The organism is Cohnella sp. GbtcB17 (assembly GCF_019091135.1).
Classification (GTDB): domain Bacteria; phylum Bacillota; class Bacilli; order Paenibacillales; family Paenibacillaceae; genus Cohnella.
Genome location: NZ_JAGXJW010000017.1, coordinates 1 through 115,343, shown reverse-complemented (window position 1 = coordinate 115,343; position 115,343 = coordinate 1). Strand labels below are relative to the sequence as shown.

Genomic DNA, 115,343 nt, shown 5'->3' with positions numbered 1-115,343 from the left:
GCGCCAGATTACCGAGCACAGCGGCATCGAGCCTCGCGTGACGGTGCTCGGCCATATCCAGCGGGGCGGCTCGCCGACGCACAACGACCGGATACTGGCGAGCCAGCTCGGCGACTTTGCCGTCGAGCGGCTTGAGGCGGGAGACTCGGCCAAGGCATGCGGCATCGTCAAGGGGCAGCTTGTGACGACCGATATCGATACCGTCGTTTCCACCAAGAAGTCGTTCGACATGGACCTCTACAATCTGGCGATCCGTCTCGCGCAATAAAGCGGGCGGACAAAAAGAGACCCTCCCGGCCGGGAGGGTCTTTGACTTTAAATTAGGATGGCGGTAAACGCGCGATGCGATAAAGTCTAATATTGCACGCCGGACGTATAGCGATTGGTTGCGTTCCATAGCAGATATTCGTCGACGCCGCTCTCATGCAGCGCCTTGATCTGGGCCTGCACTTCCGTCGCGCCGTACTTGATGTAATGACCGCTGCCGAGCCAGCTGGCCGTGAAGTCCTGGATCCAGGGCCGAATGACCGGCTTGGCGTCCGCAAGGGGAGCAAGCTTCTTGTTCGTATCGACCATAGCGCCTTTGATCGTGGCGTAAGGCGCTTTGTCCGGATCCTTCTGCTTGAACCAGCCGGTGCTGTAGTGGCTCGGATAGATCATCGGGCTGATGACGTCGACGTTGGAGGAGATCTTGACGAAGTCTTGACCGATGCCCTCGGCGGCCGGCACGGAGGCGGCGTATCCGAAAATGTCGACCGATACGCGCACGCCCAGCGGCTCGAGCTGCTCCTTGGCGTACTTCACGAAGCCGGATACGACGTCCGTGCGGGATTCGTCCGATTTCGTGAATTTGAGACCGTCCGCTTTTTTCTCGAAGCCTTCGGGGAACCGCACGTAGTCGAACTGGATCTCCTTGAATCCGAGCTTGGCGGCTTCCTTGGCGACGGCGATGTTGTAGTCCCAAACCTCTTTGCGGTACGGATTCACGAAGCTGTCTTTTTTACCGTTTTGCCAGACCGTTCCGTTTGCCGTGACGAACGACAGCTCGGGATGCTTTTTGGCCAGCACCGAATCCTTGAAAACGACGATCCGGGCGATCGGATACACTTCGTGCTTCTTGAGCGTCTCCATTAAAGCGCCGATATCCTTGATAAACCGCATCGGCGTGCCCAGCTTCTGCAATTCGGGATTGTCGGTCTTGTACGTTATGTAGCCGAGATCGTCCTTGATATCGATGACCATGGCGTTGAGCGCCGTCTTGTCGAGCAGGCCGAGCAGCGTCGAGAGACGCTCGCCGCCGGCGCTGTAGGCAGTGACGTACACGCCCTTAACCTTGGGCGCATCGGGCTGAGGATCCTTATGCGGTGAAGCCGCATCCCCGCCGCCGGAAGCGCCGCCCGCAGGCGTCGGCTTGGGCGACGCCGACGGAGCCGCGCCTCCGCCCGTCTGCGACTTTTCCAGATTGCTCCACGCGATTTGCCACAGATTGCCCGGGCTGTTTCCGTTTTCCGCTTTTTGCTGCGGCTGCCCCCATGCCGACTGGAGAAGCAGCAGCAGTGTCAGTAATACGTTCATTTCACTCTCTCCCCGCTCGCTCTTCCCAAACTGTAACCCGATTATATACGAGTTCAAACAGCGGAGACAGAGGTATTTTGTAGAATTTTACCGGAAAGCGAAAAGGACCCGGGAACTAAATCGGAGGCGTGCCGAACGCTGCATGTGGACGAATGTGTCAACGGTTCGCCATCGCCTGCATATAGTGGTATGATCTAATGGTATGCTCCCGCCGCGCATCGTATAGCCGCGGAGCCGGCGGCTATTTTTGCCACGTCGCCTGCCTGCTTGAGATCGGGATTTCGCGTTAAAATAAAGACCTCGTTCCCGCTTGCGGCGAACCGCTGGGACGAAGGTCGGAGCGATTGCAGCGTTTGCAAACGGACGGTCTGCCGGGGAGCTTGGCCTTAAAGGCCGATAGCTGGAGTTTGAAGGCCGTTTTGTGTTATAATGATCTGTATATTTTTTTGGCAGAGCCGTTAGTTGATGGACCGGCACCGTTAGTTGATGGCCCCATAACAGAAGGAGTATGAAACTAATTTGAGTAAATTTACGGATTTTGGTTTGGAAAGTGATGTCCTGCAAGCAATTTCCCAGCTCGGATACGAAGATGCTACGCCGATTCAGAGCCAGGCGATCCCGGTCGCCCTTAGCGGCCGCGACATGATCGGCCAGGCGCAGACGGGGACGGGCAAGACAGCCGCCTTCGGCATTCCGCTGGTCAGCAAGATTCAAGCTTCCGAAGACCGCATCGTGACGCTCGTCATGACGCCGACTCGCGAGCTCGCTATTCAGGTGGCCGAAGAGATCGAAAAGCTCGGCCGTTTCAAGGGTCTTCGCTCCCTCGCGATCTACGGCGGCCAAGATATCGGACGCCAGATTCGCGGCCTTAGACGCAAACCACAAATTATTATCGGCACGCCGGGCCGTTTGCTTGACCATATCAACCGCAAGACGATCAAGCTGGAGGACGTTCAGACAGTCGTTCTTGACGAAGCCGACGAAATGCTCGACATGGGCTTCATGGAAGATATTCAATCGATTCTAAGCCTCGTGCCGGCCGAGCGCCAGACGCTGCTCTTCTCCGCTACGATGCCTGCCAACATTCAAAGGCTGGCTCAGCAGTTCCTTCGCACGCCCGAGCATATCTCGGTTATTCCGAAGACGTCTACGACGGCCAGTTCGATCCAGCAATTTTATGTCGAAGTGCAAGAGCGCATGAAGTTCGACGCGCTTTGCCGCCTGCTCGACATGGAGCCGCCGGAGCTCGCGATCGTATTCGGCCGCACAAAGCGCCGCGTTGCTGAGCTGTCCGAAGCGCTGATGAAGCGCGGATACGCAGCCGACGGGCTGCACGGCGATCTGTCGCAGAACCAGCGCGACGCGGTCATGCGCAAGTTCCGCGATGGCAGCATCGCCGTTCTGGTTGCGACGGACGTCGCGGCGCGCGGTCTCGACGTTTCCGGCGTCACGCACGTCATTAACTTCGACCTGCCGCAGGATCCGGAGAGTTATACGCACCGTATCGGCCGTACTGGCCGTGCCGGCAAGGAAGGCACGTCCTGGTCGTTCGTTACGTATCGCGAGATGGAACACCTGCACTTCATCGAGCGCGTCACGCGCTTCCGCATCGCGAAGAAGGCGCTGCCGACCGTCGCCGAGGCTGTCGAAGGCAAGCAGCGCGTCATCGCCGACAGGCTGATCGAAGCCGTGAGCGCGGAGGATGCGGATCTCGATGCCTTCAAGGGCATCGCCACCGAATTGCTTGAGCGTCACGACTCTGTCGAACTGCTGTCCGCGGCCATCAAGCTGCTGGCTGGCGACAAGAACGACGTAGCCGTAGAGCTCACGCCGGAAGATCCGATCCGCTCCAAGAAGCGCAAGTTCGGCGATCGCGGCGGCAGCGGCGGCGGTTACGGCGGCCAGCGTCGCAGCGGCTACGGCAGCGGCGGTCAAGGCGGACGCAGCAGCGGCGGATATGGTGGCGGCGGCTATAGAGGCGGCCAAGGCGGCGGATACAGCGGCGGCCAGGGCGGCAGCGGTCGCAGCAGCAGCTACGGCAACCGCAAGCCGTACAGCGGCGATTCCCGCCGCGAGGACAGCTACCGCGACGGCGGTCGTCAAGGCGGCGGTCGCCGCGAAGATTCCCGCGGCAGCCGCAGCGAGGATTTCGTTAATATCTAACACCCGATTTATTTGAAGGGCAAGGTGCGCGGGCGGTGCGATCCGCATGCGCACCTTGCCGTATATCAGGAGGCGTTTCTCATGGAAATGCGCGGCATGATGGGCGGGTTCTACAAAATTTCCGAATGGATCATGCGCCTGTCCGTTACGAATGTGCTGTGGGTGCTGACCTCGCTGCCGGTTTGGTTTTTCCTCGTTTTCGGCGTATTGAGAGCGTCTACAACGGACGAGCTGGTCGCCATGCTCATTCCGATGGCGGTGCTGATGCCCTTCACCTGGTTTCCGTCCACCTCCGCCATGTTTTCGGTCGCCCGCAAGTGGGTGATGGGCGACACGGACGTTCCGCTGCTCAAAACTTTTTTTCGCAGCTACAAGCAGAACTACGTGCAGGCGATGCTGGGCGGCTTGCTGTATTCGCTGCTTTTCGTCATCCTGATCGTCGACTATCAGGTCTACCTGAAAAAGTTCGAAAACCTCGGCGTGCTGTCGATTCTGTTCCTGGCGCTGATGGTGCTGCTTCTCGTTTCGTTGTTCCAGTTTTTCTCGCTGCTGTCGCATTTCCACATGAAGACGATTCAACTGCTCAAAAACGCCGTCGTGCTCACGATCGGCAAGCCGCTTAGGTCGCTGTCCACGGCGGTCGGCAGTGCGGTTATCGTTTTCATCAGCTTCAGGTACACATTTTTGATTCCGTTCTTCATGGGTAGCCTCATCGCCGTGTTCGCTTTTTACAACTTTTATCTGACCATTCAGAAGATGCAGGCGATGGCGAACAAAGAAGAGGATCCGCTTCCGATCGAGGAATCGCCTACCCGTGACGAGGACATGCCCAAGGTTTAGCTCAGGCAGAGCGGTCCCCGTTGGTTAATGATCCCAACAGGCGTGTTGACGTTTACTTTTCTCGGCTGCCTGTATATAATGGTTACTAATCCTGCCTTGCACGTTACGGCGACACATGTTTTGAACCAATGCTGTTTCCTAGGGAGCTCTATATCGCCCTGCGGATGACACGCCCCCGAAAAGGGTAGTCAGCATGCAGCGCTGCGGGCACCCACCTGCGAGAGCGGGTTCAGAAACAAGCGCGTCGGACGGCAAAGGCGGGTTTTCCGTTATTTGGCTTTAATCCCCGGGACGGGCATGGTATGATTAGCTTTAGCGCAGGTCACCCGGAGGGAGAGAGTGGAATTTGCTGAAGAGAGTACTCGTCGGATTGATACGCAGCCAAGAACACACTGGCGACAAGGCGAAGGATCCGAAGCTGAAATCCCATTACTACCGATTGTCGAAGGACAGGGCGTTCGAGGAAGTCGCTTCCGTCCTGAAGAAAATGCAGGGTTACAAAGTGCTCCACGAAGTGCCCAATATCGGGGAGCTCGTGCTTGAAAAGAAGACGATGGCCGGCCGCACGATGGACATCACCGTTCAGATCGTGGGTACGGGTCCGGGCAACTCCGCCGTGGACATTTATTCCGCTTCCCGAGGCTCGCTCGGCGATCTCGGCGCCAATTACCGCGTGATCCAGGAGATTTACGGCGTATTGGACAAGAAGCTATCCAATTACAAAAATTGAGGTTCGCACATATAGATGACAACGCAATTCGAAGAAGCGAGGTATAGGCTCGGGCCTTGCCTCGCTTCTGTGCGTCGTATGGATGTCTCGCGGTACTAGAGCAGCGCGCGAACGGCGGCTACGGCGGCGTCGTAGTCCGGATGCTCGGTCATTTCCTTCAGCACTTCGACGTATACGATCTTGTCGCTGGCGTCCAGCACGAAGATCGAACGCATGTCGAGAGCGAACTCTTTGATAAGTACGCCGTAGGATTTGCCGAAGCTGTTGTCCTTGTAGTCCGACAGCAGGACGACGCGGTCGATGCCTGCGGCGCCGCACCAGCGGGCTTGAGCGAAGGGAAGGTCGGCGCTCACGGTGAGCACTTGAACTTGATCGCCGAGCTTGGCTGCTTCTTCGTTAAACCTTCTCGTCTGGGCGTCGCATACGCCGGTATCGATCGAAGGAACGACGCTGATCAGCTTGATTTTCCCTGCGTAATCCTTCAGGGAGACCGTCTCGACGAGACTTTTGCTCAGTTGAAAGTCAGGCGCCTGATCCCCGGCTTGAAGCTCGGGACCGATGAGCGTAATGGGATTGCCTTTGAACGTTGCTGCTTGATTCCGTTCTTGCGTCATGGAATGTAGGGCCTCCTTCGGCGAATGGACTTGACGTAACCCATTATAAATGTCGGAATTGCCGTTGTCCAATAAAGTATGGCGGTTAGACGAAGGAGCGATGTCATTTGATTTTTGTCCGATACGAAAGCTTAAAGCAATATCTTCGTCTATATCCCGTCAATTCGGCGATCATCGCCGCGAATCTGGTCATGTTCATCATCATGCTTTTAAACGGAGATCCGACGCGAAACGATACGCTGCTCAAATACGGAGCGCTAACCAGCCTGCCGGGATACGACCAGAATTGGCGGTTCGTCACGGCGCTGTTTCTGCATGCGGGTCTTGCGCATCTCGCGATGAACCTGTTTGCGATATTCGTTTTTGCGGCGCCCCTGGAGCGTTTGTTCGGGCATGCTAAATATGCGTTTTTTTATTTGATCTCGGGCGTGCTCGGCAATGTGTTCGCCGCCGCCTTCTCGGGACCGGAGTGGATCGCCGTAGGGGCATCGACTTCGATTTACGCTTTGTACGGCGCTTACTTCTTTATCGCCATATTCCAACGTTACGCGCTTGATCAAGGCTCCAGATCTACGATTATCGGCATTCTCGTCATCGGGCTTGTCATGTCCTTTATCATCCCGGGCATCGGCTATTTGGCGCACATAGGCGGGCTGCTCGCGGGCTTCGTGCTGTACGGTTTGATGGGCAGCCGATTTTTGAATCGATAAGGCAAAGGGAAGGGGCTCTAATCGTGGAGCTTAGGCAATTGCAATATTTTGTCCAGGTCGCGCGCCTGCAGCACGTGACAAAGGCGTCGGAGGAGCTGCACGTAGCTCAGTCGGCGGTGAGTCGCCAGATCCACCGGCTGGAAGAGGAGCTGGGCGTGCGGCTGTTCATGCAGCGGGGACGCAACGTGCAGTTGACTCCGGTTGGGCAGCTTTTCCTCAAGCGCGTAACTAGCGTGCTGCAGGACCTGGACCGCGCGGTGAACGAGATCCACGAGTTCATGGATCCCGAGCTCGGCGAGATCAGGCTGGGGTTCCCGCACAGTCTGGGCACGCAGTTGATTCCGCAGGTGATCGCCTGCTTCCGCAAGCTGCATCCGGGCGTCAAGTTTCGCTTCCGGCAAGGCATGTATCCGTCCCTGATCCGCGACGTCGTGGAGGGGGAGATCGACCTGGCCTTTATCTCGCCGTTCCCCGAGCGGCACGAGCAGGTGACGGGAGAAGTCATCCTGACCGAGGACTTATGCGCGATCTTGCCCCAGAGCCATCCGCTTGCCGCGGAGGAGTCGATTCATCTGGCCCAGTTGAAGGACGATACGTTCGTGCTGTTCAGCAACGGATATTCTCTGCGCCCGCTCGTATGGGACGCTTGCCGTCTTGCGGGTTTCGTGCCGACGATCGGGTTCGAGGGAGAAGAGACCGATACGATACGCGGACTGGTCGCTGCGGGCATGGGCGTAAGCTTGCTGCCGGAGATGGCGCTTTACCAGACGGGAACGATGATGCCGGCAGTCGTGAAGGTGCGCGAGCCGCGCGTCACGCGGACGATCGGCCTGATCAAGCGCGCGGGCGAGAAGCCGCAAGCGGTCGTCAAGCTGTTCCATGCGTTTCTGGTCGATTACTTCAAGGCACATTACAAGCCGATGTGAAAATCGGAGCAAAAGAAAGAGGACCGGCGCGAGCCGGTCCTCTTTCTTTTGCAATGGGGTGTCGGTGTTATTAAGCGGTGTTGGGCGATCAGTCGCGGCTGCTTGTGTAGATCAGCACGAGCCGGATCAGCTCGAGGAGCGACATAAGCGCTGCGGCTACGTAAGTTAGCGCCGCGGCGTTCAGTACTTTGCCGACGCCGCGCTCTTCGTCCCTGGCGATGAAGCCTTCGGCAACCATCACCTGGCGCGCCCGGTTGCTTGCATTGAACTCGACGGGCAGCGTCACCAATTGAAAGGCGACCGCTGCGGAGAAGAAGATGACGCCGAGTCCGATCAGATTCGTCGCGGAGAAGATGATGCCGGCGATGAACAGAAACGGCGCAAGGCCGGAGGCGAAGCGAACGAGCGGGAACATCCGGTGGCGCAGCACGAGCGCCGGGTAATGCTGCTGATGCTGGATCGCATGGCCGACCTCGTGGCAGGCGACGGATACGGCGGCGATGGAGCTCTCGTAATAAACGGGCTCGGATAGCCTTACGACCCGATGTACGGGATCGTAGTGGTCCGACAGCGTGCCTTGCACCGGCTCGATCGGCACATCGTGAAGGCCGTTGCGGTCGAGCATCCGGCGAGCCGCTTCATAGCCGGTCAAGCCGGTGGACGTACGGACCTCCGCCCACTTGTTAAAAGTTCCTTTCACGCGGAACTGCGCCCAAAGAGACAGCAGAAAGGCGGGAATGATCAATACGTACATCCAATTCGCGTTCATATGCAACTACCTCCGTGGCGTATATTCTTATTGAATCGTACGAAACGCGAGGCTACATAAAATTTCCCTTGTTCAAAAGAAGAAGGAGCGCTTCGATGACCGCGGCCGTCTGCGGCGTGATCGTCTTGAAGAGACGCTTGGCCTGGCCGGGCTTCAACTGCTCGAGCACCGGTTCAAGCTCCTTCACTTCCCGTTCAAGCTGGGAAAGATGGGTCGACAGGTCGGCGATCTTGCGATTCACCTGCTCGCTTGGCGATACGCGGCTTAAAGCCGTGAACATCTCCTTGATCTCTTCGAGGGAATACTTTTGAGCCTTCAATTGTTCAATACGTTTGATTCGATCGAGCGTTTCATCATTATATAGGCGATAATTGCCGTCCGAGCGCTTGGTGGCGGATAACAGGCCCAGTCCGGTGTAATAGTCGATGGTTCGCGGGCTGACGCCGGACAATCGGGACAATTCTCCGATCCGGTACAACTGGCGAGGCGGTTCCGCGGCTCCGTGTCGCATGAGCTTATCCCCTTTCTTAAGATCGATATGCGTTTATCATACCCAATCCCAAACCGTACAGTCAAACGTTATGCTTGTGACGAATTTATGCAGGCCTGCTTCAATTCGCGCCTAATTGACAGAAATGGTGACATCGAGATCCAAGGGGGCACATTTTTTATGAAGTGTTAACAAAACACCTCATGTTAGGTAATGAGTGTACAGTTGCGGACTTTTTAAGTGAAATTCCCTATATTCCTGAACATTAAGCTTCTTATTTTGGGAATATGTCAGATATTTTAAGGAAAGTCCGAACTTTTATCCGATTTTCTTATTGTCAAATCGGGATCTTCTAACTATAATGACATTAAGGCTTTCTTAAAATGTTATGAAACATTACATGTCGGGGAGTGGTCGTATTGTTGAAGAAAAGTTTGCTCGGTCTTGGCGCATTGCTGCTGTTATTCCCAACGATGGCGTTCGCGGCGGACGGTGATCCGTCTGCGGCGACGCTGAATATGGGACTTAATGCCCTGTGGATTCTAGTCGCCGCGATTCTGGTTCTGCTCATGCAAGGCGGCTTCATCCTGCTGGAGACCGGCTCGACCCGCATGAAAAACGCCGGTCACGTGGCCGGCAAAACGATCTTTACGGTTGGCCTGGCTTCTCTGGTATACTGGGCGGTAGGTTACGGCATCACGTTCGGCGGCGACGCGAGCGAAGGCCTCAACAAGTTCATGGGCATCGGCAACTTCTTCTTCGATCCGTCGATTCTGGCGGGCGAAGGCGACTCGTATCCGGCCACGATCTTCTTCGTATTCCAGTTGGCGTTCGCGGCCGTATCGCTGTCGATCGCATGGGGCGGCTTCGCGGAGCGCGCCAAGCTGTCCGTGTACCTCATCTTCACGATCGTTTTCGCGGCAGTCATCTATCCGATCATCGCCCACTGGATTTGGGGCGGCGGCTGGTTGGCCGCAGACGGCGCACAGGATTATGCAGGCTCCACCGTCGTCCACTTGACCGGCGCGATGGCCGCGTTCGCAGCGACGATCCTGCTTAAGCCGCGGATCGGCAAATTCAACAAAGACGGCTCCGCGAACGAAATTCTCGGTCATAACCAAGTATTCACGTCCCTGTCCGTATTGCTGCTGTGGGTCGGCTGGTTCGGCTTCAACGCAGGCAGCGCGGTGTCCGTCGGTGAAGGCTTCTTCGGCTACGTCGCATTCACGACCCAGCTCGGCGCTGCGGGCGGCGCGGTATCGGCGCTGCTCATCTCCTGGCTGGTGAAGGGCAAGGCAGACATCCCGACGATGTTGAACGGCGCACTGGCAGGTCTGGTCGCCATCACCGCTTCTTGCGCGTTCGTTGAGCCTTGGGCGGCGGTCGTCATCGGTCTTATCGCGGGCGTCCTCGTCTTCGTCAGCGCTCAGTTCTTCGAAAAGATTCGCGTCGACGATCCGATCTCCGCGATGTCCGTTCATGGTGCGGCAGGCGTATGGGGCACGCTGGCCAACGGCCTGTTCGCAACGCAAAAGCTCGTCGACCAAGTAGGCGTCGGCAAAGCCGGCCTGTTCTACGGCGGCGGCGGCGAACAGCTTTGGGTGCAATTCCTTTCCGTCGTCGTATGCGGCGCCTTCGCTTTCGCTGCATCGTTCATTGTCCTGTGGGTCATCAAGCAAGTGAGCGGCCTGCGTGTCACCGAAGAGCAAGAGATCATCGGTCTCGACCTGAGCGAGCACGGCACGTACGGTTATCCTGAAGCGCTGAAGCGCGCAGGTACGAACACGACTTCGCTCTGATCGGCACTTTCGCTTCGATTCATTCATATTTAGCAACGGCGTCCCGACAGGAGGTAGGACCGCATTGTCCCAGATAGACGTGGCACAGCGGTTGCTTGAAATCAACGGCGCGGGCACGCTTCACGAATTGCGGACGATCCGGGAGCAGGTGCAGGAGCGCGTGAGCGCGCTCCTGCACGAAGCGCGCCCGGTCGTTCCGGTTGTCGAAGCGCTGAACGAGCTGCATGACGCTTTGATCCGCCGGGTACTGACGCTGGCGGAGCAGGATACGGCACGGATGGGGCTCGTCGCTCCGCCCGTGCCGTATGCCTATTTTTTGTTCGGCAGCGGCGGAAGGGGAGAGCAGACGCTCGCGAGCGACCAGGACAGCGGACTGGTCTACGGCGATTGCGCCGATCCCGGAGAAGCCGAGCTTGCCGAGTCCTACTTCGGCGCGCTTGGCTCCAGAATCGTCGCTTCGCTGTTCGAGATCGGATATCCGCCTTGCGAAGGCAATGTCATCGTATCGAATCCCGAGTGGTGCCTTCCAATCTCGGCTTGGGAGGAGAAGGTCGACCGATGGTTCGCGGAGCCGAGCTGGGAGAACGTTCGTTACCTGCTCATTCTGGCGGACGCGCGGCAGCTCGCGGGCGACCTCGAGCTTGGCCGGAGATGGAAAGGTCGATATGTCGGCGATCTGATGTCGCATGCCGACATTGCCAGACGGATGCTCGAAAATACGCTTCGTCATAAAGTGTTGATCGGCGTGTTCGGTCAGTTGTTCGTGGAAAATTACGGAGAAGATGCCGGAAGCCTTGACGTCAAATACGGCGCGTACATTCCGATGGTCAATATTTTCCGCCTGCTCGCCATACGCGCCGATATTCCCGCGACGAGTACGCTCGGCCGTATTCAAGCGCTAAAAGAGATCGGTACGCTGAGCGATAAAACGGCAGACGAAGCGGCATGGGCGTTCGAAATGTTCCTGCGCTTGCGGCTGCTGGCCTCGAATCGGGACGACAGCGGGCAATGGTCGGGCACCGGCAAGCTTAGACCGGCGGTTTTAAACAAGGAAGAGAAAGCTCCGCTCAAGAAGGCGCTGCGGATCAGCAGACGGCTGCAGCGTCAATTGGAGAAGGAGATGCAACGCCGCTTCGGCGGGAGGTGAACGACATGAAGGAGCCCAAAAGTCCGATGGGCCGCATGTGGCATTTATACAAGACGGGCGGCATCACGCCTGCGATCGCTTCGATGCTGGGTTCTTCGAATGCGCAGCAGATGGCGTTCATCCGTCAGTTGTCGCGCGACCAGCGCAAGGAATCGGCGCTGGATACGCCGTTGTCCGAGATGGAAGCCGTCGTGTTCGATCTGGAGACGACGGGCTTCAATCCGTATAACGGCGACGAAATCTTATCGATCGGCGGGGTTCTGATCAAAGGCGGAGAGCTTGAAACGGCGGAGCCGTTCTATCGCCTCGTCAACCCGCGTCGGAAAATTCCGCCCCATATTTCGGAATTGACCGGGATTACGGACGCGATGGCGCAGGAGGCTCCCGATCTCATGCAGAGCCTGCACGACTTTCTCGATTTTATTGGGAAACGCGTGCTTATTGCGCACGGCAGCGGTCACGACAAGCAATTCCTGAACGCCGCCTTGTGGAAGACGTCCAAGGTGAATCTGTCCCATCGCGTCGTCGACACGATGATGGTCGCCAAGTGGCTGGAGCCCAGGCGCAAAAGCTACGGCCTAGACGAGCTTCTCGAATCGTACGGCATCGAGATCACCTATCGCCATCATGCGCTCCACGATTCGCTCATGACGGCCAAGCTGTGGTTCGCCTTCCTCGAGCGGATTCAAGCCAAGCAGGTATCGACGCTCGGCGATCTTTACGCCTATCTGAGCAGGCATTAGCGCACAGAGAGCGGGAGCTCGGTCCAGGAGCCTTCCGCGCTCGCCTTGTAGGCGCGCACCGCTTCGCAAGGGCCGAAGCCTGCGATCAAGTGGCATCCCGAGCCGTCACATCCGCGAATATCGCTGGCGCTCGGAAGCGGCGGACCGGAAGGATGGGAGTGGAAAAAGCCGACGACCTCCCGTCGGCTTTTTTGCGCTGCGTAAGCGGCTTCGATCCAAGCGCGCGGCTCGAAGGCGAAGGCGGTACGCGGATCGGCGGCGACATTCGGTATAAACCGGATATCGGTCACTGCGATGATGGCATTTTCCCTTGCTCCGAGCAGGACGCCGCAGGCTTCGAGCGGAAGCGCCTCGCGACACCCTTCAAAGAGAGCGCGAAGCAGCGTATCGGTCATTTGAACTTCGGACGGATTGCGCATCGTACGTCAACCTTTCTCTGCGGGCAGAAGCTACGCTCAGTATGCGCGAGCCTGCATTCGGTTGCAAGGCCGGAGGCCGAGGGGATGGCATGAATTCGCAGAATCCGTTAAGATGGAGGAAGCGACCTTGGCGAAGCGAGGGAAAAGAATTGAAGCGTAACGTTATCATTGCCGTCCTCTTTGTCGTAGCGATTGCCGGCGTATTGGTTTATAATCTGGCGGGAAACAGCAAAAGCGCGCGCGAAGCGAATGTCGGGTCTACGGTGTCCGGAACAGCCGGCTCGCCTACGAAGGTGGCGCCTACGGTCGGCTCGTTAGCGCCGGCGCTGAAGCTGTCGTCCCTGGACGATAGCGCGACCTACGCGGTAGATCCGAAGTCGCCGCAGGACAAGGTGCTGGTCATCAACTTCTGGGCATCGTGGTGCGGCCCCTGCGACGTCGAAGCGCCAGACCTGGTGAAGCTGTACGAGGAATACAAGGGGAAAATCGAGCTGTACGGCGTAAACGCGACCAAGTACGATACGGTCCGAGGCGCCAAAGATTTTGTCAAGGAAAAAGCGATACCGTTCCCCGTGCTGATGGACAAAGAAGGCAAGGCGGGCGACGATTATAAAGTGTTCTCGTATCCGATCAGCTTCATCGTCGATCGCAACGGCGTCGTCCGGCAGCGGATCGAAGGCGCCAAAAGCCTGAAGGAATGGAGAACGATGATCGACGAGGCGATGAAGGACGCGGCCTAGACGCAACGCGACATAAGCCGCCTCGCAAACAGAGCGCCCCTCAAGGACTTAAACCTTGAGGGGCGCTCTGTGTTTGCGTTGAAAAGCGTCCGGATCAGTGATTCACCAGGCCGAGCGCCTCTCTGGGCGCCTCAGGGGCGAAGTCGCTCTGCGCCATGCCGAGCAGCGCGTAGCGAATGCTGTCGATGAGCGCTTCCCAGCTCGCCTCGATGACGTTGGAGGAGACGCCGACCGTGCTCCAGCTGTCCTTGAAGTCGGTCGATTCGATGAGCACGCGAACCTTCGCGGCTGTCGTTTCTTTTTCGTCGAGCACCCGAACCTTGTAGTCGGACAGATGGATCTCCCGGATGCCCGGGAAATACTGAGACAGCGCCTTGCGAAGCGCGTTGTCGAGCGCGTTGTCCGGGCCGTTGCCTTCGGCGGCCGTGTACACCTGCTGTCCGCTCACGTTCAGCTTGACGATCGCTTCGGTCTGCGTGCCGGTCTTCGACTTTTCGACGAGAATCTTGAACGACTCGACCGAGAACACGTCGACGAGATCGGTATAAGCCTCCCGAAGCAGCAGCTCCAGGGACGCGTCCGCGCCTTCAAATTGATAGCCCTCGTGCTCGAGCTGCTTGATCCGTTCGATGACGCCCTTCGCCTTGGCGCTGTCGGTCGTCACGTCGAGACCCATCTCCTGCGCCTTGGACAGGATGTTGCTCTGTCCGGCGAGCTCGGAGACAAGCACGCGCTGCTTGTTGCCGACCAGCTCGGGCGAGATGTGCTCATAGGTCTTGGAGTCCTTCAATATTGCCGATACGTGAATGCCGCCCTTGTGCGCGAACGCCGCCGTACCGACATAAGGCTGATTGACGGGGAGCATCACGTTCGCGATCTCGCCCACGTAGCGCGCCACGGACGTCAGCGAGCGAAGCTGCTCGTCGGAGACGACGGGATATCCGAGCTTAAGCTGAAGCGTCGGGATAATCGAACACAGGTTGGCGTTGCCGCAGCGTTCGCCGTAGCCGTTGATCGTCCCTTGGATCTGGCGCGCGCCGGCGGCGACTGCCGCCAGCGTGTTGGCGACGGCAAGCTCGCAGTCGTTGTGCGTGTGGATGCCGATCGGCGCGTTGACTTGAGCCGTCACGCTCGACACGATCTCGGAGATCTCGCTAGGCAGCGTGCCGCCGTTCGTGTCGCACAGCACGATCCAGTCGGCGCCGGCTTCGCGGGCGCGCGTCAGCGCCGCCAGCGCGTATTCGGGATTCGCCTTGTAGCCGTCGAAGAAATGCTCCGAATCGAAAATGGCTTCGAGTCCGTGACGCTTCAGAAAAGCGATCGACTCGCCGATCATCGCCAGATTCTCCTCAAGCGTCGTCTGCAGCGCCGTATGGACGTGAAAATCCCATGTTTTGCCGACCAGCGTCGCGGCCTTCGCGCCTGATTCGATCAGATTGCGCAGGTTGCCGTCCTGCTCGCAGGAGCTGTTCTTGCGGCGCGTGCTGCCGAACGCCGTCAGCTTGGCGTTCAGATTGAGCTCGCGGGCGCGCTTGAAAAACTCGATATCCTTGCTGTTGCTGCCGGGATTGCCGCCTTCAATATAGTGAATGCCCAGTGCGTCGAGCCTCAGGGCGATCTTGAGCTTATCCTCTGCTGTCAGGCTGATGCCTTCTCCCTGGGTGCCGTCGCGAAGCGTCGTATCGAAAATGCTGATGGATTGGGTCATGGATGAAGGTACCTCCCAAGAACGTGAATAGCCAGTCGGCGAATATTCTCATTATTATAACATGCGATGAACCAATTGTAGAGGGAGGAATGCCGAGGAAGCGGGCGCCGGGTGACCGCGGAGGCTTCGCGTATTATAATGAAGGGAGCCGAAAAACGCGCGAGGAGAATGAGCGAGATGGATGGCGGGGTTCGCGAAAAACGCGGCAGAATCATTTTGCATATGGACATGAACGCCTTTTACTGCTCGGTCCATGCGGCAGAACGACCCGATCTGTATAAAGGAAAGCCGACGGCCGTCGCCGGCAGCGTGGAGCTGCGCAAGGGGATCGTCGTCACGAGCTCGTACGAAGCGAGAGCCAAAGGGGTCAGGACGGGAATGACGGTCAGGCAGGCAGAGCGCTTATGTCCCGAGCTGATCCTGATCTCGCCCGACTTCGATCTGTACAGGCAATACTCGCGGGGCTTCAGACGCATCGCGGGGGCTTACACGCCGCAGATCGAATCCGTATCGATCGACGAGTGCTTCCTCGATATTACCGGCAGCTCTCAGTTCGGGACCGCGATCGAGATTGCCGAGGCGATCCGCCGCAGGGTGAAGGAGGAGCTTGGACTGCCGTGCTCCATCGGCATCGGACCGAACAAGCTGCTCGCCAAGATGGGCTCCGACATGCGCAAGCCCGACGCGGTAACCGTCGTTCGCCGGCGGGACGTGCCCAAGCTGCTGTGGGGAAAGCCCTGCCAAACGTTGTATGGGATCGGCGGCAAAACGGCGGATAAGCTATTAAGGATGAACATTCGGACGATCGGCGAGCTGGCCGCCGCGGACGAGAAGCTGCTGAAGGATAAGTTCGGCGTTTACGGCGTCTGGATGAAGCGCGCGGCGCACGGATTGGACGACGCGCCCGTCGAGCCGGTCCGGGAAGCGGCCAAGTCGGTCGGGCATACGACGACGCTCCCGGCCGACCTGACCAAGCGGGAGGAGTTCCGCCGGGTGTTGCTGAACCTGGCAGATCAGACCGCGCGGCGGCTCAGGCGGGAAGGCATGATGTGCAGGGCCGTCCAGATCACGATTCGCGATCCGGACATGAAGACGATCACGCGCTCCCATACGGTCGACGTGCCGACCGAGAGCGCGGAGGACGTATACAAAGTCGCTTGCAAGCTTATGGACGCGAATTGGCGCGAAGGCGAGCCCGTCCGGCTGCTCGGGATCACGCTGCAAAGCCTGTCCCCGAAGACGGAGACGCCCGTCCAGCTCGATCTTTTCGAATACGAGGAAGCGCCGCGCAAAGCGCAGCTCGTCTCCGTCCTCGACAGGCTGCGGGACAAATTCGGCGAGAGCGCGGTGCTCACGGCAGGCATGCTGACGAACGATCCGTCGGCTCTGATTCGCAACAAGAAAATCAGGGGAACTTCGCTGCAGACCGACTTTTTACGAGAGAAGGACGAGGACGAATGACGTTGCTATAAGCCGAAGCTATAGCCCGGTATTCCTTATTTTTATTTGAAAGTCGCGGTCTTTTGTATTATATTTGGATTTAACCGGCGAACGTTTCCGCGTATTGCAAGCGGGATTGACTTTTTTAGGAGGCTTATCATAATATGGCTAAGTTTACGTATGTCGATAAAGACACTTGTATCGCGTGCGGCGCATGCGGCGCCACCGCGCCCGATATTTACGATTATGACGACGAAGGTCTGGCGGAGGTCATCTTCAAGGGCGACGCCAACCGCGGCGTGACCGAGATTCCCGAGGAACTGTACGACGATCTCCAGGACGCTTCCGACGGCTGCCCGACGGATTCGATCCAAATCGCCGACGAGCCGTTTAATATGTAATTCGCGATACCTCTCGCGGATCGAGCGTGTTCGGCCTTCCCGAAGCCTTCCGGCGCGGGGAGGTTTTTTTGCGACTTTTTTTGACAAAATTTGAACAATCTCGCCTCGGATTCAAGTATACTAGCAATGATACGAACGATACGAAGGATAAGCACGATCGAATCGCAAAGGGCAGGGGAACCCGTGAGAGAGAAAATCAAAAGATTGGCTATCGTGATGAACGTCTTGCTGTTGATTGCGCTGTTTTTCGCGCACAACGAGCGATGGCTCGGCCGTCTCGACAACATGCTTTACGACTACAATATGAAGCAAGCCGCAGGCGCACCGCCGAAGGATATCGTCGTCGTCGCGATCGACAACGACTCGCTGGCGGAGCTGGGCCGTTTCCCTTGGGATCGCGCCGTCTACGCGCCGTTCCTCGACATGCTGAACCAGCCGGGCAGCGAACCGAAGGCGATCGGCTTCGACGTTACGTTTAACGAGGAGACGAATGCCGACAGCGATCAGGCGTTCGCGGACGCGCTCGCCGCCTACGACAACGTCATCCTGCCGGTGATCGGCAATACGGAAGGGGACGTCTTCGGCGAGACCGTCGCAAGGCCCGACTCGCTGCTCAAGGCTTACCGCATAGACGGGCCGCTGCCTCAATTCGCGGAGCACGTCAAGCTGGCGAACATCAACCGGGTCGCGAGCCCGGACGGCGTCATTCGCCAGACGTGGCTCAAGATCGAGGACGAGGACGGCAAGGTGTATCCGTCGCTCGCCTACATGGCGGCCGACATGGCCGGCGCGGATTTGTCCGCTTACGACAAGATGACGGACCCCGGCAAAATTTTCGAAAAAAACAATGCAGTCGCCAAAAACACGATCACGATCGACTACCAGCTGAACACGGAGGACGTGACGACCGTATCGTTCAGCAGCGTGCTGAACGGCGACATCGATCCGAGCGTCTTCAAGGATTCGGTCGTGCTGATCGGCTTCACGGCGGTCGGATTGTCCGACGATTCCGGGCAGGACAGCGGGACGACGCCGATCGAAAAGAAAATGCAGCTCGTATACGTGCACGCCAACATCGTGAACCAGCTGCTTAGCGGCTCGTCGGTCGGCTACGCGCCCGCATGGACGATCTGGCTCGGCGGACTTGCGCTGTTCCTCCTGTTTATTCTGCTGCCTTGGCGCCTCAAGAACGTCTACTCGATCCTGCTCTATCTTGCGGCGGTATTCGGTCTCGTTTACGGTCAAATGCTCGCCTACGACGCTTACAAGATTCAGATCGGCGTCGCGGACGCGATCCTTGCGGTCACGCTCGCCTACCTGACCAACGTGTCGCTCAAGTCGTATCTCGAAAGCGCGCAGAAGCACTTCGTCACGCGCCAGTTCGGCCGCTACATATCGCCCGACCTCGTCAAGCAGATCGTCTCTCAGGACATCGACATCAAGCTGGGCGGGGACTCGAAGACGATCACCGTCCTGTTCCTGGACATCCGGGGATTCACGCCGCTGTCCGAGAAGCTGTCGCCGCCCGAGCTGGTCGATACGCTGAACACGATGTTCAACATGATCACGGAGACGACGCTCGCCAACCGGGGCACGATCGACAAGTTCATCGGGGACGCGGCCATGATTCTGTTCAATGCACCGCTCGACGTCGAAGACCATGAACGGCTCGCCGTGAAGACGGCCTACGAGATTCAGCAGGGCATGAACGAGATCAGGCATACGATCCGGGAAAAGTACGGCTGCGAGGTCAACGTCGGCATCGGCATTCACACGGGCACCGTCGTCGTCGGCAATATCGGCTCTTACCTGCGGGTCGACTATACGGCGATCGGCGACAACGTGAACATCGCGGCGCGGATCGAGTCGCAGACGAAGCCCGGGCAGATCATGGTGTCCGACGCCGTATACGCCAAGACTTCCGCCCACTTCCGGTTCGACGAGGGCGAGGATCGCATGTTCAAAGGCAAGTCGCTGCCGATCCGCGTCTACGAGCTGCTCGGCGTCGCCGGCGAGCCCAATTCGGCGGCAGAGGCGCCGAAGGCCGGACAGACTGCGATTTAGAGACTTTTGTCGGATTTTCCCGGGATTACGCTTCTATAAAATAGTAGGTAACGGAATTCAACAGACCGAGTAGCCAACGAAGGAGAATGTAAATGAAAGCATGGAATCGCAAAACGGCCGGCGCCGCGGCGGCGCTCGCACTCAGCCTGACCGTTCCGGGAGCCGCGTTCGCGGCAGATACCGGATGGCTGCAATCGGGAGGGCTGTACGAGATTCGCACCTGGGCGGGACACGCCGAATGGGGCGGTCAGGACGGACCGCTCGCGGAGGCGACGCTGTTCAAGCCGCATTCGCTTGCCGTGCGGGCGGACGGCAGCCTGGCGGTCTCGGATAGCGGGAACCATCTGATCCGCTTGCTCGCTTCGAACGCTTTGTCCACATACGCAGGACACTTCTCCGGCTCCGACGAGGGCGGCTTGCCGACGGGTTCCTATCACGACGATCTGGCCGACCGCGCCTTGTTCGATCAGCCGCTTGGCATCGCCTTCGATGCGGCAGGCAACGCCTATGTGGCCGACGCCGGCAACCATGCGATTCGCAAGATCGGGACGGACGGCAAGGTGACGACGCTGGCCGGCAGCGGCCTGTCCGGCGCGGCCGACGGGAAGGGCGGCGCGGCAACGTTCTACGCGCCGTCCGATGTCGCCGTCGACGCCGCGGGCAATGTGTTCGTGGCGGATACGCTGAACCATACGATCCGCAAGATCGCGCCGGACGGCACCGTCAAGACGCTGAACGCGCCTTCGACGCGGGTCGGACAATACTTGCCCGGCGCGGCCGAGAGCTTCGGCGACTATGCGGACGGACCGCTCGCGGACGCCAAGTTCAACGAGCCGAGCGGACTGGCGCTAGACGCCAAGGGCAACTTGTACGTCAGCGACCGCGGCAACCAGCGCATCCGCTATATCGACTTCGCCGCAGGGACGGTCAGCACGGTCGCCGGCACGGCACCGGCGCCGGGCGCAGACAGTCCGTATGCCGAGGGCGACTATCTGGACGGTCCCGCCGCTGCGGCGCGCTTCGATGCGCCGGAAGGTCTCGCGATCGCGCCGGACGGCACGCTCATTATCGCGGACAGCCTGAATCATGTCGTGCGGCTGCTCAAGGACGGGCAGGTGTCGACGCTGGCCGGCGAAGCGACTGAGCCGGGCGCCGTCGACGGCGTCCTGTATGCGGCGAAGTTCGACCATCCGACCGATGTCGCCGTTCTGGCGGACGGCAGCCTCGCGATCGCCGACGAAGCGGGCAACAAGATCCGGCGGCTCGAGAAGTATGCGGGCGCGGCCGGACTCAAGAAGGACGGCGCGATCAAGACGCTGCTGAACGGCTCGCCGCTTCAATCGGACAAGCCTGCGTTCGTGTCCGGCGGCGCGACGTATTTGCCGCTGCGGGCGGTCGGACAGGCGACGGGGTTCAAGGTGACGTACGACGCCAAGACCAAGTCGGGCAAGCTGACCAAAGGCGATACCGTGTATACGGTCGCGAACGGCCAGAAAAAGGTCGCGAAGGATGCGGGCGGGACGAAGTCCGAGCTGACGCTGAACGCGGCGCCTGTGCTAAAGGAAGGCAGCTTCTACGTGCCGGTCCGCTTTTTCGCCACGGAGGGCGATCTCGACATTCAATGGGATGCGTCCGTGCAAGCCGTCATCATCCGCAGCAAAACGTTTTAACCGCAGCCTAACAAGGGACCGTCCGCAGCGCCTGCCGCTGACGTACGGTCCCTTTTGCCTGTAAGGCGGTCGACGCTGCTTCAAAATTAATGCGATCGCAACTTCGCACCGACATTAACGATAGCGTCCGCAGCAGGGAGGGAAAAGTAATGTCTAACGACGACCGTCTCGAAGAACAAATCCAACAGTTCTACGAGCTCGGCCCGGATGTGCACGATGCGCTCCCGATCAAGGATTATTTGCTGAAGCACGGGAACAACCAAATGGCCTGGTATCTGCTCGGCAAGGAGTACCTGTCCCGCGGCCAAGAGGCGAAGGCGAACTACTGCTTTGCGCAAGCCGGCCCCGTGTACGAGGCGTTCGAGTCCAAGAAGAGCCCGCAGTTGAACATGGGAGACGGCGCGGCCGGTCCGGACAAAAACGCCAAGCCGGCCTCCGCTCGCAAGCGGCGCGCCGGATGGTTCGCGGCCGCCGCAGGAGCGGCGCTGATCGCGCTGGGCGTGTTCGCCTACGCCGAGCGGGCGGCGGCGCCGCAGAAGGCGGCGCTCGCAGGAGACGGAAAGGCCGCGCCTTCCGTTCAGACCGGAGGCCAATCGGCGCCGGCCAAGGCCTCGCCTTCGCCCTCGCCCTCGCCGGATCAATCGAGCGGCGGAAAAGGCGGGACTGCCGCACAGGGCGGTGGAGGAGACGCAGGCGGCGGTGGCGGCACCGGCGGATCGGCAAAGCCGGCGGGATTGATGGCGGCGGCAGCCGACCGCGACGATGCGGGTCAGGCCATCCTCGGCAAGCTGCTCACCGCACAGGACCAAGCCGCGCCTTCGCTGCTGTTCAAGTCGCCCCGGCTCGGCGACTGGATCGATTGGGTGAAGGCAGGCGCGCCGATCGCGCAGGTCGTCGCGCCTTCGAACAAGGCCGCGGCGAGCGTCGATTGGTACGATTCGGGCTGGTGTCCGTGCGGGACGGCGCAGGACGCCAAGCCCGCGGCTGCGAAGATCTCTGCATGGAAGCCGCTTCAGGAGGGCAAGCTCGTGCTGCGCTCGGCGATGATCGCCTACAAGCACCGGACGGGCAAATGGCCGGCTTCGCCGAAGGCGCTGGCGGCGGCTTACCCGAACAACATCATGTCGGGCTGGAATCCCGAGCAGACGGCGTGGTTCGACGAGCTGACGGCCGCGCTTGCGGACAAGACGGCGCCAGCGGGCGCGGCGGCCGGATGGCCGAACGAGTCGGGACCGGCCGCAGGCAATGGCAAGCCGGCGGGACTGGTGGCGCAGCTCGCCGAGCACCCGATCGAGATCGTCATCGACAAAACGAGGCATCGCCTGGCCGTCATCAGCGGCGGCGTGCTGCTGCGCAATTACGAGGTCGGACTCGGCGCGAAGGACACGCCGACGCCGGAAGGAAGTTTCGTCATTACGGAAAAGGTGAGAAATCCGAACGGCAGCGCGACGGGCACGTTCGGCAGCAGGGGGATGACGCTGTCCGATACGCTGTACGCGATTCACGGGACGGACGAGCCGTCGAGCGTCGGCAAGGACGAGTCGCACGGCTGCGCGAGGATGCGCAAGGAAGACGTCGAGGAGCTGTTCGATCTGGTCCAGATCGGCACGAAGGTGACGATCAGCAAAGGGGGGCTGCCCGTCGAACTGCGCGCGCCGGAGAAGCGCTTCAAGCTGAAGCCTGCGCAGAACGAGACCAACCCCGCCAAAAAGTACGAATGGCTGAATTAAACCGGAAGCCGCCGCCTACGGATTGACGATCAGGAGGACGGCCACCGCGATGACGATGACGCCGAATATGGTACCCGCGATGATGATGCCGCGCTTGTTGACCTGCTCCTTGGTCTCGGTTTTGCGGTGAATCGGTGCTTGTTTTTTTGGCGCGCTCATGGGAACCAACCTTTCCATTTTACATAATCGGCATATGCTACTATTGTAAACGCTTGATCTTTAAAACGCCAGATGAAACGGTTGCTGCGCCGGGGCGATATTCCCTTTTCTTTTGGCGCAGAAAAGGCTAAACTGATACGCGAGGGTTTGATGCGGCAACCGATGACGCCGCGATTTGAAAGGATGCTGAAACGCTTGTATAAGTGGGTTAAACCCCTGTTTTTCAAAATGGATCCGGAGGACGCCCACCACCTCGTCGTAGACGGCATGGGCGCCGCCTCCCGGATTCCGGGCGTGCCGGCCCTGTTGTCCGGCATATGGGGGGTCTCGGATTCGCCGGAGCTGGCGGTCGATCTGCTCGGCTTCCGGTTCAACCATCCCGTCGGACTCGCGGCGGGACTCGACAAAAACGCGAAGGCCGTCCGAGGCTTCAGCCATATCGGCCTGTCGTTCCTCGAGGTCGGCACCGTGACGCCGAAGGGACAGCCGGGCAACGACAGCCCCCGCTTGTTCCGGTTGCCGCCGGACGAGGCGCTGATCAACCGGATGGGCTTCAACAACGAAGGCGCAGACGCCATGGCGGCGCGGCTCGCGCGGCTCGGCAAGCGCAAGGTTCCCGTGGCCGTGAACATCGGCAAGAACAAGGCGACGCCGAACGAAGAGGCCGCTTCCGATTACCGGGCTTGTCTGGCCAAGCTGTACCCGTACGGCGACCTGTTCGTCGTCAATATCAGCTCGCCCAACACGCCGGACCTTCGGGCACTGCAGCACGGCGACGAGCTGCGGGGTCTGCTGTCTGCGGTCAAGGAAGAGATGGAGCTCCAGGCCGCCGCGCACGGCGAACTGCCGAAGCCGATTCTCGTGAAGCTGGCGCCGGACAACGACGAAGAGCAGCTGTCCTACATGGCGCAGGCAATCCTCGAGAGCGGCATCTCCGGCATCATCGCCACCAACACGACGATCGGACGGGACGGACTTACGCACGCGAACAAGTCCGAGACGGGCGGTCTGAGCGGCCGCCCGCTCACGCAGCGTTCCACCGAAGTGATCCGCTCCCTGTACCGCATGACCGAAGGCCGGCTGCCGATCGTCGGGTCGGGCGGCATTTTCACCGCACAAGACGCCTACGACAAGATCCGCGCCGGCGCATCGTTGGTAGAGGTATACACGTCTTTGATTTACAAAGGACCCGGGGTCGTCAAGGAGATCGCTGTAGGCTTGAAGCGTCTGCTTAAGCAGGATGGATTCACCCGGATCACCCAGGCGGTCGGCGCCGATCACCGGCGCTGAGGCGGCATGGCAGGCATCCGTTCGCAAACAAGACGATAGCGAGGCAATGCGGCAGGAAAGGATGCGTAGACGTATGGACGGAAGAGACTGGAGCAAGTTCCTATTGCCTTACCAGCAGGCCGTAGAAGAGCTTAAGATCAAGCTGAAGTCGCTGCGTACCGAGCTGAAGGCCCGCGACGAATATGCGCCGATCGAGTTCGTGACCGGCAGGGTCAAGCGGATCTCGAGCATCCTGGAAAAGGCGAAGCGGCTTAGCGTCCCGATAGACCAGATCGAGACGGGCATCGAGGATATCGCGGGCATTCGCATCATGTGCCAGTTCGTGGAGGACATCCACCGCGTGGCGGACATGATCCGCATCCGCAAGGATCTGCGGCTCGTATACGAGAAGGACTATATTACGAATTATAAAGACAGCGGCTATCGGAGCTACCACATCATCGTCGAATATCCGGTGCAGACGTCGCTCGGCTCGATGCCGGTGCTGGCGGAGATTCAGATCCGCACGCTCGCCATGAATTTCTGGGCGACGATCGAGCATTCGCTGAACTACAAATACCGCGAACAGCTGCCGGAGCATGTCCGGGAGCGACTGCGCAAGGCGGCCGAAGCGGCGTTCGCCCTCGACCGCGAGATGTCGAGCATCCGCCAGGAGATCGTCGACGCCCAGCAGGACTTCGAGGAGAAGTCGGGCATCGTGCGCAAGGTGCTTAACGATATACAAGGTTTGTACTTTTTCCGCCGCGTCCGCGAGGCCGCGCAGTTCCAGCTGCGGTTCAACGAGCTTTGGGAGCAGGAGGATATGTGGGCGCTGGCGGAGCTGTCCCAGGAGATTCAGGCCGCGCTCGCCCGGGCGGGCAAGAACAGCAGCCAATAGCCAGCGACGGAGAGACGGCGGCTTGCTGCCGCGGTGCAGCATAGACGGGTCTCGCGCGACGAGGCGAAGGGCTGGCAGGCGGTCAGCCGCCGCCTGTGGCCGAGCAAGGCGATAAGGAGCGTTCGGGCCGGCTGGCATGCGGCCCGGAGGCTCTCTTTTTATTGGGTCATGACGAAATGGATGGAAATGCGGCTCCCACGGACGGAGAGAAGGAGGCGGCGATGGCGCTGCCCAAGGAATACGTAACGATGATGCGCGAGCTGCTGGGCGAAGAAGCAGAGGCGTTTCTTGCGAGCTACGGCGAGCCCAAGCGAACGGCGCTCCGGCTTAACGCGCTGAAGGACGAGCCTAGGAAAGCGGACGGGGCCGAGGAAAAGGGCGGGCTTTCCGCGGGGCGGTCGTTCGTCCGCGGCAGAGAGCCCGTGCCCTGGGCGGACGGCGCTTATTATACGGACGAGACGGAGCGGCCCGGCAAACATCCCTACTATTACGCCGGTCTCTATTATATTCAAGAGCCAAGCGCGATGCTGCCCGCCGAGCTGCTCGATCCGCAGCCGGGGCAGCGCGTCCTTGACCTGTGCGCGGCGCCGGGCGGCAAGTCGACGCAGCTGGCCGCCAAGCTGCGCGGCACGGGCTTGCTTGTGACGAACGATCTGGCCACGGAGCGCACGAAGGCGCTCGCCAAAAATATCGAACGGGCGGGCGTCCGCAGCGCCGTCGTCGCGAACGAGTCGCCCGCGAAGCTGGCGGCCGCATTCGGCGCGACGTTCGACCGGGTGCTCGTCGATGCGCCGTGCTCGGGCGAAGGCATGTTCCGCAAGGACGAGGACATGGTCCGGCAGTGGGATGCGGCTGCGCCGGCCAGATATGCGGCCATGCAGGACGATATTATGAAGGAGGCGGCCAAGCTGGTCGCGCCGGGCGGTCGCCTCGTCTACTCCACCTGCACGTTTTCGCCGGTAGAGAATGAGGGGACGATCGCGCGCTTTTTGGCCGCGCATCCGGATTTCGGCGTCGTGGCGACGCGCTGGCCGGAGGAATGGGGCTTTGCGCCAGGACGGCCCGAGTGGCTGACGCCCGGGGAGGCCGAGGCGCTCGGGCCGGATCGCACGGCCACCTTGGCAGGGACGATCAGGCTGTGGCCGCATCGCGTGCGCGGCGAAGGTCACTTTGCCGCGCTGCTTGAGCGGACCGGCGCGGAGGGCGGCGCTGCTACCATGAAGGCAACGGCGAGTGCCGTTGACGATGCGGTAAACGCGGGTCGTCCGCAGGCGGCCGGGAAAACGAGCGGCGGCGAGGCGTTGAAGGAGGCGAAGCGCGGCAAGCGGTCGCCAGCCGATCGCGGCGGCGCCGAAGCGGCTGGGCGCGGCCGTCCGGCCGGCGCGCGGGACCGGACGGGCGGCGATGCCGACACCCTCGCGCGGTATGACACATTCGTGCGTGAGAGCCTGCCCGGCTGGGCGCCCCCGAGCCCGATCCGGATCAAGGGCGACTATGTGTACGCGGTATCCGAACGGGCCGGGGATATGCAGGGGCTGCGGCTCGTGCGCGAAGGCTGGCTGCTCGGCCGGGCGACGAAGCATCGCTTCGAGCCTTCCCAGGCGCTTGCGATGGGGCTGAGGGCAAGCGAGGCTGCGCTTCGCCTGCACCTTCGGGGAGACGACGCGCTCGCGATTCGGTATTTGAAGGGCGAAACGCTTCAGCCCGAGCCGGAAAAGGTAACCGGACCGGACGGCGAGCCTTCGAGCGGACGCGGGTGGACGCTGGTCTGTCTCGACAGCTGCCCGCTCGGGTGGGGCCGCTGGGACGGAACGACGCTGAAAAACGAACTGCTGCCGGGCTGGCGGCAGGTGTAGCGCAATTCCTTTCCTCAAAGGAAAGAAGGAGATGCCATGAAAACGAAAATGAGACTCGACAAAATGCTCGGAAATCTCGGCTACGGCACGCGAAGCGTCTTGAAGTCGCTCGTAAGGCAAGGCGCGGTGACCGTCAACGGCGTCCGCGTCAAGGATCCGGGCATGCAGATCGACCCCCATGCGGACGAGGTCGTGCTGGAGGGGGAGCGTATCGTCTACCGCGATACGGTATACGCGATGCTTTACAAGCCAGCGGGATTCGTGTCGGCCACCGAGGACAATCGTGAGCGAACGGTGCTGGAGCTGCTGCCGGACGATATTCGGGTGTTGTCGCCTTTTCCGGTGGGGCGGCTGGACAAGGACACGGAGGGACTGCTGCTGCTGACGAACGACGGCAAGCTGTCGCACGATCTGCTGTCTCCGCGCAAGCATGTGCCCAAAACCTATCAGGCGCTCGTAGCGGGCCTCGTCGGCTCGGCGGACATCGCGACCTTTGCCACGGGCGTAACGCTCGACGACGGCTATGTGACGCTGCCTGCCACGCTTCGCGTCGTCGAACGCGCGGCCGGGGGCGCGAATGCCGGAGCCGATGCGGCCGAGGCGACTGGCGAGGACGCCAAGCGGGACGCGTCCGCCTTTTCGATGGCCAAGGCCATCGATCGGCTGGACACGTTCCCCGCGCTCAAGGCGAACAGGACGAGCTGGCAGGAGGCGGTCGAGGCTGGCGAAGCGCTCACCTGGATCGAACTGACGATCGCGGAAGGAAAATACCATCAGGTGAAGCGCATGTTCGAGGCGGTCGGCAAAAAGGTGCTGTATTTGCGCAGAAGCGAGATGGGGCCGCTGCCGCTCGACGAATCGCTGGCGCCGGGCGAGTGGCGCGAATTGACCGAGGAAGAGCTCGAGCGCTTGCGCAGCTACAAAAAAACGGAGGACAAGGCGCCATGAAATACAAGCTGATCGCACTCGACGTCGACGGCACGCTGCTAAACGACCACCATGAATTGACGCCACGAGTGAAGCGGGCAGTAACGGCCGCTGCGGAAGCGGGCGCGGAGATCGTCCTGTGCACGGGCCGAGGCTCGGCGAGCGCGCTGTCGGTGCTGGCGCAGCTCGGCTTGTCCGGGACGGTCATCACGCACAACGGCGCTTCGATCGTGGACGGCGAATCACGTGAAATTTTGCAGGAATCGCCGATCGGCGCGGACGAGGTGGAGCGTTACCTGGCGCTTTGCAGGGAGCGCGGCATTCATTTCGACTTGAACACGGCATTCGATATTTACGTAGAGCGCTTAAACGAGGACATATCGGCCATGTACGCGCAAATGCTGTCCGAGCCGATCCTGCGATCGCGGGAGGAGCTGTTCCCCGAGCGGACCGTCAAAATATCGATCTTCGCGCCAAAAGCCGACCTGGACGAGCTCGAGGCGCATTGGCAGGATTGGCGGCACGAGCTGCAGACGATTCGGAGCGGGGATTACTTTATCGATCTTCAGCACAGGGAAGCCTCCAAGGGGACCGCGCTCAGGCAATGGGCGGAAAAGCGGGGGATCCGGCGGGAGAACGTGCTCGCCATCGGCAATTACTTCAACGACATCGGCATGCTGCAATATGCGGGACACGGGGTGGCGATGGACAACTCCCCGCCCGAGGTCAAAGCCGTCGCGGACGCGGTGACGGCGACGAACAACGAGGACGGCGTCGCGCTTGTGCTTGAAGCCTGCCTCGCAGAGGCGTCGTCGCCGTCACGCTGACCGATGCGCGACCGAAGCGTCTTCGGGCATTGCGCAGCGATTCGTGCATTACGTGAAAAAGCCGGCCCGAGGGCCGGCTTTTTAGCGTTGCCTAGCGTTTTTGCAATTAGAAGCCTGCGCGAAGGATAATCACGAGCAGTATGAAAAGCACCAGAACGAACGCAGCGGACGAACCATATGCACCTGCAACACCGGACATGCGAATTCCTCCTTTGTCATTCAATCGGGTCTCCGAGCCGGCGGCGGCAACCCGTTGCCGTTTGCCGCGTCGCCGCTCGGACTAATGTATAGTATGACAAAGTCCCGGAGCGGATTGGACAGATGCCCGGTTGCTTTCATTTTGGGCGCGGCCCCTTCGGCCTTGGCCGGCAGCCGTCTCCCGCTTCAGTTGGTTCGAAGACCTTTGGGGTAGTGGTTCTTGAGCTGGCCGCCGCTGGCCTTGAACCAGCCGAGCGGATGGCCGTCCGCGCACAGAAGGCCCCAGCCCTGCGAAGGCGCGCCTTCGTGCCCGCTCCGGTCGTCGAACAGCGCTTCGCCGCGCAAATAAGCCAGGACCGCGGCGCTATCTGCCGGATAATCGCGCGTCAGCGCGGCATCCCTGGCGCGCACGGCATGCGCCAGCGCGTGGGCGGGCTCGAAGCGGCCTTTTTTGACGTCGCCCAGGTGCAAGCCGGGACGATGCGTCCGCAGGCCGTCAAGCGATTCGGCCGGGAGCGGAGAGCCTGCGGGCTGCGGATACCAATAAAACGACTCGCCGAACAGCAGCGGCACGCCGGACGCAGGAAGCGCGTATCCGGGCAGCGCCTGCGCGGCGAACGATTCGTACAGCTTGAGCGCGGAGAGCGCGCCGGCCGCGTCCGACCGCGGCGCCTTGCCGCTTTTGGCGCGCCGCTTGGCCGGACGGACGCGATCGTCCGACGGTTCGGCTTCCTTCTCAAGCACGGCCGCGAAGTGGCCTTCCCCTTCTCCGCGATGCGGCCACATCCGCTTCGTCGAGACGAGCCTGAATGCCGGATGCGCTGCCAGAAACCAGGCGATCGTCTCCTCGTTCTCCTCGCGGTTGAACGTGCAGGTGGAATAGACAAGCCTGCCGCCCGGCTTCAGCATGGCGGCGGCATCGGGCAAAATGTCCCGCTGGCGTGCGGCGCACATCGCGACCGCGTCCGTCGACCATTCGGCGCAAGCCTCTGGCTCCTTGCGGAACATGCCTTCGCCGGAGCAGGGAGCGTCGAGCATAATCTTGTCGAACGCTTCGGGCAGACGCGCGGCGAGCTCGCCCGGCGTCGCCTGCACGACGACGGCGTTCGCGATGCCGAGCCGCTCGACGTTCTCTGCGAGAATACGCGCGCGTCCCGGATGAATCTCGTTGGCGACAAGCAGCCCCTCGCCTTGCAGCTTGGCGGCGATCTGCGTCGTCTTGCCGCCCGGCGCCGCCGCGAGGTCCAGCACGAGGTCGCCCGGCTGCGGCTCGAGCAGCTCCGCGGCAATCATGGCGCTTGGCTCCTGAATATAATAAAGTCCTGCGTGATGATACGGATGCTTGCCGGGGCGGGTCTCGCCATCGTAGGCGAACCCGGTTCCGCACCAGGGCAAGGGAGTCAGACCGAAGCGGGCCGTCAGCGATCGCAGCGCCGGATCGCCGTCCGCCGGGGAGAGCTTGGGCGTATGGAGGCGAAGCCCGTACGAACGGGGCGCCTCCATGCTGCGCAGAAATGCGGCGGTCTCGTCGCCCAGCTGGGCAGATATTCGTTCGACATAGATTTGAGGCAGAGCTGGCATAGGCGGTCTCCTTACGGTTGATCGAATAACGTGACGCGATTTTTGCCCGAACGCTTGGAGCGATACATCGCTTCGTCGGCATTTTTCATGAGCTGCTCGGCCTTGATGCCCGGCGCGGACAATGCACAGCCGACGCTGACGGTGACGATCGTCTCCTTGGCGATGCGGGAGCGGATGCGCTCGGCGACGGCGGGCGCGTCGGGGGTTGCCGACTGGACAAAGGCTACGAGCTCTTCGCCGCCGTAGCGGCCGGCAAGTCCGATGCCCTCCGTCTCCTCGCGAAGGATGGCCGCGGCCTGCTTCAGGACGACATCCGCGGCCTGGTGCCCTTTGGTGTCGTTAAGCTTCTTGAAGTCGTCGATGTCGCAAAAAATGGCGCCGACGGTCCCCCGGCCGGCGTGCGCAAGCGATTTTTCCAGACTGGCCGTGAAGAAGCGGCGATTGTACAAGTCGGTCAAGCCGTCGGTAATCGAGGAGCGGTACGCGGTCTGCATCAGCTCCACGACCCGCTCGAAGAGAATCATAAACAGGACGATGTAATAAAATACGGGCAAAATGGCGGCCATTAAGTCCAAAACGGGATCGGTCACGCCGAAATCGTGCGTCAAAAACGCGGCAAGCTGCCCGAAAAAGGCGAAGCAGAGACTGACGGCATAGCGCGTTCGCTGCCTGAGATGAGGGCCGAACATGACCGCGAACAGGCCGGACAGCAAGAGCACGTAGCCGTCCTCGAACGCCAGCAGCAGGTTCGTCCGTTCCCCTGCGCCCGGCTCTGCGGCGGGGACGGCCGTCCCGGACAGGAGGTTGCATACCGCGATCGTGACGCCGACGGCGAGCAAGCCGTAAAACCAGGCGCGCGTACGCGCCCGCTTCCTGTAGTATAATTCGAAGAAAGAGAAGTTAAGCGCGACGAAAGCCGCCATATAAAGCACGCCGTTCAGCCGGGGCACCGTGCGCCCCTCCAGCAGGTTCAAGGCGTCGGCAAGCGCCAGGCCGTGATAGACGGCGAGCATGGACAATGCGAGCAGGAGCAGGCGAAAGGCGCTGCTGCGATTGCCGGCGATCAGCCGGTAGGCCATGAACATCATCAGGCCGATGATGACGGCGGACGCGGCTGAGGAGGAAGCGAGCAGCAGCTCGCGGTTGTTCCAGAAGTCTTGAACGTCCATGCGTATCCCCTTGCATCCGGTCCTTGAGTCCCCGCCATGCGAGCCGCGCGAACGGCAGATCGCCGCCTGCGCCGAGCCTCGCTTGCAGAAACATATGTTCCACTATATCATAATTTAGACAATACGAGATAGCAGGGTCATAAGGAGGAATCGCCGATGAATATTTTACAGGCGTGGTTTTTCCCCCCGGAGCAGCCGGGCGGCGTATCTTCCATGGTGCCTTATATCGGCGAGCGTTTCCGCAAGATCGGCTGGGACATGGAGCTGTTCTCGATTCCGAAGCGAATCCGGAACAAGGGTCAGGAGCCGTTTGAATTCGATACGTTCGACTGGCGCCCGTATGCGGGCAATCCTGTCGTCGACAAATATATGCAGACGCTGAAGGACTACGTATGGTGGACGAAGCTCCGGCTGAAGAGCGGCTACGACCTGATCCATGCCCATCATCCCGTGGCGGCGCTGGCGCTGCGCAAGATTTACCCGGACACGCCGCTGGTCATGACCGTGCACTCCAGCTTCGAACGGGAGCTGATCCTGAACGGACGCATCGCGGCCGGCAGTCCCGAGCATCTTTTCCTGACGTCGCTGTACGGCGAGCTCGAGGCCAAGACGGACAAGATGCTGACGGTGTCGCATTCGTTCGCGTCCTATATGGGGGCCTATATGAAAAAGCCGGAGCGGATCGGCGTCATTCCGAACGGGTACGACGAGCGCCGCTTCAAGCCGATCTCCCACGACAACGAGGTTGCCCAGATCGTCACGGTCTGCCGCCTTGTCCCGGCGAAGGGCATCGACCTGCTTATCAAAGCCTGCGCCGAGCTGCGCGGGAGGGATCGGCGCTTCGTGCTCCATATTATTGGGGACGGCCCGATCCGTCCCGAGCTCGAACACCTGGCGCAGGAGCAGGGCATTTACGACGAAACGATTTTTTACGGCTATATGCTCCATCCCGAAGAAATGCTGCCGTTTTTCGATATTTTTGTGCTCCCGTCCAGAGCCGAAGCGTTCGGTTCCGTGTTCGCCGAGGCTGCGTTGTGCCTGCTCTCCCTGGTCGGCACCGACGTCGGCGGCATCGCCGAGCAGATCGAGGACGGCGTCAACGGCCTGCTCGTCCCGGGCGAGGATCCGAAGGCGCTGGCCGATGCCATCGACAAGCTGATCCTGGATCCGCACTATCGCTACGAGCTCGCGCGCGCCGCCTGGAACAAAGCCAAGAAGACGTATTCGCTGAGCCGCGTCATCCAGGAGCTGAAAAAAATATATATCGATCTCGGTCCGCCGGTCGAAGAAACGACTTGAGGCGCCCGGCGCCGGGCGCCATCCTGAATTCGGAGTTGAGAGGATGCAGCCGTCATTTCGGTTCATGCATGCCGCCGACCTTCACTTGGACAGTCCGTTCCGCGGACTGTCCAAAGTTCCTTTTGCGGTCCGCGAGCGGCTTAAAAATTCGACGTTAAACGCGCTTGACAGGCTCGTGGACACCGTGCTGCTGGAGGAGCTCGACTTCCTGGTGCTGTCGGGCGATCTGTACGACGCGGCCGACCGTTCGCTTCGCGCGCAGCTTCGCATGCAGCAGGCGATGGACAGGCTCTCCGAAGCAGGCGCGCAGGTATTCGTCGTCCACGGCAATCACGACCCGTCCGGCGGCAGGACCGCGCGGCTCGATTGGCCGGCGAACGTGCACATATTCGGCACGGAGGAGGTCGGCTGCGCGCCGGCCTATACGCGCGGCGGGGAGCTGGCGGCACACGTGTACGGCATCTCCTACCGGGAGTCCGCCGTCAAGGACAATCTCGCGCTACGCTACCGGATTCGCGAAAGCGCTCCTTTTCACCTCGCCGTCCTGCACGGCAATATCGACGGACTGCAGGGACACGATAATTATGCGCCCTGCAAGCTCGGGGAGCTCGCGGCGTCGGGCTTCGACTACTGGGCGTTCGGACATATTCACGACCGGCGGGTGCTGCATGAGTATCCGCATGTCGTCTATCCGGGCAATATCCAGGGGCGCAGCATCCGGGAAACGGGTCCGAAGGGCGCGTACCGCGTCGACGTTTCGGAGCAGGGCCGGGTCAGCCTCTCGTTTCGAGAGCTGTCGGAGGTTCGATGGCTCGTCCGCGACGTTCGGCTCGGCGAAGCGGACGGCGAGCAGTCGCTCAAGGACAGGCTGCTCGAGACCGCGGAGGATGCGCGTCGCGAAGCCGAGGGCAGACCTTCGGTGCTCCGCCTGCGGGTTGCGGGCGACGGCGCGCTGCTCGAGCGCCTGCTGCGGGACGACGAGGCGGAGGAATGGGCCGCCGAGCTGAGGAGCTGGCTCGGCTCGCCCGACGAGCGGGACGATTGGGTGTGGGTCGAGCGGATCGCCGTTGAAGCGGGCGGCCGTTCGCGTGCGGCGGACGAGGCGTCCGAAGACGGATTTCTGGGGGAGCTGCTGCGGCTCTCCGCCGCGTCCTCGTCCGATCCGGACGCCTCGCGTGCGCTGCTGCGCGAAGCGGCTGCGCCGCTGCGGCAGCATCCGAGGCTGCGGCAATGGCTGGACGGGCGCGACGATACGCAGCGGGCCGAGCTGATCGCGCGCGCCGGCGAGCTAGCGGCGGCGCTGCTGCGGGAAAGCGGCGATTGAAAAAGCCGATGCGTGTGCGGCAAGACGGATGAGGGATACGCGGCATGCGATCGGCGCGATGCGCAGCTTTCCTGCTTTCGGGAAGAAAATCGGGCTGGAGCCGGCGAGGAGGAGCAAAGCGTGTACATAGAGGAACTGCATATCGACGGCTTCGGTCCGCTGTCCGGCGTGCGGCTTCGGTTCGACGCGAAGACGACGATCGTATGGGGACCGAACGAAGCGGGCAAGAGCACGCTGCTTCGGTTCATTCGAAGCATGCTGTACGGCTTCGCGACGCGGGCGCAGCTGCCCGAACGGGGCGAGCCCGTGAGCGGCGGACGCCACGGCGGCCGGCTCGTCCTGCGTGACGAGCAGGGCCGCCTGCGCATTCTCGAGCGGTATGCGGACGCGCCGCAGCGCAAGGGGGCGCCCGTCGCGTCGCTGCGCGAGGCGGACGGCGGCGAACGGCGGCTGACGCAAGCCGAGCTAGAGCGGCTGCTGCTCGGCGGCGTGTCGGAGCAGCTGTTCAGGCAGCTGTTCGCCGTCAGTCTGGACGAGCTGCACGAGCTCCGGTCGCTGAAAGGCGACGAGATCGGCAATTATTTGTACCACGCGGGCATGGCCGGCGGGGCGGCATTGACGTCGGCCGGCAAACGGTTGAAGGCCGAGATGGATCGGCTGTACCGTCCGAAGGGCTCCGTACAGGAGATGGGAGAGCTGCTCGCGCGGATCCGGGAGCTTGAAAATCGGCTGAGGCAAGGCCGGCAGGGGCTTGGCGCCTACCAGGACGCGCTGGAGCGGCACGCGGCGCTGCACGATCGCGCGTTGAGGCTGGAGCTTGCGCTGCCTCAGCTGCGCGCCAAGGCTGCCGAAGCGCGGGCGGCGCTCGACGGCCGCGAATGGTGGCTGCGCGCAGCTGTGCTCCGCGCCGAAGAGGATGCGATCGCGGCGACGCTTGCGGCAGCGGTCCGGGCTGCCGAGCCGTTGCCGCCCGAAGCGGCCGCGGAATGGCGGCAGCTCGTCGAGCGCCGAGCCCTTGCCGCCGCCGCCGCGAGACAGGCGGCCGCAGAGCGCGAACGGCTCGAGGCGGAGCGTGCGGGCCTCGTCTGGGACGAGCGGCTCGTCGCCCATGCGGGCAAGCTGGCGGCGCTGGACCTGCGCGGCGATGCGCTCGAGGCGCGGAAGGGCGAGCTGGCCGGCCTCGAGTCGGACATGCAGCTCGCGGAAGAGGCCGCGGCGGCGGCGCTGCTCCGGCTCGGGCCGGGCTGGCGTGAGGCCGACGCGGAGGCCGTCGCCGCGCTCGGCGAGCGGGAGGAAGCGCGGGCCATCGGCGAGCGGCTGGCGGAAGAGGAGCGAAGACGCGAGCTGCTGGCCGCGGAGACGCAGCGTTTGCGCCGCCAGCTGGCGGCGTTCGACCAGGAGGCGGAGCGCCGGGCGGGCCAGGCGGCTGCGTTGCCGCGCGGCGCCGCTCGCTTCAAGCCGGCCACGCGGGACGCGCTCCTGCAGGCGTGGCATCGGCTGGACGACGCGCTGCAGGCGGTAGCTGCTGCGCGGCGCGAATACGCTTGGGCGGCCTCTGCCGCGGAGGCGGCGGGGCTCGCCGTGCATCCGTCGGAGGGCGGCGCCCCGGGCGAGGGGCGGCATTCGGAGAAGAGTCTGTACGAAGGCGGCAGCCGGACCGCGGGGCGCGGCAGGAGCAGACGGAGCGCGAGTCGCCGCGGTCAGGCGCCGGGAGTGGGAACCTACTATGCGATCGCACTTCTCCTTGGACTTGGAGCCGCGGCGTCGCTGATCGCAGCCTTCGCGTCGAATGAAGGGCGAATCGCATTTGCAGGGCTCGCAGCCGCGCTCGCGCTTGGCGTCGGCACATCGGTATGGCTTGCAAGAAGACCGCCAGGCGCGACCGGCGACGCCAGCCGGGATCGGACCGCTCCCGATGCCGATGCGCTGCTTCGGCGATTGTCCGCAGCCAGGGAGGCGGAGCGGCGGACGCTGCGGGAAGCCGGCGAGTCATTAAGACAGCTGCTTGAGCAGGATGAAGCCGAAGCCGCGGCGTCGCTCGATCGGGAGACGCTGGCAGGGGGCGACGCGAACGGAGCCGAACCTGCCGGTGAGCTGAGGCTGCGGCTCCGAGAAGAGGTGTACAGGGAATTGGAGCGGCTCGGGGAAGCGGAAGCCGAACAGAGTCGTCACGCCGAGCGGCAAGCCCGCAGAGCGGCGCTCGCGCGAGAGCTGGCCGGCGCGGAAGGCGAGCTGGAGGAGTCGGAGGCAGCCAGCCGCGCCGTACGGGCGGACTGGGCCGCTTGGCTTGCGGCGCGCAAGCTGCCGCCCCAGCTGCAGCCGGCCGCGCTCCCCGAGCTCGGCCAGCTCGCCGAGCGGGCGCTGCTGCAGCTGCGGCAGCGGGACAGGCTCGCGGCGCGGGCCGACGCCCTGCGCGCGGAGCGCGCCGCGTTCGAGGCCGATGCGGCGGCGCTGCTCGCCGCATGCCCGCCCGCCGCGCACAGCGGTGGAGACGCGGCGCTCGCGGTGAAGCTGCTGCACCGCGAAGCGCGGGAGCAGCTGGACAAGGCCGCCGCTGACCGCGGCTTGGAGCAGCGGCTCGGGCAGGCGGCCGCGGCAGAGACGGCCGCGACGTCCGCGCTGGAGGCCGCCGAAGCGGCCGTCTCCGCCGTCGTGCAGGCGGCCGGCGCGGCAGGCGAGGACGCGTATGTGCTGCGCCTGGAGGCGGACGACCGCCGCAGAACGCTGCGCCGGGAGCGGGCGGAGGCGCAGCTACGGCTGTCCGCCGGCCGCAGCGAAGAGGAACTGGGGGCGCTGCTGGAACTGCTGCAGGCGCATGACGAAGGTGCGCTGGAGCTGCTGGCGGACGAGACGCGCAAGGCAGTGACCGCTTGCGAAGCGGAGCTGGCCGAGACGCTTGACGCGCGAGGACGCTTGTCCGAGCAGCTGGAGCGTCTTCGGCGCGAAGCGGAGACGGAGGAGACGGCGCTGGAGCTGGAGGAGCTGCAAGCCGAGCTCGAGCGGCTGGCGGAGCGGTATGCGCTTCTTGCGACGACGGCGGAGCTCATCCGGCGAACGCGGATCACGTTCGAGGAGGAGCGTCAGCCGGCCGTGCTGCGCCAGGCTTCGGCCTACTTCGCGGAGCTGACTGAAGGGCGGTACGCGCGCATCGCGGTGCCCGGCGACATGCCGGACCTGCTCGCGGAGACCGCGGATCGCCGGATCGTCAGCAGCGCCTTTCTGAGCCGCGGGACGCAGGAGCAGCTTTATCTTTCCTTGCGGCTCGCGCTGGCAGGTGCCGCTTCGCGGGAGCAGGCGCTCCCCCTGCTGCTGGACGACTTGTTCGTCCATTACGACGAAGAGCGGCTAAAGCGGTGCGTGAACGTCCTGAACGAGCTGTCGAACGGCCGTCAGCTTCTTCTTTTCACCTGCCACCGGCATGTCGCCGACACCCTCGCGCAGGGCTTGACGGGGTCACGGAAGCTCGAGCTGCCGTTGCTGACGGCGCAGCCGGACAGCATGGCTTGATTCGATCGTCAGCCTGATTGATGCGGAAGGCGGCGACTCAAGAAAAGCCTTCCGGCGGAGCGGGCGGCGGGACGGGGCGCACCCGGTCCCTGCCCATCAGCATCACCCAGCCCAAGCTCAGCATGCCGAAAATCGGGTACAGCGTCGTCAGCAGCGGGCCGAAGCCGAATTGGCCGGCCATGAAGCAGAGCAGCAGCACGAGTACGACGAGCGCGTTCAGCGGTATTTTCACACGTTCCTGCAGCTGCAGGGAGAGGCCGTAAATGTCCGCGACGAGCGTCGTGAAAATTTCCATAAAAATCAGAAACACGAAAATCCAGTGAATCCACGGCCCGATCTCTCTGGCGATGCCGCCCATCGGGATATCGAACTGCTCGATGCCGGGCATGCGCGACGACAGCGCCAGATGGCCCGCCAGCAGCATGCCGCCGATGCCGATGCCGCCGATCCAGGCGCCTCTGCGCAGGACGACCGGATCTCCGATCCGCGCGCCGAGCGGCACGAGCACGGCCTGCGACATGGACAGGTTAAAGGCGCCGTACAAAAAAGGAGACAGGATGGCCGCCCATGGAGACAATTCCATCGGCAAGGTCATCCAGCGGTCGGCGCCGGGGCCGCGCAGCGTCTCGACGACGAGCACAGTCGTGAATACGATCATGACCGGCACGACCAGCGTATTGATCGCGAGGATCGCGCTCATGCCTTTTCGAAGCAAGATAAAGCAGGCCGTCATCGTCAAGAGGAGGCCCGTCTGGTAGTTCAAATTCAGATGTTCCGAAAAAAGCGATCCTGCGCCGGCCAGCATGACCGCGTTCACGCCGAGCAGCACGACCAGCATCAGGTGACTGATCCAGGCGCCCGCTTTGACGCCGAACAGATGCTTGTTCAGATCCTCGTACGATCTCGCGCGCATGGCAGCCGCCATCAGCATCATTTTGGCGCCGAGCCACACGAACAGCGCCGTCGATACGAGGATCATCGGACCGGCCCAGTTGCCGAACCGCGTAAAAAATTGCAACACTTCGCGTCCGGTCGCGAACCCCGCGCCGACGACCGTGCCGATGAACGTGAATGCAACCTGCAGGCTTAAACCCCATCGCCTCATCTTCGGCGGACCTCCCCCGACTCGTCCATGACTGTCCTACTCTGAAGTCTATGAGAGAGCGGGACGCGCCATGACAAGCCTATGGGAAAGGGTCAGACGAGCGTCGAGCCGATCAGCTTGATCGTGACGACCTCGTCCGAGACGGGATCGAGATCGAGGCGCAAAATGCCGCCCTCGACGTCGGCCGTCATCGATGAGGATGAAGGGGCCGTCTTCAGCGACAGGCTGCGAGCGGCGTCCGAGCTTGAGCTGCCGACTTCGACGTCCGGCAGGCCGGAGACGACGGAGGCCGAAGAGATCTCTACGTAGACGACGTGCCCGGACGTATCGACGCCGATCGTCAACCCGCCGTATTCGCGAACCTCGACCGCGCGTCCCGCCTCGGGCAGCGTATAGCTGTCGTCTGCCGGACCGCCGATCTTGGCTTCGGCGTCCGCCAGCGTCATGCCGAGTGAGATGCCGCCGAGACTGGGCGCTGGCGACAAGGCCGCATCCGGCGTTCCGGCTGCATTCCCGCCATGCGCATTTATCGTTACCTCGGACGAAGGAGACGGGGAAGCCGTCGAAGTCTCGGCGGCAGGCGTGGAAGTCTCGGCGGCAGGCGTGGAAGTCGCTGCCGTTCGAACGTTATGCGAGCTGCCGCAAGCCACAGGTATAAGAAGGATGCCGGTCGCCAGTACGCCGAGGAGCAAATGACGCTTTTTGCGTCGGCTAATAGACATGAAGACACCGCCTTACAATCTTTTCTATATTTAGTTGGACCCGCAGAGGGGCGATAAAGTTGCTCGTCCGATCGTATTTGAGCTGATATTCATAGGTCTCGCGTCGCGGTTTGCTAACGGTGGGGGTACAAGGTCCCGTCAGCCTCGCATGCCGGCGGGTGTTGCGCGAACGCGAGGGGTTATGGTATTTTATTCGGAAAAGAGTGGACGGAGAGATCGTTAATGGAGATACTGAAACAACGGATTTTAGAGGAAGCGACCGTCGTCAGCGCCGGCGTCCTGAAGCTCGACTCGCTGCTCAATCACGGCGTCGATCCGGGCCTGACGATGGAGCTCGGCAAGGAGTTTGCGCGCCGCTTCGAAGGAAGGGACATCACGAAGGTGGTGACGATCGAGTCGTCCGGCATTCCCGTCGCCTTCGCTACCGCGCTCGTCATGAACGTGCCGCTCGTATTCGCCCGGCGGAAGAAGACGCTGCTTAACGAGCCGGACGCTTATTGCGAGCGCGTGCCTTCCTTCACCAAGGGCATCGTCACCGATCTGCTCGTATCGCGGCACCTGCTGAAGGCCGAGGATCGCGTGCTGTTCATCGACGACATTATCGCCAACGGCGACGCGGCCCGAGGACTGCTGAAGATTCTCGAGCAGGCGGGCAGCTCGGTGGCAGGCATCGGGATTGTCCTCGAAAAGTCGTTTCAGGCGGGAGGCCGGACGCTGCGGGAGCTGGGCTATGAGGTCGAGTCGCTCGTCAAAATCTCCTCTTTGGAGGATAACGCCATAACGTTCGAGGACTAGTCCTTGATAGATTGTAATATAATCCCAAGCCCAACCTTGAAGAGAAGTCTTCCCGTCGGGCTGCCATTTGTTCTATAATAAGGCTAAGTGCAGAGGGAGGCGAGCAGCAAATGGGAGACATGAATGTGTCACAGCAGTTTTTCGTCGACAAGCTGGAGCAAGCCAAGATCCATTTCGAGCGCGCGCTCGACTGCAAGCATACGGAGTTCGACGACCTGTATCCTTATATGATCGAGCATCCGCAGTTTTTCTGGTATAAGAGGTATGTCGCTTGGTCGGAGCTGCTCACGATTGTGAAGCTGTGCGACGAGCTGGAGATCACCTGGACGGAGCTGTTCACCGAGCGCCAGGCCGAGTACGTACGCGGCCGCGTCATGTCGAGCAAGGTGCTCGATTACTGGTACGAGACAAACGAATCGCGCGAGCATGTCGGCTAAGCAGCGGCGGCGTTGAATAGCAGGAGGACCCGGACGAGACGGCCGTCTTGTCCGGGTCCTGTTTTTTTTGTATCATTCATGCTTTACGGACAAGGGGGCCGCCATGGCTATCAGTGACGAGCAGCTCGATCAATATCGCGTCGAAGGCATCAAGGTTCGCGTCGTGCGGGACATTCTTCAGATCAACGACGTGCGGGGCATCGTCGTGGCGTGGGACGACGAATACGTGCTCATTCGCAGGCCGAATCGCCGCGTCGTCAAGCTGCGCCGCAGCTATGCGATCGGACCCGCGTCGGAGCCCAGACAGGCGCCGGTGCTCGACGGTGCGCCGTTTGACCTCGAGGATATCGGCGAACCGGACGACGAAAATGACTGAAAATTACAACTTCGCAAACGGGCTTGACTTCGTTTCCCGGCCCGTGCTATTATGAGTCTCGTGATTGCAGACCATAAGGCGCGACGCCGTTAACGGACAAGCGTATATCGTTCCCTGCATGAGCATTTGCGGTCGTGGCGGAATTGGCAGACGCGCTGGATTCAGGTTCCAGTGGGCTAACCCCCCGTGGAGGTTCGAGTCCTCTCGACCGCACCACCACAATCAACCAACCCTTTCTTCGGAAGGGTTTTTATTTTTAGCGGCTCAATCTTGAAGTTAAACAGAATCGATCGGGTGCAGCTTCATTTCTGCCTATAAAGTTTGGTTCGATTTTAAAAAAAGCTTTACAATCGTTCTACTTTCTTGTATATTCTTATTTATCGTCTTGCAAAGAAAGTCGTTCAAGACGGAATATGCGGTCGTGGCGGAATTGGCAGACGCGCTGGATTCAGGTTCCAGTGGGCTAACCCCCCGTGGAGGTTCGAGTCCTCTCGACCGCACCACCTTAACCTTTACAAGCTCTTGAATCTGTCCTTGGGACGATTCGGGAGCTTTTTTGATGGATTCAGATTCCCTCTTATCGTTGCGGTTTGTTAACCGTTCTCCGTGCTGCCGTGTATCCAAAAGCACCATCGATCAGTTTATTGAGCAACATCCTGAATTGTATCCGCCAAACAGATCGCCTACGATGGAGGGGACGAAGCGCATTTACCGGGAAAGGTCGTGGAGCCGACATGAGAGTCAAGGCAACGGAAGCATGCAAAGGCTGTACGTCGAGTGTACAGGTGACGGAGGCGCAGATCGAGCGACTGCTGTCCAAGATCAAGCCGGAGGAGCGGATCGACGACGACAGCTATAAAGCCAGGCTGGAAGCGTGCGCGAGCTGCGACGGGCTGGCCTACGGCACGACGTGCATGCACTGCGGGTGCCTCGTGCGTTTACGGGCGAGCTTGAAGACCGGGCGCTGCCCGCATCCGTTATCCGCCGACGCCCGTCCGAAGTGGCCGGCATAGCGGCGAACATAAACAAGCTCCATGCGGCTCTTGGACGCATGGAGCTTGTTTGTTCTTTTACGAGCGCGGCTTGAAGCTGATCGTCGCGACCGATGCGGCCGGCAGGGGGACGAGGTAGGCTTGGCCGTCCTGCTTGATGCCGGCCAAAGGCTTCGTCTCGACGCGATCGGGCGATTCGAACGTATTGTGCGCGTTCATGCCTTCGCCGCTTAGCACGAGGCCTTCCAGTTCGAAGGCGCCATCGGCGCCGCGCAGCTCGAGCCGAAGCTCGGCGGCTTCCGAAGGATGCATATTGAAAAGGCTCACGTTCACGACGCCGTCCTTCCTGGAAGCCGTCGCGCCGACATGCGGCAGCGGCTGTCCGTCTCCCGATCCGAAGCTTCCGAATTCGCCGTGCAAGGCGAGCGCCTCGGCATCCTGGTGGACGGCATACATTTTCAGCACGTGGTAGGTCGGCGTACGCAGCATCCGGTCGCCCTCGGTCAACACGACGGCTTGAAGGACGTTGACGAGCTGCGCGATGTTCGCCATCTGAATGCGCTGACAGTGCTTGTGGAAAATGTGCAAATGCGCGGCGGCGACGAGTGCGTCCCGCATCGTGTTTTGCTGGTACAAAAAGCCTGGATTCGTTCCCGGCTCGACGTCGAACCAGGTGCCCCACTCGTCGACGATCAGGCCGACGCGGCGCTCTGGATCGTATTGATCCATGATCGTCCCGTGTCGGGTGAGCAGCTCGTCCGCATACAGCGCCTTGCGCATCGTATTTTCCCAGTCGGACGCCGCGAATTCCGTTGCCGAGCCTTTCTCCTGCCAGCTGCCGGGCACCGTGTAGTAGTGCACGCTCAGCCCGTCCATTTGACCGGCCGCCTTCTGCATTAAAACTTCCGTCCAGCGGTAATCGTCCGAGTTGGCGCCGCCGGCGATCTTGTACAGCTTGTTGTCCCCGTACTGTCGGCAGTACGTCTGGAACTGCCTGTACAGATCGGCATAGAACTCGGGAAGCATATTGCCGCCGCAGCCCCAGTTTTCATTGCCGACGCCGAAGTACTTCAGCTTCCATGGCTTCTCTTGGCCATTCTGCCTGCGCAGGTTGGCGAGCGGCGATTCGCCGTCGAACGTCATATATTCAAGCCACTCGGACATCTCCTGGGCGGAACCGCTTCCTACGTTGCCGCAAATATAAGGCTCCGCGCCGATCAGCTCGCAAAGGCGGAAGAACTCGTGCGTGCCGAAATGGTTGTTTTCCACGACGCCGCCCCAGTGCGTGTTGATCATGCGCTTGCGGTTCTCTCGCGGACCGATGCCGTCGCGCCAGTGATATTCGTCGGCGAAGCAGCCGCCCGGCCAGCGCAGCACCGGAACCTTGAGCTCGCGCAGCGCTTCGAGCACGTCGTTGCGGATGCCGTCCGTATTCGGGATCGGAGAGTCCTCTCCGACCCACAAGCCTTCGTAAATGCATCGTCCGAGATGCTCCGAAAAGTGACCGTAAATATTTTTGTTGATCGTACCTGTGGTCCAGTCGGTATGCACGATAGCCTTCAGCATGCGAATTCTCCCTCCAAAATAGCGATTGCACTCACGATAAACGCGTTTTCAGCTTCATTATAGAGGCTTGAGAAGGCGTGAACCATCCATTATAATATTCAAAAAACTGACCGATCGTGCTCTGGAGGGATCGCTTTGTTGGATTTGGTAAGCTGCGGCTATCATCATGTTCATCCGGACGGTATAACGATCGACAGGCCGAGAGGCGCGGGGAACTATGCGTTCGTTTTTTTCAAGAGCCGCTCCGAGGTCATCGTCCGCGGCCGGTCGTTGATCGTAGAGCCGGGCGCCCATATCATCTTCGGGCCGGATACGCCCCATCTGTACAGGGAGCTCGAGCGACCGTTCGCGAACGATTGGTTCCACTGCGTCGGCGACGAGATGGGCGCGCTGCTCGGCGAGCTCGGATACCCGCTGGACGAGCCGGTCAAGGCCGTCGATGCCCTGCAGATCTCGCGAGGCGTCATCGAGCTGCGGCGCATTCAGAGCAACGGGGGCCGTCTGGCGGGCAGAATCGTGGACCTGGAGCTTCGCGGCTTCGTGATGAAGCTGGCCAACGCGACGCAGGCGGCGCCGCTTCCGGACAAGGTCAGCGGTTATTACGGCGCTTTTGTGGATCTGCGAAGCTCGCTCTACAACGCGCCGCACTTGCGGACGACCGTCGAGGAGCTGGCCTCCCGCGTCAATTTGAGCAAATCGTATTTTCAGCATTCGTACAAGCAGTTTTTCGGCGTGCCCGTCATGACCGACATGATCGCGGCCCGGCTCGAGTATGCCAAATATTTGTTGAGAAACAGCAGGCTGTCCGTCTCCGAGGTGGCGAATCTGTGCGGGTACGACAACGACACGCATTTTATGCGCCAATTCAAAAAGTACGTCCGCGTCACGCCCAAACGCTACCGCGATGCCCGCGATCCCGACCGCGGTCCAGTACAGATCACGACCTGAGCAGGGCACCCGTTCACGACGCGAGACGATGGGAGGACCTCCTTGCCGCGGCTACAATAAAAAGAGACAGAGCCAAGGCAAAGGGAGGAATCGGGATGATAGGCAGTTCGCGGCTACAGGGAGCCGTACCCGCCGGCGAGACCGAGGCAGGCGCGCGGTTTACGGTTCGGCAGAAGGCATGGATGCTATGGGAAAAGGTCGTCTGGCTAGGCATGGAATGGCGCAGCGAGGGCAAGCTCGATTACGGCATATGCAAGCTGCTGATCAAGCGGCATGCCGGGGAAGCGATCGTTTGCGCGGACGGCACGCGAATCGAGGCCGGCGACCGGGTCGGCGAGCTGCACCTGGACAACCGCCGGATGCTGGAGCTGTCCGGTACGGTGGGCTCGGACCGGGCCGCGCTCAAGACCGCACGGCTGGCTCGCGCATCGTTAAGGCGGATCGCCGAGGCGATGGAGGGCGATCCGAGACTGGCCGAGGTGAAGGGACTGCTCGGCACGACGCTGCTTCACCGCGGACTCGTGCACGGACTGGGCTTCGAGTGCCGGCCGCTGCCCTCGCGGTCGATGGAAAAGTGGACCGCCGTCTATTTGCAGACGCTGCTCAGATTTCTGCATCCCGCGGGCCGGCTCCGTACGCAAGGAAGCAAAGCCAAGCTCGTGCCGATGCAGCTTATCCATTCGCGCCAATCGCTCCTGCGTGCAATGGGGGGCTTCAAGCCCGCCGCTTCGTAAACGCGAGCGAGCGATCGAAAAAGGGTTAATGGCCTTTTTGGACCAGCAGCTTCCGCAGCCTGTCGGCGCTTCGGCGTCGTCAGGTTTTTTAACATAAATAATTTGAATTCGACGGAAGGGAGTGCAGGAATCTTGTCGAATTATGTAGTGTTCATTCTCTGCAACTAGACCCGGTAAGTGTGGTGTAAAATGAAAAGCAGGCCCAATCGTTATTTTTCCGACCCCTCTTTCGCGGCCATCGAAAAGCAGCGCCAGTTCCGCTACGTGCGCGGGTTCATCTGGACCTACTGGTCGGTCATCGGCGCACATTTCCTGGCCCAGCTTTTTGCGTTTCTTTTCCTTCCTTACGAAGCGACCGCGCATGAATTTTACTTGCGCATTTTGCTCTATCCCACTTTGCTTATGTGTGGCATTACCGCCGCTGCCCATGCGATTCTTGTGAAAGCCGAACGCTTCTCGTTTTCTTCCATATTTTTCGCCGGCACGTTCATCTCGATGATCATCGTCCATTTGAACATGGACGTCCGGATTATCGCGGCTGTGATGCTGCTTCCGATTTTTGCTTCCGCGCTGTTTTTCAGGTTAAGCTTGACGTGGTTCACCACGGCGCTGCAAGTCATCGGCTTTTGCGTCCTGTATCGCTGGGATTTCTCGTTTCGCTCCTATATGAGCGATTTCGATCTGATTGCGATCGTGCTGTTTTTCGCGCTTAGCGCGGTGGCCGCCAGCTATATCGTCGTCAGCGGTCGCGACCTCGTGTTCGATCTCGAAGCAGCGATGTTCGCCCAACAGCAGCTGCTGGTCGAAAAGACGGTCATGTCCCAGCAGTCCAAAACGGATGCGTTGACGAAGCTATACAACCATATGTCGTTCCACGAATTTTACGACAAGGCGATCGAATTCGCGGATAGAGGCGCGCCTTTTCATCTCGCCTTAATCGACATCGACAACTTCAAATCGATTAACGATACGTTCGGCCACCGCGTGGGCGACACGATACTGGCGTCCGTCGCGCGCGTCATCAAGGATCGCATATCTCCTGCGGACATCGCGTCTCGGTACGGCGGCGAGGAGTTCGCTTTGCTGTTGTTCGAGCAATCGTTCGAAGAAGCTTACGGGCTTGTCGAGGGAATCCGGGCGGAGCTGGCCAAGTCGAATCATCCGGAATTGGACGGCAGAGCCGTGACCGTGAGCGTGGGGATCAAGAGCTATTCGAACGCGTTCTCCAAGGAAAGGCTGTTCGAGGACGTCGATGCGTTGCTGTATGAAGCGAAGCGGACCGGGAAAAACAAAGTCGCGTCAGAGGCGCTTACCGTCTGATCGGGCGCATCGTCACGTTCAGCTTTTGATTTTCAGCAGTCCGCCGTCCTGGACAATGACGTGGACCTTGAACTCGATTTTCATGAAAGGGTAATACTTCGATCTCCATTGCCGCAGATTTTCCCGGGAGAGCTTGTCGCGGTAAAGCTGCCCAAGTCCCAATATATCGGCTTCTTTGGATTGAGCGGTTCGGAGCATCGCTTGCAAGCGCGTCGACAATTGCTCGTCGATTTCCTTTTTGATCTCGGCTACGGTCGGGTCGCCGACCGTCTCAAGCACGGTCACCTTCAGATGCAGCCGACCGATCATCATTGCGCTGCCTTCGCGCATCACGCTGCTTCGGGTCAGTCGATCCGCTACGATTTTAACCGTCGCGCGATGCATCACCTCGATTTTGCCTTGCGTTCCCGCGCCTTTGAATAGATTGTAAAGCAGCGTTTCTTCCGAATCGATGACGCCGACCATTTTGCCGTTTTTGATCATGGCGGCGCCTGTGCTCTCAATCGTCGTCGTATGACCGGGCTTGATGGTCGGGATCACGACGTCTCGCGTAAAGGAGTTCATACTTCTGAATACTTCCCAGATTCGGGTTTGCACCACTTCCGGCGACCATCCCGCGTTTTTTTCGAAAAAATCGTAAATCTCCATGCCGCCGTTTGAAGAGGAGGACTTCAGCTTCTCGAAGAGCGGCTCGAGCGCCCCTTCGCTGATCGCGGTGAGCGTCTTATTGGAGATGTCCCTCGATCGCATGAAGCTTTCGATGCTCTGGCTTAACCCTTTCTCGGCGACGGACCGTTCGAACAGGATGACCTTCAAGTGGAGCAGGTCGACTTTGTTTTCCATGTTTTTATCGATCTGGTCCAAAATTTCGTTGATGGTGCTTCCCGTTTGAGAGATGATCTTCACGTTCGTTTGGCTCGGGCTGGCATCGGGAATGAGCAGCAGCACTTGATATGTCCCTGCGGTTTCCTTGACCCCCATGACGATCGGCAACGAGCGGTGATTGATATCTTTGATGTCCCAACATCCGCTCAAAGCGGCCGCGCCCGTCAGCATGAACGCGAGGAACAGCCATCGGCTCACGTTGTTTTTCATGGACGGACGGTCTCCCTTCTGCGATGCCGCAAGCCTAGCGCAAAGACGGCCAGGGGGATGACGAAGGCCGCGTATAATCGCGGAACCGTATTCCACCACATCAGTCGTTCGACTGCGTTCCAATTCGGCACGAGCAGGCAGACGATATATATCGCCGCCGCCAATAACAGTCCGGCCGTCGGTGCCTTCAGCGCAGGCATGCCGCGCTTGAGCAGGAGCAGGGTCATCCACATGACGAGCGATAGAAACAATATGACGAAGCATAACAGGCTGATCATAAAAAACATCGTGACTCTGTCGAACATCAGCCAGCTGACGTCAACCGTATCCACCGCCATAATAAAAGGGAACGGGAATTTGGACGCGGTGTTTTCACCGAAAGTCAGCAGCGGGATATAGACCGATGCGAGAAAAAACGGAAGCAGACCCAAGCTCGCGTATACGATTTTTCGGCTTTGGTAAGAGACGCGAGATGGGATAAAACCTAAAAATAAAAAGCCGCCTATGAACGCGAACAAGCTTTTTAAAAAAGGACGGCGAAGCGCATAGGCAAACGTCGCCGCATCGCGATCCATTAACGGGAGCAGGTAATGCCAGTCCGCGTTTTGGAACGACAGAATAAGGACCAGGATCAGAAACGGGAAAAACAGAAGCGCGATAAGGATGCCGGTTCTAAAAATCGATTCGACGCCCAACTGGCAAATAAAAACGCTCACCGCAAGAAAAAGCAGCATGATCGTCCAGAGCGGGGTATTGCCCAAAAAAATGACGGTCACGATCTCGGCGTAGGCGCGAACCGTGATAATGATGATCAGGACAAAGTATACGGCGAGCGGAAGCAGCATCGCAAAAGCGAATAGGCGGCCGACGCGTTGAAAAAGGTCGATGACATTAAGCGGGGCGCAGTAGCTTAAGCCCTTCGTGTACAGCGCTACGAGGGAGACGTGAATGATGAAGCCTAGCAGCACGGCGGACCAATGTCCGACGGAAAGGCTCCCGATGATATCGGCCGGATAGAGAAAAAAGATCAGGCCGACGTGGACGATCCAGAACATCACGATCGTTTGACGGCTTTTATCCATATCGACGCCCCGCTTTCCAGCGCGATAAATAAGGGATGCCAAATGTGTTGCCATAGCTGAAATACGCGCAAATGACGACGATGCCTATGAACAGCCCGAGAACGCCGAACATCGCCGACAGAACGAGCAGCAAATACTTGTAGAGGCGAAGGGCGGTCGCATTTTGAAATCCGATGACCGTAAAGTTCGCGATCGTCGAAGCGGCCAAAATGATGATGAGCACGTTGCTGACGAGCTTGGCCTGGACGACGGCTTGCCCGAGGATGATGCCGCCGACCATCGTAATCGTCGGTCCGATCGTCTTGGGCAGTCGGATCGCGGATTCGAGCGTCAATTCAAGGACCAAGAGCAGAAGCAGCGTCTCGACCAGGGACGGATAAGGTACGCCCTCGCGGCTGCCGGCGATCGAAAGCGCGATCTCGATCCGCAGCACCTCGGGATTGACCGATACCAACGCGACGTACAAGCCCGGCAGCAGCACGTTGACCAATACGCCCAGAATGCGGAGTATCCGAAAAGAAAACATAATGATCACGGGGAAATTGCGATCGTTTTGCGAGACGAACATATCGGACAGCAAGCTCGGCAATACGAGAGCGAACGGAAAACGGTCCAGCAGCAATACCGCCTTGCCGTGTTCCAGCGCGAAGGCGGCCTCTTGCGGCAGCTCGGATGTGTTGAATCGAGTAATCGGTGACCATTTGGAAAAGCCGAAAAATGCGGACAACGCCTGCAGGTCGGAAATGTCCCTGTCGGGCAGCGTCTCGAGCTTCTGCACGATGGATCGCAAGAGCGGCTCGCGGATCTTCCCTTCCGCGTAGAGAAGGACGGTCTTTCTGCGCTGGCTTAGTCCTAGCGTATACGATCGAATTCGCAGCATGTCCGAAGACATGTGCTTCTTAACGAGTCCGACATTCGTGTCGAGATCTTCATTAAAAGCGCTGATGGCGCCGCGAAGCACGTTTTCCGTCGTCGGGGACTCCAGGGCGCGGGACAGCGTCCGGCCGACTGGGACCAGACGAAGCCATCGATCGCCCGATTCGGAGCAGATCAGCGCATCGCCCGCGGCGAGCGCGTCCAGCACTTCCTGCTCGCCAGGCTCGCGCAGCGGCGTTCCGACGCCGCTGTCGCGATCGAACAGCGGTTTTCCCGCGTCGTCGGCGTTCAAAGCGAGCTGTCTAAGCATGACGATCGTCTGCGGCAGATCGATGAGGGAGGTGTAGCCGGCCAGAACGACCGGCTCCTCGGCCAGATATAGACTGTGCAGGAACAAATCCATATCTCTTGCTTGTCTCGACTTCAGGAAGGCAGGCAGCAGCATCGTTCGTCACGCCCCTCGCGATAATTTTCCATTATCCCCCGAGCGAGGGCTGGTAAACGTTCGCGGTCTAAAAAGGGGCAGGGAGGACCGTCGCCTGCCGGAGCGATTAGCGCGAAGCCGCGGGCGGTGGAGGGGTGGATGCCGTTCCGCGACGCCGAAGCAGCGCGATGCCGACATAAAGCCACGCAGCGAAGATGACGGCCGCCGCGGCCAACGATCCGATGGCGATGCGTTTGTACGCAGGCGACCGGTCGAAGTGCGCATGGCCAAGCCGCTGCTTCGCTTGCTTCATGAGCGCGAGCTGAAGCTCGGGATCGTTGCTCATGCCGCCTGCGTTAAGCCGAAAGCCGTTCGTCTGCCCGGGCTTGTTCAAGCCGCTTTTGACGGTCAGCGTCACGTCGATGCCGCGGCTTTTGCAGATTTGCAGCAGCGGCTTGGAGAAGGCGCCGTACGGGAAGGCGAGCACGTGATTGTCTTCGCCGAGCTCCCGCTTCAATACGTCGTTGGCCTGCCGCAGATCCGCATCGACCCGCGCTTCGTATTCGTTTTCCGTCTCCCTGCGTCCCTTGTCCTTCAGGTACAGCCGGCTCGAGAGCGCCGGCTCCGGGTGCTTGCCGTGCGCGTCCGTCGGACCGTAGTAATGGGAGTTGAACGTATGGCTGAAAAAGTCGATGCCTCCGCGATGCATCTCTTTGACCTGGTCCCAGTTCAGCTTCTCCACGCCGGGCATCTTTGAATTGCCGATCGTGTCAACGATCAGGAAGCTGGCGGCAGGCGCTTTATACTTCTGGAGCAGCGGATAGGCGTATTTATAGAAGGATTCGTAGCCGTCGTCGAACGTCAGCAAAACGGCGTTGTCGGGCACGGGTCGGCGGTGAAGGATAAAGTCCCGGTATTGACGCATCGAGATCCAATGGAAGTTGTTGTCCTTCATGAGCCGAAGCTGGCGTTCGAACTTCGCCGCGGACAGCGAGCGGACGTCTGTCGGCGCTGCGGAGACGTCATGGTACATAAGCACGAGCACACGATTGCGGTAATAGTGCCCGTTCGGTTCGTCGGCGCCGGCCTGGAGGCCGGGATAGGGCGAATAGTCGGCGTTTGCGGGCTCGCCCGCGCCGTGGCTTGCAGAAGTGCTGTAGAACAGACGCTCCAGGATCGGAAACCGGCTATGGTAGGCTTTTACGAATGCGGTGTTGAACGTGACGATCGCGATGATCAGAACGATCGACAATAGGGCAAATCGCGTTTTTAATCGCATGGTGCGTCTCCTCTTGCAGCCGGCTGCGCAAGCTTGCTATGCCGTTTTTTGGTTTACCCGTATAAGACGACAGAGCCGGAGAAATGGTTACCGAAAAAAAAGCTTTACATTTCGCACATCGGTCTATATAATCTAATTTATCGTCTTGCGAGAGCAATCGAACAAGATGGATACGCGGTCGTGGCGGAATTGGCAGACGCGCTGGATTCAGGTTCCAGTGGGCTAACCCCCCGTGGAGGTTCGAGTCCTCTCGACCGCACCACCTTTAACATGAACGAGCCCCTGAACGTCCTTGCGACGATTCGGGGGCTTTTTGCATGTTGGGGATGTGATCGGCAACGCAGCTTCCCATTCGGAAGGGGCGTTTAAGCCGGAGTGACGAACAAATTCATCCCGATCCGAATATTTTCGCGTTACGTTTCGGCCGACAGCCTCCCTATAATGGAGAAACGGATCACATTCCAGTAAGGTGGGAGCTACTCGACGCTTACTTTTTAAACTAAGACAGTAAGATTTCTCAAACTTTTTGTTCGAGTGTGTTATGATTAGCTCATAACTCCGTAGGGAGGAATCCGCATGAAGCTTCTCAAACTCAACAACGAAGAACTGTCCAACGCCATCATCAGCGGTGAGACTTATATCCAGGTTGGAAGCCGTAAGTTTATGTTGTTTGAAGTTGATGAAATAAGCCAGTCTGGGAGATATGAAGTAACAGACCCGGAAGAAGAAATGTTGTTGCTGGATGCCATGAATGCGGATAATCCGTCTCTTTCCAAGCAGGAAGTGCTGGAAAAGTTAGCGCGTCGCAATCAACAATGAAAAATGATTTGGAAGCAAACAGCGTTACAATCCCTTATCAGGCTGGATGTTTGGCGTGAGGAAAATGGTTGGTCTGGGATCGCCGAGCATCTGGTGGTAATCATCGAGTCGTATTTTTCTCAACAAGGCCGGGCAAGTCGGATCCTTACAAAGTGTTTTATCGTTATAACCAAGATGCGATCGAAGTTTTCTTGATCCGCCATCCTTATCAAAAATCATTGCTGTAAACCGATAGGCAAGTGTCGAGAGGGTAACTCTCAGCACTTGCCTATTTTTAATGGATCATTACCTGCGAGTTTGCATATGTTCCACAGGGCATATTTCCAATGCTGCTACGCTGTCAGCAGGGCAACAGGATCTCGATTTTCGTGCCTTGCCACACTTTGGAATACACCTGAATTTCGCCGCCGTGCGCTTCTACGATCGTTTTGGCAATGCTCATCCCGAGCCCGGAGCCTTCCGTCGATTCTTCCGTATTCGTCCCCCGGTAGTAGCGGTTGAACAAATGATGCAGCGTTTCCTCGTCCATTCCTTTGCCGTTATCGATTACTTTGATGCATGCCATATTGTTTTCCTTGCTGATCGATATGGTGATGACTACGCCCGGAGGGTTATGCTTTACAGCGTTGGACAGCAAGTTGTCCATCAGCCTTTGCAGCCAAGTCTCGTCTGCCTTTATCGGAATGGGATGCTCATTCCCCACGTAGAGAAATTGATAGTCGGACATCGTGGTGTCGTTGACATACTTCAGTACGGAGCGACGCACGAGTTCATCCAAATCCATCTCCCGGAGCTCCATAATCGATTTTCCTTGTTTGAGCTGATGAATTAAAGAAAAGTCGGAGATCAGCTCGAGCATATAATCCCCCTTCTCACGGATCGTCGCGCCCATGATCCGCAGCTCTTCGTGGCTCCATTGTGCGGGCAAGCTCTCGAGCATATACCCATATCCTTGAATCGTAGCTAGTGGCGTGCGCAGATCGTGGGAGATCCCCGACATCCACTCCGTTTGCGCCTTCTCCAGCCTTATCCGTTCCTTCTCCGCTTGAGCCAATTGATGCGTCATCCGATAGAAGGATTCAATGACTTCCTTATAGAGCCTGTAACGGATTCGCAGCTTGCCATTGCGGCGAAATACTTTGGGCAAATCCTTGGCGGTCAGTACCTGGTCGTACTGTCCTCGGTCCATACGTTCGAACCAGCCTGCGAACAGAATAAGCGGCTGACCGTAACGGTAGCCGTGCCAGGCGGAGATGGACACAGCCAACAGCAGGATCAGAACGGCAAACCAGATAAGTTCACGAGTTGTCGTCCCCAGAACCGGATGCTTTAGAGGAGCGCCAGAGGGATTGGGGGCATAGAGAATCCAGGTCATTCCGCTCGGATTATCCCTGTGGGCGACAATTTTCGTATCGTAGTTGCTGAGCGATTGCTCGATGGCCAGAATATCCAGCGGACGATAGGCTTTCTGTGCGAATGCTTCATCGCCTATGGCTTGCAGGGTATGACTCTCGGCGTCGATGATCTGCAAATAACTGCCGCTTGCGCTCAGAATCCGGTCCAAGACAGGAATCGCATCGCTCCGTACGGTTCCATGTTGTCCGTAGGCATCGATCCAGGCAACGAGTTGGTTAAGTTCGGAGCTACGGTAGCCCAGCATGTAGAGAAGCGGTTCTTTGAATGAAAAATTGAGCTCGGTGTGTACGGCATACGTCCCAAACGCCCGTGTCTCTTGAATCTCGAGCAATTGAGCGGTGGCGTAGGAAGTCGGCAGATCAGGGGACGAAGTTGTATTGACGGCGTAAATCACTTCGCCTCCGGCACTGACTACTTGCAGCCACATTCCTTTCTCTTCGATTAATTTGTTCCACTTGGGGGAGAGCTTAATGGTTCCATCCTTGAATTGGGCTTCTTGCGCGATCAACTGCAAGGCGCCAACCGGAAAATTCCGACGCAGCTCTTTGTTCGACATGCTCTGCAAGAACAGGGTGAGAGCAACTAAAGTAATAGTCACAATCAGCAGGGCGTAGAAGATCAATTGATAAGTGAAATGGAAAGCCATACGATGCTGCATCCTCATCGCTCCTGCGTCTCCTTCACCAGCTTGTAACCAAGCCCCCGTACGGTGAGCAACTGCTTCGGATTGCCGGGATCGATCTCGATCCGCTCCCGTATGCGCCGGATGTGCACCATGACCGTCGAGTCATCGCCCTGCCCATTGATTCCCCATACCTTGTCGTAGAGCTGCGTCTTGGAAAATACGACCCCGGGAAACTTACAGAAGTGCAACAGCAGCTGGAATTCCTGCGCAGGGCAAGGAACCGGCTGTCCGTCGACGATCAACTCGCCTTCTGCCTCGTTGACGGTGAAGCGGCTGAACCGATAAATCCCCGGTTCAAGCCGCATTCCCGGACCTGCCGCGGGAGCTTCATGCTCCAGACGGCGAATGCGCGCCTGAATTCTTGCGGCCACCTCCAGGGGATTGAAGGGCTTCGTAATATAATCGTCTCCTCCCATCGCGAAGCCACGGAGGACATCGAGATCGGAAGCTTTAGCAGACAAAAACAAAATATGCGGATTCCCGTATTCGCGAAGTTTGGAGCAGAGCTCCAGGCCGCTGCCGTCCGGGAGCATAATGTCCAGAAGAACGATATCGGGGGACACTGTCGCCGCCAGGTCGAGTGCTTCCGCGCAGGTGGAAGCCGCATACAGCTGATGAAACCCTTCTCTGCGCAGAACCATCTGCAGCATCGTGACAATCGACGGCTCGTCGTCGACGATGGCGATACGAATATCGGATACATTTGTCATCGTTTTCACCCTTGTCCATGGTAGCACATTCACTTTAACAGAACCTAAACGACGCTGGGAATCATTAATCTGTTGTTAAACGATTCGTTAAGGTTCCGTTTCATTGAGGTTGGTAGCATAGGAATTGAGCAACAGACACCTATAGACAGGGATCGGAAGGAGAAAGATAAGTTGAAAAGATTTTTAGAAGGCGTATTTCGCAACAAAGCGGCTATCTCGATTGTTGTCGTGATGGTGCTCGGCATCGGAATCTTTAGCTATTTCAAGCTTCCCATGGAACTTATGCCGGAGTCGGACAGCCCGCAGGTAACGGTTAGCGTGATCGGGCCGGGGTATGACGCCGCCACGATGGAGCGGCAGGTGACGAACTCGCTGGAGCAAGCATTGTCGGCAATTAAGGGCAAGGCCGATACGTTCTCGACTTCGGGAGACGGCTTCTCCCAGATTAATCTGGTCTTCGATACCGAGACAAACATGAAGCAAGCCAAAGCGGATGTCGAGCAAGCGGTGAATGCCGTGCAGTTGCCGGAGCGAATGTCGCCTCCGTACGTGGTACAGTTCGACACGTCCATGATTCCGATCTCGTTCGTCTCGCTCACGTTTGCAGATGGGACAAGCGAGGCGCGGAAGGAAAAGCTGGAACAGCAGGCGATCGACGCCTTCCGTTCGATCGACGGAGCCGGCGAGATTCAACTGTCCGGCAAGTCGCTGCCCGGCGTCGGCGTGTTTCCGGACATGGAGAAGCTGGCGGCCAAAGGAATACCGCTTCAGTCTCTCTACGCCGTGCTGCAAGGTCGCAACGCCTCGTCTTCCGTCGGCCAGTTGTCGCTGGACGGGGCAGTCGTCAACCTGAATGTCGCCTCCGACCTTCAGGGCATCGAGTCGCTGAAGAAGCTGCCGGTCGCAAACGGAGTCGCTCTGGGCGACGTGGCGAACGTCAAACTGCTGAACGACAAGGAAAGCATCAATCGTCTTAACGGCAAGGACTCGCTGATGATCACCGTATCCAAAGCGGCCAGTTCCAACGCGGTAAGCGTGGGCAAAGGCGTGGAGAAGATCATCAAGCAGATGAACGAGGATAACCGGGATGTCGAGCTGAAGCTGATGATAAGCACGTCCGAGCAGGTCGTCCATTCCGTCAACAGCATGATGCAAGAAGTGCTCATGGGCGCCTTGTTCGCCACGATCGTCATCCTTCTGTTCATGCGCAACATCCGGGCGACGCTCGTCACGATCGTCTCGATCCCGTTGTCGCTGGCCATGACGCTGTATCTGCTCGATTTGTCGAACATCACGCTCAACATATTGACGTTGGGCGGCGTCGCCGTCGCGGTCGGACGTCTCGTGGACGACAGCATCGTCGTTATTGAGAACATTTTCCGCCGCTTGCAGAAGGAGTCGTTCTCCCTATCGGTCGTCGTCGACGCCACCAAGGAAGTGTCGAGGGCGATCACCGCTTCGACGTTAACGACGGTCGCCGTGTTTCTGCCCATGGGGCTCTTGCGCGGTTCGCTTCAATCGTTCCTGCTGCCGTTCGCCTTGACCGTCACCTATTCGCTATTGTCGTCGCTGATCGTCGCGCTGACCGTCATTCCGCTCTTGAGCGCCGGCGTTCTACGCAAGGCGTCGATCAAGGAGCATCAGCCATCCAAGCGGTTTGCGGCGTTCCTGCACTGGAATTTGCGGCACAAGTGGCTACCGATCCTTCTCGCGTTCGTGCTGCTGATCGGCTCCGTTGGCGTCTACTTCACGATGCCGAAGGGCGCAATCGACACTTCCGACGCCACGAATCTTAACGTGACGCTCGAATACAAGCCGGATACCCCGACGGATCAAGTGTTCGAAAACGGTAAAAAGCTCGAGGCGTTCCTGATGAAGCAGGAGGGCCAGGAGTGGGTCAACATGAGCTTGGGCAACAGCGCCGATGCCGCCAAGTACGGAAGCGTCCAATCGCCGACCCTCGTATCTTATTTGCTGCAGGTGAAGAAAGGGGGCAGCGCCGACAAGATCGTCGAGGCCGTCAAGGCGGAGCGCCCGAACTATCCGGGAGCGGAACTAAATGCCAGCTTCGGAGGCGTGGGAGGCACGAGCGTGTTCGTTGACGTATCCGGAGACGATCCCGGCCTGCTGACGAAGACGGCTGACGAGATCGTCGCCAAGATCAAGCCGATTCCGGATGTGCTCAAAGTCGAAACGAACCAGGAAGAGAAAAAGACGGTGTATACGCTGCAAGTGAATCCGACCGGAGCCAATGCAGGAGACATCGCCTCCCAGCTGCAAGGGATGCTCAATCCGGTGCCGATCGGCGAGGTACAGTCGGAAGGCCGCTCGCTGCACGTCTCCGTCCAACCGGTGCTTGCTCCGAAGTCCGAGCGCGATCTGGATGGCCTGACCGTCCTGACCGACGCCGGTTCGAAGCCGGTATCCAGCGTAGCGAAGTGGGTCAAGGAAGAGAAGCCGACTGAATTCTACCATAAAGACGGGAAGAGCTATATTCGCGTTACAGCGACGGTTGATCCGAACAAGCTATCCGTCGTCGGCGGGAAAATATCGCTAGAGATGAAAGACGTGAAGCCGCCGGAAGGCGTCAAAATTTACGTAGGCGGAGCTTCCGCCGACCAGTCTTCCGACTTCTCCAGCCTGTTCGCCATGATGCTCATCTCTATCGGCATCGTGTACCTGATCATGGTCTTCACGTTCAAGACGCTGCGGGCGCCGATCGCTATTCTCGCTTCGATCTTGTTCGTGCCGATCGGAGCGGTGCTGGGCCTGATCGTCACCGGAGTGACGCCGGACTTCACCGCTATCTTCGGCGTCGTCATGCTGATCGGCATCGTCGTCACGAACGCGATCGTGCTGATCGACCGCGTGAAGCACAACGAAGAAAGGATGACGATCCGCGAAGCGCTGCTGGAAGCGGTAGGCACCCGGATGCGCCCCATTCTGATGACTGCGATTGCGACCGTATGCGCTATGCTGCCGCTCGTGTTCGGCGTGTCGGAAAGCGGAAGCATCGTCTCGCAAAGTCTCGCCATCGTCGTTATCGGCGGCCTTATCGTCGCTACGCTACTCACGCTAGTGATCGTGCCTTGCATCTACGAGCTGCTGTTCTTCCGCAAGTCCCGTCGCCAGCGGGCGACTGCCCGGCAAACGGCCTCGCTCTAAAAAAAGGAGATGGATAATCATGTTGATTGCTACAATCGATAACGTACCCGGTAAAAATGTGGAGATCGTCGGACTGGTAAGAGGCGTTATTGTTAGTTCAAAGCATATTGGCAAAGATATTATGGCCTCGCTAAAAGAGATAAAGGGCGGGGAGATCAGATCGTACACAGATATGAAGGATGCCGCATTCGATGCGGCTACGGAAAGAATGGTTAAAGAGGCCCAAGAGCTAGGAGCGGACGGCATTATTGGCGTTCGCTATACGGCCGAGTTTGTTAAAGATGCGACCGTCAGCATTTGCTCCTATGGAACGGCCGTCAAATTTGTGAAGTAGATCTAGCCACATCACTTGTCAGCTCAAGCTGATCGATTCAACGCGAGTATAAAGGGACATCGTTTCCTCTAGCCACCTTAAATTTCTAAGATCTTGAATTCGTCTCCTTGGACGGTGTTCAAGATTTTTTTGCATGCCGGGAATTTGGCTTGAAGAACGAACTGTCAGTAACTTTCATTTTTTTATATGCCATTACGATAATTCGCGTCATAGCTAAGAAGTTAAGGATTATGAAATTTATATATATTTTACATTAAATTTATATATAGTAGAGATAAGCAAACAAACGTTCATGCATTCAGTTTTAAGAAAGAAAGAATTCGAGGGAGAGGGCGAATGAGCAAAACATGGCTCCGGAGGATGATGTGGTCGCATATTCCGCTCTTTCTGATCGTTTTCTCTTTTTTGATTTTTATATTCCTTCAGGCGATCGTCGAACAGAACCGACAGAACGCGAAGGCTTCCAGCCAAGCGTTCACCGCCCAGCTGCTGCAATCTGTCCATGTATCGTTGAAGACGGTCGACCACCTCGTCATCCGGGAGCTGCTGAACAACAAGCTGCTGTCCGACTACTTCGAGGAATCCGATTCCCGCAATATTTATTTGAATTATGAAGTGCTCGAGCGGCTTAACGAGCTGAAGCAGGAAGTGCCGTTGATCGATTCTTTTTATTTGTACAGGTACGGCGACGGCACGATCCTCTCGGGCAATTTACGCAAACCTATCGATGCCTTCGATGATCAGGCGTTTGCGAAGTCTTTCTCCGGCCTCGGATTAGGGACGCATTGGAGCGATGTCCGGGATTATCGGGAGCTTGCGTCCCGCAGCGCCAAGCGCGTCATCAGCGTCGTCCACGAAGTTCCGGTCAATTCCGGCTCGCAAGGAATCCTTGTGATAAACATCGACGTTTCCGCCATTCAGGCAAACGTGTCCTTGTTATACGACGAGTCCACCACCTTCGTTAACATTTTCAGCCGGAACGGGCAGCCGATCTACGGCGACAATCTCGAACCGAACCGCAAAGTCATGACACGCCTCACATCGGATTACACCGGCTGGACGGTGGAGAGCGGAATGAAAAGCGGACTGCTGGCCAGCTCTACGTCTGCGTTCTCCAGCGTCTGGTTCGGCGTCGGCGTCCTCGTGTTTGCCGTCGGACTGCTGCTTACCGTCTATGTAGCGCGGGCGAATTACAAGCCGCTCGAACAGCTGGTCGTCAAGCTGAATCATTCGCTGCTGGACGGGAACGGCTCGGCCGGAAGCGTGGCGGCGGACGAATTTGCCTTTATTGAATCCGCTGTCAACAATTTTGTCGCGCAGTCGAAGCTTGCCGAGCGAGAATTCAGCGAAGCGGCCGTGCTGAAGCGCAAGCATGCTTTTAACGTTCTGATCTACGGCGATTACGAGAAGGGGGATTTGTCCGAGACACCTTTTGAAGGTCTGGAAATGCCGGCCTTTCATACGTTAAAGGCGCTCGTGATCGAGGTGGACAATGCGGAACAGGCATTTTTTACATACAGCAAACGGGACCGCTCGCTGTTCAAGTTCGTCGTCAGCAGCGTCGTCAACGAAATGCTGCAGCAGCCGGGCACGGTCGCTTGGCTGGAATGGACGTCTCCCATCCAGCTATCCGTCGTTTTATTTCAAAATGCGGCAAGCGAACTGTCGCCCGTCTATGATTCGATCGTCGACTGGGTCGCCAGAAATCTCAAGTTCACCGTAACCGTCGGCGTCGGCCGCACGACAGGCTCGCTTGAAGAAGTACGCTCCTCCTATGAAGAGGCTTGCTCGCTCTTGCACTTCAAGGCCGTGCTTGGCACGAACCGGGTCATCCGCTACTCGGACGCCGAGCATCAGCGGCAAAAAAGCGAGCATGAGCACCTTCGCACGATTCACGAGATCTCGACTGCTTTTCGGCTCGGCGAAGAAAAATGGCGCGATCTGTTCGGACAGTTTTTCAGCGATATTCGTTTGGACAAGCCCGTAAAAGCAGAGATCGTCAAGCTGATCCATTATCTGTTCGCCAATCTGGAGCTTCACCATTCGAGCGGGTCCAAAGAGGAATACCGGATCTTCCGGCAGGCGCTGGAAGAGCTGCGCGTCCGGATGGAGTCGTTCGATACGCTGGAAGAGCTGAGCCTGGCGCTTTACGAGACGCTTGACCATTGCTTCAAGCGGCTGCAGGACATGCGTTCGCCGCGCTCTCATTATCCTTTGTTGCAGGATATTAAGGATTGCATTGAGAAGGAATACGCCAATCCGGACTTGTCGCTCGATTATTTGAGCGATAAATTCGACGTCAGCTCCAAATACCTGAGCAGATTGTTCAAAGAAACGTTCGGCGAAAACTTTCTTGATTTTCTGGCGTCCGTGAGGATCGGCAAAGCCAAGGAGCTGCTCGCGCGCACCGACGATTCCGTTCAGGAAGTCGGAGAGCGGGTGGGGTACCCGAATTCCGCAACCTTTCGCCGCGTGTTCCGCAAGACGGAGGGATTGCCGCCGCAGGATTATCGGAGTCGAATGCGGGAGTGAGCGCGCCTGCCGGCCGATGCGTCGCGAGCCCAGCCAGGAGGTGGATGATGAACAGAGGTCGAACGATCGTATTCATCGCGATCGCTGCGGTTATCGTCACGTTAATCGGCATCGCGGCATGGAGATGGGGAGCCTGGGGACTGTCGGACGGTCAATCCCTCAATCGCGGCGCCGAGCCGGTCATTCGCGAGCCGGGCGAATTCCCGATTGCGGATCGAAGGGTAGAGCTTGAAGTATTGGTCGGGTCCGATCTTGCAAAAGAGGAATTGGATACGAATCAGTTCACGGCATATATCGAGCAAAAGCTTGGCATCGCGCTCAAATTCGTCATCGCCAAGTCGGGCGAGCTGGACGAGACGGAAGACCTGTTGTTCGCGAGCGGGGACTATCCGCCGATCATTCTCAGCGGCAGTCTGACGACGGACGAGCAGGTGCGATACGGGCAACGGGGCATTCTTCTTCCGTTGAACGGCTTGATCGACCGGTATGGCGACCGATTGAAGGATATTTTCAGCTCCAATCCGGCGTTCAGGCAGTCGATCGCGGCGCCCGACGGCAATATTTACGCGCTGCCGTCCGTCAATGAATGCTTCCATTGCTGGTACGCGCAAAAGCTGTGGATCAATCGAACGTGGCTGAACAAGCTTGGCCTGAAAATGCCCGAGACGACGGAGGAGCTTTACGAGGTGCTGCGCGCCTTTAAAATGGAGGATCCGAACGGGAACGGCCTCCAGGACGAAATTCCGCTCAGCGGCGCCATGAACAGCTGGCATACGGGAATTACGGGTTTCCTTATGAGCCCTTTTATTTATAATACGGACACGGATTACTTCTACATCGAAAACGGCCGCGTCGGAATGGCCGCCATCCAGCCGCAATGGCGGGAAGGGCTCGAATATATGAGCAAGCTGTTCCGCGAAGGATTAATCGACCCGGACGTGTTCACCCAATCGCTCGACGGGCTCATGGAGACGGCGTCGCGCCAGGAAAACGTGCTAGGCGCGGTCACCTCCGGACATATTCGGATGGTGTTCGACGGCATTGCCGGCAGCAGGGACGGCGAATACGAGGCGGTTCCGCCCTTGATCGGCCCATCCGGCTATACGGCGGCAGGCTACTTCGGTTCCTACGACCGCGCGGCCTTTGCCGTCACCGACAAAGCGACGGCTGCCGAAGCGGCTGCCGCCATACGTCTGGCCGACTTCCTGATGACAGAGGAGGCGACGATCCGCAACGAGTGGGGACCTGAAAACAAGTGGTGGCGAAAAGGTGAGCCCGGCGAGTATGACGAGCACGGGAAACCCGCCAAATATTGGCTCGATCCCGAATTTTCCAAGTCGTCCACCCAAAACGCCATCTGGGCCCAGATGGGCGTGCTGTATCGGGATCGAAATCTCAGAGAATCCTGGGCCGTGTCCGAGGATCCCGATTCGTTCATCGGCTACGAGCATCGGCTCTACGTGGAGACGCTGCAAAAGTATGCGGACAAGCAGCCGCGCGAGGTGTACCCGTCCTATATTTTTATGGATACGGCCGCAGCCGAGGAAGCCGCCCGATTAAAAGCGCCGATCAACGATTATATCCGAAGAAATCTGGTTCAGTTTATTACGGGCGTGAAGGATACGGCCGCCGACTGGGAAGATTACGTGAACGGTCTGAAGCAGTTGAAGCTCGACCGGTACGTCGAGATTCACCAGCACGCATACGACACCTACAAACAACAGCATTGAACAAGCCTTGATCCGGAGATGCCTTCCGGACAGGGCTTTTTTTCTTCCAAATAGAATATTGATCGGTCCGCGAAAGATGAGCGACGGCCAAAACGCGCAGTTTTGAAAGCGCTTGTAGAATGATGTCCGTCCGTAGATTTCTGTTCGTTGACGGTCTCGGCCGGCGTTCGATATGGTTAGGCCATTCCAAGCCAGGCGAATACGAGCATCGGGAAAGGGCGTGAACGGGCAGATGAAAAATACCGGCGTTATGGGCGTACGCGGCAATACCATACGCAGAGGTGACAAGAGGAGCGGAGGGCTTGCTGCCGGACGCATGTGGAGGGGGATCAAACGGCATTGGCAGCTATACCTGCTCGTCGCGGCTCCGATGGCCTACATCGTCATCTTTAAGTACATTCCGATGTACGGGGCCCAGATCGCGTTCCGGGATTACAGCGTCGTGAAGGGATTTACGGGAAGCGAGTTCGTCGGGCTCAAGCACTTCCGAGCTTTTTTCCAGTCGCCGAACTTTTGGCTGCTGATCAAAAATACGCTGGGGATCAGCTTGTACTCGCTTGTCGTCGGATTTCCAGCCCCGATCGTGCTCGCGCTCGCCCTTAACGAGATCAGGCGGGTGAAGTTCAAGAAGACCATTCAGATGGTGACGTTCGCTCCGTTTTTTATCTCGACCGTCGTCATGGTTTCCATGATCATGATTTTCCTCTCGCCGCGTCTGGGCTTCGTGGATCATATTGTACAAGGCCTTGGCTTCGAATCGATTAATTTCATGGGCTCGCCGGGATATTTCAAGAGCATCTTCGTATGGTCGAACGTCTGGCAGGGGATCGGCTACGGCGCGGTGATCTACTTGGCCGCCTTGGCCGGCATTAATCCCGAGCTGTACGAGGCGGCTAAAGTGGATGGCGCGTCAAGGCTTCAGAAGATGAGGCACGTCGATATTCCGGGCATTGCGCCTGCGGCCATCATCCTGCTGATCCTCAGCGTCGGGCAAATCATGAACGTCGGCTTCGAGAAAGTATACCTGATGCAAAATCCGCTTAACGTGAGCACCTCGGAAGTTATTTCCACTTATGTATACAAGATCGGTCTGCTAGGCGCGAATTTCAGCTTTTCTTCCGCGGTCGATCTGTTCAATTCCCTGATCAATCTGGTCTTGCTGATAAGTGTCAATGCCGTTGCCAAGCGAATATCGGACAACAGTCTGTGGTAAGGGGGGGACGTACATGAACCGGGCAACCGCAATCCGCGAATCGGTCGGCGACAGGGTTTTCCTTGCGTTAATTTATATCTTTCTCTGCTGTGTACTTGTCGCCGTCCTCTATCCGCTCATTTATATTGTCAGCTCTTCGTTCAGCTCGGCACAGGCGGTCGTCAGCGGGAAGGTGTGGCTGTGGCCGGTCGACTTCAGTCTGATGGGCTACAAAGTCATTTTCTCCAATCCGGCCATTTTGACCGGCTATATGAACTCCATAATTTATACCCTGCTTGGCGTGTCCATCAATGTCGTCATGACCGTGGCTATCGCCTATCCCTTATCCAGATCGACGTTTGTCGGGCGCAACCTCATCATGATGCTGCTCGTGTTCACGATTTTGTTCAGCGGCGGACTGATCCCGACATATCTCACGGTCAAGGCGGTCGGCATTCTGGATACAAGATGGGCGATGGTATTGCCCGGCGCGCTGTCGGTCTTTCAGGTTATCGTGGCGCGCACCTTTTTTCAGTCGACCATTCCGAAGGAGCTTGGCGAAGCGGCGGAGCTGGACGGATGCTCGGATATCGGTTTTTTGTGGCGGGTCGTCCTGCCGCTCTCGAAGGCGATTATCGCCGTCCTGATCCTGTTCTATGCGGTGGGCATCTGGAACGCATACTTCGACGCACTCATTTATCTCAAGTCGCCCGAGCTGTATCCGCTGCAGATCATTTTGCGGAATATTTTGATACTCAACACGATAGACGCGACGGCCCTCGTCGATGCGAATCAGATGGCGGCAAGGCAGGGCTTGCGCGATTTGTTGAAGTATTCGCTGATCGTGGTCGCGACGGTTCCCATTCTTTGCATTTATCCGTTCGTCCAGAAATATTTCGTTCAGGGCATTATGATCGGTTCGGTTAAAGGCTAGGCGGCGGACGGTCGAAAGGGAGGTGAGGCCGGAAAGCGCGCGTATGGCAGCGGGCACAGGCATTGCCGGCAAGCGGCAGCGTAACAGGCACGATGGAAGCGAAAAAAAGGAGGCGTCAACTTGCAAAAAAATCGGATTACCGGAACGGCCGTCGTCCTCATCCTCACGCTCGTATTCGCGCTCATCCTGGGCGCATGCAGCGGCGGCGACAAAGAGACGGGCAATCAAGGAAACGGCGGCGCAGCCGGTACGGAAGGCGATCAGGCGCAGGCAAGCGGAAAGCCGGTGACGCTGGACGTATTCTTGTCCTTGTCCCCGCGCATCGAAGATATCAACAAAAACGCTATTACCCAATATATCGAAAACAAGCTGAATCTTAAATTCAAATTCGACGCGACGCCCAATGCGAACGCGGCCGACAAGAAAAAGTTGATTATGGCGAGCGGCGATTATCCCTCCGTCTTCCTCTCCGGCGACTTCACGCAGTCCGAACAGATCGATTACGGACAGCAGGGCGTGCTGCTGCCGCTCAACGATCTGATCGACCAGTACGGCGACGAAATCAAGAAGGCGTTCCAGGACGACCCCGATCTCAAAGCGGCTATCACGGCTCCGGACGGCAATATTTATGCGCTTCCGCATGTGAACGACTGCTTTCATTGCTGGTACGCCCAGAAGGCATGGATCAACAAGACCTGGCTGGACAAGCTGGGCTTGGAAATGCCGAAAACGACCGAAGATTTTTACAACGTGCTGAAGGCGTTCAAGGAGAAGGACCCGAACGGCAACGGCAAAGCCGACGAAATTCCATATGCCGGCGCGATCGGCACCTGGCACGGCGTCCCTTCCAATTTTCTGATGAACGCGTTTATTTATGATAACGACGAAGACTTCTTTTTGATGAAGGACGGCAAGGTCGATCTGGCCGCGAACAAGACGGAATGGAGACAGGGTCTCGAATATTTGAACAAGCTGTACGGCGAAGGTCTCATCGACAAGGAATCGTTCACGCAAAACGGCGATGCGCTTACCCAGGTTGCCAACAAGGAAGGCGACAACGTGCTCGGCGCCATCGCGGGCGGAATTCCGAGCCTGTACTTCAGCCTGGCGGCCGATCAGACGCGGCACAAGGACTATGTGTCCATCCCGCCGCTGACCGGTCCGAACGGCGTCGCCTATACGGGGTATTACAAGTCGTACGGCAACGGGCAGTTCGCCATTACGAACAAGGCATCCAAAGAGCAGCAGATCGCGGCGATCAAGATGGCGGATTACATGTGGTCGGAGGAACACGCGATTACAAACGAGTACGGCCTGGAAGGAAAGTACTGGGAGAAGGCGCCGGACGGAACCACGGATGTCAGGGGCAGACAGGCGAGATATATGCTGAAGCCCGAATTTTTCGATATGGCTTCCGCCGCGACTAACAACGAGACTTGGGATCAGATGGGCATCACGCGCCGGACGCGCGATATCCGCGAATCGTGGGTCGCTCCCAAAGATCCGATGACCCAGGAAGGATACGAGTATCGGCTGTTCCTCGAGACGCAGAACAACTACGAGAACAAGCAGCCGAAAGAAACGTTCCCGCTCAGCATCTTTATGGATACGGCTGACGCCAAGGAAGTCAACCAGCTGCGGCCGCAAATCAACGATTATATTCGATCGTATATGGCGCAGTTTATTACAGGATCGAAGAAGCTCACCGACAACGAGTGGAACGCGTACGTGAAGGGCTTCGACGGCTTGAAGCTGAGGCGCTATCTGGAAATCTACCAGAACGCTTACGATAAAATGGCGAAATAAGCGAAATAAATATAACGGCAAAGCGAGGTTTTGACATGCTTCAGACATCGATTTCCAAAGGCCCGTTCGAACCGACCTTCGAATCGTTAAGAACGTTCGAGTGCCCGGATTGGTTCCGGGACGCCAAGCTGGGCATCTGGTCGCATTGGGGCGCACAGTCCGTCCCGATGTACGGAGACTGGTACGCGCGCAATATGTATGTCGAAGGCTCCGAGCAGTACCGGTACCATATCAGACATTACGGACATCCGTCGCAATTCGGCTATAAGGACATCGTGCAGCTCTGGAAAGCCGAGAAGTTCGATCCCGAGGCGCTGATGGACCTGTACGTGGCCGCGGGCGCCAAATACTTCGTCGCGCAAGCCATGCACCACGACAACTTTTTTAACTACGGCTCCAAGATCCACCGGTGGAATTCGGTGAACATGGGGCCGAACAAGGACATCGTCGGGCTCTGGAAGCAGGCTGCTGTCAAGAGAGGGCTGCCCTTCGGTCTGACCGAGCATCTGGGTGCCACGTTCAGCTGGTTCCATTGGAACAAAGGCCGGGATAAAGAAGGGCCATTTAAAGACGTCCCGTACGACGGTAACGATCCTGCGTTCGAGGATCTGTACTTGCCGAACCTCGAGCACCACGATCCGGGCAAAAAAATGTACGATCTGGATCCGTGGTATTCGCCGAACCGATGGTGGCACCAGCGCTGGTTCGACATCGTCAAGGAGGTGATCGATCTTTACCAGCCGGACCTCCTGTATTCGGACGGCGTGCTGCCGTTCGTCAATACGTGGGATAAGCCGGACTTCGATCCCGGCCATCCCGATTATCAGGCGGGATTGCATGCGGTCGCGCATCTGTACAATACGAGCGCCGCGCTGAACGGCGGCGTGAACAAGGCGGTGTACAATCAGAAGGACCGCAAAAAAGAGATTTACAGCGTCGGCGTGATGGATATCGAGCGCAGCCAGGAGCCCGACATCAAGCCGGAGCCGTGGCAGACGGACACTTGCGTCGGCGACTGGTTCTACCATGTCAAGACGGTCTACAAAAAGCCGGGGCATGTCATCGAGATGTTCGTGGACATCATCTCCAAAAACGGCAATATGCTGTTGAACGTCCCGCAGAAGCCCGACGGCACGATCGACGACGAATGCACGTACATTTTGAAGGAAATGGCAAGCTGGATCGAGGTTTGCGGGGAAGGGGTCTACGGCACGCGTCCGTTCCGCGTGTCGGGCGAAGGCGGCACCCGCGTCGTGATCGATCATTTTAAGGAAGACAAAGCGGAATGGAGTGCGTCGGATTTTCGTTTCACCCAAAAAGGCAGCACAATCTACGCGTTCCAGATGCGCGCGCCGGAAGACCGAATCGCTGTCATCCGTTCGATCGGACCGGACGAAAAAGTGAAAAGCGTGCGCCTGCTCGGGGTCGGCGAAGTACCGTTCGAGCAATCGTACGGGGTGCTCGTCGTATCGCTGCCGGAGCGGCTGCCCACGGCGTATCTCAATTGTCTTGCCATTGAAATTTGATCGTTCCTTGCGAAGGAGCTGTTCCTTATGGAGCGGCTCCTTCGCCTGGACGCGGGAGGGTTGCAGATGAGCGAATACGCCAACTTTAATATCGCTTTGTATTTTACGACCCGTTGCATCGAAAGCATGGGAATGGAGGAGCAATACGAGCGGAACTTTCGCTTTTTCGAAAAGCATCTGAGCTGCGCCAAGGTTTATTTGGAAACGCATCGGGACGATATGGACATCTACGCGGGGAAACTGACTTCCTTGAAGCGTTTTTTCAACGACAAAGGCATTGCAGCATCCGGCGCGATCACGACGACGCTGATGAGGACGACGAAGAACAAGCCATTGATCGATGAAACCGGCGTATACGGGAGCGGAGGCACGATCCTCGGCAGCGAAGCATCGAAGATCGATGACGGCTACAAGCGCGCTTGCTCGACGCTTTGCTATACGACAAAAGAAGATCTGGACCGGCTGGAGCAAACGGTAACGTTTGCCGCCTCCTTGTTCGACGAGATTATTATCGACGACTTCTTTTTCACCAATTGTACGTGCGCCAGCTGCATCGCGGCCAAAGGAGATCGTAGCTGGGCGGATTTTCGTTTGGAACTGATGACGGACGTGTCCGAGAACATCGTCATGCGGACAGCCAAAGCTGCAAACCCGAATGTCAACATGATTATCAAATTTCCGGACTGGTATGAATCTTATCAGGAGACGGGGTATAATCCGGAGACGCAGGCTCGCATTTTCGATGAGGTATACACCGGTACGGAGACCCGGGATACGAACCATTCCGCGCAGAGCTTGCCCAGGTACGGCAGCTATTCGCTGATGCGTTGGTTTGAAAAGCTGAAACCCGGCCATCATGCGGGAGGATGGATCGATTCGCTCGGCAGCATGCCGCATATTTCTTATTTTCTGGAGCAGGCCCATCTGACGCTGTTCGCGAAAGGGAAAGAATTGACGTTGTTCTGCTATAGCTGGCTTGTCGACACCGTTCATATTCCGGCCCTGGGGTACGAGCTGGAGCGTCTGGACCAGGTCTTCGGCATGGCCGGACAACCGATCGGGATCCCGGTCTACGAGCCCTTCCATGCCCGCGGCGACAATCATCTGTACGATCATCTGGGGATGGCGGGGATCGCCTTTGAGCCGACGCACGCGTTCCCCGACACGTTCGGTCTTGTATTTGTCACGGCTGCAAGCGCGACGGATGAGGCGATCATAGGCAAGCTGAAAAATCATCTGCTGAAGGGCGGAGATATTTGCATGACCTCCGGCTTCCTGCAGAAGATGCAGGGCAGGGGCGTCGAAGAACTGACATCCGCAAGGTATGCGGATCAAAAAGTATGTTCGAATGAATTCGTATCCGACGGCGCGGCGTTCGGCGGCTATTACTGGAGCGGCAGCAGCGTCCTCCTGCCCGCGATCGAATATATGAGCAACGCGGGCGATTGCCTGATCGCGCTGCGCAAGCTCAACAATTGCTTCCCCGTCTTGCTGAGAAGCAAGTATGGAAACGGAACAGTCTACACGTTGACCGCACCGGACGACTATGCCGAATGGAGTCGATTCCCTAAAGAGGTGTTGTCGACGATCCGTCAATACTTGATGAGCGATTTGAAAATTTACCTGGAATGCGGCGGCCATGTTTCGATTTTCCTTTACGACAATGACACGTTTATTTTGGATTCCTTTCACGACCGACAGGAAAAGGTCAAGGTGCATGTGGAAGGTAAAGGGCGAAAGCTGATCGATGTTAGAACCGGCAAGTCGTGGACCGCGGCGATGTCGGGGGCGCAAGAGACCGTATTCGATATTCCGTTGCAGCCCTTTTTGTACAGGATGTTCAAAATTGTCTAAAGCATCAAGAACGGCTGCAAAGCCGATGCGATCCTCTCGAATGGCTAGTCGATCGCTTCCTCATTCAACCCGGTTCATTTTTTTATATGCAGCAGAATAATGCAGCATATCGCAGCTTGCGGACATCCGATATGATGGTCTGATAAAGGATGCTCGCATGGGAGGCTGCAAAAAATGACATTGATGGGCGTCGTATATTATCCCGAGCATTGGGAACGCGCGATGTGGGAGAAGGACGCGGAGCTTATGGCGCGGACCGGCATCCGCGTCGTTCGCCTGGCGGAATTCGCCTGGTCGCTGCTGGAGCCGCAGGAAGGCGTCTACGATTTTGCCTGGCTGGACGAGGCTATCGAGCTTTTTCACGGGCAAGGCATTCAGATCATCCTGGGCACGCCCACCTGCACGCCGCCGAACTGGCTGACGGAGCGCTATCCCGACGTCCTGCCGGTCGATGTCCATCTGAAGACGCGCTACGCGGGCGTTCGCGGGCATCGCTGCTACAACAGTCCATCGATGCGCCGATTCTCCGAGACGATCGTAAGGAAGCTGGCGGCGAGATATGCCCGGCATCCGGCGGTCATCGGCTGGCAGATCGACAACGAGTTCGGCTTGAACGAATGCTGCTGCCCGCATTGCGAGGCTCGCTTCCGCGAATGGGCGAAGGACAAGTACGGCTCGCTCGAGACGCTGAATCGCGCATGGGGCACGGTCGTCTGGAGCGGGACGTACAGCGAATGGGAGCAGGTCAAGCCGCCGCTCGGCGGCACGGCGTTCAAAAATCCGTCGTACCTGCTGGACTGGAAAAGGTTCGAGACGGATTCGGTCGTCGCGTTTCAGCAGCTTCAGCTCGACGTGCTGCGGGAGAGTTGCCCAGGCCATTTCGTCACGCACAACATATGGAGCTATCCGATGGCGCTGGATTATTACCGGTTATGTGCGCCTTTAGACTTTGCTTCCCTCGACTACTATCCGAATACGAGCCAGGAAAAAGCGGGCACCAGCGGATACGGCGGCGCGCTCACGCTGGATCTTGCACGCGGGATCAAGCGCCGCGGCTTCTGGATCATGGAGACGATCAGCGGGCCGCCTGGCTGCTGGTTTCCAATGTGGCGTACGCCCCAGCCCGGCTTCATACGCGCCTTTGCCTGGCAGTGCATCGCCAGAGGGGCGGAGGCGGTCGTCCATTTTCAATGGCGGAGTGCGCCGGTCGGCGCCGAGCAGTTCTGGCACGGCCTCATCGATCATAGCAACGTGCCGGGCCGGCGCTTTGAGGAGTACGCCGGGCTGTGCGAAGAGGTCAACCGGCTCTCTGCGATGCTGGACGGTACGGAGGTTCAGGGGGAAGCGGCGATTCTGCATTCGCACGAGTTGTACAATGCGTTTCAGATTCAGCCGCAGGCCGAGGGAATGGACTACTTCGACAATCTGAAGCTGTATCACCGGGCATTGACGAAGCTCGGCATTTTGACGGACGCCGTGAATACGACCGAAGATTTGAGCGGCTATCGCCTGATCGTAGCGCCGTCCCTGTATCTGCTGGACGAGGAACGGGCCGGGCATCTAGAAGACTGCGTACGGAACGGGGCGACGCTGGTCCTCACGAACCGCACCGGCGTCAAAAACGACAACAACGTCTGCTGGATCCGGCCGCTCCCCGGGCCGCTGGCCGAAGCGGCGGGCGTCACCGTATCGGAATACGATCCGATCGGCGGCGAGCTTCATACGTTGGTGGACAAGCACGGGAATTCGTACGCTTGCAGTCAATGGTGCGATATCCTGACGCCGGCAGGGGCGGAGCCGATCGCCTGGTACGACGACGACTTTTTCGCGGGACAGCCGGCCGTGACGGTCCGCAAGCTCGGGAAAGGCCGGGTCGTCTACATCGGCACGGTCGCCGAGGAGCGCTATTATATCGAGCTGTTCCGCGAGCTTGCAGACGAGATCGGATTGACGCGCTTGGACGGATTGCCCGAAGGCGTGCAAATCTCGGTTAGGCGCAAAGGGCAGACGCGTTACTTGTTTGTGCTCAACCTGAGCCGCAAGCGGCAAGAGGTATCGCTCGGCGGGACGTATACGAGCCTGCTCAAGGAATCGCCAGTAGGGCCGGCGTTGACGCTTGATCCGTACGGGGTTGAGATCGTGGAGTGGAGCGTCTAGTTGATGTTCACGGCATGCCGGCTTTAGTTTTTTCATTTAAAACGGCGAAATGAAAAAGACCCTCACGCGGCGCACTTGGAAGTGCGAGACGCGCGAGGGCTTTTCAACGTTTAACCAGGTGCCGGCGATCAGCTTTTCGTGCTCAAGTATACCTCGAATGCGGAAAAGGTCGGGCACCAGCGGGATGCCTCGATCGTCAGACGAAGCCGCTTGGCCGTCGCCTCCGGAAAGCGGCAGATGCGCTTGTAGCCTACGACCGTATGCCGATAGAGAGGTTGCCACGCACCGTCCTCCTCGTATTCGATGCTGAACTGCTCGATACGCTGACCGGACTGGATGTGCTCCTGAAGCACGATCGTGTCGAACGTCGCTTCCTGCGGAAGCTCGACTACGATCGATGCCTGCTCCGTGCCCTCCAATGGACACCAGTAGGTGTCGGCGCTGCCGTCGAGGATGCTGCCGGCCGCGTGGAGGCCGTCCGCCTCTTCGGATGCGCTCGCATCGGCGCCGGACGCCAGATTGCGGCTGAAGGTGGCGGACAGCACTCTGCCCAGTTCGGCCATGTTCGCCGCATCGTTTTCGTGAATGAGTCCACGTCTGTCCGGCGGCAGATTCAAGAGAAAGGTGGAGTTGCCGCCGACGGATTTGTAGTAGATGTCCAGCAGCTTGTCTACGCTTCTGACCTGGTCATCTTCCGCCGCGTGATAGAACCAGCCCGGACGGATGGACGTATTGACTTCGGCCGGATACCAGACGAGCTGCCCGGCGTCTCGGATCGCATCTCTGCCCCCCAGATTGTCGTCCTGGGAGCGGACGAGCCGGGAGAAGGCGCCGTCGTCTACGTGCTGCGATTTTTCCTGAATCTTCTCGATATCCTGAAGATGCGCCGGCACGACGCTCCACTCGGATTCCCGCGTATGGCCCGCTTCATTGCCGCACCAGCGGACATCGGGTCCGCACACGGAGATGACCGCCTCGGGCTGCAGCTCGCGAATGACCTCGTAATAGCCGTCCCAGTCGTAAACCTGCTTCAGACCGTTCGGACCTTCGCCGCAAGCACCGTCGAACCAGACGCAGAAGACGTCTCCGTATTGCGTCAGCAGCTCGCGCAATTGATTTTTGAAGTATTCGTTGTACACGTCGGTTCCGTACCGGGGATCGTGCCTGTCCCAGGGGGACAGGTAGACGCCGAACCGGATTCCGCCTTCCCGGCAGGCTTCCGCAACCTCGCGCACGAGGTCGCCCTTGCCTTCGCGCCAAGGGCTGTTTTTGACCGAATGCTCGGTATAGGCGCTAGGCCACAGGCAGAAGCCGTCGTGGTGCTTGCAGGTCAGGATGAGTCCCCGCATGCCTGCGGACTTGCAGACGTCGACCCACTGCTTGGCGCTGAACGCCGTCGGGTTGAACAGGGCGGGATCCTCGTCGCCGAGCCCCCACTCTTTGTCCGTAAAGGTGTTGATGCCGAAATGGATGAAGGAATAAAACTCCAGCCGCTGCCAGGCCAGCTGCCGGTCGGACGGCGTAACGAACGCCGCTTTACGAATCGTATCGTTCATGAGAATCGAGCTCCTTTATATTTAAGATCAGTTTGTCAGCAAATCGACTTCATAGGCGCTCAGCTTGAGTTCGCCGTTGTATTGCACGCCGGACAGCAATCCCTTGCCCGGACTCGCAAGCGTCACCGTCCGATCTTCGCCGGTCGTATTCACGTACAGCGTAGAGCCGTCTTCCAGCGTGCGCGCCGCGACGCCGGATGGCGTGGCCGGTCCGGGCTCGATGCCGAGCGCAGGGTACAGCGACGCCAGGAGCGGCTTGAGGATCGCGGTGCTGGCGGGGACGGCCACATAGATCGCTTCGCCCTTGCCGTACCGGTTCCGCGTGATCGCGGGCGAGCGCTCCAGCGTGTTAACAAAGCTGGCCGTGGCGGTGGCCGTCCTCGTCTCGACGATCTCGTAATAGTCGATCGGCGGCTCGTATTGCGACTCTCCGAAGGCGACGATCGGACGTTCGCGCTCCAGACGCAGTTCGGTTTTCTCCAGCCCGCCGGCGTTCTCGCTCGGCGTATGGCTTCGCGTGCGAACGAACGCGCCGACGCGGATGCCGAAGACGTCGCTGAGCGCGCCTGGCAGCGTCGTATCGAACACCTGATTGTGTGCATTGACTTTGGCCGAGTAGGCCGTCATGACAACCGTGCCGCCGCGTTCGACGAATGCGCGAATCGTCGCGGCCGAAGCGTCGTCCATCACGGCATGTCCGGGAACAACGAGCAGCTTGTAATTCAGGCGCAGCTCGCGCAGATTCACGATATTGCAGTCGAGATTGGCAAGCTCGAGCGTCTCGTAAGCTTGAAGCACCTGATCGGTATAATCCGACTTGTAGTAGCTCGGGTTGCCGGCCGCGACCTTGAGACTCTCGAAGGAATAGGCGATCGCGACGTCGGGCGAGACGTTGCGGGGGAGACCGCGTTCTCTCAGCAAGCTGAACTCCTCCGCGATCTGCCTGAATTCCCCGTACTTCCAGCCCGGCTCCCCGTCATGGTCGACCAGACCGAACAAGTACTGCTCCTCGCCGCCCAGCATGGAGCGCCAGGTCCAGGCGCAAACGGCCTGCGCCCGGTGAAGAAGCGACAAATACGCATACATCCGCATCGCTTTGCGCGGCGAGCCGTAACCGCCGAAGTCGCCGGTCTGGAATTCCAGACACCAGATCGGTCTGCCGAGCTCGCCGATGCGATGATCCATGAAGAAGCATGCGGCAGTCAGCGCTCGCCTGTCTTCGGGATTGGTGCCCGGATAGAAGCCGATGCCGGGCAGATCGACGATGTCGCCGTATTGCTTCAAATAGTCGAAGCCGTATCCGGGGTTTTCGGACCAATGATTCGTCGTCTCCCTGGCGGACGGCGCAAGCCGTTTGACGAGACGGCTCAGGCCTTGCATAAAGGCCAATGTCTCGTCTGAATAAAACCGCCACATATCCAGCAGCCGTTCCGGAGCTCCCTTGATCGGGCCCGAGACCGGGAGCGCGACATCGTGGAAGCTGCTGAGCTTGCGGGACCATCGCTGCGTCGCCCACGCGCGGTTGAGACGGTCGACGGTCTCGTATTTGTCCGCCAGCCAGTTCTGGAAACGATCTCTTGCGGCGGTCGAAAAGGAAGGAGAGCCCGAGCCGAATTCGTTGCACAAGCCAAACGCATGAAGGGCCGGATGGTCGCGATAACGAACGATGAGCGTCTCCGCGAATTTGTAGGCGTATTCCTGGAAGACCGGATGCCCGACGTCTTCCATATAACGGGTCAGCGCTTCCATCCGATTGCCGCTGGCGTCCGTCAGATCGATCTCCGGATATTTTTTATGAAGCCAGGTCGGCGCGGGCCGCGTCGCGATGTCGAGTACGACCCGGATGCCCGCCGCCGCGAACAGGTCCATGACCTCGTCGAACCATTCAAAGGTATATTTTCCCTCGGACGGTTCAAAGCTATCCCAGCACAGATGGCCGAGCCGAACCATATTAAAAGAGGCCTGCTTCATCAGGTCGATATCGCGCTGCCACCGTTCCCGCGGCCAATCGTGCGGATGGTAGTTCGTGCCTGCATACAACAACTTTATATCACCGCCATATAAGAATTATGAAATATGAAGGTATCATAATCTTAAATTAATCCGCACGAAATATAATATAAATCGCAATGATATAAAAAAATGAAGGTCCTAGATAACGACCAATAAATTGATATAAATCTCGTTTTTTTGATATATATCCGCTTTGCGCGCCGGCGCTATACTACATCATGAACCATCAAAAGGGAGGCCGTTGCATGAAAAGGAGCTTCAAGAAAAAGTCGTGGGCCGCGCTTGCCGTCGCCGTCGCGATGCTGTCTGCCGCAGGCTGCAACGCAAAATCGAATACGGCGACGAATCCGTCTTCGGGCGAAGCGTCGCAAACCGCGGGAGCAAGCAGCCCGAGCGCGACGCAGGACGTCACGATCTCGCTCGGGCGCGTGGTCGGATCCGACAACAAATTCAAAAATGGCGAGACGATCGAGGATAATGTGCACACCCGGTGGGCCAAAGAAAAGTTCGGCATCGACTTTAAGGTGGACTGGTCGGTCGGCACGGGCGAAGCCTATACCACGAAGCTGCGCCTGCTGCTGAATTCGAACGGCAAGCTGCCCGACGTATTCACGCTAAGCGATCCGACGCTGGAAAATCAGGTCGTCGATTCCGGCAAAGTGATGGATATCACGGAAGCGTTCGATCAATACGCTTCGCCGAGACTCAAGGAGCTGTACGCCCAATATCCCGAAATCTGGAATACGGTCTCCTATGACGGCAAGCATTACGGACTTCCTACCTTTAATGCCAACAGCTCGTTCAGCGTGCTGTGGATCCGTCAAGACTGGCTGGACAAGCTGGGCCTTCAGGCGCCCAAGACGATCGAGGACATGGACAAGGTCATGGACGCGTTCGTCAACCAGGATCCCGACGGCAACGGCAAGAAGGACACGATCGGCTTGTCGCTGTCGCTGAAAAAGGGCGTCAGCGCGGTAAAGGATACGTTTATGGTATCCAGCGACTTCCTGTTCGGGCATACCGCCGTGCCGACATATTGGACGGAAGGCGCGGACGGCAAGCTGCAGTACGGCTCGATTCAGCCGAGCGTCAAGCAGGGACTGGTCAAGCTCAGCGATTGGATGAAAAAAGGTTACCTGGACAAGGACGCAGGCGCGATGGACGAGTCCAAGGCGGCGGAAAGCTTCGTGCAGGGCAAGTCGGGCATGGTCTTCGGACCGACCTGGATGGCGACCTGGCCGTTTAACGCGGATATGAAGTTCGACTATAAAGCAGTGCCGATCCCGGCGGGCATCGACGGGCAGATGGGCTTCGGCAGCGAGCCGCAATCTTCCGTGCGCTTCTACTTCAACAAAGACTTCAAGCATATGGACGCGTTGTTCAAGTATCTCGACGCGATCATGGGACCCGGCTTCTATGATCCTTCCTCAGAATTCGCCAACGGCTGGGCGGAAGGCTATGACTACGTCATGGTCGACGGCAAGCCGGTATACGATTCGGACAAAATTCCCGGCGGCTTCGTCGACGTCAAAAAGTATACGATATACGGCAACGATATTCAGACGCCGAAAAAGGAACTCGAAGTGATGGCCAAGCTCGGCCGCGGCGAAACGCCGGAAACGCCTTACGAGAAATACTTCGCGGCCAGGCCGAAGAAGTGGGCGGAGGCCGCTGCGGTACTCGAGCCTTATCTGGACCAAGCTGCCGTATACGATCAGTTTACGGGACCGCCTACGCCGACAATGGCCGAAAAGGGCGAGCTGCTGCGCAAAATGGAGAATGAAACCTTTTTGAAAATCATCTACGGGCAGGAATCCCCGGAATCGTTCGACAGCTTCGTGAGCAAGTGGAATTCGTCGGGCGGCGAACAGATCACCAAAGAAGTGAACGAATGGTACGATTCGGTTAAAAAATAACAGGCTTTTCCGGCGGCAGGCCTTGCGGTTCGATCGACGCGTAAGGTCTGTCGTTGTTGGCCCAAAAAAAAGAGGCGATACGGGATGAGTGAAGGGAGAAAAAGCAGAGTGAGGCTGGCTCGCCAGCTGCCGCTTCATCTGCTCATATTGCCGTCGGTCGTTTGTTTGCTCGTATTTAACTACGCGCCGATGACGGGGCTGCTGATGGCCTTCAAAGACTATAAGGCGCGGCTTGGCTTTTGGGATTCGCCGTGGGTCGGCATGAAGCATCTTCATTATATGTTTACCTATCCGGACAGCACCCAGGTCATTTGGAACACCTTTTTGATCGCATCGCTCAAGATCGCGGCCAACACCGTGGTTCCGATTTTGTTTGCGCTTCTGCTGAACGAAGTGCGCACGCTTTTCTTTAAACGGTCCGTACAGACACTCGTCTATCTCCCGCATTTTCTTTCATGGGTCATTTTGGGAGGCATTTTGACGGACATTCTCGGCAACAAAGGGATCGTCAATCAGCTGCTTTCCGGCATCGGACTCGATCCGGTCTTCTTCCTCGGAGACGGCAACTGGTTCCGGTTCACGGTCGTTGTCAGCGACGTATGGAAGGAATTCGGCTTCTCTACGATCATCTATCTGGCTGCGCTGACCGGCATCAATATGTCGCTCTATGAGGCAGCCGAGATCGACGGGGCCACACGGCTGAAGCAAACCCTGCATGTTACGCTGCCCGCGCTCGTACCGGTCATTCTGGTCGTCGGGACGCTGTCGCTCGGCAATATTTTGAACGCGGGCTTCGATCAAATATTTAATCTGTACAATCCGCTCGTTTATCGAGAAGGGGATATTATCGACACGTTCGTATACCGCGTCGGACTGATGAACGGCTCCTTCAGCTTTGCGACAGCCGTCGGCTTGTTCAAATCGGCAGTCAGTTTTGTGCTGATCGTGGCGGCATACAGACTGGCGTACCGGTTTGGCAATTATCGGATCTTTTAAGAAAGGCGGCTGAAAATATGTATCGCAATACGATAGGTTATCGCTGGTTCTCCGGCTTCAATACGGTACTTCTGGCCGCAATTGCGGTACTTTGCATCCTGCCGCTCATTCACGTGGCTGCGGTATCCTTCAGCTCCAGCTCGGCCGCGATGGCCAATCAGGTTTATTTCTGGCCGGTCGGCTTCTCTGCGGAGGCCTATGCGAGAACGCTCGCCAATCCGCTTTTTTTGCGCTCGCTACTGCTGTCGACGGAGCGGACGGTCGCCGGCACGGTGCTGTCCATGGTTTTGACGGTGTCGGCGGCGTTCGTGCTGTCGCGTCCGTTTGCCGGCAGAGCGTTCTATTCCTGGTTTTTTGTGTTTACGATGCTGTTCAACGGCGGCTTGATCCCGACCTATCTGGTCGTGACGAAGCTTGAGTTGACGAATACGCTATGGGCGCTCATTCTCCCTTCGGCCGTCAACGTGTACAACACGATATTGATGATGCAATTTTTCAGAGCCATTCCCAAGGAGCTCGAGGAGGCAGCCTATATCGACGGCGCAGGCTATATGCGCTCGCTGACGCAGATCTATCTGCCGCTGTCGCTGCCGTCGCTGGCTACGCTATCGCTGTTCGCGATGGTGTGGCACTGGAACTCCTGGTTCGACGGCTTGATCTACATGACCGATTACCGCCAATATCCGCTGGCGACGTTTCTCCAGACGATTATTCAGAGCGGTGACATGCGCAATACGAATATCGATCCGTCCCAGCTGCAGATTCTATCCGAGAGAACCGTTCGATCCTCGCAGATTCTCATCGGAGCGCTTCCGATCTTGCTGGTCTATCCGTTTTTGCAGCGGTTTTTCGTGCACGGGTTGACGATGGGTGCCGTTAAAGAATAAAATGGGCAAAAAAATGCGGGAGCCGAAGCGAATGAGCCACAAAGAACGCAGTCTCTTCTCCAAGCTGGTCGGCTCTCTGATTTTTTTGCTGCTGCCCGTCCTGATCCTCTCGGTTTATTCCCACAGCATCAACGAGAAGGTCATTACCCGGCAGATCAAGCAGTCGAGCATCGGACAGCTGTCGACGCTCGCCGCGCAGATGGACAATATCTTTCTGCAGCTTGAGACGTTCTCCCGCGTCTTGCTCCGGGACCCGAACGTCATCGAATTTCAAGATATGTCGCTGCTGAACTACAGCTATTACGAGCAAATCAGCCGCAAAAAAATAATTCAGGACAAACTGTACTTGCAGGTCGCTTCGACGGACTGGACGCAGGAGATCACGGTGTATTCGCCACGTACGGGTCAAGCGATCTCGACCGCACGCGGCAAAACGTACGATCCCCTGCACCTGCAGAAGCTCTTGGAGGGCAGTTGGAACTTTCCTTCGGTGGACGACGGGGCAGACAATGCGTCCCAGCTCTCGCTTGTCACGGTCGAACCGTACGAAGCGGAAGCGGACATATCCAAAGCCAATTCGATCGTCGAGATCAGCTTCGATCGGAACAATATCGTGCGCATGCTTAACCGGTTCGAAGCGCAGGGAAGCGGCGACGTGCTGTTCTACAAACCGAATGCCGCCTCGCTGGCGTCAAGCGCTTGCCCGCCGGGGCTGCTCGAAGAATCGATATCCGCCCTCGAGGCGACGCGCTTGTCGCCGCAGGGCGACATTACGCTCGCCATGGGCGGAATTTCCTATCTGCTGACTTATTCCGAGGTGGCGTCCTTGCAGGGATACGTGGCCAATATCGTTCCTTTGCAAGATATTCTGACCCCCCTCAGAACGACGAACCGTTTTTCCTATCTCGTATACGCGTTGTTGCTCGTCGTCGGCATCGCCGTGGCCTGGGTATTGTATCGCAACGTTCAGGTGCCGCTGCGCGAGCTGGTCAAAGGCGTGCAAAAGATCAAAATGGGGCAGTACAAGACCCGAATACCGCTGAAGGTCAACAACGAATTCCGGCTTATTATCTCCCGCTTCAACGAGATGGCGGACGAGATTCAGCGGCTCATCGAGAACGTGCTGGAGCAAAAGCTTCACGCGCGCGAGGCCGAGCTCAAACAGCTGCAATCGCAAATCAATCCTCACTTTTTGTACAACAGTTTGTCCTATATCATCAGCATGACCAAGCTGGAGCGCAAAGACGCCGTGCTTCAAATGGCTTATCATCTGTCCGATTATTACCGGTATTCGACCCGTGTGCAGAACCAGCAGGTCAAGCTCGGCGAGGAGCTTAAAAATGCGGCCGACTACCTTGGCATTCACCGGATGCGGATGAATCGCATCCGCTACGAGATCGATGTCGAAGCCGACATGCTTGAACTTCAAGTTCCCCGGCTTATCCTGCAGCCGATCGTGGAGAACGCCTTGATTCATGGCATCGAAGCGCTGGAAGACATCGGCACGATCACGTTGACGGGCCGGCGGGTCGACGGCGGCTGCTCGCTGTCCGTGGAAGACAATGGCGGCAGGATGACGACCGAATCGCTGAATCGCTTGAACCTGTTGCTCGCAAGTCCGCTCGACGAGCGGTCGGAGAGCTGCGGACTCGTCAACGTGCATCGGCGTCTTCGGCTTCGATATGGCGCCGAATCCGGCTTGCGTCTGTCCATCAACGCCGAATCCGGCCTAACGGCGGAGCTGTATTGGAAGGAGGAGGAGGAACATTGAAGCTGTTGATCGTGGACGATGAAGAGCATCTCGTCGAGAGCATGACCGAGAGCCTGCCCTGGTCCGAGGTCGGCATCACGAATCTAAGCGCCGCGTATTCCGGCAAGCAGGCGCTTCGTGTCATGGAGCAGGACCCCGCGGATCTCGTCATTACCGACGTTCGCATGCCGGGCATGAGCGGCATCGAATTGATCGGCGCGATCAAGAGCCGCTGGCCTCGTACGGTCTGCATGCTGCTGACCGGTCATGCCGAGTTCGAATATGCGCAGGAAGGGTTGAAGCATAAGGTATCCCACTACTTGCTCAAGCCCGTCAAGGACGAGGAGCTGCTGGCCAACGTCAGGGAGGCGATCGACGGATTGCTCGCCGAACAAGAGCAGATGCGCGAGCTCGTGCAGTCGCAGGCGATGGTTCATCGCAACCGCCCCGTTCTGCGCGCCAATTTGTTGAACAATCTGATACAGGGCCGTCCGTGGCACGATCGCAAGCTGGCCGAGGAGCTGGCGCTGTACGACATTCCCGTGCGCGTCGGCGACGAGACAACGCTGATTCTCATACGGATTGAAGACAGCGAGCAACGGTACGGCATATCGGATATGCCGGTGATGGGTTTTGCCGTCACCAATATCGTGGAAGAATTGCTGGGAGACGGTTACGGCAGCTGGAGCTGCGAGGATCTGTACGGCCATCTGCTGTTCGTCGTCCGTCATAGCCGCGAGCGGGAGGAGTCGGAGCCGCTTGAGCGGCTCGCCGACGAGGCAAGACGAATCGTCAGCCGACTGCTGCGATTGACCGTATCCATCGTACTGTCTTCCGCAGGTGTATTTCCCGACAGCCTGCAAGAGCTATATCAGCGCTGCGTCGCTACGATCCGGTCGCAGATCGGCGCCGACAGCGACGTCGTCGTTCGGCTGAACGAGGACCATGGGAAAGCGGCTCCCCATAATGTCGCTTCATTATATACGCCGCCCTTATTCGCGCATTTGCTTGAGGCGGGCAGCTGGCAGGCCGCCCGAGAGAAGCTCGAAGATATATTCGGGGAGTGGAGAGTCAAATACAGCGGCTCGGGCGAGCATTTGTCCGAGATCGAATATGCGCTCAAAGCGGCGTTCTCCTACTTCGTACACAAAAACGGAAGACTGCTGGCGGACTATCGCCTGAATCATGCGTCGGATTACAAAGGAATCGGCGAGCTGTCCTACTGGGCTTTCGGCATGCTCGACAAGCTGCAGGATGAGATGAACGCAGAGATGTCCGAGTCCCGTCATTCCCTGGTCAATCAGATTCAGCGATTTCTTCAGACGCATTTGTCGGAGGACGTATCGCTCCAGGCGATCGCCGACCATGTGTACATGCACCCGACGCATGTGTCCAAAGTATTCAAAAAAGAGACCGGCGAAAATATATCCGAATACGTGCTCCGGCTGCGAATGGACAAAGCCGTCTTTTTGCTGAAGGACAGCAAATATAAAATATATGAAGTGGCGAGTCTGCTCGGCTACAAAAATCCGACTTATTTTATCAAGGTGTTCAAGGACCGCTTCGGGGTAACGCCGCAGGAGTTCAGGGAATAAACGCCGGCGGCAGCCGCCAAGGGTCGTGCGACAGTGAACATGAGATGTTCGCAGGACCGAATTTGTATTATCCGTCAGGAAGCGATACAACATGACGGAATTGTCCGGGCCGACGAATCCGCAAGGATCGCCGGCTATTTTGCTTGCGGGAGAAAGTGGAGAGATGCTGAGCGCAATGGCATAATAATTACCTTCCCTACATCTGCCTCCGGGAACTAGTCGGAAATGTATGCCCCTTGACAATGTCGCGGGGGTTGGCTATATCTCAAATATTACTCGCAATGGAAACGAAGGTGCGGAAAATTGAGCATTCGCGTCATGCTTGTCGACGATGAGCCGCTGGCTCTGGAAAATGTATATGAAGCTGTGTCATGGCAGGAACACGGGTTTGAAGTCGTGGCGCGTGCGACGAATGGAAAAATAGCGCTCGGCCTGTTCGAACGGCTGCGGCCGCATATCGTCATCACGGACATCTCGATGTCGCCGATGGACGGATTGGAGCTGGGCAAGCGTATTCGCGAGCTCGGGCCGAATACCCGCCTGATTTTCCTTACGGCATACCGCGACTTCGACTATGCCAGGCAGGCGCTCGATTTGAAGGCGGCACACTACTTGTTGAAGCACGAGATCAGCCGCAACCGGCTTCTCGCACAATTGTTGAAGCTGCGGGAAGACATCGAGGCGGAGCAGGCGGAGGAGCGCCATCAGCGTCGTCGCGCGTGGAGAGCGTTGTTCGACAGCAAGCCGGATGCGAAGGGAGAGCCCGAGACACGCGAGAACGCCATGCAGCCTTCGTTCGCCGTTTCGTTGCTTTATTTCGAATTGAATTCTCGCATGAGACTGGACGGCCGCCGCGAATGCGATCGTTTGGAAGACACGGTCCTGCTGGACACTTTGGCAGAAGAGACGATACGCGAGACGGAAGAGGCAAGAGAGATTTTGCTGCTGGAGACGGAAGGGGGCGGCTATGCGGCCGTCGTTGAGTTATCCGTGTCCAATAGTCTGCTGATTACGCAATATGCGCTCCGGCAGGTCTCGCTTGCGCTTCAGCGAAGCTTGCAGCGTCATACCGGACACACGCCTCGCGTGATGATCGCGACGAATCTGGAGCGAGATGCGCACCGGCATTGGCAGATGATCCGGCACCAGTACGCGTACGCCTATTTTCTACCGGCGCGGTCCGTCTTTCTGTTCGAGCAGGCGCTGGCATCGAATGCGAAGCCCCCATCGGGCTCGGAAGAACGCATTCAAGCCGGAATCAAAGACGGTCCTGAATCGTTGACGGTCTGGAAGCGGCTCCTGGATGACATCGTGGAGCGCGCCGCGACGGACGCGCTGTTGGCGGCCGTCGCGGCCGCAGGCGAGAAATGGATCCGGACGGGTGCCGGACGCCCCGATATGCTTCTAGGTTCCGATGCGCGCGAGATCGCAGCGGCGCTGAACCGCTCGGCGGAGGCGATCGCGAACGCAGAGCGTCAACGCTCGTCCTTTTCCCGATGGGTACAGAAAGCGATGGATCATGTTCGCGATAACTACGCCGATCCCGAGCTATCCCTTGAGACCGTCGCGGAGCATCTGCAGATCAGCGCCGTTCACTTGAGAACGACGTTCAAGAAGGAGACGGGCATATCGCTGCTGGATTTCACGACGGAGTACCGAATGGAGATCGCAAAGCAGCTGCTCCTCAAGGAGGATCTGAAAATTTACGAGGTGTCCGAGCAGGTGGGATACCGGACGAGTCAATATTTCAGCCAAGTGTTCAAAAAAGCGACAGGTCTGCACCCCAAGGACTATATGAGAGCGGAAGCGGAGCGATAAGCATGCGCCGGATTCGAAACAAAATTATGGGAAGCGTCATTCTGATCGTGACCTTCTCCATCACTTTGATCAGCGTGCTGGCGCTCGACCGTTTCTCCTCCATCTTGGAGGACCAGGCGCTGAACGAAGATATTATCCACATTAACCAGACTTCGGATCAGATGGAGCGTTTTATCGAAGATGTCAAGCTGTATGCGGCCAATATGGTTAATGACGAACTGCTGCAGAAGTTCGCAAGCCGGCCCTCCTACCCTTCCGTATACGAAGAGATCAAGGCGTATCAGCAGGTTGTCGTTCAACTCACCAAATTCAACGTCCTGCGCAATTACCTGGCGAGCTCGGCGATCGTTCGCAGCGACGGCAAAGTTTTCTGGTCGTCGTTGTATATCGATCCATACTTTGAGCAGGAGCTCCAGAAAAATTGGTATCAGGATGCGATAGGCACAGGTCGAAAAAGCGGCTTCACCGCGCCGCACCTCATCAGAGATAACGGCGAACAAAAAGTAATCAGCTTCTACATACGCTTCGCGCCTGAATTTGGAGGCGTGCTCCTGTTGAACATCAAGTTCGAGGCTGTCACCGAGTTGTTCGACTCGCTGGCCCCGTCGTTCGAACGCTTTGCCTGGACGGAAAACGGCGGACGCGGCTATCTGTTGAATCAGAACATGACGAACGATATTTCGGCGTATCTTCGGGGCGGCCATGAAGCCGTCGAAGTTCATCGCACGAAGTCCGGCTATTATTTGACGCGCTCGTTCAAGGAGACGGATTGGTCCGTCGTCACGTTCACCTCCAAGAGCCGCTTCTATCGGCTGCTTGGCTATGTCGTTCAGTACTGGGCGATCTTCCTGGCACTCTGTCTTGGTCTTTGTGCCCTGCTGTTTTTACCGATCATCTCCAGCATTACCCGTCCGATCTCGCAGATGTCCAGAGCGATGAAGCAGGTGTCGATGGGCAATTACGACGTCCGGCTTCAGTTCCGAAGCAACGACGAACTCGATATTTTGCGGACCGGCTTCCAATCGATGCTCCGCGATATTCAACTGCAGATGGACGAGAAAATCGAGCAGGAAAAGTGGAAAAGACGCATCTCGACGGAACTGCTGTTCGCGCAGATGAATCCCCACTTTATTTACAATACGTTGAATACCGTCGTCTATTTGTCGCGCAAAGGCAATAACCGGGCGGTTGAGGAAATGGTCGAAGCGTTCATCGGAATCTTGCAGGACGCGGTGAAGCTAGGGGAGAGCGGACTGTACGTCCAAGTCGCGCAGGAGAAGGAATTGATCGAGCACTATGCGCTTATTCAAAAGTACAGGTATGCCGACAAGTTCAATCTGATCTGGCATGCGGAAGCGGATATGGCTTCGGTCCTTATCCCGAAGAGCGTGCTCCAGCCGCTTGTGGAGAATGCGATTTTTCATGCATTTTCGGAGCGCGAGTCGCCCGGGTTGATCGAGGTTACTTTAGAACGGACGGCGGATCGCATCCTGATCGAGGTGAAAGATAACGGAACCGGCATGGATCCGGAGACGGCCTCGCGAGTCGCGTCGAATTCGCTTCGGCAGGCCACCCCGCATAAAGGCGGTATGAAGCATATCGGCATCGCAAATATCCGCGAGCGCCTCGCTTACTTGTACGGCGATGCGGCGGAGTTTCATGTCGATACGCGCGAGGGGGAAGGGACGACAATCCGGATCGCTTTGCCGTTGATGCCTGAAATCGCGGATTGAAAGCGATTAAAAGTCGCTATCGTATTTTAAACAAAATCATCGGATCGTCATGTTGTTGCTCCGGGGCACCGAAGGTATCATACAAATTGCAAGACAGACCGGCGGCAGTCACGGCGCCGGCCATGTCCGTCGCAAGCTCAAACAAGGGGGATGCAACAAATGCAACAAAGCTCGCGCAAGAAATCGACCTGGAGCATGATGACCGCACTGGTGCTTGGCTCTGCGCTCGCGCTGTCCGCGTGCGGATCGAACAATGACGGCAATTCGGGCGCTGCGAGCCCGTCGGCGTCGTCGGCCGGCGGCTCCGCCGCTGCCGAGAGCGGCAAGCTGGTCGAATGGGGATGGGACAAGGGCAGCCATGACAAGCTGATGGCGGAATTCTCGAAAAATCATCCCAATATTCAAGTGGAATACGTCGAGGTTTCGGCAAAAGATTATTTGAAAAAAATCCAGACCTCGATCGCCTCCGGCTCCGAATTGCCCGACATCATCTGGGCGGAAGCCGCGCAGCGCGGCGCGATCTATGAGCTCAACGTAATGGACGATCTCGGCGCGGCGCCATACAGCTTCGACAAGAGCGCGCTCCTTGACTTCGAAGTTCCGCTGCTCACGAACGGCAAAGGCCAATTGGTCGCGCTCGACCAGCAGGTCGCGCCGGGTGCCGTCGCCTACAAGCGCGAACTGGCGAAGCAATATCTCGGCACGGACGATCCCGACCAGCTCGCTTCGATGTTCAAGAGCTGGGACGACTTCGCGCAGAAAGGCAAGGAGGTATTCGATAAGAGCGGCGGCAAAGTCACGATGTTCGCCAGCCTGATGGATGCCTACACCATACTGAGCAATCAGATGACGAAACCGTTCATCGACGGCGTCAGCGTTAACAAGACGGATATGCTCGGCATATTCGGCCAGCTGCAAAAGCTGCGGGATATGAAAAACGAGGCTAAGCTCGGTATGTGGTCGCCTTCGTGGAGCGCTTCCTACTCGCAAAACAACGTTATCTTCTATCCGGCCGCGAATTGGTCCCCCGAGTTCGTCATCAAGCCGAACGACAAGAACAGCAGCGCGGCATGGGGACTGACGGTGCCTCCCGGCGGCGGCTTCACTTACGGCGGCACGTCCATCGGCATCTGGAAGGGCAGCAAGCAGAAGGACGCCGCATGGACCTACCTCAAAGGCATGTACGGCTCCGCCGAAGGCGCCGATGTCAGTTTCAAAGGCATGAAGTCCATTCTTCCGCTCAAGTCCGTCTTTGAAGATACGTCCAAGCTAGCGTCCGGACCCGACGCGTTTTTCGGCGGCCAGGATTTGAACAAGTTCTGGATCGAAAAGGTGTTCCCGAGCATCAAAGCCAAGCCGGTGACCAAATACGACCAGGATGTGTACGCCGCATCGGAAATCGTGCTTCAGACGATGACGCAGGATCCGAAGTTCGACGCGGACAGCGCATTCGAAAAGTGGACGGAAGAGCTCAAGAAAAATCATCCTGAGCTCACGATCCAATAACTGAAAAAGAGAAAAATGGAAGCGGCGGTCGGTGGTCAAGCCATCGCCCGCCGTTTTCGGATAGGATGTGGTGTCCGTGGCGAAAACGACCGGCATAAACCGTACGAATAAATGGCCGTACCTGTTCATTACGCCTTATTTTATTTTTTATGCGGTATTCAGCTTGTTCCCGATTCTGTTTACGCTGTATTTGAGCTTCACGGATTGGGACCTGTTCGGCAACAATAACTTTGTCGGACTTTACAATTACGTTCAATTGTTTGCGCATGACAAATTTTTCTGGAAGTCGCTGGGCAACGTGCTCCTGTTCATTGCCTGCTACCTGCCGGCGCTCGTCCTGTTCGGCATGCTGATCGCCAGCCTGATCGAGAGCAGGCTGATCCGGCGCAAAACCTTCTTTCGCCTGAGCTTTTTCAGCGCCTACATGACGACTCCGGTCGCCATCGGCATCATTTTCGCGCTTCTCTTCGACTGGCAGGGCGGCTTCATCAACAATCTGTTCGTCGAGCTCGGATGGATCCACGAAAAGGTGAATTGGCTCGGCTCGGCGGTCTGGGCGCGCTGGATCGTGATCCTGATGATCTTCTGGAAAAATCTCGGGTACTTTATTATGTTTTATACCGCAGGGATGGCGAGCATCGACACGTCAATTTATGAAGCGGCCCAGATCGACGGCGCCTCCGCCCGAAGCGTTTTCTTCCGCATCACGATTCCGCTGCTCAAGCCGATCAATCTGTTTCTGATCGTCACATCCATTATCGGCGGACTACAGCTTGTGGAAGAACCGATGCTGCTCTACAGCGGCTGGGCTTCCGGCACGTCGATGACGGGAGGGCCGGACGGCTCCGTGTTCACCCCGATCTGGTACATGTTCGACGCTTCGTTCAGCGGTTCGTCGTTCAAATACGGCAAGGGCGCGGCGATCGCGTATTCGACCTTCCTCTTTATCGCACTGTTCTCCCTGATGGGCATCAAATGGCTGAACCGGGACGGTGATTCGAAGTGAAAACGCAAAAAGGACTGCTGATCGCGGCATTAACGGCCCTGTCGCTGATTTTCCTTTTTCCTTTCTATATGATGCTGACGATGGGCACCTATTACTCCGAGGATTTGTTCAAAAAGCTGCCCATCCTGCCAAGCGGCTATCTGCTGGAAAATTTAAAAACGATACTGTCGGCGGACTTTTTGCGCAACTACTGGAACAGTTTGTATGTCGCCGTGTTATTTACCGCCGTGTCGGTGTTCATCAGCGCGCTGACCGGCTTCGCTTTCGGCAAGTACAGCTTCAAGGGGAAGACGTGGCTGTACGGCTTCATTCTCGTCACGATGATGATCCCCGGCCAGCTCGGACTGATTGCCTTCGTCATGGAGATGAAGTGGTTCCACCTGAACAACTCGCATGTCCCGCTCATCATCGCGGGTCTGAACAATGCGTTCGGCGTCTTCTTCATGACGCAGTTCGTACAATCGTCCGTACCGACCGAGGTCGTAGAGAGCGCGCGGATCGACGGCTGCACGGAGCCCGGCATTTTTTTCCGGATTGTGGTTCCCTTCCTCCTCCCGGCAGTCAGTACGCTTGGCTTGATCTGCTTCCTCGGTTCATGGAACAATTATTTGCTGCCGCTGGTCACGATCAACAAGCCGGAGCTGTATACGCTGCCGCTTGGCATCGCCAATCTGTCGACCCGGTACCGGACCGACTATGCTGCCAGCATCCTGGGACTTACGCTTGGCACGTTGCCGTTGATCCTGCTGTTTTTGTTCGGGTCCAAGACATTGGTCCGAGGATTGACGGGCGGCGCGGTCAAAGGCTGACTGGAAATCAAGGGAGGACAGCGGCATGCTGAATCAACGAAAGGCATATCGGGGCGACGACTTCCTGCTCGGCGCCTGCTATTATCCGGAGCATTGGAAGGAAGCGTGCTGGGCGGAGGACTTCCGCCGGATGTCGGAGCTTGGCTTTAATACCGTCCGGATGGGCGAGACCGCGTGGAACGTCATGGAGCCTGAAGAGGGCAAGTACGATTTCTCCCTTTTCGACCGGGCGATCGAGGCGGCAGCCGGCTGCGGTCTGCGCGTCATTCTGGGGACGCCAACCTACGCGCCGCCGGCATGGTTGACGGACAAGTATCCCGAGACGCTGCGCGTCGACTTCGGCGGTCGCAGGATGGCGCACGGATCTCGCCGACACTACAACTACACGTCCGCCACGTACTTGCGGCTGTGCGACGGGATCGTGTCGGCCATGGCCGACCGGTACAAGGATCATCCCGCCGTCATCGGCTGGCAGATCGACAACGAGCTGAATTGCCACTCCGACGCCAGCTTTGCGCCTAGCGATCACGACGCCTTCCGCGTGTGGTGCCGAACGCGGTACGGCACGCTGCAAATGCTGAACGAAGCATGGGGAACGGCGTTCTGGGCGCAGACGTACACCGACTGGGGACAGGTCGCGTTGCCCAAACCAACGGTAACCTACCATAACCCGAGTCATCTGCTTGACTTTTACAGGTTCACGTCCGAATCCGCGATCGCGTTCGCCGAGCGCCAGTACCGCATCCTGAAGGATGCGGCTCCGCATCAGTTCGCCACCCATAACGGCATGTTCGGCAATATCGACTACAAGCCGTTTACGGAGCGGGCGGTCGATTTCCTGTCGTACGACTCGTACCCTTCCTTTCAGTTGATGCGCAAGGATGTGCCGATCCGCGAGAAGGACAAGCTGAGCGGCAAGCATCTGAGCCGGATGCGAGGCTATTCCGGAAAATATATGATTCTGGAGCAGCAGGCGGGACCGGGCGGTCAGACGGGCAACGGGCTGAACGACGATCGCGACGATTATCTGCAGGTCTCGCCGAAGCCCGGGCAGATTCGTCTGTGGACCTGGCAGTCGATCGCGCACGGCGCGGACGGCGTGCTTTATTTTCGCTGGCGGACTTGTCCCTACGGCGCGGAGACGCTCTGGCACGGCCTTAACGATTATGGCAACCAGCCGAACCGCCGGCTCGAAGAAGCGCGCGCCGTGGCATTGGAGACCGGGCGATTGTCGAAGCTGATCGTGTCGACCAGCGTTCATGCGACGGCCGCGATCTTAAGCGACTACGACAATGACAGCAACTGCAAGATTGATCGTCATACGGGTACCGAGTATTGGAGAAGCGAGGAAAATATTTACCTGGCGCTTGCGTCACGGCATATCGGCACGGATGTGCTTGATCTCGGAGCGGCTTCGGAGCCGGATGCCCTGAATCGGTACGAGATCGTGTTCGCGCCGAACGTGCAGCTGCTGGACGAACATGAGCTTGAGCCGCTGCGAAGCTATGCGAGCCAGGGCGGCACGCTCGTATTCGGTCCGCGTGCCGGATACAAGGATAGAAACAACCATGCGCATATGCTACCGTTCCCGGGCGTCGTTCGTACGCTCGCGGGCATCGCCGTGAAGGACTTCACGATGGTCGACGGGGATGACGCTGGCCGGATCCGCTTTGGTTCGCCGGATAAGGAAACGGCTGCGCCGCTGTTCCACGAGATATTGGAGCCGGAAGCCGACGGTTGTTCAGTTCTTGCCGAATACGTGCGGGATTATTATGCGGGCAGTCCGGCGATCGCCGTGCGGCCGTACGGCCGAGGCCGGATCGTCTACGTAGGCACTTTTTTTACGCTTGATAATACGACAGCGTTGCTTGACGCGCTCGGTACGACCGATCCTTCGTCGGATTGGGCCGACGATCTGCCCGCGGAGGTGGAGACGGTGTATCGGCGGGAAGGCGAGAAAAGCTATGTGATTCTCCTGAATTATGCCGACGAACCGAAGCGCATTCGTTTAAAGCGTCCGGTGCTGGACGTGCTCGGCCAAACGGAAGTGAAGACCGAGCAAACACTGCCACCCTATGGCGTGAGCTGGTGGGCGTTGTCTTGACGGATAACGGCAATCAGGCTGTCGCCTGAATAGGCGATAGCTTTGCCTCTTCAAAATTCGGGGTAACGCCGCAGGAGTTCAGGGAATCAACGCCGGAGCGTACCGTCAGCGATGCAGCCTGCGGTATTGCTCGGGCGTTTTTTGTTCGAGCCGGCGGAAAGTCGATACGAAATGGCTGGCGTCCAGAAAGCCGACCCGTGCGGCGATGGCTTTGATCGTCCGATCGCCCGGGCCAGCGAGCTCTTCCTTCGCTTTTTGAATACGAAGATGAATTAAAAACTGGTAGGGACTCATGCCGGTCGCCGCGCGAAACAGATGATTCAAATGCTGGGGACTGAGCTCCGCGAACCGGGCCATATCCTCCAAGCCGACTGCGGGATCGTGATAAACCTCATCCAGATAACGCATCAGGGGCAGCAGCCGCTCATGGTAGTGCGACAGCGAACGCATATTGTCGGCACGTCCGAACTTTTTAATGTCCGTCAGGAAGCGGTACAGCATGACGGAGCTGTCCAGGCCGGCGAATCCGTAGGGAGCGCCGGCTATTTTGCTTGCCTTCTTGTGCACGTTCGCCAATGGCGAAGAAGACTCCCAGCCGATGACGGTCGACTCGGCGAGGTCCAGCGCGCCGAGAATCGCGCCAATCTGAGCGCCTCCGAACGTGACGTACCAGGTGGACCAGGGGGTGGTTAGCGGCGTGTAGAAATGCGGGACGTTCGGCTTCAGCAATATGCCTTCACAGGCCGACAAGGTTATCTTTTGGCCGGAGAAACGGAATTCTCCCGCCCCGGCTGTCGTATGCAGCCAGTGATAGCAATGATAGCCGTCGGGACGATCGAATTCGCTTTCTCCTTCATTCCAACCGAACGCCTCGATGTACATCGGCAGCTTTTTATCCAGGTGGGTCAGCAACATTTGTTTGCGGTAGTGTTCCATCGAATGCCTGCTTTCATTATTTTATATGCTTGATTGATTGTTTCGAGGGTCATGTATATTTTAAACCATACAACATTGGATTGATAAGCTTGATCTTCTATGGAAAAAGGATGATGGATTCGGTCGGACCGGAACTTCGCTCATCTGGGTGGAAATCGGACGCATCTTGACTGTTAGCGATCGTCCGCTTAAGGTGGTTATAAAAAAAGCAAGCACTCGCTGCCGGAACCCTTAAAAAGGAGCGCCGGGCCGAGAGGGGATACGATGGATCAAGAAGTGACGTATGAGCAAAAAGACAATCGAATCGATTTTCATTTCGACCATATATATTTCGAGAACCCGCAGCGGTTCGGATCGATTGATTTGTTCCAGGTTGGGGATCTAAGCTGTCAAGGCGGCTACGTCGTTAACGAGCACGAGCAAATTTGCTACGAGCTCACCTACATCGTCTCCGGCCGGGGATGGCTCAAGGCCGGCGGAACGTCCCACCCGGTCAAGGAAGGCGACATCGTGCTTAACGTCCCGGGGGAGTTGCACGCCTGCCGGGCGGACGATGAAGATCCGTTCCGGTACTATTATGTCGGGTTCGATTTTGCGGAAGGCGAGGCGGGCGATGCGGGTGAGGTGGGCGATGCGCCGGCCCTGGAGCCGATCCGGAAAATGTTCGATCAGACGACGCAGCCCGTCGTGTCCAACCTGCTGGGCATCGAAGCTCCGTTCGCAGGCATTTTCAAAGAGCTGGTAAACCTGAAGAGCTATTCCTCCTTCATGATCGGCTCGTACCTGCAGCAGCTCATCGTACTGGCCTACCGCAGCTTCCACGACAGCCGGGAGACGGCGTATTCGCCGATGCTGCAGGGCAAGGAGATGACGAAGCCGGTTCACGACGTGATCCGATATATCGAACACAATTGGCTTCGGATGACGGAGCTAGGCGCGATGGCGGAGGAGCTGCACTACAGCTACTCCTATTTGTCGCATCAATTTTCCAAAGAAATGGGGCTTACGATTCAGGAGTATTACAACCGCAAGCGATTCGAGCAGGCCGTCAAGCTGCTGCGCGAAGGTCGGCTGACGGTTACCCAGATCGCGGACAAGCTCCGCTATCAATCGATTCATTCGTTCAGCAAAGCGTTCCGCCTGCACTTCGGCATCTCTCCTACCGAGTACCAGTCCATCGCGACAAGCGCAAATCAGGTCTAACGAAATGGCGAATCCGGCTAAATCCGCGTGCCCTTCGCCGTGGTATGCTGGCCTCATGTCAATCGATCCGGAGGGATAAACGAGTGAGCAAATTAAAAGTAGCCGTCATTGGCTGCGGCATGATCGCAAGAACCCAGCATATTCAGCATTATCACGACAGCGACAAGGCCGATATCAAGATGCTCGTCGATCCGTTGGAGGAGCGCGCACGCGCGCTTGCAGCCGAATTCGGCGTGCCCCATACGTCCGCAGACTACAGGGCGATTCTGGAGGACGACGAGATCGATGCCGTATCGATCTGCACGCCGAACGACACGCATGCGCCGATCGCCATCGATTGCCTGAATGCCGGCAAGCATGTGCCCTGCGAGAAGCCGGCCGCGCTGAACATGGAGCAAGTCCGCGAGATGAAGGCGGCTGCCGACCGCAACGGCCGCATATTGAACATCGGCGTCGTCAATCGCTATGCAGCGGGGGTCAACCGGATCAAGGACATGATCGAAGGCGGCGAGCTGGGACGCGTATATCACATCTACTGCTCCTTCCGCTCGCATCGGTCGATTCCGGGACTGGGCGGACCGTTCACGACGAAGGCGAAGTCGGGCGGCGGCGTACTGATCGACTGGGGCGTCCACTTCCTCGACCTTATCTTCTACAGTCTGGGGCAGCCTGACGTTCGGACCGTATCCGGCGAAATTTACGGCGAGCTGGCGAAGGACATGAAAGCCTACGCGTACGTGAATATGTGGGCCGGTCCGCCGAATTATAACGGCACGTACGACGTGGAGGATTTTGTAACCGGCCTGGTTCGCACGACGGGGCCGACGATCAGCCTCAACGGGGCATGGGCGCAAAATATCGGGGAATCCGCGATGTTCGTGGAATTTCTGGGCGACAAGGCCGGCGTCAAGCTCGATTACGGCAGCGGCGACTTCAAGGTGTACGGGGCCAAGGACGGCATGCTGCTGGAGACGAGCCCGTCGTTCGCCAAGTCGGACAAGTTCGCCTCGGAGATCGACGATTTCCTGCGCTCCGCAGCTTCGGGCAGCAAGGGCCGGGCCAATATCGATCAGGTCATGACCACGTCCGAAGTGATGGACGCCCTCTATCGATCCGCCGCGCTGGGTAGAGAAATATCGCTGTAGTCAGCAGCTTGCTAACAAGCCATGGATGAGATGCCATGGCTTTTTTTTGCATGCGCAGGGCAAGGATATGGAGACAGCGCTTCTTCGGATGGGGGCTAACATGCTTCCAGGAAAAACGCAATCATTCGCAATTATCGGACGTTTTCTGAAACCTGTCGGATATTTTGTCCAAGCCGGCAGCGCTATAATGATTACGAAATGCGAACTGTCCAGGCCATCACAGTCATTCCAGGAGGTAGTCATGCTTAACATTACGAGACATCCCGAGAATCCGATCGTCGTTCCCGGATTATTCGAGTGGAGAAAAGCAACCGTATTCAATCCCGCCGTCATCATCGACAATGGAAAATTTTATATGATCGAACGGACGGCAGGTTCCTTGACGCCTTGCAAAAACTTCTTGGGTCTGCTGGAAAGCGAAGACGGCGTCCACTTCAAGCATGTGCTGGACGAGCCGGTCGTGACGCCGGACATGCTCGGCTTTCCTTACGGCAGTGTACAGGATCCGCGCATCGTCAAGATCGACGATACGTTTTACTTGAATTATGCGCTGCGCCCTTGCGCCATGAATTATTATCCGACGGGTACGGGCATACCGGAACGTTCCATTCCTCAATATCCGGACGGCTGGGGCGAGGAAGAAGTGCACTGGCGGACCCGCTCGGGCATCTTGACCTCCAAAGATTTAATCCATTGGGAGTACTTGTGCGATACGACGCCGCTGGAGATTAACGATCGCGACAATATTTTGTTCCCCGAGAAGATTAACGGCAAGTTCGCGCTGCTGCGCAGGCCCGAAGAATATGTCGGCGAAGCCTACGGGACGAAGCAAGCCGCCATGTGGATCAGCTACTCGGAAGACTTGATCCATTGGGAAGAGCCGAAGCTGCTGGCCACGGCAGGTCCGGAAGCATGGGAGCAGAAGAAAATCGGCGGCTCCACGCCCCCGGTGCGGACGGACAAAGGCTGGCTGGTCCTGTACCATGGCGTGGACTACGATACCGTCTATCGTGTCGGCGCGCTGCTGCTGGACCTCGACAATCCTGAGAAGATCATTGCCAGGACGAACCATTTTATTATGGAACCTGAAACCTACTACGAGAAATTCGGCTATCAGATCCCGAATGTCATCTTCCCGACGGGCAACGTGGTGAAGGACGGTCTCCTGTATATTTACTACGGCGTTACGGATACGGCCATTGCATTGGCTACCGTTCCGCTGGACGAGATTGTCGACTATGTGCTGAACGAAAAAGATCGGGCTTAATTTAAAAAATCGGATGTTATCGTAAGTTTGTGGGATTCAGGGCTTAATGATAACGCTTTATACTGAGTGAGTGACATAGAGTGGGAAGTAAATAAACACTTTATGTTATAAAAATGTAGAAAAGAGGGTTCGCCAATGAAAAAGAGAAATGGCATCAAGGGAGCCGCACTGCTCTCCGTGGCAACGACGTTGGCTTTGGCAACGGCCGCCTGCGGCAATTCGAACGACGCGAACAACGGGAAGGGCGCTTCGTCGAGCGACAGCGGAGGCAAGGGAACCGTAACGTTGACGATGATGCATCCGTGGACATCGCCGAATGCGGATAATGAAGTATACAAAGCTCGTATTGCCGCGTTCGAAGCGGAGCATCCGAATATCAAGATCAATCAGGACGGCGTGGCTGCGGCGCAATACAAGACGAAGCTGTTCACGCTCGCCGCGGGCAACAATCTGGCCGACATCGACGTCGTATGGCCCGGCGCGGACCTTGACCCGCTGGTGAGCGGCGATCTGCTGCTGCCCTTGAACGATCAAATGGCCAATTGGAACGAGCTCGTACGGGAAGATGCGCTGGCCGGCTTCAACAAGAACGGCAATCAATATGCCGTGCCGACCAAGCAAAATTTCGTCGATATCATTTATTACAATAAGGAAATGTTCTCCAAGGTCGGATACGATACGTTCCCGGCTACTTACGAAGAGTGGATCGATGCGATCAAGAAATTAAAAGCGGCGAAGCTCACGCCGATCTCTCTCGGCAACAAAGAGCAATGGCCGCTTCAATCCTCGTATATGTCCACGTTGACGCAGCGCTTCGCAGGCGACGACTTCCTGCAGAACGTCGTGGACGGCAAGGCGAAGTTCACCGATGAGGACTTCGTCAAAGCCGTTGCGGTCATTGACGAATTGACCAAGCTGGACGCCTTCAACTCGGACGCGAACAACATGGATTCGGTGCAGGCGCAGGACTACTTCATTCAAGAAAAAGCGGCCATGCACATCACGTCGGCAACCGTAAATGCCAGAATCCGCATCGATAACCCGAACGGCAGCAAATTCGGCATTGCGTTGTTCCCAAGCGTGCCGGGCGGCAAGGGCGATCCCAAGAAGGCGGCCGGCGTTCCTCAATTCGGTATCGCGATCAAAAGCGGGCTGAGCAAGGAGAAGCAGGATGCGGCGCTCGAGTTCATGAAGTACTTCGTGAACGAGGATCTGTACAAGGATCTGTCCAAGGCGGGCATCATGGTTCCGACGAAAACGAACGTGGCGGGCGAAGGCGAGATCAATCCGTTCCTGGAAGAATTGATGAAGCTGACCAGCAACGGCTCGACCCGCGTGTTCGACTCAGTCATCCCGACCCAGCCTTCCAAGGAATTCGAGAACGGTCTTCAGGCGCTGACCATCAAGCAGGGGACGCCGCAAGACGTCGCCAAGAAAACGCAGGCCGCGCTTGACGCCCTCAAGTAAAACCGCCGGCTGACCGATTTGATTTTTAACTGAAAAAGCGATGGAGAAAACCCGTGCTGCGGGTTTTCTCCGTTCAGACGAACTCGATGCTGCCGCGAAGAAACGGAGGCGACAAAATGAATACGTTAAAGGGAACGAGAGCCGCCATCTTCTTCGGCATGCTTCCCGCATTACTCATCTATATAGGCATTGCCATCATCCCGATCTTCGTTTCGCTGTATTACTCGTTTTTTAATTGGGACGGCATTTCGGCCAAATCGGCTGTCGGCTTCGACAATTATGTCCGCATTTTTAACGACTCCGTTTTTTGGCTGTCGGTAAAAAATAATATCATCATCATGGTGACGGGCTTGATCGGCCAGATTCCGCTGGGCTTGTTGCTGGCGCTGCTGTTGAACCGCAATTTGAGGGGCTCCACCTTCTTCAGAACGGTCGGCTTCATGCCCGTCGTCATTTCCTCCGTTATGGTCTCTTTGATCTGGGGGATGATTTATAACTCGGAATACGGATTTATGAACGCGTTGCTCGGGTTTTTCGGCCTGGACAGCTGGCAGCGCAATTGGCTCGGCGACACTTCGATCTCGATGTATTCCGTCAGCCTGGCTTACATTTGGCAAAATTGCGGGCTTTACATGGTCATTTTCCTGGCTGCGCTCCAGAACATTCCTGGCGAGGTCAACGAGGCGGCGGAGCTGGACGGCGCGACAGGGCTCAGACGCGTGTTCCGCATTACGATCCCGATGATTCGCTCCACGATTCTCGTGGCCGTCGTATACAGCATCAGCAATTCGTTCCGGGTATTCGATCTCGTGCAAATTCTGACGGGAGGCGGCCCCGCCCATATGACGGAAGTCATGACCATCTACATGTACAACCATGCCTTCGTCAGCAGGCAATTCGGATACGGCAGCGCGGCATCGATGCTGATCCTGCTGTTCAGCCTGATCGTCGTAAGCTTGGTTAACCGTTTGGGACGAGAAAAAGACAGTTAATGAAAGGGGGAATCGCATTGAGCAACAATTCGAATTGGTTTCGGGTGCTGACGTATGTTTTTTTAAGCGCATTTGCGTTATTCAATATCGTCCCCCTCTTCTATATGATCGTCGATTCGTTCAAGACGGAACCGGAATACGCGGCGAGTCCGTTCTCCTTGCCGACGAAGCTGCATTTCGAGAATTACGCCAAAGCCTGGGATATCGCGAACATGGACACCTATTTCATGAACAGTCTCATCATTACGTTCGGTTCGCTGATCATCACGGTGCTGCTCGGCTCGCTGACGGCGTTCTTTTTGGCCCGGTTTAAATTTCGGTTCCGCAAATCCACGTTCGCGATCTTTCTTCTGGGCATGCTGGTGCCGATCCACGCCACGCTGATCCCGATCTTCCTGATCATGAAAAATATCGGTTTGCTGGATACGTACTGGTCGCTTATACTGCCTTATACGGCATTCCATCTATCGTTGACGATCTTTATCCTCGAAGGGTTCATGCAAGGCCTGCCGAAGGATCTGGAGGAATCCGGCGTCATGGACGGTGCCGGCGTATACCGAATTTTCTGGTCGATTATACTGCCTATTGCAAGACCGGCGATGGCGACTGTCATCATCTTGAACTTTATCTATAACTGGAACGAATATTTATTCGCCTTGGTGCTGATCAGCTCGGAAGCGCTCAAGACGCTGCCGCTCGGCTTGGCCAACTTCGTCGGCGTCGAGACGGCGAGCATGACGCTCCAGATGTCCGCGCTTGCGATTGCACTCGTGCCGATCATCATTTTTTATTTGCTGCTCCAGAAGCAGCTCGTTACAGGCATGACAGCCGGAGCGGTCAAAGGCTAGCGAACAGGCGTCCGGACATCCGGGGAGGTTGTTATGCGAAGGTATTCCCGAAGAGCTCGAAGCTTTGGACTTAAACGAAAAGCGGTCATCATTTTCCTGCTCCTGGTCATCCTTCCGACCTTGGGCGTGGGTGTGATCGTCCAGCTTCAGTTTAACCAAATCTTGAGCAAGCAGTTCAAGGATACGACGATTCGCAACCTCGACAGCGTGGTCAGTCAATTGGAAGAGCAGACGTCCACCGTCGAGGATATCGCCGACTACATGATCCTCAGTCCGGACCTGAACGAATATTTGCGGCCGTGGCCCGAGCTGAGCAACGAACGGTCCGAGAACCTGAAGCGGGCGATCGAAGGCATGCTGACCTTTCATCTTTTTTCGAAAAAATATATTCGCTCCATCAGCATCGAAGGGTTCAACGGCCATCGTATCGATATGGGGGAGCCCGTTCTGGCCGACGAGGGAAAATGGCTGGACAAGGCCGCCCTCCGCAAAGGCGGTATCGTCTGGACGGACGGCTATTCGGTGCAGAGCGGTTGGAACGGGGAATTCCGCGTCGTGTCGCTCGTGCGCATACTCAATGCATTCAGCCAGATCACGCGGCCGCAAGCTAATCTTATCATTCGCCTGGATGAAAACAGCCTTATCGAGCTGCTGGAGAAGGGGCTGTACAAAAAATCGGGCCAAGTGTTCGTCATCGGCGCGGAAGGCGAGCAGGTGCTGCGTTCCGACAATTCGGTGCCCGCGAGCTTCGATCCGCACGATCTGATGGAGGCGTTCGCTAACGGGAACGCCAGTTATATGAAATACAAGGTCGACAACCGGAGCTATATGGCTTTTTACCGGCCGATGGAAAATACGGGATGGAGCATCGTCGCGATGATTCCCGAATCGATCGTTAACCAGGAAACGGCGAACGTTCGAAGCGTGATGGCGGTCATTCTGGCTGCCATACTGCTGTTGGGCATTAGCGCGCTTGTCGGATTCCAGTATACGATCATCAGACCGATCCTGCGGCTCAAAAACGAAACGAATCGCGTCAAGCTGGGCGATTTTACGGCACGGGTGCCGATCGAGTCGAATGACGAGATATCCGAGCTGAACCGCAAATTCAACGATATGGTGCTTACGATTCAGGAGCTTATCGATCATAAGTACAAGCTCGAGCTGCGGGAGCGGGAATCCGAGCTCAGACTGCTGCAAAATCAAATGGATCCCCATTTTTTATATAATACGCTGGACATGATCCGATGGACGGCCCGGTTGGAGAAAGCGGGAAAAACGAGCCACCTGATCGAAATGCTGTCCAGGTTTTTCCGCTCGGCGCCGAACAAGGGCGGCTACGTAACGACCGTTCAACAGGAATTGGAATTCGTCCAATCGTACTTGTATTTGCAGGAGCGACGGCTGGGACACACCTTCCGGTATTCGCTCTTCATGGATGCTTCCATCGCGGCGGCGCCGATGTTAAAAACGACGATTCAGCCCTTAGTCGAGAACTTCCTGAAGCACGGACGCAATCGTGGCCAGGCCGTCAACCGGATTACCGTCAAGTGCTATGCCGTGGCGGATGAAATTTGGACGGACGTTCAGGACAACGGACGCGGCATCGAGCCGGACAAGCTGGAAGCGATTCGTCAATCGCTTCGGCGAGGGCGCACGGACGAAGGAAGCTCGGGCGCGTTAAGCAACATCCAGGAGCGGCTCTCGATCTATTTCGGCGAAGGCGCCGGGCTGGAGATCGTATCCAGTACGCCGGACGGCACTCTGATCCGATTAAAAATTCCCAACAGGACGGACGGCGGTGAGACCGAAGATGACGGCAACAAACGGACTTCATACGAAATTGCTGATCGTCGATGACGAACCGGTCATCTGCGAAGGCCTGCGGCTGACGATTGACTGGGAATCGCTTGGCGTCGAAGTCGTCGGCGTCGCGTACGATGGCGAAGAAGCTTTGCAGCTGACGCGCGAGCATGGCGCGGACATCGTGCTGACGGATATTCGGATGGAAGAAATGGACGGACTGCAGTTGACGGAACGGCTGAAGCGGGAGTTCCCGCGCGTCCGTGTCGTGATGATCAGCGGATACGAACATTTTGAATATGCCAGACAAGCGATGCGGCTTGGGGTGACGGACTACTTGCTCAAGCCGGTCGATGTCGACGAGCTGGTGCAGGTGGTGAAGGGGATCGTGGCCGAGCTGGAAGAGGCGGAGCCGTCCGCGAACGGGGACGAGGAAGCGATGTGGTTGTCCGCCGTGTTGCGGTCGTCTCCATCTTCTGAGCCGCCGGCGCCGCCGCAATCGATGAACGGTGAGTCCTTCCGCATAATCGTCAGCCAATTAGCCGATTTTGCCGAGCTTTATTCCGGCATGCCGGAAGACGAATATCGCGACGTTCAGAGAAAATGGCTGGCGTTGATCCAGGAGAAATTGATGGCCCGCGATATTCGCAGCGTTGCCGTATTCGATCATCGAAACGTTCTCTTTACGCTAGCGATGTCGGATCGCCTTCAGGCAGGGGAGCCGATGAGGCGGCTGCTGGAAGAGACGATGGAGGCGTGGACCGGAGCGGGGAGGCTTTATTGCGCGGCCAGCGCTCCCTTTCCGAAGCTGGAGCAGACGGCTTCCGCGAGCGCCGAGACCAGAGAGCTGCTGCAATGGCACGATCTGACCGACCGGGCGGCGCTGCTGCCGGAAGACCGCTTTTTATTATCGAAGGATCGACCCAAATCGGATTACGACTGCAAGGCCATCCTGGACAGGCTGGTCTCGTTCTTGTTCAAACAAGACGCGGCCGGGGTCGCGGCGCTCGTCCACGAGATGTTCGCGTCGCTGGCTGACGAACGAAGATTACTGCCGGAAGCGGTGCAAATCTATGACGAACTGCTGGCCCTGCTGCGTCAACGGCTGCGCCAGAGCGGTCTGACGGATCTGGAGCATGGCCGTCATTCGCCGATCGACCTTCATGCGAACAACTCGTACGCGGCCATCGAAGCGATCGCCGTGGAAGAGATGCGGCAATTGATTCGTTTGATCGATTTGAACGGCCTCGACAAGTCGCATTGGATTATCGAAAAAGCGAAGCAGTACATGACGGAAAATTATGACCAGGATCTGAAAGCTTCGGAGGTTGCGGGCTGGCTGAAAATTACGCCGGGCTATTTCAGCTTGCTGTTCAAACAAAGCACGGGCAAAAGCTTCAAGGAATACTTGAATGAGTATCGAATCGACCATGCCAAGCATTTGCTGGCCACGACGCACGATAAGGTGTTTGAGATCGCGGAGCGCGTCGGCTACAAGGAGTACAAATATTTCGTATCGGTATTCAAGTCGTACACCGGCATCACGCCGAAGGAGTACCGGGCGTTTAAAGCGACCCGTTAATCGGGGCAGGAAAGGAGAATCACGAGTGGACATCTACAAAGATCCGTCGTATTCGATCGAAGAGAGAACCGAGGACCTGCTGGCGCGCATGACGCTCAAGGAGAAGGTCGGGCAGCTCAATCAGCATATGTACGGCTGGGATGCCTACCGACGCGAAGGCTCCAATGTTCAGTTGACGGAAGCGTTCAAGCGGCAAGTGGATTTCGGAGACGGCATGGGGGCGCTGTACGGGCTGTTCCGGGCCGATCCGTGGTCGGCGGTTACATACAACAACGGCATTCCGACGGCGGAAAGCGCCAAAGTCGCCAACGAACTGCAGCGATACGTCAAGGAACATACCAGGCTCGGCATCCCGGTCCTGCTGTCCGAGGAATGCCCGCACGGCCATCAGGCGCTGGACGGGACGCTGCTGCCCGTCAATTTGAACATCGGCTCCACATGGAACCCGCAATTGACGGAACGCGCCTACGCCAGAATCGCTGCCGAGATCCGGGCGCGCGGCGCTCACCTCGCGCTAGTCTCCACGCTCGATATTTTGCAGGATCCTCGGTGGGGACGATCCGAGGAATGCTACGGCGAGGATCCTTACCTCGCTTCGCAGTTGACGGCGGCCGTCGTGCGCGGACTGCAGGGCACGCGGCCGGAAGAGCTGAGCGCGCCGGACAAGGCCGCTGCCGTATTGAAGCATCTTTGCGCACAAGGCGCCGGCCAGGGCGGGCACAATGCCGGGCCCGCCGCGATCGGCGAGCGGGAGCTGCGCGAGATCCATCTGCCGGCCGCCAAAGCCGGGAAGGATGCCGGTGCGGCCGGCTTTATGGCCGCCTATAACGAGATCGACGGCGTCCCTTGCCACGCCAACGAGCATTTGCTCACCGGCATCCTGCGCGAAGAATGGGGCTTCGATGGAATCGTCATGGCCGACGGCTGTGCGATCGATCGGCTGCTGGCTTTAAGCGACGATCATGAAGAGGCGGCAGCGATCGCGCTGTCGGCGGGCGTCGATCTGAGCCTGTGGGATACCGCCTTCACGAAGCTGGAGACGGCGGTTCGGCAGGGCAAGGCGGACGAAGCGTTGATCGACCGCGCCGTTCGGCGCGTGCTGCGGCTTAAATTCCGGCTGGGGCTGTTCGAGAATCCGTATGTGGACGAACGGCTGCCGGCAGCCGTCATCGGCGCGGAGGAGACGCGCGAGCTGAACCTGCAGCTGGCGAGGGAATCGATCGTCTTGTTGCGCAACGGGGAAGCGGGAGAGAAGGGCGTCCTGCCCTTGACCGACTCGGCGAGACGGATCGCGGTGATCGGCCCGAATGCGGATGCCTTGTACAATCAATTGGGCGATTATACGAGCGTTCAGCGGGGCGGGACCGGGACAACCGTGCTTCAAGGCATCGCGAAGGCGGCGCCTGCGGGCACCGAGATCGTATATGAGCGGGGCTGCGGCATACGCGACGGGTCGCGGGAAGGCATCGCTGCGGCGGTCGCCGCCGCCCGCGGCGCCGATATCGCCGTCGTCGCGATCGGCGGCAGCAGCGCGCGATCCTTCGACGAAGCGTTCGACAGCAACGGCGAGGCGATCGTATCGGCAGGGAGTCCGTCGGAGATGGACTGCGGCGAAGGGGTCGATCTGGCCGATCTGCGGATGGGCGGCGTCCAGGAGGAGCTGGTGCGCGCGATCGCCGCGACGGGAACGCCGGTCGTCGCCGTCGTGATCCAGGGCCGCCCGCATGAGCTGTCGGGTCTGGCGGATTACTGCGCGGCCATCTTGTGCGCCTGGTACCCGGGCCCGGAAGGCGGTCGCGCGATCGGCGAAGTTCTGTTCGGCAACGTCAATCCAAGCGGCAAACTTCCCGTCTCGCTGCCGCGTTCTTCGGCACAGCTTCCGGTCTATTACAACCAGAAAAATCCGGGCCGGCCGCGCCCTTATATCGACATGCCGGCTGCCGCCTTATATCCTTTCGGATACGGTCTCAGCTACACGACGTTCGAATACGGCCAAATCTCGCTGTCGCGCGATTCGGTCACGGCCGAGGAGATCGAAGCGGGAGGAAACGTGGAGGTCCGGCTGACGGTGTCCAACAGCGGTCCGCTGGCCGGTGCGGAGACGGTGCAGCTATATATTCAGGCCGGCGGATCGCCGATCACGCGCCGTACGTGGGAGCTCAAGGGGTTCCGGAAGGTGTGGCTGGAGCCGGGGGCGGAAGAGACGGTCGTCTTCCAGCTGGGCAAGGAAGAGCTGGCGATTTGGGATCGCAGCATGACATTCGCCGTCGCGCCGTGCCGGTTGACCGTGCGGGCAGGGGCCAGCAGCGCCGCAGGCGCCGAAGCGGATCTGCTCATTAGGAGGCGAAGCGATTGAAAACGATCGGATTCATCGATTATTATTTGGACGAATTTCATGCGGATAAGTATCCGGCCTGGATCGAGCAAGCGTCCGGCGGAGAGATGCAGGTGAAGTTTGCTTACGCCATGAAGGACAAAGAGAACGGGGTGACCAATCGGGACTGGTGCGACAGTCACGGGATCGAATTGCTGGATTCCATCGAAGAGGTGGTCCGGTCGAGCGATTGCCTGATCGTGCTGTCGCCGGACCATCCCGAGTTCCACGAGGAGCTGTCGCGCTTGCCGTTGCAGTCGGGCAAGCCCACCTATATCGACAAGACGTTCGCGCCCGACCGGGCCACGGCCGTCAAGCTGTTCGAGCTGGCCCGGCTGCATGGCACGCCGATGTACTCCACCTCCGCGCTTCGCTTCGCCGAAGAATATGCCGCCGTCGACAGAAGCGGCATCGCGGCGATCTCAAGCTGGGGACCGGGCAGGTTCGAAAATTATTCGATTCACCAGATCGAACCGATCGTCCACCTGATGGGAAGCCGTCCGAAGCGAGTGATGTATACGGGCACGCCGGCGGCAGCCTCGCTTATCATCGATTTCGGCGGCGGCAAGCAGGCGAACATCCATCATCTTGGCCGGGGCTGTCCGTTTGCGTTAGGATTGACCTACGAGAGCGGCGCGTGCGCATTCATCAAGCAGGAATCCGATTTTTTCGCCGCATTTACCCGCAACCTGGTATCCTTCTTCGAATCGGGCAAGCCCGTTGTCGATCCGAAGGAGACGATCGACGTTATCGCCATCATTGAATACGGCGGCATAGCCGCGCAGCGGCCATTCGAATGGGTTGAAATTCCGGGACAGGAATAGGGCGATGCTGTCAGCCCCTGAATTCGTCATGGCGACCATTCAGGGGCTTCGCAAGATTGAATAAGGGTTAGCCGGGTAGGACAGCTTTCATTGGATAGTACTCGGCAGTCATCAGACCTGCAATAACAGCCGGATCTTGTGCGATGAGTTGTTCTACTTGCTCCGTGCGCTCAACTTCAATAATTGCAAGTCCATACGGAGATTGAGGGTCTAATACAGGTCCGAAAACCAACACGATCCCCTGCTTTTGCAAATCTTTCACATAGGCGATATGTCGTTGCATAATGTTGCGTTGATCCTCGGTCATATCGCTCATATGGGGAGAGAAAGCAGTTTGGGGGGAGCTCGACCTTAGCACAAAGTGCAGCTTTTCCAAAGGTTTGCCTTCGGAGTTATTGACCATGACACTACGCCTCCTAAAATAAAGTTGCTGACAAGGGCAATGTTAAGGCATAGAGTGCACTCCATAGCAATAGGATTCGAACCGATGTTATAATAAAAAAATGGAAAACAAATACTCGAGCAAACAAGTATCTGATGAGACGGGTCTAAGCATCCATACATTGCGATATTACGAACAAATCGGTTTAATTGAAGGAATAGAACGGGATGAGAATGGATATCGCCGGTATTCAGAGGCCGATATGATTTGGTTTCAGGTTTTAAATTACTTTAGGGCGATGGGAATGTCCATCCGGGAAATGAAGAGCTTTACGACCTTGCACAACGGTGGGATTTCTAAAATGACAGCACGGATAGAATTGATGGAAACTTATCGTAGCAAAGTTATCGATCAAATGAAGGAGCTTGAAAAAACACTGGAGAAAATCGATTATAAAATCCATTTTTTTAAAGAAATGGAGCGTTTGGATAAAACGAAACAAGAGAAATAGCAGGGGAAATCAAATATTAATCCACCTTTCTAAACAAAATCGGCATTTTGGTATGCAGAGGTTCCAATTATAATAGAAGAAACCAGGTTCTTCTTCCATACTGGCTATTAATAGAATGAGGAATTTAAAGCGCCTGTCCATAAGAAGGGGCTTTTTTCTATTCAGCTGACGACAGTGCGGACGAAAGGGTGGAACGAGATGAAAATACTGGTCGTTGACGACGAGGCGAGACATCGCAGGGGGATGGCAAAAATGATTCACGCCCTGCGGCCCGAAGATCAGGTGCTTGTCGCGAATGACGGGGCAAGCGCCCTGGCGCTCGTCAGGGCCGAACAACCCGATGCCGTGCTAACCGACATTCGGATGCCGAATCTGGACGGGCTTTCGTTTCTGAAAATACTGGAAGACGAACGTCTCCAGACCAAGGTGGTCATGATCTCGGCTTACAATCTGTTTGAATATGCCCAGACTGCGATACGCCATGGGGCTTACGATTATCTCTTGAAGCCGGTGGAGGCCGAGAAGGTCGAGAATGTGCTCAGCCGCATCGAAGAGCAGCTTGTCGAACAATCCCGGCAGCATTCGGAGGCCGAAGCGTTAAGGGATCGGCTGAATCTCACTTCCCCCGTCTATCGCAGCCGCCTTCTTTTGTCCTGGCTGAATGAAAGCTTGACGGAGGCGGAGCGGAATGAACTGGATTCGTTAGCGTGGATTCACGGGAGCGGTTCGGTTGTTTTCTCGGAATTCCGAATCGAACCCGGACATCGGGCGGAATGGGATAAAACGGCATGGCTGCAGCGTTTGGAGCAGGCATGGTCGGCATTCGGCGAAGCGAGCACATTCTCCTTGAACGTATTGGACGAGGAGCTGTACCAGGCGGTTACGATCGTCCGAACGTCCCGATTGGCAGGGGCAAGCAAGCATGAAATTCGTCGGACGTTCGCCTCCCTGAGGGCGGCGTGGGCCGAATACGGACAGCTCTCCCATGGCGTGGGCCCGGATTGCCGATGCTTATGGTCGGAAGCGCCTCAAGCTTACCGCGCGGCGCAAGCGGCCCGGCAATACAACTTTCATGATTGCTGGAACGGCCTTATGTTCCATGACGAGCTTCGCCCGGTCCGGGCCCCGTTGCTTCTTGACGGGGAAAAGTTGTACGAAGCGCTGCAAGGAAGCGATGCGCAACCGGCCACCCGGATGTGCCGGGACGCGTTTAATCAGCTTGCCGCTAACGGGCATGCGGGGCCCGATCAGATCAAACAATGCGCCGCGCTTACCCTGATGAAGATCAAAAGCCGAATTCGCGATGATGTCGATCGGCAAATTGGAAACGTTCTCACGGAGTCGGCTTTAAAAGAAGTTCCCTTTTGCCGCACCTTCAACGATCTGATGGCGATATTGGAAACTCGTCTACGGGAGGTGCACGATTCGATCGGGCAGTCTCGAGCGGACAAAAGCGAAAGGGTCGTGACCGCGTGTTTGCAATGGATACGGGAACATGTGAAGGAGGAACTGACGCTTGAACGGGCGGCCGAGCACTTTTTCTTTAATGCATCCTACTTCAGCACGCTGATCAAAAGCCGGACGGGAAGGACGTTCTCCGAGCATGTCACGGAGGCCAGAATGCGGAAGGCCAGGGAGCTGCTGGCGGAAAACAGGCTGAAAATATACGAAATCGCCGCAGAATGCGGTTATCAGGATACGAAATATTTTTGCAGAGTGTTCAAAAAGCAATACGGCATGTCGCCCGAAGCCTATAAACATACTTCGCTGCCGCAAAGGAGCGGCGAGGCATGAAAACGACCTTCCGCTCCCGGTTGTTGGCCAGCTATATATTCCTGATCGCCGTCCCGCTGATCGTGCTGGGGACGCTTTTCTATCGGACGGGCCTGCGTGTCGTTACGGAACAAGCGCAAAAAAACGTCTACGAGATCGTCAAGAAAAACAACGAAATTATGGACAACAAGCTGCGAATTATCGAGCAGAACAGCGCGTCCATGTTCGTAGACAAAGACTTGTTCCGGGTTTTTAACAGCTTGAAGCCGGACAATACGGCGGATCTGCTTGCAGCGGATCGTCTTGTGTCCGATCGGCTGCGCGGATATTTCTCGCAGATTGACGATGTGTTCGCTTATCAGCTGTGGACGTCGTATTTTACGTTCGGCCAGCCGCTGCCTCAAGGCGATCCGACCCGTTCGGATATTTATCGCGCGGCGCAGCAGGCGGGGGGCAAGATGGTGTGGTTTCCCACCTACGATTTCGTAGACATGTTCAATGAACCGTACTTAGCGAAGGGGACAATCGATTTCCGTTATTTGTTCTCCGCGACGCGGGTCCTTGATTTTTCCTATCTAAATAATACGACCCTGGAAAAGCTGGATACGAACGTAGAGCGGCCCGTTCTGACGATCAGCTTCAAATCGGACATATTGAATTCCTTGTACGAGAAAAGCATTCCCGACGGTTCCCGTTATATGGTTCTGGATCGGGACAATCGCATCCTGGCCGGCAGCGAGTCCGGCAGCATAACGCAAGTTTATAACAACAATTGGGTGGAGCAGCTTCAAATAACCGACAGCGGCACGCGAAGAATAAAGCTGGACGGCGTGAAAATGATCGTCTGCTTCGACCGATCGCAAATCACCGGATGGATGTCCATTGTCATGACGCCCGTATCCGCGCTCGTCGGCAGTCTGGTCCCTGTCATCCGTGCCTCAACGACTCTCTTGGCCGTCATTATGGGAATCGTTGCGCTTGTGTTCGCCTATTTTATCTCAGGTAAAATTACGAATCCGATCAAGAAGCTGCTCGGCGCGATGAGGTCGGTGGGAGAAGGGGATTTCCAGACGCATGTTGCGGTTAGCACGAACGATGAATTCGGCATTTTGCTCCAGCGATTCAATCGGATGAACGATCGGATCCGGTTGCTGGTGTCGGAGAACTACGAGATCAAGCTAAAGGAACAGGAGGCCGAGATCCAGGCGCTGAACATGCAGATGAATCCTCATTTTCTATACAATACGTTAAACGTCATGAACTGGACGGCTATCGAGAACGATCAGAAGGAACTAAGCAAAATGCTTGTATGCTTGTCGAACATGCTGCACTATACTTCGCGAAAGGATTGGGGAGCCGTTCATCTTTCGGAGGAAATCGGATGGATGAAAAACTATTTCTATATCATGTCGGTCCGGTTCGAGGACAAATTCACGGTCAGTTACGAGATCGATTCGGCTGTCTACAACTACAAGCTTCCGAGGCTGCTTTTCCAGCCCTTTGTCGAAAATGCGATTTTGCACGGCTTCGATCAGATCGAATCGGGCGGGCACATTCGCATACGCGGCTGGATCGAAGAGGGCACGCGGCATTTTGAAATCGAGGATAACGGACGGGGGATGAGCAGCGATACGGTTCATGCCATTTTATATCGGGAATCGTCTTCCGTCGGCATTAAAAATACGATCGCCCGTATCCAGATGACGTATGGCGAGGACTATGGGATCGCCATCGACTCCGCGCCGGGCGCCGGAACGAGAGTGACCGTCCGACTTCCTCTTTAAATCCCCAATCGAAGTCCACCATTCCAAATTGGCTCGGGTTATGTAAGCGCTATATACGGTTTTATAATGAGAACATCATAGACTGCAGCTATGAATCAATAAGGTTTGAACATCGAAAGGGGTCCGGAAGATGTCTCGACAAAGGAAATCGTTATCCGTTCTGCTTGCGTTCCTGATCATGCTCGTTACGATACTGTCCGCGTGCTCGAAGTCCGACTCGAACGCCGGAAACAACAGCGCTTCCTCCCCTGCCGGCACGGCTCCCGGCAGCTCGGCTCCGGCCGGCACGGCCAGCGCGGCGCCAACCGGCGAAGGATTGTCAACCGAACCGATCACGCTTCGCATGACGGTATGGGGAGCGCCGGAGGAAGTCGCTGCCTATAAGGTGGCCATCAAGAAGTTCGAGGACAAATATCCGAATATCACCGTTAAGCTTCAGCATATTGCCGCCGACTATGACACCAAACTGACGACGATGGTGGCGGGCAACGACGTGCCGGATATCGCGCAGATGGAATCAGCCAGCATTGCTTTCCCGCTTGGGGAACAAGGAAAATTCTACAATCTCCAGGAATTTCTCGCCAACGATACGGAAATCAGCGCGGATCGGCTGGTGCCGAATATCACGTACTCTCTTGAACCGGGCAACGTCATCGGCTTAGGTCCGGGACCCGAGACATTTGTCTTGTACTATAACGAAGATATATTTAAAGACGCGGGTGTAACGCCTCCGCCGACCAAAGCATCGGAAGCGTGGACGTGGGATGAGTTCGTCGAGGTGGCCAAGAAATTGACGATCGACAACAAGGGCAGGAATGCTGCCGATCCTGGCTTTGATCCAAAAAACATCAAGCAGTACGGCGTCAACTTTGGGACCTGGTGGGGAAACTACAGCAACTTTATTTATTCCAACGGCGGGGACTTCGTCTCCGAGGACGGGAAAACCTTCACGTTGAATCAGCCGGAAGCGGTCGAGGCTCTTCAGAAAATCGCGGATTTGATCAACGTCCATCATGTCGCGCCTTCTCCGGTGCAAGCCAAGAACGTTCCGGCCACGAACATCGCGCTTCAGACGAAAAAAGTGGCCATGGCCGTCGACGGGCAATGGGCGAGCGCAGGGTTGGCCCAATCGAAGGTTCATTATAATGTCGGCGCATTACCGGTTATGAAACAGCCGATGACGACTGTCGTCAGCGGAATGTTCTCCATGTTCAAATCCACCAAACATCCTAAAGAGGCTTGGGCATTGATGAAGGCACTGTTAGATCCGGAAGCGGCGATCGACATGCTGAAAGCCGGAACATGGATGCCCGCTTATCGGGACTGGTATACGGACCCGGCGCTAATCGCCAACTGGACGGAAAATCTCGATTCCCGGCCGTCCGGATATAAAGACGCTGTTATCGACGTTCTATTGAATAACAGCCACCAGACGCCGACGGGCTATGTGAAAAACTTCAACAAAATCATGGACATCGTAAATCCCGCTTTGGATAAAGTGTGGCTCGGCCAACAGTCCGCGCAAGAAGCGATGGATGCCATCGCGGCCAAGGCGCAAGCGCAGGTGAAGGGCCGCCGCGACGTGAAGGAATAAGGTTCAAAACAAAGCGTTCATCAGGGGGAAGACGGCGTTCTTGATCAAGGTCGCCGCCTTCCCGAGCGGGAAGCTTCGAGATCGGAGGCAGGCATGAGAAAAGGGCTATTTTACGGATTATTGTTCACTTCGCCCGCGATACTCGGGTTTATCATTTTCACATTGGGTCCCATGATCGCCAGCTTGGTGCTTAGCCTGACAGATTATAACGTATTCAAATCGCAAACCGCATTCGTCGGAATCGATAATTATACGAAGCTGTTCTCTGGTGAAGACTAACTGTTCTATAAATCGCTTGGCGTTACTTTTTACTTCGTCGTTTTGCGGGTACCTGCCGTTATTATCGTTTCATTCGTCATTGCCCTGCTGCTTAACCTGAACGTCAAGGGAAGGTCCATCTTCCGCACGATCATCTACCTGCCCAGCATCGTGCCGGCGGTCGCATCGGCGATGATCTGGATGTGGCTGGTGAATCCCGATCTGGGCCTGATCAACACCGTTCTCAGCTGGCTGCATTTGCCGACGGGCAATTGGTTGTATTCAGAGGGCAGCGTCATCCCGTCCGTCGTCATCACCACGCTGTGGGGGATCGGCGGGACGGTCATCATCTTCCTGGCGGGGCTGTCGGGCATCCCCAAGCAGTATTACGAATCGATCGACGTGGATGGTGGCGGGTGGTACAGCAAGCTGCGCCACATTACGATTCCGATGGTCACGCCGACGATTTTCTTCAATACGATTATGACGATCATCGGATCTTTCCAGGTGTTTAACGAGGCTTATATATTAACGCAGGGCGGACCGAACAATAAGAGCTTGTTTTATGTATTTTATCTCTGGCGAACCGGCTTCCGGGATACCGAGATGGGCTACGCGTCCGCGCTGGCATGGGTGCTGTTCGTCATCATCCTCATTTTCACCTTTTTTGTATTTAAAACCTCGAAGTCCTGGGTGCATTACGAAGGAGGGGAGCGTGCGTGAGGCAATCTAGACTGGCGCTAACCGCAGGTTATACGGCATTATTGCTCATCTCGGCCATGTTTATCGTTCCGTTCCTTTGGTTGCTGCGAAGCTCGCTCATGAACTTGTCGCAAATCTTCACCATGCCACCGGAGTGGATTCCAAAACCGTTCCAATGGGACAATTTTCATCGCGCGCTAACGGTTCTGCCGTTCGGCACCTTCTTTACCAATACGCTGATCATCGTGGCCGGCGTGCTGATCGGCACGGTTCTGACGAGCAGCATCGCGGCGTTCGGGTTCTCGCGCATTCAATGGAAGGGAAGGGACGCCGTATTCGGCATTCTGATGTCCAGCATGATGCTGCCGGCGGCCGTCACCTTAATTCCCAGCTTTCTCGGCTGGAAGATGCTCGGCTTCTACGATACATTTTACCCGTTGATCGTGCCGGCTTATTTCGGCGGGGGCATCTTCAATATTTTTCTGCTGCGTCAATTTTATTTAACGATTCCGCGGGATTTCGACGAAGCGGCCTTCGTGGACGGCGCGACTTATTTTCAAATTTACTGGCGCATCATTTTGCCGCTCAGCCGCTCGGCCATTATCGTAGTCGCCTTGTTCAGCTTCCTCGGCTCGTGGAACGACTTCATGGGACCGCTTATTTATTTGAAAAGCGACAGCCTGTTTACGCTTGCGCTCGGCCTGCAAATGTTCCAAGGCTCCTATTCCGCGCAATGGGATTTGCTCATGGCGGCTTCGGCGGCCGTCGTGCTGCCCTGCGTCATCGTATTTTTAGTCGGACAGCGCTACTTCCTTGAAGGGATTACGCTGACCGGGCTCAAAGGATGAGATCACGAAGGAAGGAATAACCCGAATGATACCGACAGAAGCACCGCTGATGAATTGGCAGGGCGTTCCTTTTACGAAGGTGACGATCAATGATCGTTTCTGGCGTCCGCGTCTTGAAGTGCTGAGCAAGGTCACAATCAAAGCCTGCCTGGTGCAATGCGAAAAAACCGGGCGTATCTCGAACTTCGCCAAGGCCGCCGGTCTCATGGACGGCGCGTTCGAAGGCATCTATTTCAACGACTCCGACGTGTACAAAGTGCTGGAGGGCGCAGCCTATCTGCTCATGTCGAACCGGGATCCGGAGCTGGAGGCGGAGATCGACGGGATCATCGAGCTTATCGCCGCCGCGCAGGAGCCTGATGGCTATTTGTGCACCTACTATACGTTAGTTGCGCCGGATAGCAAATGGACGGATATGGAAAAGCACGAAATGTATAACGGCGGGCATTTAATCGAAGCGGCGGTTGCGTATTTCGAAGCGACGGGCAAACGCAAGCTTCTCGATGTCGCCTGCAGGATGGTTGACCATTACGATCGCCTGTTCGGCCCCGGCAAGCGTCACTGGGTGGAAGGACATGAAGAAATCGAGCTGGCGCTCGTCAAGCTGTATCGCGTCACACAGGAGGAGCGTTATTGGCGGCTTGCGCTTTGGCTGCTGGAGGAACGCGGTCACGGTCACGGGAAAGGCGAGATATGGGATAAAGAAGAATGGGGGCCGGCCTACTGCCAGGACGACGTTCCGGTCCGCGACATCGAGAAGGTGACCGGGCACGCCGTCCGCGCCATGTATCTCTACACGGCAATGGCGGACGTCGTTCACGCTTCGGGCGATCCGACCTACGTGGATGCCTTGCATCGGGTATGGGCGCATACGGTGGAGCGCAACATGTACGTGACCGGCGGGATCGGACCTTCCCAACACAACGAAGGCTTTACTCACGATTACGATCTACCGAACGAGTCGGCCTACTGCGAGACTTGCGCCGCCATCGCGATGGCGTTCTGGAATCATCGGATGTACCTGCTGTTCGGCGGTGCCTAATATGCCGACGTGGTGG

The 115,343-nt window shown here is 57.7% G+C and carries 91 protein-coding genes, 3 tRNA genes, 1 other RNA gene and 1 pseudogene (1 of these 96 running past the window's edge); 73 read left to right on the top strand and 23 right to left on the bottom strand.

The genetic code is table 11. From position 1 onward, the window contains the following. Positions 1-268: the final stretch of a 6-phosphofructokinase gene (pfkA, locus tag KVT38_RS11735; protein WP_217593893.1), read on the top strand. 701 nt of this gene lie to the left of the window's left edge; the window shows 268 of its 969 coding nt (coding positions 702-969); the start codon falls outside the window, past its left edge; its stop codon occupies positions 266-268. Positions 269-354: 86 nt separating this feature from the next. On the opposite strand, the gene KVT38_RS11730 is transcribed toward pfkA, so the two are convergent. After that, positions 355-1,575 carry a putative glycoside hydrolase gene (locus KVT38_RS11730; RefSeq protein WP_217593892.1) on the bottom strand — a complete coding sequence of 407 codons (1,221 nt, stop codon included), beginning with the start codon at positions 1,573-1,575 and terminating at the stop codon, positions 355-357. A gap of 519 nt (positions 1,576-2,094) precedes the next feature. Between KVT38_RS11730 and cshA the strand changes: the two genes are divergently transcribed. The 4 genes from cshA to KVT38_RS11710 all read left to right on the top strand — a co-directional run bounded on the left by cshA (position 2,095) and on the right by KVT38_RS11710 (position 5,308). Beyond that, positions 2,095-3,738 (top strand): degradosome RNA helicase CshA, encoded by a 1,644-nt coding sequence (gene cshA, locus KVT38_RS11725; RefSeq protein ID WP_217593891.1) that lies wholly within the window; start codon positions 2,095-2,097, stop codon positions 3,736-3,738. An 81-nt stretch (positions 3,739-3,819) separates the two neighbouring features. Next, positions 3,820-4,578, top strand: coding sequence for a YesL family protein (locus KVT38_RS11720; RefSeq protein WP_217593890.1), 759 nt, complete (start codon positions 3,820-3,822; stop codon positions 4,576-4,578). 85 nt (positions 4,579-4,663) lie between these two features. Beyond that, positions 4,664-4,846: non-coding RNA, 6S RNA (gene ssrS / locus KVT38_RS11715), on the top strand. 78 nt (positions 4,847-4,924) lie between these two features. Next, positions 4,925-5,308 (top strand): DUF1499 domain-containing protein, encoded by a 384-nt coding sequence (locus tag KVT38_RS11710; protein ID WP_217593889.1) that lies wholly within the window; start codon positions 4,925-4,927, stop codon positions 5,306-5,308. A 95-nt stretch (positions 5,309-5,403) separates the two neighbouring features. On the opposite strand, the gene tpx is transcribed toward KVT38_RS11710, so the two are convergent. Further along, positions 5,404-5,922 carry a thiol peroxidase gene (gene tpx, locus KVT38_RS11705; RefSeq protein WP_217593888.1) on the bottom strand — a complete coding sequence of 173 codons (519 nt, stop codon included), beginning with the start codon at positions 5,920-5,922 and terminating at the stop codon, positions 5,404-5,406. 107 nt (positions 5,923-6,029) lie between these two features. Between tpx and KVT38_RS11700 the strand changes: the two genes are divergently transcribed. Together KVT38_RS11700 and gltC are read left to right on the top strand one after the other, a co-directional pair. After that, the gene (locus KVT38_RS11700) at positions 6,030-6,632 is read left to right on the top strand and encodes a rhomboid family intramembrane serine protease (protein ID WP_217593887.1); all 603 of its coding nucleotides are present in this window, start codon (positions 6,030-6,032) and stop codon (positions 6,630-6,632) included. Between the two features lie 23 nt (positions 6,633-6,655). Next, a complete protein-coding gene (gltC, locus tag KVT38_RS11695; RefSeq protein WP_217593886.1) occupies positions 6,656-7,558 on the top strand; it encodes a glutamate biosynthesis transcriptional regulator GltC in 903 nt (300 codons plus the stop codon). An 88-nt stretch (positions 7,559-7,646) separates the two neighbouring features. On the opposite strand, the gene KVT38_RS11690 is transcribed toward gltC, so the two are convergent. Both KVT38_RS11690 and KVT38_RS11685 read right to left on the bottom strand, forming a co-directional pair. Continuing rightward, on the bottom strand, positions 7,647-8,327 hold the full coding sequence (locus KVT38_RS11690; RefSeq protein ID WP_217593885.1) for a zinc metallopeptidase: 681 nt from the start codon (positions 8,325-8,327) through the stop codon (positions 7,647-7,649). A 52-nt stretch (positions 8,328-8,379) separates the two neighbouring features. Beyond that, positions 8,380-8,838, bottom strand: a complete 459-nt coding sequence (locus KVT38_RS11685) for a MerR family transcriptional regulator (RefSeq protein WP_217593884.1) — start codon at positions 8,836-8,838, stop codon at positions 8,380-8,382. Between the two features lie 398 nt (positions 8,839-9,236). Between KVT38_RS11685 and KVT38_RS11680 the strand changes: the two genes are divergently transcribed. The 3 genes from KVT38_RS11680 (at position 9,237) to KVT38_RS11670 (ending at position 12,506) form a co-directional block, all read left to right on the top strand. Then, positions 9,237-10,616, top strand: coding sequence for an ammonium transporter (locus tag KVT38_RS11680; protein ID WP_483298170.1), 1,380 nt, complete (start codon positions 9,237-9,239; stop codon positions 10,614-10,616). Between the two features lie 64 nt (positions 10,617-10,680). Continuing rightward, positions 10,681-11,763 carry a DUF294 nucleotidyltransferase-like domain-containing protein gene (locus tag KVT38_RS11675; RefSeq protein WP_217593883.1) on the top strand — a complete coding sequence of 361 codons (1,083 nt, stop codon included), beginning with the start codon at positions 10,681-10,683 and terminating at the stop codon, positions 11,761-11,763. Between the two features lie 5 nt (positions 11,764-11,768). Then, on the top strand, positions 11,769-12,506 hold the full coding sequence (locus KVT38_RS11670) for an exonuclease domain-containing protein (RefSeq protein ID WP_217593882.1): 738 nt from the start codon (positions 11,769-11,771) through the stop codon (positions 12,504-12,506). Here the strand turns inward: KVT38_RS11670 and KVT38_RS11665 are convergent. Further along, positions 12,503-12,925, bottom strand: a complete 423-nt coding sequence (locus tag KVT38_RS11665) for a M67 family metallopeptidase (RefSeq protein WP_217593881.1) — start codon at positions 12,923-12,925, stop codon at positions 12,503-12,505. The two genes, KVT38_RS11670 and KVT38_RS11665, sit on opposite strands and share 4 nt — an antisense overlap. Positions 12,926-13,074: 149 nt before the next feature. Here KVT38_RS11665 and KVT38_RS11660 point away from each other — a divergent pair, with 149 nt between their 5' ends. Continuing rightward, positions 13,075-13,665, top strand: a complete 591-nt coding sequence (locus tag KVT38_RS11660; protein WP_217593880.1) for a TlpA family protein disulfide reductase — start codon at positions 13,075-13,077, stop codon at positions 13,663-13,665. Positions 13,666-13,759: 94 nt separating this feature from the next. Here KVT38_RS11660 and cimA read toward each other — a convergent pair whose 3' ends face one another. Beyond that, on the bottom strand, positions 13,760-15,373 hold the full coding sequence (cimA, locus tag KVT38_RS11655; protein ID WP_217593879.1) for a citramalate synthase: 1,614 nt from the start codon (positions 15,371-15,373) through the stop codon (positions 13,760-13,762). Between the two features lie 168 nt (positions 15,374-15,541). On the opposite strand from cimA, the gene KVT38_RS11650 reads away from it, so the two are divergent. The 5 genes from KVT38_RS11650 (at position 15,542) to KVT38_RS11630 (ending at position 22,678) form a co-directional block, all read left to right on the top strand. Then, the gene (locus KVT38_RS11650) at positions 15,542-16,834 is read left to right on the top strand and encodes a DNA polymerase IV (protein WP_254639165.1); all 1,293 of its coding nucleotides are present in this window, start codon (positions 15,542-15,544) and stop codon (positions 16,832-16,834) included. A gap of 143 nt (positions 16,835-16,977) precedes the next feature. Next, positions 16,978-17,214, top strand: coding sequence for a ferredoxin (locus KVT38_RS11645; protein WP_217593878.1), 237 nt, complete (start codon positions 16,978-16,980; stop codon positions 17,212-17,214). A 183-nt stretch (positions 17,215-17,397) separates the two neighbouring features. Beyond that, positions 17,398-19,278 carry a CHASE2 domain-containing protein gene (locus tag KVT38_RS11640; RefSeq protein ID WP_217593877.1) on the top strand — a complete coding sequence of 627 codons (1,881 nt, stop codon included), beginning with the start codon at positions 17,398-17,400 and terminating at the stop codon, positions 19,276-19,278. Between the two features lie 92 nt (positions 19,279-19,370). Next, positions 19,371-20,948, top strand: a complete 1,578-nt coding sequence (locus KVT38_RS11635) for a stalk domain-containing protein (RefSeq protein ID WP_217593876.1) — start codon at positions 19,371-19,373, stop codon at positions 20,946-20,948. Between the two features lie 149 nt (positions 20,949-21,097). After that, the gene (locus KVT38_RS11630; RefSeq protein WP_217593875.1) at positions 21,098-22,678 is read left to right on the top strand and encodes a L,D-transpeptidase; all 1,581 of its coding nucleotides are present in this window, start codon (positions 21,098-21,100) and stop codon (positions 22,676-22,678) included. Positions 22,679-22,693: 15 nt separating this feature from the next. On the opposite strand, the gene KVT38_RS11625 is transcribed toward KVT38_RS11630, so the two are convergent. Next, positions 22,694-22,837 carry a hypothetical protein gene (locus KVT38_RS11625; RefSeq protein ID WP_217593874.1) on the bottom strand — a complete coding sequence of 48 codons (144 nt, stop codon included), beginning with the start codon at positions 22,835-22,837 and terminating at the stop codon, positions 22,694-22,696. Positions 22,838-23,020: 183 nt separating this feature from the next. Between KVT38_RS11625 and KVT38_RS11620 the strand changes: the two genes are divergently transcribed. The 5 genes from KVT38_RS11620 (at position 23,021) to KVT38_RS11600 (ending at position 28,614) form a co-directional block, all read left to right on the top strand. Next, complete coding sequence (locus tag KVT38_RS11620; protein ID WP_217593873.1) at positions 23,021-24,127, top strand: quinone-dependent dihydroorotate dehydrogenase; 1,107 nt, start codon at positions 23,021-23,023, stop codon at positions 24,125-24,127. A 73-nt stretch (positions 24,128-24,200) separates the two neighbouring features. Further along, the gene (gene yjbM, locus KVT38_RS11615; protein ID WP_217593872.1) at positions 24,201-25,004 is read left to right on the top strand and encodes a GTP diphosphokinase; all 804 of its coding nucleotides are present in this window, start codon (positions 24,201-24,203) and stop codon (positions 25,002-25,004) included. 161 nt (positions 25,005-25,165) lie between these two features. Next, positions 25,166-26,860 (top strand): RsmB/NOP family class I SAM-dependent RNA methyltransferase, encoded by a 1,695-nt coding sequence (locus tag KVT38_RS11610; RefSeq protein ID WP_306795314.1) that lies wholly within the window; start codon positions 25,166-25,168, stop codon positions 26,858-26,860. 36 nt (positions 26,861-26,896) lie between these two features. Beyond that, the gene (locus KVT38_RS11605) at positions 26,897-27,808 is read left to right on the top strand and encodes a pseudouridine synthase (RefSeq protein WP_217593871.1); all 912 of its coding nucleotides are present in this window, start codon (positions 26,897-26,899) and stop codon (positions 27,806-27,808) included. Then, the gene (locus tag KVT38_RS11600; RefSeq protein WP_217593870.1) at positions 27,805-28,614 is read left to right on the top strand and encodes a Cof-type HAD-IIB family hydrolase; all 810 of its coding nucleotides are present in this window, start codon (positions 27,805-27,807) and stop codon (positions 28,612-28,614) included. Before KVT38_RS11605 ends, KVT38_RS11600 begins: the two co-directional genes overlap by 4 nt. A 106-nt stretch (positions 28,615-28,720) precedes the next feature. Here the strand turns inward: KVT38_RS11600 and KVT38_RS11595 are convergent, their stop codons facing one another. From KVT38_RS11595 to KVT38_RS11585, 3 genes are all read right to left on the bottom strand, one after another. Beyond that, positions 28,721-28,813 carry a YjcZ family sporulation protein gene (locus KVT38_RS11595; RefSeq protein ID WP_090115666.1) on the bottom strand — a complete coding sequence of 31 codons (93 nt, stop codon included), beginning with the start codon at positions 28,811-28,813 and terminating at the stop codon, positions 28,721-28,723. Positions 28,814-28,998: 185 nt separating this feature from the next. Beyond that, a complete protein-coding gene (locus tag KVT38_RS11590) occupies positions 28,999-30,393 on the bottom strand; it encodes an RsmB/NOP family class I SAM-dependent RNA methyltransferase (RefSeq protein WP_217593869.1) in 1,395 nt (464 codons plus the stop codon). An 11-nt stretch (positions 30,394-30,404) separates the two neighbouring features. Beyond that, a complete protein-coding gene (locus KVT38_RS11585; protein ID WP_217593868.1) occupies positions 30,405-31,562 on the bottom strand; it encodes a GGDEF domain-containing protein in 1,158 nt (385 codons plus the stop codon). Between the two features lie 156 nt (positions 31,563-31,718). On the opposite strand from KVT38_RS11585, the gene KVT38_RS11580 reads away from it, so the two are divergent. The 3 genes from KVT38_RS11580 (at position 31,719) to KVT38_RS11570 (ending at position 37,692) form a co-directional block, all read left to right on the top strand. After that, positions 31,719-32,861 carry a glycosyltransferase family 4 protein gene (locus tag KVT38_RS11580; protein WP_217593867.1) on the top strand — a complete coding sequence of 381 codons (1,143 nt, stop codon included), beginning with the start codon at positions 31,719-31,721 and terminating at the stop codon, positions 32,859-32,861. A 43-nt stretch (positions 32,862-32,904) separates the two neighbouring features. Further along, positions 32,905-34,185, top strand: coding sequence for a metallophosphoesterase family protein (locus KVT38_RS11575; RefSeq protein ID WP_217593866.1), 1,281 nt, complete (start codon positions 32,905-32,907; stop codon positions 34,183-34,185). 120 nt (positions 34,186-34,305) lie between these two features. After that, a complete protein-coding gene (locus tag KVT38_RS11570) occupies positions 34,306-37,692 on the top strand; it encodes an AAA family ATPase (protein ID WP_217593865.1) in 3,387 nt (1,128 codons plus the stop codon). 37 nt (positions 37,693-37,729) lie between these two features. On the opposite strand, the gene KVT38_RS11565 is transcribed toward KVT38_RS11570, so the two are convergent. Both KVT38_RS11565 and KVT38_RS11560 read right to left on the bottom strand, forming a co-directional pair. Continuing rightward, positions 37,730-38,797 carry a YkvI family membrane protein gene (locus KVT38_RS11565; RefSeq protein WP_217593864.1) on the bottom strand — a complete coding sequence of 356 codons (1,068 nt, stop codon included), beginning with the start codon at positions 38,795-38,797 and terminating at the stop codon, positions 37,730-37,732. A 92-nt stretch (positions 38,798-38,889) separates the two neighbouring features. Next, complete coding sequence (locus KVT38_RS11560; RefSeq protein WP_217593863.1) at positions 38,890-39,519, bottom strand: hypothetical protein; 630 nt, start codon at positions 39,517-39,519, stop codon at positions 38,890-38,892. Positions 39,520-39,741: 222 nt separating this feature from the next. Here KVT38_RS11560 and KVT38_RS11555 point away from each other — a divergent pair, with 222 nt between their 5' ends. From KVT38_RS11555 to KVT38_RS11530, 6 genes are all read left to right on the top strand, one after another. Beyond that, on the top strand, positions 39,742-40,314 hold the full coding sequence (locus KVT38_RS11555; protein WP_217593862.1) for a xanthine phosphoribosyltransferase: 573 nt from the start codon (positions 39,742-39,744) through the stop codon (positions 40,312-40,314). Between the two features lie 110 nt (positions 40,315-40,424). Beyond that, positions 40,425-40,751 carry a hypothetical protein gene (locus KVT38_RS11550; RefSeq protein ID WP_217593861.1) on the top strand — a complete coding sequence of 109 codons (327 nt, stop codon included), beginning with the start codon at positions 40,425-40,427 and terminating at the stop codon, positions 40,749-40,751. A 103-nt stretch (positions 40,752-40,854) separates the two neighbouring features. Then, on the top strand, positions 40,855-41,127 hold the full coding sequence (locus KVT38_RS11545) for a hypothetical protein (protein ID WP_217593860.1): 273 nt from the start codon (positions 40,855-40,857) through the stop codon (positions 41,125-41,127). A gap of 128 nt (positions 41,128-41,255) precedes the next feature. Next, a tRNA-Leu gene (locus tag KVT38_RS11540) sits at positions 41,256-41,343 on the top strand. Between the two features lie 199 nt (positions 41,344-41,542). Then, a tRNA-Leu gene (locus KVT38_RS11535) sits at positions 41,543-41,630 on the top strand. Positions 41,631-41,861: 231 nt separating this feature from the next. After that, entirely contained in the window at positions 41,862-42,140 is a 279-nt protein-coding gene (locus KVT38_RS11530) for a DUF6171 family protein (RefSeq protein WP_217593859.1), read from the top strand. A gap of 57 nt (positions 42,141-42,197) precedes the next feature. On the opposite strand, the gene KVT38_RS11525 is transcribed toward KVT38_RS11530, so the two are convergent. Beyond that, positions 42,198-43,685 carry an alpha-N-arabinofuranosidase gene (locus tag KVT38_RS11525; RefSeq protein WP_254639164.1) on the bottom strand — a complete coding sequence of 496 codons (1,488 nt, stop codon included), beginning with the start codon at positions 43,683-43,685 and terminating at the stop codon, positions 42,198-42,200. A gap of 135 nt (positions 43,686-43,820) precedes the next feature. On the opposite strand from KVT38_RS11525, the gene KVT38_RS11520 reads away from it, so the two are divergent. The 3 genes from KVT38_RS11520 (at position 43,821) to KVT38_RS11510 (ending at position 46,687) form a co-directional block, all read left to right on the top strand. Then, positions 43,821-44,633 carry a helix-turn-helix transcriptional regulator gene (locus tag KVT38_RS11520; RefSeq protein WP_217593858.1) on the top strand — a complete coding sequence of 271 codons (813 nt, stop codon included), beginning with the start codon at positions 43,821-43,823 and terminating at the stop codon, positions 44,631-44,633. Between the two features lie 95 nt (positions 44,634-44,728). Continuing rightward, complete coding sequence (locus KVT38_RS11515; RefSeq protein ID WP_254639163.1) at positions 44,729-45,367, top strand: YkoP family protein; 639 nt, start codon at positions 44,729-44,731, stop codon at positions 45,365-45,367. Positions 45,368-45,556: 189 nt separating this feature from the next. Further along, positions 45,557-46,687, top strand: coding sequence for a GGDEF domain-containing protein (locus tag KVT38_RS11510; protein WP_254639162.1), 1,131 nt, complete (start codon positions 45,557-45,559; stop codon positions 46,685-46,687). 18 nt (positions 46,688-46,705) lie between these two features. On the opposite strand, the gene KVT38_RS11505 is transcribed toward KVT38_RS11510, so the two are convergent. The 4 genes from KVT38_RS11505 to KVT38_RS11490 form a co-directional block, all read right to left on the bottom strand. Then, positions 46,706-47,782: a Ger(x)C family spore germination protein gene (locus tag KVT38_RS11505; protein ID WP_217593857.1), complete on the bottom strand. Its 1,077-nt coding sequence runs from the start codon at positions 47,780-47,782 to the stop codon at positions 46,706-46,708. Beyond that, positions 47,779-48,864 (bottom strand): GerAB/ArcD/ProY family transporter, encoded by a 1,086-nt coding sequence (locus KVT38_RS11500; RefSeq protein ID WP_217593856.1) that lies wholly within the window; start codon positions 48,862-48,864, stop codon positions 47,779-47,781. Before KVT38_RS11500 ends, KVT38_RS11505 begins: the two co-directional genes overlap by 4 nt. Further along, complete coding sequence (locus KVT38_RS11495) at positions 48,857-50,185, bottom strand: spore germination protein (protein WP_217593855.1); 1,329 nt, start codon at positions 50,183-50,185, stop codon at positions 48,857-48,859. Before KVT38_RS11495 ends, KVT38_RS11500 begins: the two co-directional genes overlap by 8 nt. Before the next feature lie 106 nt (positions 50,186-50,291). Continuing rightward, a complete protein-coding gene (locus tag KVT38_RS11490) occupies positions 50,292-51,443 on the bottom strand; it encodes a polysaccharide deacetylase family protein (RefSeq protein WP_217593854.1) in 1,152 nt (383 codons plus the stop codon). 174 nt (positions 51,444-51,617) lie between these two features. Here KVT38_RS11490 and KVT38_RS11485 point away from each other — a divergent pair. After that, positions 51,618-51,705, top strand: a tRNA-Leu gene (locus KVT38_RS11485). A gap of 314 nt (positions 51,706-52,019) precedes the next feature. Beyond that, positions 52,020-52,262 (top strand): hypothetical protein, encoded by a 243-nt coding sequence (locus KVT38_RS11480; RefSeq protein WP_217593853.1) that lies wholly within the window; start codon positions 52,020-52,022, stop codon positions 52,260-52,262. A 340-nt stretch (positions 52,263-52,602) separates the two neighbouring features. On the opposite strand, the gene KVT38_RS11475 is transcribed toward KVT38_RS11480, so the two are convergent. Both KVT38_RS11475 and KVT38_RS11470 read right to left on the bottom strand, forming a co-directional pair. Beyond that, a complete protein-coding gene (locus KVT38_RS11475; protein ID WP_254639161.1) occupies positions 52,603-54,336 on the bottom strand; it encodes a sensor histidine kinase in 1,734 nt (577 codons plus the stop codon). A 2-nt stretch (positions 54,337-54,338) separates the two neighbouring features. Further along, positions 54,339-55,073, bottom strand: coding sequence for a response regulator transcription factor (locus tag KVT38_RS11470; protein WP_217593851.1), 735 nt, complete (start codon positions 55,071-55,073; stop codon positions 54,339-54,341). Between the two features lie 171 nt (positions 55,074-55,244). Here KVT38_RS11470 and KVT38_RS11465 point away from each other — a divergent pair, with 171 nt between their 5' ends. The 10 genes from KVT38_RS11465 (at position 55,245) to KVT38_RS11420 (ending at position 72,303) form a co-directional block, all read left to right on the top strand. After that, the gene (locus KVT38_RS11465) at positions 55,245-58,238 is read left to right on the top strand and encodes an efflux RND transporter permease subunit (RefSeq protein ID WP_256454828.1); all 2,994 of its coding nucleotides are present in this window, start codon (positions 55,245-55,247) and stop codon (positions 58,236-58,238) included. A 19-nt stretch (positions 58,239-58,257) separates the two neighbouring features. After that, a complete protein-coding gene (locus KVT38_RS11460; RefSeq protein ID WP_217593850.1) occupies positions 58,258-58,572 on the top strand; it encodes a YbjQ family protein in 315 nt (104 codons plus the stop codon). A gap of 336 nt (positions 58,573-58,908) precedes the next feature. Continuing rightward, positions 58,909-61,104 (top strand): helix-turn-helix domain-containing protein, encoded by a 2,196-nt coding sequence (locus KVT38_RS11455; protein ID WP_217593849.1) that lies wholly within the window; start codon positions 58,909-58,911, stop codon positions 61,102-61,104. Positions 61,105-61,151: 47 nt separating this feature from the next. Continuing rightward, positions 61,152-62,834, top strand: a complete 1,683-nt coding sequence (locus KVT38_RS11450) for a type 2 periplasmic-binding domain-containing protein (RefSeq protein ID WP_217593848.1) — start codon at positions 61,152-61,154, stop codon at positions 62,832-62,834. A 316-nt stretch (positions 62,835-63,150) separates the two neighbouring features. Beyond that, positions 63,151-64,047, top strand: a complete 897-nt coding sequence (locus KVT38_RS11445) for an ABC transporter permease (protein ID WP_254639169.1) — start codon at positions 63,151-63,153, stop codon at positions 64,045-64,047. A 13-nt stretch (positions 64,048-64,060) separates the two neighbouring features. Beyond that, positions 64,061-64,960, top strand: a complete 900-nt coding sequence (locus KVT38_RS11440; protein WP_217593847.1) for a carbohydrate ABC transporter permease — start codon at positions 64,061-64,063, stop codon at positions 64,958-64,960. Positions 64,961-65,080: 120 nt separating this feature from the next. After that, complete coding sequence (locus KVT38_RS11435) at positions 65,081-66,766, top strand: type 2 periplasmic-binding domain-containing protein (protein WP_254639160.1); 1,686 nt, start codon at positions 65,081-65,083, stop codon at positions 66,764-66,766. Positions 66,767-66,801: 35 nt separating this feature from the next. After that, entirely contained in the window at positions 66,802-68,292 is a 1,491-nt protein-coding gene (locus KVT38_RS11430; RefSeq protein WP_217593846.1) for an alpha-L-fucosidase, read from the top strand. Positions 68,293-68,358: 66 nt separating this feature from the next. Next, the gene (locus KVT38_RS11425; RefSeq protein ID WP_217593845.1) at positions 68,359-70,146 is read left to right on the top strand and encodes a permease; all 1,788 of its coding nucleotides are present in this window, start codon (positions 68,359-68,361) and stop codon (positions 70,144-70,146) included. A 174-nt stretch (positions 70,147-70,320) separates the two neighbouring features. After that, positions 70,321-72,303: a beta-galactosidase gene (locus tag KVT38_RS11420; protein WP_217593844.1), complete on the top strand. Its 1,983-nt coding sequence runs from the start codon at positions 70,321-70,323 to the stop codon at positions 72,301-72,303. Between the two features lie 128 nt (positions 72,304-72,431). On the opposite strand, the gene KVT38_RS11415 is transcribed toward KVT38_RS11420, so the two are convergent. Further along, complete coding sequence (locus KVT38_RS11415) at positions 72,432-73,859, bottom strand: alpha-L-fucosidase (RefSeq protein ID WP_217593843.1); 1,428 nt, start codon at positions 73,857-73,859, stop codon at positions 72,432-72,434. A 27-nt stretch (positions 73,860-73,886) separates the two neighbouring features. Continuing rightward, entirely contained in the window at positions 73,887-75,902 is a 2,016-nt protein-coding gene (locus tag KVT38_RS11410) for a beta-galactosidase (RefSeq protein ID WP_217593842.1), read from the bottom strand. Between the two features lie 215 nt (positions 75,903-76,117). Between KVT38_RS11410 and KVT38_RS11405 the strand changes: the two genes are divergently transcribed. From KVT38_RS11405 to KVT38_RS11355, 11 genes are all read left to right on the top strand, one after another. Continuing rightward, on the top strand, positions 76,118-77,788 hold the full coding sequence (locus tag KVT38_RS11405; protein WP_217593841.1) for an extracellular solute-binding protein: 1,671 nt from the start codon (positions 76,118-76,120) through the stop codon (positions 77,786-77,788). An 84-nt stretch (positions 77,789-77,872) separates the two neighbouring features. Beyond that, positions 77,873-78,784, top strand: a complete 912-nt coding sequence (locus KVT38_RS11400; RefSeq protein ID WP_217593840.1) for an ABC transporter permease — start codon at positions 77,873-77,875, stop codon at positions 78,782-78,784. A gap of 17 nt (positions 78,785-78,801) precedes the next feature. After that, positions 78,802-79,671, top strand: coding sequence for a carbohydrate ABC transporter permease (locus KVT38_RS11395; RefSeq protein WP_217593839.1), 870 nt, complete (start codon positions 78,802-78,804; stop codon positions 79,669-79,671). 31 nt (positions 79,672-79,702) lie between these two features. Next, positions 79,703-81,442, top strand: coding sequence for a sensor histidine kinase (locus tag KVT38_RS11390; protein WP_217593838.1), 1,740 nt, complete (start codon positions 79,703-79,705; stop codon positions 81,440-81,442). Beyond that, positions 81,439-83,016 (top strand): response regulator transcription factor, encoded by a 1,578-nt coding sequence (locus KVT38_RS11385; RefSeq protein ID WP_217593837.1) that lies wholly within the window; start codon positions 81,439-81,441, stop codon positions 83,014-83,016. The genes KVT38_RS11390 and KVT38_RS11385 overlap by 4 nt, the downstream gene beginning before the upstream one ends. 303 nt (positions 83,017-83,319) lie before the next feature. Then, on the top strand, positions 83,320-84,834 hold the full coding sequence (locus KVT38_RS11380) for a response regulator (protein WP_217593836.1): 1,515 nt from the start codon (positions 83,320-83,322) through the stop codon (positions 84,832-84,834). Positions 84,835-84,836: 2 nt separating this feature from the next. Further along, on the top strand, positions 84,837-86,567 hold the full coding sequence (locus tag KVT38_RS11375) for a cache domain-containing sensor histidine kinase (protein WP_217593835.1): 1,731 nt from the start codon (positions 84,837-84,839) through the stop codon (positions 86,565-86,567). 159 nt (positions 86,568-86,726) lie between these two features. Further along, a complete protein-coding gene (locus KVT38_RS11370) occupies positions 86,727-88,073 on the top strand; it encodes an ABC transporter substrate-binding protein (RefSeq protein ID WP_217593834.1) in 1,347 nt (448 codons plus the stop codon). 76 nt (positions 88,074-88,149) lie between these two features. Next, positions 88,150-89,079 (top strand): carbohydrate ABC transporter permease, encoded by a 930-nt coding sequence (locus KVT38_RS11365; protein ID WP_368859083.1) that lies wholly within the window; start codon positions 88,150-88,152, stop codon positions 89,077-89,079. After that, positions 89,076-89,888 (top strand): carbohydrate ABC transporter permease, encoded by an 813-nt coding sequence (locus KVT38_RS11360; RefSeq protein WP_368859082.1) that lies wholly within the window; start codon positions 89,076-89,078, stop codon positions 89,886-89,888. The genes KVT38_RS11365 and KVT38_RS11360 overlap by 4 nt, the downstream gene beginning before the upstream one ends. Positions 89,889-89,913: 25 nt before the next feature. Next, positions 89,914-91,992: a beta-galactosidase gene (locus KVT38_RS11355; protein ID WP_217593833.1), complete on the top strand. Its 2,079-nt coding sequence runs from the start codon at positions 89,914-89,916 to the stop codon at positions 91,990-91,992. 105 nt (positions 91,993-92,097) lie between these two features. Here KVT38_RS11355 and KVT38_RS11350 read toward each other — a convergent pair whose 3' ends face one another. Further along, positions 92,098-92,928 carry a helix-turn-helix domain-containing protein gene (locus KVT38_RS11350; protein ID WP_217593832.1) on the bottom strand — a complete coding sequence of 277 codons (831 nt, stop codon included), beginning with the start codon at positions 92,926-92,928 and terminating at the stop codon, positions 92,098-92,100. Positions 92,929-93,192: 264 nt separating this feature from the next. Here KVT38_RS11350 and KVT38_RS11345 point away from each other — a divergent pair, with 264 nt between their 5' ends. From KVT38_RS11345 to KVT38_RS11300, 10 genes are all read left to right on the top strand, one after another. Further along, positions 93,193-94,131: an AraC family transcriptional regulator gene (locus tag KVT38_RS11345; protein WP_217593831.1), complete on the top strand. Its 939-nt coding sequence runs from the start codon at positions 93,193-93,195 to the stop codon at positions 94,129-94,131. A gap of 83 nt (positions 94,132-94,214) precedes the next feature. Next, positions 94,215-95,276, top strand: coding sequence for a Gfo/Idh/MocA family protein (locus KVT38_RS11340; protein ID WP_217593830.1), 1,062 nt, complete (start codon positions 94,215-94,217; stop codon positions 95,274-95,276). A 241-nt stretch (positions 95,277-95,517) separates the two neighbouring features. Next, positions 95,518-96,543 carry a glycoside hydrolase family 130 protein gene (locus tag KVT38_RS11335; protein WP_217593829.1) on the top strand — a complete coding sequence of 342 codons (1,026 nt, stop codon included), beginning with the start codon at positions 95,518-95,520 and terminating at the stop codon, positions 96,541-96,543. Positions 96,544-96,678: 135 nt separating this feature from the next. Continuing rightward, a complete protein-coding gene (locus tag KVT38_RS11330; RefSeq protein ID WP_217593828.1) occupies positions 96,679-98,010 on the top strand; it encodes an extracellular solute-binding protein in 1,332 nt (443 codons plus the stop codon). 116 nt (positions 98,011-98,126) lie between these two features. After that, the gene (locus KVT38_RS11325) at positions 98,127-99,002 is read left to right on the top strand and encodes a carbohydrate ABC transporter permease (RefSeq protein WP_217593827.1); all 876 of its coding nucleotides are present in this window, start codon (positions 98,127-98,129) and stop codon (positions 99,000-99,002) included. 17 nt (positions 99,003-99,019) lie between these two features. Beyond that, positions 99,020-99,850, top strand: a complete 831-nt coding sequence (locus tag KVT38_RS11320; protein ID WP_254639158.1) for a carbohydrate ABC transporter permease — start codon at positions 99,020-99,022, stop codon at positions 99,848-99,850. Positions 99,851-99,883: 33 nt separating this feature from the next. Next, the gene (locus KVT38_RS11315) at positions 99,884-101,710 is read left to right on the top strand and encodes a cache domain-containing sensor histidine kinase (protein WP_217593825.1); all 1,827 of its coding nucleotides are present in this window, start codon (positions 99,884-99,886) and stop codon (positions 101,708-101,710) included. After that, a complete protein-coding gene (locus KVT38_RS11310) occupies positions 101,652-103,235 on the top strand; it encodes a response regulator (RefSeq protein WP_368859081.1) in 1,584 nt (527 codons plus the stop codon). Before KVT38_RS11315 ends, KVT38_RS11310 begins: the two co-directional genes overlap by 59 nt. A gap of 25 nt (positions 103,236-103,260) precedes the next feature. Further along, positions 103,261-105,591 (top strand): glycoside hydrolase family 3 N-terminal domain-containing protein, encoded by a 2,331-nt coding sequence (locus KVT38_RS11305; RefSeq protein ID WP_217593824.1) that lies wholly within the window; start codon positions 103,261-103,263, stop codon positions 105,589-105,591. Then, positions 105,588-106,433, top strand: coding sequence for a Gfo/Idh/MocA family oxidoreductase (locus KVT38_RS11300; protein WP_217593823.1), 846 nt, complete (start codon positions 105,588-105,590; stop codon positions 106,431-106,433). Before KVT38_RS11305 ends, KVT38_RS11300 begins: the two co-directional genes overlap by 4 nt. Positions 106,434-106,500: 67 nt before the next feature. Here the strand turns inward: KVT38_RS11300 and KVT38_RS11295 are convergent, their stop codons facing one another. Then, positions 106,501-106,836: a YciI family protein gene (locus KVT38_RS11295; RefSeq protein WP_217593822.1), complete on the bottom strand. Its 336-nt coding sequence runs from the start codon at positions 106,834-106,836 to the stop codon at positions 106,501-106,503. Positions 106,837-106,936: 100 nt separating this feature from the next. Here KVT38_RS11295 and KVT38_RS11290 point away from each other — a divergent pair, with 100 nt between their 5' ends. From KVT38_RS11290 to KVT38_RS11260, 7 genes and pseudogenes are all read left to right on the top strand, one after another. After that, positions 106,937-107,326: a MerR family transcriptional regulator gene (locus KVT38_RS11290; protein WP_217593821.1), complete on the top strand. Its 390-nt coding sequence runs from the start codon at positions 106,937-106,939 to the stop codon at positions 107,324-107,326. A 198-nt stretch (positions 107,327-107,524) separates the two neighbouring features. Next, positions 107,525-109,120, top strand: coding sequence for a response regulator transcription factor (locus KVT38_RS11285; protein WP_217593820.1), 1,596 nt, complete (start codon positions 107,525-107,527; stop codon positions 109,118-109,120). Next, positions 109,117-110,883 carry a cache domain-containing sensor histidine kinase gene (locus KVT38_RS11280; protein WP_217593819.1) on the top strand — a complete coding sequence of 589 codons (1,767 nt, stop codon included), beginning with the start codon at positions 109,117-109,119 and terminating at the stop codon, positions 110,881-110,883. Before KVT38_RS11285 ends, KVT38_RS11280 begins: the two co-directional genes overlap by 4 nt. Positions 110,884-111,013: 130 nt before the next feature. Continuing rightward, positions 111,014-112,477, top strand: a complete 1,464-nt coding sequence (locus tag KVT38_RS11275; protein WP_217593818.1) for an ABC transporter substrate-binding protein — start codon at positions 111,014-111,016, stop codon at positions 112,475-112,477. A 93-nt stretch (positions 112,478-112,570) separates the two neighbouring features. Further along, positions 112,571-113,458 (top strand): annotated as a pseudogene (locus KVT38_RS11270) (carbohydrate ABC transporter permease). A gap of 56 nt (positions 113,459-113,514) precedes the next feature. Beyond that, the gene (locus tag KVT38_RS11265) at positions 113,515-114,285 is read left to right on the top strand and encodes a carbohydrate ABC transporter permease (protein WP_217593899.1); all 771 of its coding nucleotides are present in this window, start codon (positions 113,515-113,517) and stop codon (positions 114,283-114,285) included. Positions 114,286-114,310: 25 nt separating this feature from the next. Continuing rightward, on the top strand, positions 114,311-115,327 hold the full coding sequence (locus KVT38_RS11260; protein ID WP_254639157.1) for a glycoside hydrolase family 127 protein: 1,017 nt from the start codon (positions 114,311-114,313) through the stop codon (positions 115,325-115,327). Positions 115,328-115,343 lie beyond the last annotated feature (16 nt).

Coding starts and splice junctions, on each gene's coding strand:
- KVT38_RS11730 (WP_217593892.1), bottom strand. CDS start 1,575: ATGAACGTATTACTGACACTGCTGCTGCTTCTCCAGTCGGCATGGGGG.
- KVT38_RS11720 (WP_217593890.1), top strand. CDS start 3,820: ATGGAAATGCGCGGCATGATGGGCGGGTTCTACAAAATTTCCGAATGG.
- tpx (WP_217593888.1), bottom strand. CDS start 5,922: ATGACGCAAGAACGGAATCAAGCAGCAACGTTCAAAGGCAATCCCATT.
- KVT38_RS11690 (WP_217593885.1), bottom strand. CDS start 8,327: ATGAACGCGAATTGGATGTACGTATTGATCATTCCCGCCTTTCTGCTG.
- KVT38_RS11685 (WP_217593884.1), bottom strand. CDS start 8,838: ATGCGACACGGAGCCGCGGAACCGCCTCGCCAGTTGTACCGGATCGGA.
- KVT38_RS11670 (WP_217593882.1), top strand. CDS start 11,769: ATGAAGGAGCCCAAAAGTCCGATGGGCCGCATGTGGCATTTATACAAG.
- KVT38_RS11665 (WP_217593881.1), bottom strand. CDS start 12,925: ATGCGCAATCCGTCCGAAGTTCAAATGACCGATACGCTGCTTCGCGCT.
- cimA (WP_217593879.1), bottom strand. CDS start 15,373: ATGACCCAATCCATCAGCATTTTCGATACGACGCTTCGCGACGGCACC.
- KVT38_RS11650 (WP_254639165.1), top strand. CDS start 15,542: ATGAGCGAGATGGATGGCGGGGTTCGCGAAAAACGCGGCAGAATCATT.
- KVT38_RS11645 (WP_217593878.1), top strand. CDS start 16,978: ATGGCTAAGTTTACGTATGTCGATAAAGACACTTGTATCGCGTGCGGC.
- KVT38_RS11635 (WP_217593876.1), top strand. CDS start 19,371: ATGAAAGCATGGAATCGCAAAACGGCCGGCGCCGCGGCGGCGCTCGCA.
- KVT38_RS11630 (WP_217593875.1), top strand. CDS start 21,098: ATGTCTAACGACGACCGTCTCGAAGAACAAATCCAACAGTTCTACGAG.
- KVT38_RS11625 (WP_217593874.1), bottom strand. CDS start 22,837: ATGAGCGCGCCAAAAAAACAAGCACCGATTCACCGCAAAACCGAGACC.
- KVT38_RS11620 (WP_217593873.1), top strand. CDS start 23,021: ATGCTGAAACGCTTGTATAAGTGGGTTAAACCCCTGTTTTTCAAAATG.
- yjbM (WP_217593872.1), top strand. CDS start 24,201: ATGGACGGAAGAGACTGGAGCAAGTTCCTATTGCCTTACCAGCAGGCC.
- KVT38_RS11605 (WP_217593871.1), top strand. CDS start 26,897: ATGAAAACGAAAATGAGACTCGACAAAATGCTCGGAAATCTCGGCTAC.
- KVT38_RS11600 (WP_217593870.1), top strand. CDS start 27,805: ATGAAATACAAGCTGATCGCACTCGACGTCGACGGCACGCTGCTAAAC.
- KVT38_RS11595 (WP_090115666.1), bottom strand. CDS start 28,813: ATGTCCGGTGTTGCAGGTGCATATGGTTCGTCCGCTGCGTTCGTTCTG.
- KVT38_RS11590 (WP_217593869.1), bottom strand. CDS start 30,393: ATGCCAGCTCTGCCTCAAATCTATGTCGAACGAATATCTGCCCAGCTG.
- KVT38_RS11585 (WP_217593868.1), bottom strand. CDS start 31,562: ATGGACGTTCAAGACTTCTGGAACAACCGCGAGCTGCTGCTCGCTTCC.
- KVT38_RS11580 (WP_217593867.1), top strand. CDS start 31,719: ATGAATATTTTACAGGCGTGGTTTTTCCCCCCGGAGCAGCCGGGCGGC.
- KVT38_RS11575 (WP_217593866.1), top strand. CDS start 32,905: ATGCAGCCGTCATTTCGGTTCATGCATGCCGCCGACCTTCACTTGGAC.
- KVT38_RS11565 (WP_217593864.1), bottom strand. CDS start 38,797: ATGAGGCGATGGGGTTTAAGCCTGCAGGTTGCATTCACGTTCATCGGC.
- KVT38_RS11560 (WP_217593863.1), bottom strand. CDS start 39,519: ATGTCTATTAGCCGACGCAAAAAGCGTCATTTGCTCCTCGGCGTACTG.
- KVT38_RS11555 (WP_217593862.1), top strand. CDS start 39,742: ATGGAGATACTGAAACAACGGATTTTAGAGGAAGCGACCGTCGTCAGC.
- KVT38_RS11550 (WP_217593861.1), top strand. CDS start 40,425: ATGGGAGACATGAATGTGTCACAGCAGTTTTTCGTCGACAAGCTGGAG.
- KVT38_RS11545 (WP_217593860.1), top strand. CDS start 40,855: ATGGCTATCAGTGACGAGCAGCTCGATCAATATCGCGTCGAAGGCATC.
- KVT38_RS11530 (WP_217593859.1), top strand. CDS start 41,862: ATGAGAGTCAAGGCAACGGAAGCATGCAAAGGCTGTACGTCGAGTGTA.
- KVT38_RS11525 (WP_254639164.1), bottom strand. CDS start 43,685: ATGCTGAAGGCTATCGTGCATACCGACTGGACCACAGGTACGATCAAC.
- KVT38_RS11515 (WP_254639163.1), top strand. CDS start 44,729: ATGATAGGCAGTTCGCGGCTACAGGGAGCCGTACCCGCCGGCGAGACC.
- KVT38_RS11510 (WP_254639162.1), top strand. CDS start 45,557: ATGAAAAGCAGGCCCAATCGTTATTTTTCCGACCCCTCTTTCGCGGCC.
- KVT38_RS11505 (WP_217593857.1), bottom strand. CDS start 47,782: ATGAAAAACAACGTGAGCCGATGGCTGTTCCTCGCGTTCATGCTGACG.
- KVT38_RS11500 (WP_217593856.1), bottom strand. CDS start 48,864: ATGGATAAAAGCCGTCAAACGATCGTGATGTTCTGGATCGTCCACGTC.
- KVT38_RS11495 (WP_217593855.1), bottom strand. CDS start 50,185: ATGCTGCTGCCTGCCTTCCTGAAGTCGAGACAAGCAAGAGATATGGAT.
- KVT38_RS11490 (WP_217593854.1), bottom strand. CDS start 51,443: ATGCGATTAAAAACGCGATTTGCCCTATTGTCGATCGTTCTGATCATC.
- KVT38_RS11480 (WP_217593853.1), top strand. CDS start 52,020: ATGAAGCTTCTCAAACTCAACAACGAAGAACTGTCCAACGCCATCATC.
- KVT38_RS11475 (WP_254639161.1), bottom strand. CDS start 54,336: ATGCAGCATCGTATGGCTTTCCATTTCACTTATCAATTGATCTTCTAC.
- KVT38_RS11470 (WP_217593851.1), bottom strand. CDS start 55,073: ATGACAAATGTATCCGATATTCGTATCGCCATCGTCGACGACGAGCCG.
- KVT38_RS11460 (WP_217593850.1), top strand. CDS start 58,258: ATGTTGATTGCTACAATCGATAACGTACCCGGTAAAAATGTGGAGATC.
- KVT38_RS11455 (WP_217593849.1), top strand. CDS start 58,909: ATGAGCAAAACATGGCTCCGGAGGATGATGTGGTCGCATATTCCGCTC.
- KVT38_RS11450 (WP_217593848.1), top strand. CDS start 61,152: ATGAACAGAGGTCGAACGATCGTATTCATCGCGATCGCTGCGGTTATC.
- KVT38_RS11445 (WP_254639169.1), top strand. CDS start 63,151: ATGTGGAGGGGGATCAAACGGCATTGGCAGCTATACCTGCTCGTCGCG.
- KVT38_RS11440 (WP_217593847.1), top strand. CDS start 64,061: ATGAACCGGGCAACCGCAATCCGCGAATCGGTCGGCGACAGGGTTTTC.
- KVT38_RS11430 (WP_217593846.1), top strand. CDS start 66,802: ATGCTTCAGACATCGATTTCCAAAGGCCCGTTCGAACCGACCTTCGAA.
- KVT38_RS11425 (WP_217593845.1), top strand. CDS start 68,359: ATGAGCGAATACGCCAACTTTAATATCGCTTTGTATTTTACGACCCGT.
- KVT38_RS11420 (WP_217593844.1), top strand. CDS start 70,321: ATGACATTGATGGGCGTCGTATATTATCCCGAGCATTGGGAACGCGCG.
- KVT38_RS11415 (WP_217593843.1), bottom strand. CDS start 73,859: ATGAACGATACGATTCGTAAAGCGGCGTTCGTTACGCCGTCCGACCGG.
- KVT38_RS11405 (WP_217593841.1), top strand. CDS start 76,118: ATGAAAAGGAGCTTCAAGAAAAAGTCGTGGGCCGCGCTTGCCGTCGCC.
- KVT38_RS11400 (WP_217593840.1), top strand. CDS start 77,873: ATGAGTGAAGGGAGAAAAAGCAGAGTGAGGCTGGCTCGCCAGCTGCCG.
- KVT38_RS11395 (WP_217593839.1), top strand. CDS start 78,802: ATGTATCGCAATACGATAGGTTATCGCTGGTTCTCCGGCTTCAATACG.
- KVT38_RS11390 (WP_217593838.1), top strand. CDS start 79,703: ATGAGCCACAAAGAACGCAGTCTCTTCTCCAAGCTGGTCGGCTCTCTG.
- KVT38_RS11375 (WP_217593835.1), top strand. CDS start 84,837: ATGCGCCGGATTCGAAACAAAATTATGGGAAGCGTCATTCTGATCGTG.
- KVT38_RS11370 (WP_217593834.1), top strand. CDS start 86,727: ATGCAACAAAGCTCGCGCAAGAAATCGACCTGGAGCATGATGACCGCA.
- KVT38_RS11355 (WP_217593833.1), top strand. CDS start 89,914: ATGCTGAATCAACGAAAGGCATATCGGGGCGACGACTTCCTGCTCGGC.
- KVT38_RS11350 (WP_217593832.1), bottom strand. CDS start 92,928: ATGGAACACTACCGCAAACAAATGTTGCTGACCCACCTGGATAAAAAG.
- KVT38_RS11345 (WP_217593831.1), top strand. CDS start 93,193: ATGGATCAAGAAGTGACGTATGAGCAAAAAGACAATCGAATCGATTTT.
- KVT38_RS11335 (WP_217593829.1), top strand. CDS start 95,518: ATGCTTAACATTACGAGACATCCCGAGAATCCGATCGTCGTTCCCGGA.
- KVT38_RS11330 (WP_217593828.1), top strand. CDS start 96,679: ATGAAAAAGAGAAATGGCATCAAGGGAGCCGCACTGCTCTCCGTGGCA.
- KVT38_RS11325 (WP_217593827.1), top strand. CDS start 98,127: ATGAATACGTTAAAGGGAACGAGAGCCGCCATCTTCTTCGGCATGCTT.
- KVT38_RS11315 (WP_217593825.1), top strand. CDS start 99,884: ATGCGAAGGTATTCCCGAAGAGCTCGAAGCTTTGGACTTAAACGAAAA.
- KVT38_RS11295 (WP_217593822.1), bottom strand. CDS start 106,836: ATGGTCAATAACTCCGAAGGCAAACCTTTGGAAAAGCTGCACTTTGTG.
- KVT38_RS11290 (WP_217593821.1), top strand. CDS start 106,937: ATGGAAAACAAATACTCGAGCAAACAAGTATCTGATGAGACGGGTCTA.
- KVT38_RS11285 (WP_217593820.1), top strand. CDS start 107,525: ATGAAAATACTGGTCGTTGACGACGAGGCGAGACATCGCAGGGGGATG.
- KVT38_RS11280 (WP_217593819.1), top strand. CDS start 109,117: ATGAAAACGACCTTCCGCTCCCGGTTGTTGGCCAGCTATATATTCCTG.
- KVT38_RS11275 (WP_217593818.1), top strand. CDS start 111,014: ATGTCTCGACAAAGGAAATCGTTATCCGTTCTGCTTGCGTTCCTGATC.
- KVT38_RS11265 (WP_217593899.1), top strand. CDS start 113,515: ATGTTTATCGTTCCGTTCCTTTGGTTGCTGCGAAGCTCGCTCATGAAC.
- KVT38_RS11260 (WP_254639157.1), top strand. CDS start 114,311: ATGATACCGACAGAAGCACCGCTGATGAATTGGCAGGGCGTTCCTTTT.